The organism is Acinetobacter sp. GG23, from assembly GCF_057766365.1.
In genome coordinates, this window is record NZ_JBYMDJ010000002.1 from 458,856 (window position 1) to 574,198 (window position 115,343).

The 115,343-nt window shown below is 41.5% G+C and carries 108 protein-coding genes, 3 tRNA genes, 3 rRNA genes and 1 pseudogene (2 of these 115 cut by a window edge); 72 read left to right on the top strand and 43 right to left on the bottom strand.

Going from position 1 to position 115,343, the window contains the following annotated elements:
* A protein-coding gene (locus AC3CAU_RS05345) for a DMT family transporter (protein ID WP_424619734.1) crosses the window boundary here: on the top strand, positions 1-853 show its 3' portion. It extends 26 nt beyond the left edge of the window; only the last 853 of its 879 coding nucleotides appear in the window; its start codon lies beyond the left edge, outside the window; it ends in the stop codon at positions 851-853.
* Complete coding sequence (gene yddG, locus AC3CAU_RS05350; protein ID WP_424619727.1) at positions 850-1,731, top strand: aromatic amino acid DMT transporter YddG; 882 nt, start codon at positions 850-852, stop codon at positions 1,729-1,731. Before AC3CAU_RS05345 ends, yddG begins: the two co-directional genes overlap by 4 nt.
* A gap of 99 nt (positions 1,732-1,830) precedes the next feature.
* Here yddG and AC3CAU_RS05355 read toward each other — a convergent pair whose 3' ends face one another.
* A complete protein-coding gene (locus tag AC3CAU_RS05355) occupies positions 1,831-3,078 on the bottom strand; it encodes a YihY family inner membrane protein (RefSeq protein WP_131217771.1) in 1,248 nt (415 codons plus the stop codon).
* Between the two features lie 114 nt (positions 3,079-3,192).
* Here AC3CAU_RS05355 and wrbA point away from each other — a divergent pair, with 114 nt between their 5' ends.
* Positions 3,193-3,792, top strand: a complete 600-nt coding sequence (gene wrbA, locus AC3CAU_RS05360; RefSeq protein WP_447053659.1) for an NAD(P)H:quinone oxidoreductase — start codon at positions 3,193-3,195, stop codon at positions 3,790-3,792.
* Positions 3,793-3,924: 132 nt separating this feature from the next.
* Here wrbA and AC3CAU_RS05365 read toward each other — a convergent pair whose 3' ends face one another.
* Together AC3CAU_RS05365 and AC3CAU_RS05370 are read right to left on the bottom strand one after the other, a co-directional pair.
* On the bottom strand, positions 3,925-4,284 hold the full coding sequence (locus AC3CAU_RS05365) for a hypothetical protein (protein ID WP_131217820.1): 360 nt from the start codon (positions 4,282-4,284) through the stop codon (positions 3,925-3,927).
* A 144-nt stretch (positions 4,285-4,428) separates the two neighbouring features.
* A pseudogene (locus AC3CAU_RS05370) lies at positions 4,429-4,633 on the bottom strand (hypothetical protein); the annotation flags it as partial.
* Between the two features lie 529 nt (positions 4,634-5,162).
* On the opposite strand from AC3CAU_RS05370, the gene AC3CAU_RS05375 reads away from it, so the two are divergent.
* The 3 genes from AC3CAU_RS05375 to AC3CAU_RS05385 all read left to right on the top strand — a co-directional run bounded on the left by AC3CAU_RS05375 (position 5,163) and on the right by AC3CAU_RS05385 (position 7,443).
* Entirely contained in the window at positions 5,163-5,543 is a 381-nt protein-coding gene (locus AC3CAU_RS05375; RefSeq protein ID WP_131214322.1) for a hypothetical protein, read from the top strand.
* The gene (locus AC3CAU_RS05380; protein ID WP_447053658.1) at positions 5,537-6,745 is read left to right on the top strand and encodes a CsgG/HfaB family protein; all 1,209 of its coding nucleotides are present in this window, start codon (positions 5,537-5,539) and stop codon (positions 6,743-6,745) included. Before AC3CAU_RS05375 ends, AC3CAU_RS05380 begins: the two co-directional genes overlap by 7 nt.
* Positions 6,746-6,831: 86 nt before the next feature.
* Positions 6,832-7,443: a hypothetical protein gene (locus AC3CAU_RS05385; protein WP_424620201.1), complete on the top strand. Its 612-nt coding sequence runs from the start codon at positions 6,832-6,834 to the stop codon at positions 7,441-7,443.
* 325 nt (positions 7,444-7,768) lie between these two features.
* On the opposite strand, the gene AC3CAU_RS05390 is transcribed toward AC3CAU_RS05385, so the two are convergent.
* The 3 genes from AC3CAU_RS05390 to AC3CAU_RS05400 all read right to left on the bottom strand — a co-directional run bounded on the left by AC3CAU_RS05390 (position 7,769) and on the right by AC3CAU_RS05400 (position 10,003).
* Positions 7,769-8,344 carry a xanthine phosphoribosyltransferase gene (locus tag AC3CAU_RS05390; protein ID WP_424620203.1) on the bottom strand — a complete coding sequence of 192 codons (576 nt, stop codon included), beginning with the start codon at positions 8,342-8,344 and terminating at the stop codon, positions 7,769-7,771.
* Positions 8,345-8,435: 91 nt separating this feature from the next.
* On the bottom strand, positions 8,436-9,149 hold the full coding sequence (locus AC3CAU_RS05395; protein ID WP_447053657.1) for a DUF3108 domain-containing protein: 714 nt from the start codon (positions 9,147-9,149) through the stop codon (positions 8,436-8,438).
* Between the two features lie 173 nt (positions 9,150-9,322).
* Positions 9,323-10,003: a hypothetical protein gene (locus AC3CAU_RS05400; RefSeq protein ID WP_447053656.1), complete on the bottom strand. Its 681-nt coding sequence runs from the start codon at positions 10,001-10,003 to the stop codon at positions 9,323-9,325.
* Between the two features lie 238 nt (positions 10,004-10,241).
* Here AC3CAU_RS05400 and AC3CAU_RS05405 point away from each other — a divergent pair, with 238 nt between their 5' ends.
* On the top strand, positions 10,242-11,120 hold the full coding sequence (locus AC3CAU_RS05405) for an energy transducer TonB (RefSeq protein ID WP_447053655.1): 879 nt from the start codon (positions 10,242-10,244) through the stop codon (positions 11,118-11,120).
* A gap of 27 nt (positions 11,121-11,147) precedes the next feature.
* Here AC3CAU_RS05405 and AC3CAU_RS05410 read toward each other — a convergent pair whose 3' ends face one another.
* From AC3CAU_RS05410 to miaB, 4 genes are all read right to left on the bottom strand, one after another.
* Complete coding sequence (locus tag AC3CAU_RS05410; protein ID WP_424620211.1) at positions 11,148-11,543, bottom strand: hypothetical protein; 396 nt, start codon at positions 11,541-11,543, stop codon at positions 11,148-11,150.
* A 352-nt stretch (positions 11,544-11,895) separates the two neighbouring features.
* Positions 11,896-12,378, bottom strand: a complete 483-nt coding sequence (gene ybeY, locus AC3CAU_RS05415) for an rRNA maturation RNase YbeY (protein ID WP_424620213.1) — start codon at positions 12,376-12,378, stop codon at positions 11,896-11,898.
* A 20-nt stretch (positions 12,379-12,398) separates the two neighbouring features.
* Positions 12,399-13,472, bottom strand: a complete 1,074-nt coding sequence (locus tag AC3CAU_RS05420; RefSeq protein ID WP_131214313.1) for a PhoH family protein — start codon at positions 13,470-13,472, stop codon at positions 12,399-12,401.
* Positions 13,473-13,511: 39 nt separating this feature from the next.
* Positions 13,512-14,966, bottom strand: coding sequence for a tRNA (N6-isopentenyl adenosine(37)-C2)-methylthiotransferase MiaB (gene miaB / locus AC3CAU_RS05425; RefSeq protein ID WP_447053654.1), 1,455 nt, complete (start codon positions 14,964-14,966; stop codon positions 13,512-13,514).
* A 408-nt stretch (positions 14,967-15,374) separates the two neighbouring features.
* Between miaB and AC3CAU_RS05430 the strand changes: the two genes are divergently transcribed.
* From AC3CAU_RS05430 to AC3CAU_RS05455, 6 genes are all read left to right on the top strand, one after another.
* A complete protein-coding gene (locus tag AC3CAU_RS05430) occupies positions 15,375-17,294 on the top strand; it encodes a lytic transglycosylase domain-containing protein (protein ID WP_447054341.1) in 1,920 nt (639 codons plus the stop codon).
* Positions 17,295-17,327: 33 nt separating this feature from the next.
* Entirely contained in the window at positions 17,328-17,984 is a 657-nt protein-coding gene (locus AC3CAU_RS05435) for a ribonuclease T2 family protein (protein ID WP_131214310.1), read from the top strand.
* Positions 17,985-18,153: 169 nt separating this feature from the next.
* Positions 18,154-19,140, top strand: a complete 987-nt coding sequence (locus AC3CAU_RS05440) for a malate dehydrogenase (protein WP_131214309.1) — start codon at positions 18,154-18,156, stop codon at positions 19,138-19,140.
* 167 nt (positions 19,141-19,307) lie between these two features.
* Positions 19,308-19,565 (top strand): DUF2789 family protein, encoded by a 258-nt coding sequence (locus AC3CAU_RS05445; protein WP_131214308.1) that lies wholly within the window; start codon positions 19,308-19,310, stop codon positions 19,563-19,565.
* Between the two features lie 145 nt (positions 19,566-19,710).
* Entirely contained in the window at positions 19,711-19,959 is a 249-nt protein-coding gene (locus tag AC3CAU_RS05450) for a DUF2789 family protein (RefSeq protein ID WP_424620219.1), read from the top strand.
* Positions 19,960-20,077: 118 nt separating this feature from the next.
* Entirely contained in the window at positions 20,078-20,338 is a 261-nt protein-coding gene (locus AC3CAU_RS05455) for a DUF2789 family protein (RefSeq protein WP_131214306.1), read from the top strand.
* A 79-nt stretch (positions 20,339-20,417) separates the two neighbouring features.
* On the opposite strand, the gene AC3CAU_RS05460 is transcribed toward AC3CAU_RS05455, so the two are convergent.
* Positions 20,418-20,945: a hypothetical protein gene (locus AC3CAU_RS05460; protein ID WP_424620221.1), complete on the bottom strand. Its 528-nt coding sequence runs from the start codon at positions 20,943-20,945 to the stop codon at positions 20,418-20,420.
* Positions 20,946-21,036: 91 nt separating this feature from the next.
* A complete protein-coding gene (locus AC3CAU_RS05465) occupies positions 21,037-21,639 on the bottom strand; it encodes a 2OG-Fe(II) oxygenase (RefSeq protein WP_131214334.1) in 603 nt (200 codons plus the stop codon).
* Positions 21,640-21,755: 116 nt separating this feature from the next.
* On the opposite strand from AC3CAU_RS05465, the gene AC3CAU_RS05470 reads away from it, so the two are divergent.
* From AC3CAU_RS05470 to rrf, 8 genes are all read left to right on the top strand, one after another.
* On the top strand, positions 21,756-22,613 hold the full coding sequence (locus AC3CAU_RS05470; RefSeq protein WP_131214304.1) for a 23S rRNA (adenine(2030)-N(6))-methyltransferase RlmJ: 858 nt from the start codon (positions 21,756-21,758) through the stop codon (positions 22,611-22,613).
* A 47-nt stretch (positions 22,614-22,660) separates the two neighbouring features.
* Positions 22,661-23,488: a CDP-diacylglycerol--serine O-phosphatidyltransferase gene (pssA, locus tag AC3CAU_RS05475; RefSeq protein WP_424620223.1), complete on the top strand. Its 828-nt coding sequence runs from the start codon at positions 22,661-22,663 to the stop codon at positions 23,486-23,488.
* A gap of 39 nt (positions 23,489-23,527) precedes the next feature.
* Positions 23,528-24,601, top strand: a complete 1,074-nt coding sequence (locus AC3CAU_RS05480; RefSeq protein ID WP_131214302.1) for a DUF6670 family protein — start codon at positions 23,528-23,530, stop codon at positions 24,599-24,601.
* A 441-nt stretch (positions 24,602-25,042) separates the two neighbouring features.
* Positions 25,043-26,580, top strand: a 16S ribosomal RNA gene (locus AC3CAU_RS05485).
* Between the two features lie 61 nt (positions 26,581-26,641).
* Positions 26,642-26,718 (top strand) — tRNA-Ile (locus tag AC3CAU_RS05490).
* A gap of 82 nt (positions 26,719-26,800) precedes the next feature.
* Positions 26,801-26,876 (top strand) — tRNA-Ala (locus tag AC3CAU_RS05495).
* A gap of 330 nt (positions 26,877-27,206) precedes the next feature.
* A 23S ribosomal RNA gene (locus AC3CAU_RS05500) occupies positions 27,207-30,103 on the top strand.
* Between the two features lie 180 nt (positions 30,104-30,283).
* Positions 30,284-30,398 (top strand): 5S ribosomal RNA (gene rrf / locus AC3CAU_RS05505).
* The 16S, 23S and 5S rRNA genes sit together here with 2 tRNA genes alongside, the layout of an rRNA operon.
* Before the next feature lie 144 nt (positions 30,399-30,542).
* Here rrf and AC3CAU_RS05510 read toward each other — a convergent pair.
* Positions 30,543-31,916, bottom strand: coding sequence for a dihydrolipoyl dehydrogenase (locus tag AC3CAU_RS05510; RefSeq protein ID WP_447053653.1), 1,374 nt, complete (start codon positions 31,914-31,916; stop codon positions 30,543-30,545).
* Between the two features lie 152 nt (positions 31,917-32,068).
* Between AC3CAU_RS05510 and AC3CAU_RS05515 the strand changes: the two genes are divergently transcribed.
* Positions 32,069-34,063: an Ig-like domain-containing protein gene (locus AC3CAU_RS05515; protein WP_447053652.1), complete on the top strand. Its 1,995-nt coding sequence runs from the start codon at positions 32,069-32,071 to the stop codon at positions 34,061-34,063.
* A gap of 560 nt (positions 34,064-34,623) precedes the next feature.
* On the opposite strand, the gene AC3CAU_RS05520 is transcribed toward AC3CAU_RS05515, so the two are convergent.
* A complete protein-coding gene (locus AC3CAU_RS05520) occupies positions 34,624-34,959 on the bottom strand; it encodes a protein tyrosine phosphatase family protein (RefSeq protein WP_424620368.1) in 336 nt (111 codons plus the stop codon).
* 124 nt (positions 34,960-35,083) lie between these two features.
* Between AC3CAU_RS05520 and AC3CAU_RS05525 the strand changes: the two genes are divergently transcribed.
* From AC3CAU_RS05525 to AC3CAU_RS05535, 3 genes are read left to right on the top strand one after another with little or no spacing between them, the layout of a single operon-like run.
* Positions 35,084-35,980 (top strand): alpha/beta hydrolase, encoded by an 897-nt coding sequence (locus AC3CAU_RS05525; RefSeq protein WP_447053651.1) that lies wholly within the window; start codon positions 35,084-35,086, stop codon positions 35,978-35,980.
* A complete protein-coding gene (trxC, locus tag AC3CAU_RS05530; protein WP_131218506.1) occupies positions 35,981-36,418 on the top strand; it encodes a thioredoxin TrxC in 438 nt (145 codons plus the stop codon).
* Positions 36,399-36,842: an acyl-CoA thioesterase gene (locus AC3CAU_RS05535; RefSeq protein ID WP_424620372.1), complete on the top strand. Its 444-nt coding sequence runs from the start codon at positions 36,399-36,401 to the stop codon at positions 36,840-36,842. The genes trxC and AC3CAU_RS05535 overlap by 20 nt, the downstream gene beginning before the upstream one ends.
* Before the next feature lie 152 nt (positions 36,843-36,994).
* Here the strand turns inward: AC3CAU_RS05535 and AC3CAU_RS05540 are convergent, their stop codons facing one another.
* Both AC3CAU_RS05540 and AC3CAU_RS05545 read right to left on the bottom strand, forming a co-directional pair.
* The gene (locus tag AC3CAU_RS05540; protein ID WP_447053650.1) at positions 36,995-37,495 is read right to left on the bottom strand and encodes a DUF4442 domain-containing protein; all 501 of its coding nucleotides are present in this window, start codon (positions 37,493-37,495) and stop codon (positions 36,995-36,997) included.
* Positions 37,496-37,527: 32 nt separating this feature from the next.
* Entirely contained in the window at positions 37,528-38,016 is a 489-nt protein-coding gene (locus tag AC3CAU_RS05545; RefSeq protein WP_131218512.1) for a YajQ family cyclic di-GMP-binding protein, read from the bottom strand.
* A gap of 91 nt (positions 38,017-38,107) precedes the next feature.
* On the opposite strand from AC3CAU_RS05545, the gene AC3CAU_RS05550 reads away from it, so the two are divergent.
* Positions 38,108-38,422, top strand: a complete 315-nt coding sequence (locus tag AC3CAU_RS05550; RefSeq protein WP_131218514.1) for a rhodanese-like domain-containing protein — start codon at positions 38,108-38,110, stop codon at positions 38,420-38,422.
* A 95-nt stretch (positions 38,423-38,517) separates the two neighbouring features.
* On the opposite strand, the gene mnmC is transcribed toward AC3CAU_RS05550, so the two are convergent.
* From mnmC to AC3CAU_RS05570, 4 genes are read right to left on the bottom strand one after another with little or no spacing between them, the layout of a single operon-like run.
* Positions 38,518-40,434 (bottom strand): bifunctional tRNA (5-methylaminomethyl-2-thiouridine)(34)-methyltransferase MnmC2/FAD-dependent 5-carboxymethylaminomethyl-2-thiouridine(34) oxidoreductase MnmC1, encoded by a 1,917-nt coding sequence (gene mnmC, locus AC3CAU_RS05555; RefSeq protein WP_447053649.1) that lies wholly within the window; start codon positions 40,432-40,434, stop codon positions 38,518-38,520.
* 39 nt (positions 40,435-40,473) lie between these two features.
* A complete protein-coding gene (locus AC3CAU_RS05560; RefSeq protein WP_424620379.1) occupies positions 40,474-40,977 on the bottom strand; it encodes an SH3 domain-containing protein in 504 nt (167 codons plus the stop codon).
* A 4-nt stretch (positions 40,978-40,981) separates the two neighbouring features.
* The gene (locus tag AC3CAU_RS05565) at positions 40,982-41,284 is read right to left on the bottom strand and encodes a YciI family protein (protein WP_131216780.1); all 303 of its coding nucleotides are present in this window, start codon (positions 41,282-41,284) and stop codon (positions 40,982-40,984) included.
* Positions 41,285-41,310: 26 nt separating this feature from the next.
* A complete protein-coding gene (locus tag AC3CAU_RS05570) occupies positions 41,311-41,925 on the bottom strand; it encodes a septation protein IspZ (RefSeq protein WP_131216778.1) in 615 nt (204 codons plus the stop codon).
* A 45-nt stretch (positions 41,926-41,970) separates the two neighbouring features.
* On the opposite strand from AC3CAU_RS05570, the gene AC3CAU_RS05575 reads away from it, so the two are divergent.
* Positions 41,971-42,822, top strand: coding sequence for a PHP domain-containing protein (locus AC3CAU_RS05575; protein ID WP_424620382.1), 852 nt, complete (start codon positions 41,971-41,973; stop codon positions 42,820-42,822).
* Between the two features lie 109 nt (positions 42,823-42,931).
* Here the strand turns inward: AC3CAU_RS05575 and AC3CAU_RS05580 are convergent, their stop codons facing one another.
* Positions 42,932-43,843, bottom strand: coding sequence for a bestrophin family protein (locus AC3CAU_RS05580; protein ID WP_131216776.1), 912 nt, complete (start codon positions 43,841-43,843; stop codon positions 42,932-42,934).
* A gap of 72 nt (positions 43,844-43,915) precedes the next feature.
* The gene (gene radC / locus AC3CAU_RS05585; protein WP_424620384.1) at positions 43,916-44,608 is read right to left on the bottom strand and encodes a RadC family protein; all 693 of its coding nucleotides are present in this window, start codon (positions 44,606-44,608) and stop codon (positions 43,916-43,918) included.
* A gap of 113 nt (positions 44,609-44,721) precedes the next feature.
* Here radC and coaBC point away from each other — a divergent pair, with 113 nt between their 5' ends.
* Both coaBC and AC3CAU_RS05595 read left to right on the top strand, forming a co-directional pair.
* Entirely contained in the window at positions 44,722-45,987 is a 1,266-nt protein-coding gene (coaBC, locus tag AC3CAU_RS05590; RefSeq protein ID WP_424620386.1) for a bifunctional phosphopantothenoylcysteine decarboxylase/phosphopantothenate--cysteine ligase CoaBC, read from the top strand.
* 149 nt (positions 45,988-46,136) lie between these two features.
* Positions 46,137-46,514: a cytochrome b562 gene (locus tag AC3CAU_RS05595; RefSeq protein ID WP_424620388.1), complete on the top strand. Its 378-nt coding sequence runs from the start codon at positions 46,137-46,139 to the stop codon at positions 46,512-46,514.
* A gap of 200 nt (positions 46,515-46,714) precedes the next feature.
* On the opposite strand, the gene dusA is transcribed toward AC3CAU_RS05595, so the two are convergent.
* On the bottom strand, positions 46,715-47,734 hold the full coding sequence (dusA, locus tag AC3CAU_RS05600) for a tRNA dihydrouridine(20/20a) synthase DusA (RefSeq protein ID WP_447053648.1): 1,020 nt from the start codon (positions 47,732-47,734) through the stop codon (positions 46,715-46,717).
* Between the two features lie 212 nt (positions 47,735-47,946).
* Here dusA and AC3CAU_RS05605 point away from each other — a divergent pair, with 212 nt between their 5' ends.
* Positions 47,947-48,591, top strand: coding sequence for a HEPN domain-containing protein (locus AC3CAU_RS05605; RefSeq protein WP_131216766.1), 645 nt, complete (start codon positions 47,947-47,949; stop codon positions 48,589-48,591).
* Positions 48,592-48,647: 56 nt separating this feature from the next.
* Here AC3CAU_RS05605 and AC3CAU_RS05610 read toward each other — a convergent pair whose 3' ends face one another.
* On the bottom strand, positions 48,648-49,838 hold the full coding sequence (locus AC3CAU_RS05610) for an MFS transporter (RefSeq protein ID WP_131216764.1): 1,191 nt from the start codon (positions 49,836-49,838) through the stop codon (positions 48,648-48,650).
* A 229-nt stretch (positions 49,839-50,067) separates the two neighbouring features.
* Positions 50,068-50,994, bottom strand: coding sequence for a DMT family transporter (locus AC3CAU_RS05615; protein ID WP_447053647.1), 927 nt, complete (start codon positions 50,992-50,994; stop codon positions 50,068-50,070).
* A 983-nt stretch (positions 50,995-51,977) separates the two neighbouring features.
* Here AC3CAU_RS05615 and AC3CAU_RS05620 point away from each other — a divergent pair.
* The 5 genes from AC3CAU_RS05620 (at position 51,978) to AC3CAU_RS05640 (ending at position 57,237) form a co-directional block, all read left to right on the top strand.
* Complete coding sequence (locus AC3CAU_RS05620; RefSeq protein WP_424619260.1) at positions 51,978-53,105, top strand: Re/Si-specific NAD(P)(+) transhydrogenase subunit alpha; 1,128 nt, start codon at positions 51,978-51,980, stop codon at positions 53,103-53,105.
* A gap of 11 nt (positions 53,106-53,116) precedes the next feature.
* A complete protein-coding gene (locus AC3CAU_RS05625; protein ID WP_131216758.1) occupies positions 53,117-53,443 on the top strand; it encodes a proton-translocating transhydrogenase family protein in 327 nt (108 codons plus the stop codon).
* Positions 53,444-54,898 carry an NAD(P)(+) transhydrogenase (Re/Si-specific) subunit beta gene (locus tag AC3CAU_RS05630; RefSeq protein WP_131216756.1) on the top strand — a complete coding sequence of 485 codons (1,455 nt, stop codon included), beginning with the start codon at positions 53,444-53,446 and terminating at the stop codon, positions 54,896-54,898.
* 384 nt (positions 54,899-55,282) lie between these two features.
* Complete coding sequence (locus AC3CAU_RS05635; protein ID WP_447053646.1) at positions 55,283-56,617, top strand: ammonium transporter; 1,335 nt, start codon at positions 55,283-55,285, stop codon at positions 56,615-56,617.
* Between the two features lie 11 nt (positions 56,618-56,628).
* On the top strand, positions 56,629-57,237 hold the full coding sequence (locus AC3CAU_RS05640) for a hypothetical protein (protein WP_131216752.1): 609 nt from the start codon (positions 56,629-56,631) through the stop codon (positions 57,235-57,237).
* Positions 57,238-57,343: 106 nt separating this feature from the next.
* Here the strand turns inward: AC3CAU_RS05640 and rsfS are convergent, their stop codons facing one another.
* The 5 genes from rsfS to AC3CAU_RS05665 form a co-directional block, all read right to left on the bottom strand.
* A complete protein-coding gene (gene rsfS, locus AC3CAU_RS05645) occupies positions 57,344-57,742 on the bottom strand; it encodes a ribosome silencing factor (protein WP_131216751.1) in 399 nt (132 codons plus the stop codon).
* 77 nt (positions 57,743-57,819) lie between these two features.
* Positions 57,820-58,614, bottom strand: a complete 795-nt coding sequence (locus AC3CAU_RS05650) for a hydroxypyruvate isomerase family protein (protein WP_131216749.1) — start codon at positions 58,612-58,614, stop codon at positions 57,820-57,822.
* A gap of 33 nt (positions 58,615-58,647) precedes the next feature.
* Entirely contained in the window at positions 58,648-59,514 is an 867-nt protein-coding gene (locus tag AC3CAU_RS05655) for an NAD(P)-dependent oxidoreductase (RefSeq protein ID WP_424619268.1), read from the bottom strand.
* 36 nt (positions 59,515-59,550) lie between these two features.
* Positions 59,551-60,339, bottom strand: a complete 789-nt coding sequence (locus AC3CAU_RS05660; protein ID WP_131216745.1) for a crotonase/enoyl-CoA hydratase family protein — start codon at positions 60,337-60,339, stop codon at positions 59,551-59,553.
* 129 nt (positions 60,340-60,468) lie between these two features.
* Positions 60,469-63,279 carry a GacS-like sensor histidine kinase gene (locus AC3CAU_RS05665; protein ID WP_447053644.1) on the bottom strand — a complete coding sequence of 937 codons (2,811 nt, stop codon included), beginning with the start codon at positions 63,277-63,279 and terminating at the stop codon, positions 60,469-60,471.
* 153 nt (positions 63,280-63,432) lie between these two features.
* Here AC3CAU_RS05665 and cysM point away from each other — a divergent pair, with 153 nt between their 5' ends.
* From cysM to AC3CAU_RS05780, 23 genes are all read left to right on the top strand, one after another.
* A complete protein-coding gene (gene cysM, locus AC3CAU_RS05670) occupies positions 63,433-64,353 on the top strand; it encodes a cysteine synthase CysM (protein WP_131216741.1) in 921 nt (306 codons plus the stop codon).
* A gap of 22 nt (positions 64,354-64,375) precedes the next feature.
* Entirely contained in the window at positions 64,376-65,197 is an 822-nt protein-coding gene (locus AC3CAU_RS05675; protein ID WP_424619272.1) for a 3'-5' exonuclease, read from the top strand.
* A 6-nt stretch (positions 65,198-65,203) separates the two neighbouring features.
* On the top strand, positions 65,204-66,607 hold the full coding sequence (gene rlmD / locus AC3CAU_RS05680; RefSeq protein ID WP_424619274.1) for a 23S rRNA (uracil(1939)-C(5))-methyltransferase RlmD: 1,404 nt from the start codon (positions 65,204-65,206) through the stop codon (positions 66,605-66,607).
* A gap of 17 nt (positions 66,608-66,624) precedes the next feature.
* On the top strand, positions 66,625-68,931 hold the full coding sequence (locus AC3CAU_RS05685) for a RelA/SpoT family protein (RefSeq protein WP_131216734.1): 2,307 nt from the start codon (positions 66,625-66,627) through the stop codon (positions 68,929-68,931).
* A 236-nt stretch (positions 68,932-69,167) separates the two neighbouring features.
* Positions 69,168-69,806: a beta-ketoacyl synthase chain length factor gene (locus AC3CAU_RS05690; protein WP_447053643.1), complete on the top strand. Its 639-nt coding sequence runs from the start codon at positions 69,168-69,170 to the stop codon at positions 69,804-69,806.
* Positions 69,800-70,600, top strand: coding sequence for a lysophospholipid acyltransferase family protein (locus tag AC3CAU_RS05695; protein WP_447053642.1), 801 nt, complete (start codon positions 69,800-69,802; stop codon positions 70,598-70,600). Before AC3CAU_RS05690 ends, AC3CAU_RS05695 begins: the two co-directional genes overlap by 7 nt.
* A complete protein-coding gene (locus AC3CAU_RS05700; RefSeq protein WP_424619281.1) occupies positions 70,597-70,857 on the top strand; it encodes a phosphopantetheine-binding protein in 261 nt (86 codons plus the stop codon). The genes AC3CAU_RS05695 and AC3CAU_RS05700 overlap by 4 nt, the downstream gene beginning before the upstream one ends.
* Positions 70,858-70,866: 9 nt before the next feature.
* Positions 70,867-71,115, top strand: coding sequence for an acyl carrier protein (locus tag AC3CAU_RS05705; protein ID WP_131216725.1), 249 nt, complete (start codon positions 70,867-70,869; stop codon positions 71,113-71,115).
* Positions 71,112-71,666 carry a COG4648 family protein gene (locus AC3CAU_RS05710; protein WP_447053641.1) on the top strand — a complete coding sequence of 185 codons (555 nt, stop codon included), beginning with the start codon at positions 71,112-71,114 and terminating at the stop codon, positions 71,664-71,666. The genes AC3CAU_RS05705 and AC3CAU_RS05710 overlap by 4 nt, the downstream gene beginning before the upstream one ends.
* A 12-nt stretch (positions 71,667-71,678) precedes the next feature.
* A complete protein-coding gene (locus tag AC3CAU_RS05715) occupies positions 71,679-73,349 on the top strand; it encodes an ApeI family dehydratase (RefSeq protein WP_447053640.1) in 1,671 nt (556 codons plus the stop codon).
* Between the two features lie 12 nt (positions 73,350-73,361).
* Positions 73,362-74,096, top strand: a complete 735-nt coding sequence (locus tag AC3CAU_RS05720; RefSeq protein WP_447053639.1) for a glycosyltransferase family 2 protein — start codon at positions 73,362-73,364, stop codon at positions 74,094-74,096.
* 55 nt (positions 74,097-74,151) lie between these two features.
* Entirely contained in the window at positions 74,152-75,030 is an 879-nt protein-coding gene (locus AC3CAU_RS05725) for a lysophospholipid acyltransferase family protein (RefSeq protein ID WP_447054340.1), read from the top strand.
* Complete coding sequence (locus AC3CAU_RS05730) at positions 75,030-76,562, top strand: HAL/PAL/TAL family ammonia-lyase (protein WP_447053638.1); 1,533 nt, start codon at positions 75,030-75,032, stop codon at positions 76,560-76,562. Before AC3CAU_RS05725 ends, AC3CAU_RS05730 begins: the two co-directional genes overlap by 1 nt.
* 19 nt (positions 76,563-76,581) lie before the next feature.
* Complete coding sequence (locus AC3CAU_RS05735) at positions 76,582-77,001, top strand: acyl-CoA thioesterase (RefSeq protein ID WP_447053637.1); 420 nt, start codon at positions 76,582-76,584, stop codon at positions 76,999-77,001.
* Positions 77,002-77,006: 5 nt separating this feature from the next.
* Positions 77,007-77,654, top strand: coding sequence for a LolA family protein (locus tag AC3CAU_RS05740; RefSeq protein WP_447053636.1), 648 nt, complete (start codon positions 77,007-77,009; stop codon positions 77,652-77,654).
* Positions 77,629-79,953, top strand: a complete 2,325-nt coding sequence (locus AC3CAU_RS05745; RefSeq protein ID WP_447053635.1) for an MMPL family transporter — start codon at positions 77,629-77,631, stop codon at positions 79,951-79,953. Before AC3CAU_RS05740 ends, AC3CAU_RS05745 begins: the two co-directional genes overlap by 26 nt.
* A 21-nt stretch (positions 79,954-79,974) precedes the next feature.
* Positions 79,975-81,273: an NAD(P)/FAD-dependent oxidoreductase gene (locus AC3CAU_RS05750; RefSeq protein WP_447053634.1), complete on the top strand. Its 1,299-nt coding sequence runs from the start codon at positions 79,975-79,977 to the stop codon at positions 81,271-81,273.
* Position 81,274: 1 nt separating this feature from the next.
* Positions 81,275-81,826 carry a DUF3261 domain-containing protein gene (locus AC3CAU_RS05755; RefSeq protein ID WP_447053633.1) on the top strand — a complete coding sequence of 184 codons (552 nt, stop codon included), beginning with the start codon at positions 81,275-81,277 and terminating at the stop codon, positions 81,824-81,826.
* An 11-nt stretch (positions 81,827-81,837) separates the two neighbouring features.
* Positions 81,838-83,037, top strand: a complete 1,200-nt coding sequence (locus AC3CAU_RS05760; protein ID WP_447053632.1) for a beta-ketoacyl-[acyl-carrier-protein] synthase family protein — start codon at positions 81,838-81,840, stop codon at positions 83,035-83,037.
* The gene (locus AC3CAU_RS05765; protein ID WP_131216706.1) at positions 83,034-83,471 is read left to right on the top strand and encodes a hotdog family protein; all 438 of its coding nucleotides are present in this window, start codon (positions 83,034-83,036) and stop codon (positions 83,469-83,471) included. The genes AC3CAU_RS05760 and AC3CAU_RS05765 overlap by 4 nt, the downstream gene beginning before the upstream one ends.
* The gene (locus tag AC3CAU_RS05770; protein WP_131216704.1) at positions 83,468-84,193 is read left to right on the top strand and encodes a 3-ketoacyl-ACP reductase FabG2; all 726 of its coding nucleotides are present in this window, start codon (positions 83,468-83,470) and stop codon (positions 84,191-84,193) included. Before AC3CAU_RS05765 ends, AC3CAU_RS05770 begins: the two co-directional genes overlap by 4 nt.
* A complete protein-coding gene (locus AC3CAU_RS05775; RefSeq protein WP_131216703.1) occupies positions 84,193-85,413 on the top strand; it encodes a beta-ketoacyl-ACP synthase in 1,221 nt (406 codons plus the stop codon). Before AC3CAU_RS05770 ends, AC3CAU_RS05775 begins: the two co-directional genes overlap by 1 nt.
* 22 nt (positions 85,414-85,435) lie before the next feature.
* Positions 85,436-85,870, top strand: a complete 435-nt coding sequence (locus tag AC3CAU_RS05780) for an excinuclease (protein ID WP_131216701.1) — start codon at positions 85,436-85,438, stop codon at positions 85,868-85,870.
* 126 nt (positions 85,871-85,996) lie between these two features.
* Here the strand turns inward: AC3CAU_RS05780 and secF are convergent, their stop codons facing one another.
* From secF to queA, 7 genes are all read right to left on the bottom strand, one after another.
* Positions 85,997-86,971 carry a protein translocase subunit SecF gene (secF, locus tag AC3CAU_RS05785; protein WP_447053631.1) on the bottom strand — a complete coding sequence of 325 codons (975 nt, stop codon included), beginning with the start codon at positions 86,969-86,971 and terminating at the stop codon, positions 85,997-85,999.
* Between the two features lie 8 nt (positions 86,972-86,979).
* Entirely contained in the window at positions 86,980-88,881 is a 1,902-nt protein-coding gene (secD, locus tag AC3CAU_RS05790; protein ID WP_447053630.1) for a protein translocase subunit SecD, read from the bottom strand.
* A gap of 51 nt (positions 88,882-88,932) precedes the next feature.
* Positions 88,933-89,262 carry a preprotein translocase subunit YajC gene (gene yajC / locus AC3CAU_RS05795; protein ID WP_067870533.1) on the bottom strand — a complete coding sequence of 110 codons (330 nt, stop codon included), beginning with the start codon at positions 89,260-89,262 and terminating at the stop codon, positions 88,933-88,935.
* A 106-nt stretch (positions 89,263-89,368) separates the two neighbouring features.
* Positions 89,369-90,499 carry a tRNA guanosine(34) transglycosylase Tgt gene (gene tgt, locus AC3CAU_RS05800; protein ID WP_447053629.1) on the bottom strand — a complete coding sequence of 377 codons (1,131 nt, stop codon included), beginning with the start codon at positions 90,497-90,499 and terminating at the stop codon, positions 89,369-89,371.
* An 860-nt stretch (positions 90,500-91,359) separates the two neighbouring features.
* On the bottom strand, positions 91,360-91,926 hold the full coding sequence (locus tag AC3CAU_RS05805) for a LemA family protein (RefSeq protein WP_447053628.1): 567 nt from the start codon (positions 91,924-91,926) through the stop codon (positions 91,360-91,362).
* Positions 91,927-91,954: 28 nt separating this feature from the next.
* On the bottom strand, positions 91,955-92,983 hold the full coding sequence (locus tag AC3CAU_RS05810; protein WP_131216691.1) for a hypothetical protein: 1,029 nt from the start codon (positions 92,981-92,983) through the stop codon (positions 91,955-91,957).
* A 25-nt stretch (positions 92,984-93,008) separates the two neighbouring features.
* Positions 93,009-94,046, bottom strand: coding sequence for a tRNA preQ1(34) S-adenosylmethionine ribosyltransferase-isomerase QueA (gene queA / locus AC3CAU_RS05815; protein ID WP_131216689.1), 1,038 nt, complete (start codon positions 94,044-94,046; stop codon positions 93,009-93,011).
* Positions 94,047-94,240: 194 nt separating this feature from the next.
* Here queA and AC3CAU_RS05820 point away from each other — a divergent pair.
* From AC3CAU_RS05820 to AC3CAU_RS05860, 9 genes are all read left to right on the top strand, one after another.
* Positions 94,241-94,327: transfer RNA gene (locus AC3CAU_RS05820), tRNA-Leu, on the top strand.
* 243 nt (positions 94,328-94,570) lie between these two features.
* Positions 94,571-95,845 carry a sensor histidine kinase gene (locus AC3CAU_RS05825; RefSeq protein WP_447053627.1) on the top strand — a complete coding sequence of 425 codons (1,275 nt, stop codon included), beginning with the start codon at positions 94,571-94,573 and terminating at the stop codon, positions 95,843-95,845.
* Between the two features lie 74 nt (positions 95,846-95,919).
* The gene (gene glnE / locus AC3CAU_RS05830; RefSeq protein ID WP_447053626.1) at positions 95,920-98,664 is read left to right on the top strand and encodes a bifunctional [glutamate--ammonia ligase]-adenylyl-L-tyrosine phosphorylase/[glutamate--ammonia-ligase] adenylyltransferase; all 2,745 of its coding nucleotides are present in this window, start codon (positions 95,920-95,922) and stop codon (positions 98,662-98,664) included.
* Positions 98,665-98,698: 34 nt separating this feature from the next.
* Positions 98,699-99,625 (top strand): branched-chain amino acid transaminase, encoded by a 927-nt coding sequence (locus AC3CAU_RS05835; RefSeq protein WP_131216683.1) that lies wholly within the window; start codon positions 98,699-98,701, stop codon positions 99,623-99,625.
* An 88-nt stretch (positions 99,626-99,713) separates the two neighbouring features.
* Positions 99,714-100,595, top strand: coding sequence for an ELM1/GtrOC1 family putative glycosyltransferase (locus tag AC3CAU_RS05840; RefSeq protein WP_447053625.1), 882 nt, complete (start codon positions 99,714-99,716; stop codon positions 100,593-100,595).
* Between the two features lie 13 nt (positions 100,596-100,608).
* Positions 100,609-101,637, top strand: a complete 1,029-nt coding sequence (locus AC3CAU_RS05845; RefSeq protein WP_447053624.1) for a glycosyltransferase family protein — start codon at positions 100,609-100,611, stop codon at positions 101,635-101,637.
* A complete protein-coding gene (locus AC3CAU_RS05850; protein WP_447053623.1) occupies positions 101,634-102,389 on the top strand; it encodes a polysaccharide deacetylase family protein in 756 nt (251 codons plus the stop codon). The genes AC3CAU_RS05845 and AC3CAU_RS05850 overlap by 4 nt, the downstream gene beginning before the upstream one ends.
* Positions 102,383-103,162 carry a glycosyltransferase family 2 protein gene (locus tag AC3CAU_RS05855; protein WP_131216677.1) on the top strand — a complete coding sequence of 260 codons (780 nt, stop codon included), beginning with the start codon at positions 102,383-102,385 and terminating at the stop codon, positions 103,160-103,162. The genes AC3CAU_RS05850 and AC3CAU_RS05855 overlap by 7 nt, the downstream gene beginning before the upstream one ends.
* Positions 103,159-104,193 (top strand): glycosyltransferase, encoded by a 1,035-nt coding sequence (locus AC3CAU_RS05860; RefSeq protein ID WP_447053622.1) that lies wholly within the window; start codon positions 103,159-103,161, stop codon positions 104,191-104,193. The genes AC3CAU_RS05855 and AC3CAU_RS05860 overlap by 4 nt, the downstream gene beginning before the upstream one ends.
* A 4-nt stretch (positions 104,194-104,197) precedes the next feature.
* Here the strand turns inward: AC3CAU_RS05860 and AC3CAU_RS05865 are convergent, their stop codons facing one another.
* Genes AC3CAU_RS05865 through AC3CAU_RS05875 form a run of 3 tightly spaced genes read right to left on the bottom strand, consistent with a single transcriptional unit; the run spans position 104,198 to position 107,079 of the window.
* Positions 104,198-105,088, bottom strand: coding sequence for a glucosamine inositolphosphorylceramide transferase family protein (locus AC3CAU_RS05865; protein ID WP_131216674.1), 891 nt, complete (start codon positions 105,086-105,088; stop codon positions 104,198-104,200).
* Between the two features lie 37 nt (positions 105,089-105,125).
* On the bottom strand, positions 105,126-106,232 hold the full coding sequence (locus tag AC3CAU_RS05870) for a glycosyltransferase (protein WP_131216672.1): 1,107 nt from the start codon (positions 106,230-106,232) through the stop codon (positions 105,126-105,128).
* 1 nt (position 106,233) lies between these two features.
* Positions 106,234-107,079, bottom strand: coding sequence for a glycosyltransferase family 25 protein (locus tag AC3CAU_RS05875; protein WP_131216670.1), 846 nt, complete (start codon positions 107,077-107,079; stop codon positions 106,234-106,236).
* A 314-nt stretch (positions 107,080-107,393) separates the two neighbouring features.
* Here AC3CAU_RS05875 and rfbB point away from each other — a divergent pair, with 314 nt between their 5' ends.
* From rfbB to AC3CAU_RS05900, 5 genes are read left to right on the top strand one after another with little or no spacing between them, the layout of a single operon-like run.
* Positions 107,394-108,452 carry a dTDP-glucose 4,6-dehydratase gene (gene rfbB, locus AC3CAU_RS05880; protein ID WP_131216668.1) on the top strand — a complete coding sequence of 353 codons (1,059 nt, stop codon included), beginning with the start codon at positions 107,394-107,396 and terminating at the stop codon, positions 108,450-108,452.
* A complete protein-coding gene (rfbA, locus tag AC3CAU_RS05885) occupies positions 108,452-109,324 on the top strand; it encodes a glucose-1-phosphate thymidylyltransferase RfbA (protein WP_131216666.1) in 873 nt (290 codons plus the stop codon). The genes rfbB and rfbA overlap by 1 nt, the downstream gene beginning before the upstream one ends.
* 2 nt (positions 109,325-109,326) lie before the next feature.
* Positions 109,327-110,187: a WxcM-like domain-containing protein gene (locus AC3CAU_RS05890; protein WP_131216664.1), complete on the top strand. Its 861-nt coding sequence runs from the start codon at positions 109,327-109,329 to the stop codon at positions 110,185-110,187.
* Entirely contained in the window at positions 110,184-111,311 is a 1,128-nt protein-coding gene (locus AC3CAU_RS05895; protein WP_131216662.1) for a DegT/DnrJ/EryC1/StrS family aminotransferase, read from the top strand. Before AC3CAU_RS05890 ends, AC3CAU_RS05895 begins: the two co-directional genes overlap by 4 nt.
* Positions 111,311-112,150: a glycosyltransferase family 2 protein gene (locus tag AC3CAU_RS05900; protein WP_447053621.1), complete on the top strand. Its 840-nt coding sequence runs from the start codon at positions 111,311-111,313 to the stop codon at positions 112,148-112,150. The genes AC3CAU_RS05895 and AC3CAU_RS05900 overlap by 1 nt, the downstream gene beginning before the upstream one ends.
* A 67-nt stretch (positions 112,151-112,217) precedes the next feature.
* Here AC3CAU_RS05900 and AC3CAU_RS05905 read toward each other — a convergent pair whose 3' ends face one another.
* The 3 genes from AC3CAU_RS05905 to aspS form a co-directional block, all read right to left on the bottom strand.
* Positions 112,218-113,081 (bottom strand): lysophospholipid acyltransferase family protein, encoded by an 864-nt coding sequence (locus AC3CAU_RS05905; RefSeq protein ID WP_447053619.1) that lies wholly within the window; start codon positions 113,079-113,081, stop codon positions 112,218-112,220.
* 193 nt (positions 113,082-113,274) lie between these two features.
* Positions 113,275-113,493 carry a hypothetical protein gene (locus tag AC3CAU_RS05910; RefSeq protein ID WP_131216656.1) on the bottom strand — a complete coding sequence of 73 codons (219 nt, stop codon included), beginning with the start codon at positions 113,491-113,493 and terminating at the stop codon, positions 113,275-113,277.
* 114 nt (positions 113,494-113,607) lie between these two features.
* A protein-coding gene (gene aspS, locus AC3CAU_RS05915; RefSeq protein WP_131216654.1) for an aspartate--tRNA ligase crosses the window boundary here: on the bottom strand, positions 113,608-115,343 show its 3' portion. 55 nt of this gene lie beyond the right edge of the window; 1,736 of the gene's 1,791 nt are visible here — the last part of the coding sequence; its start codon lies beyond the right edge, outside the window; the stop codon is at positions 113,608-113,610.

Genomic DNA, 115,343 nt, shown 5'->3' on the forward strand with positions numbered 1-115,343 from the left:
CTTACAGCAAGTTGTCTTAAAAATGGCGGCTCCAGATATTTCTACTTTAATGCAAGTTGCCTTGCGATCAGGACTTTCTGCCTTAATGGTTTATCCACTGATCAAGCTTGCAGAAGGGAAGGCATTGTGGAGCAAAGATTATTTGTATCCTGGCTTAACGGTGGCTATATTATTTGCTGCTGAGTTTTTTATGCTTGCTCAAGCCATCCGGTATACTTCTGCGTCACATACTGTTGTGCTGCTTTATACCGCACCTATTTTTGTGGCCTTAGGTCTGCACTGGAAATTGCCTTCTGAACGATTATCCATTTTGCAGTGGTGCGGTATTTTTATCGCTTTTTTGGGTATTGTAGTGACGTTTATTGGACGTAACGGCAGTTCAGAGTACGATCTATCGCGCGTACTGTTTGGAGATTTTTTGGCGTTATTGGCAGGAGTTCTCTGGGCAGCCACCACAATTGCCGTTCGCTTAAGCAAGCTTTCTGATGCGCCCGCGACCCAGACTTTGTTCTATCAATTGGCCGGTGGTTTTGTATTTTTATTTCCTTTAACTTTCGTGTTGGGACAAGCCAGCATTCATTGGACAACACTTGCCATTAGCAGTCTGATTTTCCATAGCGTTGCTATTTCATTTGCCAGTTATCTGATTTGGTTCTGGCTATTGAAAAGTTATTTGGCTTCACGTTTAGGGGTGTTTTCATTTTTAACGCCCTTATTTGGCATGCTGTTTGGTGTGTGGTTGCTCAATGAAAGCATCGAAATGAACTTTATTATTGGCACAGCTATGGTGATGGCTGGTGTATTGGTGGTGAGTTTACAGGGCTGGTTCAAGCCGAAAAATAGTAACGCATGAAAGCATGCAATAAAGCCACCTTAATAGGCTTTTCATCCATCTTGATTTGGGCAAGTCTGGTTGCAGTGGTTAAACTGATTACTGAATCCTTAAGTCCTGTTTCAGCCATTGCCCTGATTTATAGTTTTAGTGCAATCGCCATTTTAGTGTTGAATGGACTGCCGCGTTTTCAGCACATCTCGAAAGCTTATGTGTGGGGCTGTGGTGCTTTATTTGTGGCTTATGAAATTCTATTTTTAGTTTCGATTGCCTTGTCACACAATCATGATCAGGTGCTGATTATTGCAATGATTAATTATTTGTGGCCGCCACTTACGATTGTATTTTCAATCCTGGCTAAGCAGCTGAATTATCGTTGGCCCGTTATTTTAGGCTTTATTATTTCTGTCCTTGGGCTATTGCTGGTGGTTAATCCGGACATTTTGAATTTGCATCAATTTCTGCACATACTGCAACAAAATCCCATGGCCTATTTTTTTGCATTTTTAGGGGCTTTGCTTTGGCCATGTTATAGCGTAATGACCAAAAAATATGCCCAAGGACAAAATGCGGTACCGCTATTTTTTATAGTGACGGCAATCGCCTTATGGGGCATTCATTTTATTATGGATGAGGCTTTTATTTTTCCACAGTTGAGTATGTGGTTGTTGATTGCAGTAACTGGTGGTTTGGTGGGAATTGCCTATAGCAACTGGAATCAGAGTTTGCAGTTTGGCAATATAAAACTGCTGATCCTTGCTACCTATTTTATGCCTGTTTTATCTTCCTGTATGTCGATGCTAATTTTGAATACCACCCCGAATTTTACCTTTTGGATCGGAACATGCTTAGTCACTTTTGGGGCGGTAATTTGCTGGAAAAGTACTTCTGAAATTTAAGTCTTAAATATTTATCCTTCCTCTTTTAATGAGGAAGGATAAAAGTTTCTATATAAAGTAAAATTTCTCAATAAATGGCAGGCTGATCCACCTAAAGGTTTATTTCTGTTCCAGAATTTTGGATAACGGGATCGCTAATTTTGCTGAAAGATAGTCATCAGTTTCAACCAGTGCAGGCCCCAGTTTTTGCATCCATTCATCGTCAGGGTGAAGATTGCCCATATCCTGACGGCGTGGAAGTGGATAGGGTAACTGGGTATAGAAACTCCAGAAATCGACTTGATCCAGATTGCGTGCTAGCACAAACTCGTCATTGTCGGTACGTTTGACCAAATTTTGTTTTTCAAGCATCAGTACATAAGAAGGCCAGCGCCCAATTTCTTCACGCCCTAAAATGCTTAAAGCTTCTTCATCAGAAACACTTTCACCTTTCAGTTGTTTTTTATAAAACAGTTCCAGTAAATCCAGCAGCATAATCACAGGATGACGTTTCCGTTCTTTGCCTGAATAAAAAGCGGTTATTGCATAACTGATTTCAACGCCTAACAAGACAATATTCCAGGACAAGAAAATCCATAACAGGAAAATCGGCACGGCGGCAAAAGCACCGTAGACAATTTCATAACTGGTGAAATTGGACATGATGAAACCAAACAGATTTTTGAGTAATTCAAATACCACCGCACTGAATGTTCCCGCAATCAAAGCCGCCTTGATTGGAACACTCCGGTTGGGAATAGTCCAATTCAAAATGAAAAAACCCAGAATGGTCAGGGCAAAGGAAATACCCCAAAAGATAAACTCGCCATTTAATTCATAACCGGCAAAATTATTGCTCAGTACATTTAAAGAAGCCACGGCAGATGAAATAACGAAGGCACTGCCCAATACAATTGGACCCAGGGAGATAATGGTCCAATAACGCATGAATCCAATAATGCCGCCACGTGTTTCACGAACGCGCCAAATTCGGTTAAACACCGTCTCGATACTGGTTAGCATCATTACGGTAGTAATAAATAGAAATAAAATCCCAATGATAGTCAAATTACTGGATTTATCGGTAAAAGCATTGAAGGCTTTGTCAAAAGCAATCGTGGTTCGGGGTAAGAAATTACTATAAATCAGTTGTTGTAATTGTTGCCTTGCCGGTTCAAGGGCTTTAATGGAAGAAATGATGACCAGAAAAACAGTCAGCATGGGCACTACTGCAAATAGCGTGGTATAGGTTAAGGAACCTGCCTGTTCACGGCAACGATCGGCTTCAAAACGTCTTATCACAAATAAAACAAACTGAAACCAAGTCTTGTCATAAAAAGGGAGTTTTTTCAAATACTTTTCTAACATAGGTATAAAGTCTCAATTTTTTTAATCATCTTTATGAATTTTCATGATCAAGCTTAACCAAAAAAAAGGAAAAATACCGTATAGTTTTCTTTTTTAGCTTTGTTTATAAAAATTATGCAGCCTTATGTTCTTATTTTATATTACAGCAAATATGGTTCAACGAAAGACATGGCCTATTTAATTGCCAACGGCATTGAATCTACAGGTATAGCTGTAAAAATCCGCACTGTTCCCAATTTATCGACAGTGGTCAAAGAAGCGGAGCCAAGTATTCCTGCTGAAGGAGATATTTATTGTACTTTAGATGATTTGGCAAACTGTTCCGGTTTGGCACTCGGTTCTCCAACCCGTTTTGGCAATATGGCATCGGAGATGAAGTATTTTTGGGATCAGACCACCAGTCTTTGGCTGAATGGTGCTTTACATCAAAAACCGGCCTGTGTCTTTACCTCATCTGGTTCAATGCATGGCGGACAGGAAAGCACATTACTGACCATGCTGCCACCATTGTTTCATCACGGCATGATGATCATGGGTTTGTCGAATGCCAATCCTGCATTATCCAATACTAAATCGGGTGGTACGCCGTATGGTGCAAGCCATGTCAGTGGTCCGCGCCATGATTTAGGTTTAAGCCAGGATGAAAAAGTCTTATGTGAAGAGCAGGGCAAGCGATTGGGTAGTGTGGTTAAAAAGCTACAGACAAACTCATAATTTTCTAAAGTAGAAAGCAACTTAAGTAGGGGACTTTCTGAATAGAATTTTTATCGATTTATAAAAATAAAAAGACCATTCTAAAATAAATGGTCTTTTTAAATTACAGTATAAAATTCAAGCGTTAAGCCGTTATACTTTTTCTTTAAAACGATGATTGCACTTTAGGCATTTGTAATCTAAGAACACATTTTTATCGATAATTACACCGGCTTTTTTGCCGAAAATGTTCCCTAAAATACCGCCAGTGACACCTACGGCAATTGCTCCTACAAATGTGCCAACGGTGCCACCGAAAATAACCCCTAATGGTCCAGCAACAGCACCAATGGCTGCACCTGTCGATGCACCTGTTGCTGCGCCACCCACTGTACCTGCTGTTGCACCCGCGGAAGTAAGAAGGATGCCACTTATTGTCTTGATGTTTTTCTCGTGATCTCGTTTTTCAACTTCAGAAGATCCGCATTTAGGACATTGCATAAATTTTTCCATCAATTATTTATCTTTTGGTTATCTTGAAATGAAGCCAGTTTATTACTTCAAACAGATAATGCACCATCACAATTTACAGTATGGATGTTCTAACACATCGAGTCAGAAACATTTCATAGCAACTTGATTCTAGCTGAATGAAAGTCATAGAAGTTTATCTGAGTTGTAAATGCACTCATTTTCTAAAGATTTTACTGCTGCTAAAGATTCAACACAGTAACTTTTATCAAGTAACAAGCAGCGAGTCGGGTCGGAATTTTTTTCAACCCTCTACCAAAAATTCAGCTTTTACTTGATGAATTAAATCAGCAAGACCTAAAGCAGCCTGATCATTCTCCAAAAATTCATCACACTCGTTAACATTTTATCATTAGGGTTAATTTTTTCTGTGAAACTCTACTCTTACTCTGAAAAACTTACTTTCCTCTTGGAATTCCTATACAAATAACTTAATTATGATTAATTTGTTATATTTTTAATAAATTGAGATTTTGTTCACCTTTTTATAAAATTTTAATAAAATCAAAAATTACAGTTTTATAAACTGAATTAATCTCCCCAGTTGAGTCTTTATTAATAAATGTATTTATTATTTTTAATATGAAAACTATATTAATTTAACTGGTTTTTTCATGTGAATTTCACATTTTTAAAATTTTTATATAATGATTTCTTACAATTATGAAATAAGAAAAAAGTATAATATAAACAAAGATATGTGTGTTATTTTTGGAGTAATTTCTATATAGATTATAATAAATTTTGCATTTTATTTTTTATATATGATTTAATCTTTCTTAGAGAAATTAAAAATTAATAATTAAACATTACTAAATGAAAAATAAATAAACATCTTGTTTTAAAGGATGGCAAACACCATGAGAATATCAGTAATAAATGTGGGTTTATTTTGTTTATGTTTTCTGAGTAACACTTATGCAACATCTGATGAGTGGAGTCAGCGTTGGAAAGCATCAACTAGCCGCTCAAGTGAGAATTTAGTTCAAGCAAACCTGATTGAACTCATGGATTCAGATTATTATTCCGGACTGGGAAAGACTACGATAAACAGCACATCGACAAGTTCTATAGGCACGCTTAACTCATCTACGAGTAATGTGAATATCAATGGTTCCAACAACGGTGTAGATATTTCAAATGATACTGCCAATGACGGAGCTGTAAGTTCGACTACCACTCAAAACAATCAGCAATGTCCTAACTTAAGTACTCAACCTGGGGGAACATCATTATGTTGAACTTCCCTCGGTCGAATAGAAGAAAAATATCTTCTATAAGCATCACGATCCTTTTTAGCCACCTTCTGACAGGATGTACAGGCATGGCTCTTTCAAACAAGGAGTCTGTCAGCCTTGTACAAGGGCCACCCATTACCGATATTTTTACCCCTTTTGATATGGCCCTATCCTGCCTGAAAGGGCAACTGCGCAATGACGTCAATTTCTCTGTTGGAGCAATTTTGGACCAAACAGGAAAAGATGTGGTAACCAATGGCGGCAGTGGCAAAATGGTGACTCAAGGTGCTGGAGATATGGTGCAGTCTGCGTTATTTCAGGCTGGGGTGAGCTTATTGAACCGGCGTGACCCTCGTATTATAGAAAGCGAAGCCAAGTGGGGAATTCGTGATCCAAGGCAAATTCAGGCTTCTGATTATTATGTGACAGGCAGTATTAACAGTTTGGATTTTATTCCGGGTGGCGGTTTTGATATGCAAATTGGTGGTGTTGGCCCTAATTATAGTCAAACCCGAATTATGGTGGGGTTAGATTTATCCCTGACCGATACTCGCAGCAGTAAAGTTGTTGCCAATGTTTCACTGCAAAAGCAAATTGCCGCACAGGATTACGGCATAAGTGCAGGTAGATTTGCTGGCCATACTTTATTGAATATCCAGGTCGGAAAAGGAGAGAGAGAGGCAACAAATTTTGCGTTGCGCCAAATGTTAAATCTGGCAACTTTTGAATTGCTCAGTCAGGTGATTCCGCCCACAACATTCGAAAGCTGCCGCACTGAAATACCTCCTGAATTTGGCCGCTTAGAGTTAACGCGAAGCTCTGTTGCCCTGTATAAATATAAGGAAAACCAGAAACAAAATACTGCGAATTCAGGTAGGTCTCTGTTGGAATCGTCCTCACATGACACAAGTTCATCCAATGAGAGAAATAAATCGACCAACTCACCAAGCAAGGATACAAAGCCGCCTAAGCATAAAGAATCCGAGCTGATTCAGAATCCTGAAGGTGAGCCTGAAATGAGCAAACAGGACCTGATAAAATACATTAGCAAGAAACAGGGTTCATCTTCTTCAAGCAAAATGAATAAAGAAAAAGATACTCAAGAAAAAGTCGATAAAGAAAAAGAAGATGAAAAGACTACGACGCTGGGGAATGTCAATCCAGCAATGCTAGAAAATTACTGGTCAAGTACTCAGCGTGATTAAAAAAATATATAAAAAATGAGCTCGCTCTCATTATAAAAAGAAGTACTTAGCGAGAAGTACTTCAAAACTAGAAAGGGAAAATAACTATGAAAAAGACTATCAAAACAATCGCCTTATCTGCTGCCTTCCTGTCTAGTGCAGCCATGGCAAATCCAGGCAACCATGTCACTGTAGATACAGGTTTAGACGCTACCTTGGCGGCTGTATCTCAACATGCTAAAAATGGTACTGCGCTTAACCTTGCCATTAATACCGCTACTGTTGATGCAACAGTCAACGTACACGGGGGGTATAATTCACTGAATAATGTGGGAGACAAAATCGCAGTAGAAACTTCAGCAATTGGTGCAGTAAACACCGGTAGCATTAACTTACAACAAGGCAATCTGAGTGCCGTGAATACGGGTACAGTAGAGAAAACTTTTGATGCTGAAAAAAGTGCAGAGCGTTCTTTAGAACAATGGCGTTCTGAAGGTTCATCGGCGTTTGAAAGTTCTATCAGTGCCAGCCTGAATACCGACACTTATGATCAGTTCTCTGAAACCTTGAGTAATTACACTGCAGCAAATTTAGCTTTTAACTCAGCAGCTATTGATGCCTCTGTAAATATAGGCGGAAGAGTGAATCATATTGATGGTATTAAAACTTCAGCAATCGGTGCTGTGAACACCGGTAGCATTACAGTGACTGTAAAGTAAATCCACCTCTCAATATGATCCAGAGTCTAACTATTTTCGGATAGTTAGACTTTTTGTATTCTAGAACAAAATAAATATAAAATTGTTGATTAAATATTATTCTTTAGCAGAATAAACCTACTAAATATTGCGACTTAATCTGGAAGTTCGATGTACGCAATATGTGAAAGGATACTGTTGAGTGATTTTTATTCGGATTATTGAACAAGAATATAATGAATTTATGATTTTTTTGCATCTATTTCTAAAGCAGAAGCTGAATAACAGGCAAGATTAAATATAAAAAAGAGCGCCTAAGCACTCTTTTTAAAATTCAGTTCGACACTTAGTCGCGAACAAATTTAACTGCACCGTTCTCTAAAGATTTAATACGTGCCAAAGACTCAACACGGTAACCTTTATCAAGTAACAACTGGCGACCAGGCTGGAAAGATTTTTCAATCACAATACCAATACCTACAACTTCAGCTTTTGCTTGATGAATTAAATCAGCAAGACCTAAAGCGGCTTGACCATTTGCCAAGAAATCATCAATCACTAACGCTTTATCACTAGCGCTAATGTGCTTGTTTGAAATGGCAATGGTGCTTTCAATTTGTTTGGTAAAAGAGAAAACTTTAGAGCGGTACAAATCATCTTTTAAAGTCAAAGACTGATATTTACGTGCAAAGATCACAGGAACGCCAAGTTCTAAACCTGCCATTACTGCGGGTGCAATACCAGAAGCTTCGATGGTAATGATCTTCGTGATCCCTGCATCTTTAAAACGAGCAGCAAATTCTTTACCAATTTGCTGCATCAATACCGGGTCAATTTGATGATTCAAGAAAGCATCAACTTTCAGAACTTGATCAGATAGAACGATACCTTCACTTAAGATTTTCTGTTCTAGTGCGTGCACGGGAGAATTCCTCTAAGGGCAGATGCTTTTTCAAGCAAAAGCGTATTTTAAAAAGGCTCTCAAAAAATGCAAGCGAAATTGATCAAATCAATTAATTCGTTGAGCCTTTATAGCCTGTTAATAGCAAACCGTATGATGTTTTGCCATCTTGATGAGAAACCTTCACTGGTGCATAGTCAAGTTTAGGCGCTAACCAGAAAATTGTATCGCGGTTAGGCTTATCATGTTTCATCACGACCTTAATGGTGTCAAAGCTACCGTAAGAAGTTTTAACGGTTTCTGAACCTTGTTTGACAAAGCGGCGTGCCTCAACTTCTTTGGCATCTGCAATGGCATAACTGGATTTCAAACCCGAAGTTTTTAAATCTTCACGCAACTGTAATTCAGCATTTAACTCATCTAGAACCCCAGATTTCCAGGCAAAAGAGCGAGCCTTATCATCTTTTTTGGTGTTAATGGTTTTAGCATTTGGATTAAAGTTAATGCTCATGGTGTTGTTATGCACCAAAATTTTGCTGCTACGGCTAAAGCTGCTGGATAGGATTTGGTTGCCATTTAAACTGAAGTGGCTTGTTTCAGTTGCAGAGGCAATAGCCCCGGCTTTGGCAGCAAAAACATAGGTCCAGTTGTTCCCCGACTTGCTTAAAGTACGTGTTGCCGAGCCCATATTTTTGCCGTTATAGCTAAATTGATAACTTGCCTGGAATGGACTCATGGCAAATGCTTGGCTTGAGAAACCAGCCAACAACAGTGTAGTGCTTACACCAGATGCCAACGCAATCGTTTTCAATACATTGTGAGCCATAAGTAAAATGTTCCTATGAAGTTTGAATAAAGTGCAATTTTTTTTGCTTGGTTGCTATTATGCACTTTGATTATGAAGATAAAATTCGCTTTTTTGTTCAATCTGTATATTTATGTAGTTTTTTCCAGTTAAAAATACAGACTTTAATTAGCAAAAATAATTTAAATCATGCGCTATTTCTGCTTGATCGGGCTAACTTGAGTTTCCTCTAGTTCTTCTTCAGCTGACCAGTCTTCTACCGGTTGTTCCGACATTTTTTTAAATAATGCGGTCAGATTTACATTGCCCATTACGACCAGTTCAGCTTCACGTAAAACGGCATGATTGACATGGACTTTTGCTAGAGTATCAATGATAGAACGGTTTTTACCCAGCCAGCGGTTTAAGTCCAAATACAGTAAATCATCTTTAACTTTAATGACATTGAGCTTTTCTAGGATCATACCCAAGGGGTCTTTATTCAGCACCTTTTGATAGAAAAATAAGGCAAATTTTACTGCGATTTTCTGGAAAATGTTTTTGAATTTGGCTTCAATGACTTGGGTGTCACTAATTTGTTCAAATACAATCAGCTGAACGTCTTTATTGAGTTCCATCTGAACCAGTTTTAAATCGACTGAAAGGGTAATATAGAGACCCTTTACATCCAGCGTTGCATATAAACGTAACCAGTCTTCATGCAAGTCAGCATGCAAATCTTTGAGCATGGAAACATTGTCGGTGACAAAGCGCTGAAATGTGGCATTCAAAAAAACTTGAGATAGGGGGAATTCACGCTCATCTTCAATAAATCCTTCAGCCCTTTGATATACCTGGCGTATACGTTTAGAAATATTGGATATTAGCGTTTGCATATGGGGCATCCTAGCAAGTTAATTTTCTTGGACATCGAGAGATTTTGTCGAAAGTATTAAAAATACAGATATTCCATCTTGCAGTTTAGCAAAATTAATTGCACCATTTTCATGATTTTAATTGTCTACAGTTGGCTTGTTGATTGAGTTCTCATTTTTTCATTCAAAGGCCGCAACTGTTTTTATTTATACTGCGTTTATGCAGTTTGGGGACCAGACTTTTTGTCGGTTTAATGTGATGCTTAAGAAAATCAGTTTTGCACCTTTAATGCATGTATGGTGGAAAGATTCAATTTTCACAGGCGCGGTGATTTTAGCTGCAGTCTTGCATTTGATTATTTTGACCCTGCAATTTGCCATGCCGGAAGAAAGTGATGCCGCAGTCAAAGAAATTGCGGTGACTTTACGTCCGAGTAAAGCCACAGTTGAAAATGCCGATTTTCTTGCACAGGCAGATCAGCAAGGTTCAGGAACCTTCCGTGAAGCGCATCGCATGTCGAGTGATATGCCAGCCCCAATGCTTGAACAAAGTGCAGGTGAGCAACAGCAAGAAAGTTTAGAGCGGTTACAGCAGAAGCGTGAATTAAGCTTTGAAGAAAAAGTATTAATGACGACCTTAAGCTGGAAAAAAGAAGCTGAGCAGAACCAGCGTAAAAAAGCCATGCAAGCGCTGAATAGCCAGTTTCAAGCCAAAGCAGCGATGGTGGCAAGTTTAGAAGCACAATATTTACAGCGTCAGCAAAATTTTAGCCGTCAGCAAAAAATTAAAACCGTAGATGGTATTCAGGCCAAACAGGATATTTCAGCCGCCTATTTGGAAAAATTCCGCCAAAAAGTTGAATTTTACGGTAACCGTTATTATCCCGATGCCGCAAAACTGCAACGCCTGGCTGGGGAGGTGCGTTTAATGGTGATTCTAAATAAAAACGGCGGGATTCGTGCTATTCGTCTGATTAACGGTTCCGGACATGCCCTATTGGATGAAGCTGCAAAAAATTCCGTGCGTAAAGCCGCACCTTTTGGTGTGTTTGATCAAGCGATGAAAGATATTTCAGAACTTCGTATTGTCCGAACTTGGCGTTTTGACCCCGCAGAAGCTGAATTTGAAGTGAAATAAGTCAAATTTAAAACGGATGCATGGTCATTATTCAGCAAGACGATAAATACCATCTTGCTGTCCGCCGAGCCAAGTCACGGTTAAATCTTTGTCATGAATTTCTAAATGGGTTGGGAATATTTCTAGGTTTTTGGCATATTTTGATGTGGCTTTTAAACCAATACAGTTGCCATTTTTCCACCATGTTCCTTCGGCATATTGATCTAATGCACCGACGGCAAGATACCACTTAAATTTGCCATTGGGTTCAAGTAAAAGTTCTGAACCCACTTCCATTACACCTTGTAAATAATAATGTCCTGCCCACGTGCTATCTGTAGATTGAAATTTTACTTGCTTGCAGGTAGTTTCATTATGAGCATAGAGCGGTGAACTAAAAGCTAAAGAAGAAATGCAGAAGAGTGCAGTCAGGATTTTTTTCATGAAGGTGCCTCTATATTTTAATGTGTCTTTAAAGGTGTTTTTATTTTTCTTGGATTGATCTTTTATAAGAGAAGTAATGTTTCTTTTCAAGCAAAGAATCGTGAATCTGGTTTAAAAGGCATGAATAAAAAGAGAGTTTTTCTATGCTTTTAGAAAAAATTTTGGGTGAGAATGATAAAAATTTTATTAGATTTCCCCTCCACCTAACCTCCTCTCACAGGGAGGAGGGACTACCGATGTTAAATTAAGATTGAAAGTTCCCTCTCCTTTAAGGAGAGGGTTAGGGTGAGGTGAAGCCCCAATATGAAGTATAAAAAAGCGAGCATTACGCTCGCTTTTAAACTGTCAGATTCTAGTCTTGCTCGGTATAAGGGTTATCAAAACCGAGTTTTTTCAGGATTTCAATTTCTAAAGCTTCCATTTCCTCGGCATCTTGCTCAGATGTTTCATGGTCATAACCCATTAAATGTAATGTGCCATGGACCAACATATGGGTGAAATGTTCAATGGGTGTTTTTTGCTGATCGATCGCTTCTTGTAAAACCACAGGAATACAAATCACTAAATCGCCAAGCGGAAAAGCATCTAAATATTCAGCCATTTCATCTGGAATATCACTTGGGAAAGACAATACATTGGTGGGTTTGTCTTTTTTGCGGTATTCAAGATTAAGCTTATGACTTTGGTCATTATCGACACAGGCAATGCCGATTTCGCAATTACTTTGTGTGCCGATATAACGTAAAGCTGTTTCTACAACTTTTTTAATGTAGGCACGTTTCAAGACCAATTCAGCGGCTTGAAAGTCCTGTTGTAGGGAAAGACTAAGTTTCAAAATGAATCCTTATTTAAAGCTCACTGCTGTGCATCGGCAGCAGCATCATTTTCAGCGATTAAGGCTTCCTGACGAGCTTTGCGTTCTGCCCGAGCTTCAGCACTTAAACGCTGTTGTTCACTGTCCCAACCCTCATAGGCTTCGACAATTTTTTGTACCAGTTGATGACGCACCACATCACGAGAGTGGAAACGGGTAATGTGAATTTCCGGAATTTTATCAATCACACGTAAAGCATGCGATAAACCTGATTGCTGACCACGCGGTAAATCGACCTGAGTCACGTCACCGGTAATCACTGCGCGTGAACCAAACCCTAAACGGGTCAGGAACATCTTCATCTGTTCAGGGGTGGTATTTTGCGCCTCATCTAAAATGACAAAAGAATGATTCAGGGTACGACCACGCATATAGGCGAGGGGCGCAACTTCAATTACCTGACGTTCAATCAGTTTGGCGACTTTTTCAAAGCCCAGCATTTCATACAGGGCATCGTAAAGTGGACGCAAATATGGATCGATTTTCTGAGATAAATCACCCGGTAGGAAACCGAGTTTTTCACCCGCTTCAACTGCAGGACGAACCAGCAGAATACGCTGTATTTCATTGCGTTCCAGCATGTCGACTGCGGCGGCAACTGCAAGGTAGGTTTTACCTGTACCCGCAGGACCAATACCAAATGAAATATCGCTTTGCAAAATACGCTGTACATAGCGTTTTTGATTGGCGCCGCGCGGGTTAATCCGGCCTTTACGAGTCTGTAACCAAACCTCATCCAGACCAGTATGTTCCTGATCTGGATCACTTTGTAACTCCCGGTCTGTCTGGCTACCCTGGATCATCAGATGCAGAGTGTCAGCACTAATTTGCTGGCTAATTTCAGTTTCTTCATACAGACGCATCAAGAGGCTTTCGGCCCTCTCTACTGCATCAATATCCCCATCGATGTAAAAGGCATCACCTCGATGGGAAATTTGGACATCTAAACGTTGTTCGATTTGTTTCAAGTGACCGTTATAAGCACCCAGCATGCCTTTTAAACGCTCCATTGAAACACCAGGAAAATTTACTGTACGTCGAATCGCTGCAGTCAAGAGAATTCCTTATAAAGTGGTCTAACCGATCACCTTACATTACGCCACGTCAGGCTCAAGATTCAATAGCTCACCGTAAACAAAATTCAAAGTTTTAATTTCGGTAATCTCGATTTCTGCAAAACGCCCGACCCAAGCAGGATCACCAATGAAAGATACATAACGGGTGTTATCGGCAGTACCTACCAGCAGGTTTGGATCCTTGTCAGAAACTTTTTCAATCAAGACCCTTTGAATGGTTCCTAACATGGCATCTGTTTTATCAATGCTTGAACGCTTGATCCATTTTTGTACTTTGCCAAGACGTTCTTTTTTCACATCTTCCGGAGTGGTATCTGGAAGTTCTGAAGCGGGTGTACCCGGACGTTTTGAATAGATAAAGCTATACGAATGGTCGAAATCTAAATCCTGGATGAATTGATAAGTTTCTTCAAAGTGTTTATCGGTTTCACCCGGGAAGCCAATGATGAAATCAGAAGATAAATGCATATCTGGGCGTACTGCACGTAACTTTTTAATTTTCTCGATATAGACATCAATAGTGTGGTTACGCTTCATAGCTTGCAGTACATCGTTGGAACCACTTTGTACCGGCAAGTGAAGATGTGAAACCATTTGCGGAAGATCACGGTAGCATTGAATCAGGTCATCATTAAACTCAAGCGGGTGTGAAGTGGTATAACGCAAACGGCCAATTCCCGAAATTTCAGCCACTAAACGAAGCAAGTCGGCAAATGTACAGATATTGCCTTCGAAAGTTTCACCTCGGTAGCCATTGACGTTTTGGCCCAATAGCGAAATTTCACGCACGCCTTTTTCAGCTAAACCTGCAATTTCAGCCAGTACGTCATCTAAAGGACGTGAAACCTCTTCACCACGGGTATAAGGCACCACGCAGAAAGAACAGTATTTTGAACAGCCTTCCATAATCGAAACAAAGGCTTTGTAACCTTCAACGCGCGGTTCAGGTAAAAAGTCGAATTTTTCGATGTCCGGAAAAGAAATATCGACCAGCTTGATTTTATCTTTCTTTGGTTTTTCAATCTGATCGCTATGCTGATCCAGCATTTGCGGTAAACGGTGCAAAGTTTGCGGACCAAACACCATGTCGACATAGGGCGCACGTTTTTGAATGTTGTCACCTTCTTGCGAAGCCACACAACCACCGACACCAATCACCAGATCAGGATTTTTTTCTTTCAGTTTGCGCCAGCGACCAAGTTCGGAGAATACTTTTTCCTGGGCTTTTTCACGAATCGAGCAGGTATTCATCAGCAGAATATCGGCTTGTTTCGGATCAGTGGTTAACACATAACCGTGTGAGTCGCCCAAAAGGTCTGCCATACGATGACTGTCATACTCATTCATCTGACACCCTTGCGTTTCGATATACAGTTTTTTCACTGATCCGTCGGCTGGGGTGTGCTGTGGCTGGGTAACAGTGTTTTCTGAAGCAGCTTGGGCACTATTTGGAATGAAAGTTTGAACCGTCATGTAGGCTCCTAAAGGATAAATCGAACAAATCACAATTTAAGATTTTCCCTATTTGAGGATAGGGCTAGCAAATTTTCTTTTTTCATTTCAATTCTTAATTGAAACTTGTTGAAGAAGAAAAAGCTGGCTTAATCTTTTAAGATCGTAATTTGAATACAAGAAAGGCGCATATTTTAGCAGGAATTGAAGCTAAACTTATACAGATAAATAAACCGACAACGAGATTGATTTGTGTAGTAAAAATGATTGAAAATTAATATTGCCTAATCATAAGGTTACACAACAGAACAGTAGAGTAGTTTAATAATATTTAAACTATTAAAAAATGATGAGATGCGACCAAGGCAACATGAAATGACGGAAGGCAAGCATATGTGCAATCAGGTAATCATTAAAAAATATTATAAAATGCTTGCTTTAGGTTTGGCATCAACCGGTTTCGTTTCTATTTCCCATGCCGCAGATGAGAACTTTAATGCGGCTTTACAAGCGGCGAATGCTGGAAATGTGGGATTATTACAACAATATCAAGCCTCAATGCAAAATGATGTGCTTGGCTATTATCCTGAATATTGGTCTCTAAATACCAATTTATCTGCACAACCTTCCAGTAATATTGTGAACTTCGCCCAGCGTTATCCGCAATCCGCCATGGCCGAAAAACTGGCAGCAGATTATGTCGAAGAAAAAGTAAAACAAGCCGATTTCGCACCAGCGCAACCGGTTTTGCAGTATGTCACCAATCCCGATCAGGCTGAAAGTTGTGCCGTGGCCCAAGTTCGCGCCAAATCAGGTGATCCGCTGGTCTTTGCTGAATATAAAGATGTCTGGCTGACCACCAATACCCAACCTGAATCCTGTACTGGTTTGGGACGCATGATGCTTTCCAGCCCACTTATGACAGCAGAAGATCGACAGCAACGTCTATGGGGACAGCTGCGTGCCGGTCAATCGGGTCAGGCTTTGGCTACAGCACAGACCTTGGGTGTGAGTTTAGCGCTAGCGCAACTTAATCAAATTCAAGCCAATCCCTTAAATTATTTGTGGTCTGCACCAAAATCATCTACAGCTGAGCATGCCTATTTGATTTATGCGATGGGACGTTTAGCAGATAGTGACCTAAATACTGCAATAGCTTCAGTACAGAAGGCGGCCCAAGGCACACCAGTCCAAGTGCAAAAAGCGTTATACCGGGCTGTGGGTTATATTGGCGGTACCACGGTGATGAAAAATAACTTTAACCATGAAGTGCTGAATTATCTGGATGCCAGTTATGGACTGCCGTTCAGTTCAGAAGAAGCAGAAATTTATGCGCGTCAAGCGATTCGTTTCAGTAGCTGGGAAAGTTTGATTCGTGCCATTGATGCCATGAGCGTGACGCAAAAACAGGAAGATCGCTGGCAATACTGGCTGGCACGCGCATCAGAACAGCGTGGAGATGCCGGTTCTAAACGTACTGCACAGGAAATCTTTAAAAAATTAGCGCAAGGTGATGATTATCATAACTTATTGGCCAAAGACAAGCTGGGTCAGCGTTATAATAATATTCCGAATAATGTTCAACCTTCCAATAGTGATGTGCAACGTTTAAGCCAAGACATTCATTTTAGTCGTGCTTTTGCGTTACGCCGTGTCAATGCACCTGAAAATTACATTAACCGCGAGTGGAACTGGGCGGTTCGTCAAGCCTATTTAAAACATGATGATGGTTTATTGCTTGCTGCAGCGAAACGCGCAACCGATATGGGCTGGTATGACCGGGCAATTTATGCAGCAGATCGGACTGAAAATAAACACAATTATTCTTATCGTTATGCCATGCCACATCAGAATTATGTAGTGAGTCATAGTCGTAATGCAGGTATTGATCCTGCATGGGCATATGGGTTGATGCGTCAGGAAAGCCGTTTTAATACCAGTGCACGTTCACATGTGGGCGCAGGCGGTCTGATGCAGATTATGCCAGATACCGCAAAACTGGTGGCACGGCAGATGGGTGAAACCTATAATCCGGCTGCCTTGACGGATATGAATACCAATATTCGTTATGGCACTTTTTACTTGTCCATGATTCAGAGCCAATTGAGCAATAGTCCAGTTTTAGCCACAGCAGGTTATAACGCCGGTCCAAACCGCGCGCGTCGTTGGCAACCCGATTCTCAGCCTATTGCTGCGGACCAATACACTGAAAGCATTCCATTGACTGAGACTCGTGACTATGTAAAACATGTCATGACCAATGCAACTCATTATGGGGTATTGCTTGGACAAGGCGCACAATCAATTGAAAAAAGAATGAATATCATTCCATTGAGAATAAATCCTTAAATTTTAATTTTGTTGATGGGGTCTAACTTATTAATGATAGTTTTTGACTACACACCAGTTTTAGCAAGATTGACACTATTCGTAATGAGTGGTGCAGGACTGGGGCTCTATTCATCTCAAATTTTTGCAGCGCCAGTGCAAGGGTATGTAATGGTGGTGCAAATGACACCTGCCGTGTGTATGTTAGATACTCAAAAATCAAAAAAACGAAAATGTTTAGAAGGCTATGCGCTGAATATTTCAGGTTTATTGCCCGAAACCTCAGAAACAGAGTGCAAAACGGCAGCTTCAGCAGCTTTATCACCTTTGCAAGCGAAAGTGGTGGCACGGGTCATGCCGGATGAAAATGCCCGCGTCCAACTTTGGCAAGCGATTGGCGGTTGTGTGCCAATGAATGCAAGTCAATATTTTCGTACCATCATTAATTATGCAGAACGCTTGAAAATACCTTCGGAACTCACCAGTCCTGAGAATCGGAGCATGCATATGAGTAATCTCCGCTTACAGTTCTTGCGTTTAAATCCGACTTTACCGGTAAGTGCAATTAGATTTAATTGTGCAGCGCTGAATGGAACACCTACTCTTACAGAGGTCAAACTTTGTTATAAACCGAATGGACAGTACAAACAGTGTTCAACAACAGTTGAAACTAACTGTCCAAACTCCTTTACTATAAAAGGTTCTTACTAAGTTTTTTGTCACATTTTATTTGTATTTCCTATCAGACTTTTGTTGAAGTTCTATCTCTTTTGCATGCATCAGGCCAATGATTGGAGTACAATCTTTGGCGTTTATGATTATTAGATTAAATGGACTAACTATTTAATCGCATTGACTATCCTCAATTGGAGATAATTAGATGAAGCAAGCCGTTCGTGTTGCCGTTACTGGTGCTGCAGGTCAAATTGGTTATAGCTTACTATTCCGTATCGCAAGCGGCGAGATGCTAGGTAAAGATCAACCGGTTATTTTACAATTGTTAGAAGTTCCTTTTGAGAAAGCTCAACAAGCACTTAAAGGCGTGATGATGGAACTTCAAGACTGCGCATTCCCTCTTTTAGAAGACATGATCGGTACTGATGACCCTAAAGTTGCATTTAAAGATGCTGACTATGCGTTATTGGTTGGTTCACGTCCACGTGGTCCTGGTATGGAACGTGCTGACTTGTTGAAAGTGAACGGTGAAATCTTCATCGGTCAAGGTCAAGCACTCAACGAAGTTGCTAGCCGTGACGTTAAAGTACTTGTTGTAGGTAACCCTGCAAACACGAATGCTTACATCGCAATGAACTCTGCTCCAGATCTTCCAGCGAAAAACTTCACTGCAATGTTACGTCTTGACCACAACCGTGCAGCATCTCAAATTGCTGCTAAAACTGGCAAAGCGGTTAAAGATATTAAAAACCTTACAGTTTGGGGTAACCACTCTCCAACCATGTATGCTGACTACCGTTTTGCAACCATCAACGGTGAAAGCGTTAAAGACATGATCAACGACCAAGAATGGAATGCAAACACATTTCTTCCGACTGTTGGTAAACGTGGTGCTGCGATCATCGAAGCACGTGGCTTGTCTTCTGCTGCTTCTGCTGCAAATGCTGCAATTGACCATATGCGCGATTGGGCTCTTGGCACTAACGGCGAATGGGTAACTATGGGTATCCCTTCAGACGGTTCTTATGGTATTCCTGAGGGCGTAATGTTCGGTTTCCCTGTAACCACTGAAAACGGTGAATACAAAATCGTTCAAGGTCTTGAAATCGACGAATTCAGCCGTGAACGTATTAACGTTACGTTGAACGAGCTTGAAGAAGAGCGCGCAGCAATTGCTGACATGCTTAAATAATTTAATCTTCAAAGATTAAGTTAAAAAGCACTCCACTGGAGTGCTTTTTTTATAAAATACAAATACTTCATAACAAAAGGTAACAAGAAGACATACCTCCGTAATTCTAATTTTTCCTACATTTGTTAAGTTATAAAGATCATTTCATAACAGCAGGAGATAATCGCATGATACTCACGCAACAACCGACATTAGAATTATTATTTGAACAATTGGGTTTGTCTGCAGATAAAGCTGCGATTGAACAGTTTGTTAAAAACCATCAGTTACCTTCTGAAGTGATTTTGCCAGATGCAAGCTTCTGGAGCGAGGGTCAAAGTGCTTTTTTACGTGAGCATTGGCACCAAGATGATGAATGGATTGTCATTATTGATGAACTTAATCAGCTCTTGCATATGGAAAGTGACAAGCTTTCTCCACAATAAATTTTAAATGGATTAGGCCCCTCAACAGGGGGCTGATTTTTTGCTACAAAAATATACAACAAGCACTAAGTGAAAGCTGGGCTTTGTGCCGCAACTCTTATAACTTGATAGTGAGATAATCATACAAGTTACCGAGGAGAACAGCATGTTTGATCAGCAACCCACACTCGAACTCTTGTTTAGCCAATTGGGTCTCGACGCAAGCCCGGAAGCCATTGATCAGTTTATAGAAACTCATCAATTGACTATGGATATTCCTTTGCATCACGCTCCATTCTGGACGTCGGCACAGCATGATTTCATTATCAGTCATTGGAAAAAAGATGATGACTGGGCAATCGTGGTAGATATCTTAAACGAACAATTGCATAGTGATTCTCAGCCTCGTAAATAAGATGATTTTTTAATCACAAATTGAAACAACATAATTAGAGTGAGGCCTATTATTGTTCGAATATTTCTTATAAGTTAATTGAATAATAAATGACAATTTAACGAATAAGGAGTTTTTAATGATGATGAGTAATAAACCATCCTTAGAATTATTGTTTTCGCAGTTGGGATTGGCCAATAGCCCTGCAGCCATTGAGCTTTTTATACGTACGCATCAATTACCTTCAAACCAAAATTTACATGATGCCTCTTTCTGGAATAAGTCTCAGCGTGAATTTCTGATCCGTTATCTGGTTGAAGATGCTGATGAATGGGTGATGTGGATTGACGAGCTTAATCAGCAATTGCATATGAATGCCAACAAATTACAAATGGCTTAAAGTTGGAATATATTTTTTAAGAAGTATGCTCATATATAGAAAAGACTCTCCATTTTGGAGAGTCTTTTATTTTTTAAAATTAGTGCAATTTACTTTGTAAGAGTTCTACAAACCAGATTTCTTCGCGTAGCACCCTAAATGAAGGATGTTTTTGTAGCAGTTCTAAATCAAAGTCCACAGATTTACTGTATTTAGTTAACCAATGTCGAGTCAATGCAGTCTGATTTTTAGAAACTGAGGCATAAGCAAGGAAAAAATAGATATCACTGTGTCCATGTTGTGATAGCGGTTTTAAAATCTGCTCGGTAATTAAAGCAAAACGCTGTTCCTTGGTAATTTCGAAATACAGCATATAGGCTTTAGCCAGATGTAAAGACAGATTCAAATACAAACGCATTGGCATTTCTTCATATTCAATTCGTGCCTGCTCTAAAAGAACCACGGCTTCTTGCAGAAAATGAATCTGTTCTTGACGTGAATTGCTTATAACCACCAGTTGTAAACGTAAATCAGCACGTTCTAAGGCAAGCTCAGGCGTATTGTTTTCCAAATACAATTGATCCGTCTCACCGATACGCTCGATAATTTTTTTTGTATTTTCAAACATTAGCCAATACCTCATTGATGAATAATCAGTATATAGGGGCAAAATCAGGAATTTAAAGGTGAATACAGTATCCTGATTTTATAATAAACAATTAGAACAAGACATTAGCACTACGTAACCATGCGGTGATTGATAAGCGTTGGTGCTTGGATTGAATTACTTCATGCAATAAATCGCTTTGAAACATTGCAATACGATTCGGTTTGGGTTGAATAGTATGCCATTGTCCACTTTTATCCTGTAAGTGGAGCTCTCCACCCCAGCCATCTTGCCAGTCTTCATGTAAATAATAGACTGTAGAAATAATACGACCATTTTTCTCCTGAGGATTGTCACGATGCAAAGCGTAATATTCTCCCGCGTTATAACAGGCAAAATGAGCTTCAACTTCTTGGATGCCTAAATAAAAATTGAAATTTAAGAGTTGAGAGATGTTTTTAAGGGTTTCAATGTGATGTTGTGCAGTTTCTAGTTCTTCGCTAATCCACAGAATATGGTCACTACGGATATTACTGACTACGCCATTTTGAATGGCTGCATCACGAAAACGGTTTAAATTAAATGTGCATTCTTCAGCTAAAGCCTGTACATAATTTTGAGGGTAGGCATCGTCTATGAGCGTAAAACCATGTTGATCTAAATCTTCAATAATTTGATCAACATTCCATGACTTTGGGAGCTGAATTGCATCCATATACATATACTCAAATACAATCTGAAAAAAGGTGGCGTATTCTAGAGCAAGATATCCTTCGGAATGAAACATTTTTTCATGCTAAAATATCCGTTGATTACAGGAATTAAAGAAACATGAATTACCGTCACCATTTCCATGCAGGCAACTTTGCCGATGTTATGAAGCATGTGTTATTGCTCCAACTTTTAACACGTTTAAATGCCAAAGATAAACCGTATCGCTATATAGATACGCATGGTGGTGCAGGTAAATATGATTTATCTACATCTGCTGCACAAAAATCAGGTGAATTTTTAAACGGTATTCATCGTTTAGTAAAGCTTGATGATTCAATTATTCGCAATGCTCCTGAAGGCGTGAAGCAATATCTTAAAGTGGTTGAAAATATGCGTGCCGGTTCAGGTAAGGGTGCTTATCCAGGCTCGCCTTGGTTCGCACTGGAAGGTATGCGCGATATTGATAAAGCAACGATCTTTGAAATGCAGAAAGAAGTTTTTCAAGAATTGTATTTCAATATTCGTGACCGCCGTGCAGGTTTGCATGAACGTGATGCTTATGAAGGCTTGTTGGGAGTTATTCCACCGAAAGAAAAACGTGGTTTGGTGATGATTGATCCTCCTTACGAATTAGAACGTAAAGATTTCCCTCAGTTAGTAGAATTGTTGGCAACTGCACATAAAAAATGGCCTACAGGGTGTTTTGCAGTTTGGTATCCAATTAAAGATCGCGCCATGATTGATCGTTTCGAAAAGAAAATGATGAAAACCGGTATCCGCCGTCAATTGGTGTGTGAAATTTGTGTATGGCCAGATGACACCCCGGTAGGTTTGAATGGTTGTGGTTTACTGGTGATTAATCCACCTTGGAAGTTTTCTGAGGATGCAGATGAGGCATTGCAATGGCTGTTCCCGCATTTGCGTATGAGTGAAAATGGTGGGCATGCTGCTGTACGTTGGTTGGTTGGCGAATAATACAGACGTTTAAAAAAGAGATACGGTTACAGTTAGGATCGATAAGAATGACAAGTATAAATAAACCTGAAAGTGAATCTTCTACACGTGATGAACATACTTTTGATGGCATCACTTTTGAAGTGGAAGAAGAAGAACAAACCCATGAGGGACAAAAGGTAAAACGTCGTGGAATCTATCTGTGGCCGAATCTGATCACGACAGCAGCATTGCTGTCGGGGTTTTACTCTATTATTGCCAGCATGAATGGTGATTTCACCCAAGCGATTTACGCTATTTTTCTTGCAGCGTTGTTAGATGGTTTAGATGGTCGAGTCGCTCGAGCGATTGGCGCACAAAGTGCTTTTGGTGAACAGTATGACTCTTTATCCGACTTGTTAGCGTTTGGTGTAGCACCAGCTATTTTAATGTATAGCTGGAGTTTGCATGATTTGGGTCGTATTGGCCTGGCATGCTGTTTTGTCTATACGGCATGTGCGGCATTCCGGTTAGCGCGTTTTAATGTGCAAATTGGCGTAGTTGATAAACGCTACTTTATTGGTGTGGCAAGTCCGTTGGCAGCCATTTTGATTATTACTATGGTCTGGGTAGGGCGTGATTTCCCTGCAATTTTTGATTTACGGGAAGTTGGTATTCAAATTATCAATGCTGTGCTTATAGTAGCAGTGGGTTTGTTGATGATCTCGAATATTAAATATTATTCATTTAAAACATTGGATCGTAAACGTGTTCCTTTTGCGGTGCTGCCAATCGCTGTATTTATCTTTGCCGCGATTACTTATAATATCCCAGTAGGAATCTTGGTGATTTCTATTATCTACGCACTTTCTGGTTTCGTAACGACATTTATGGCTAGAAAAAATAACCCTATATAAAAATGAGACATCTATACCTAAAATAAAAAGGAGCACGATATGCAGTTGTTTCAAGATTTATTTGACCAGTCTAAACAACTCAATCAGGCTCCCTCTCAGGCGCAGTTGGCTTATCATGCGCAAAAAGGGCGATATAAAATTATTCATCAAGGCTTGATGATTCCGAATTTGCCAGCGCCCTTACATTACTTAAACTTTTTAAGTGTGATTGGTCAGCCCAATGTTCCTATGCTTCGCAACGAAAGTGCAATTCATTCCACTGCTTTAGACACAGCAACCATTATTGCCAGTGTTAGTCCACATATGATGGGACAGTTAAATTCCTATTCTGTTGAAAAAGAATGTCAGTTCAAAAAAGAATATTTCAGGTTTGCAGATCGGGAAATGCTTTCTGGAAGTTTTCCGCATTTTCGTATTCAGCGCGAAGATAAAGAACTAAGTTTTGATTTATCTATAACCACTAGCAATCTCATTTCTTATTTTACCAAGTTGCGTATGGGATTGGCAGATCACTGGTCAATAGTATGTCAGTGTGAAGGTCAAATTACTTATAAAGCGCAGAAGTTTGAAATTCAGCAAATGGGCTGTTTTGAATATGCACGCTCCATAAACTTTTCCTATTTACCACTCGCATTTTTTACTTATCAGATTATTAATCTGGAAAACAATCGTCAGCTTCTGTTAGCACAAATTCGTGATCCTTTTAATCGCATTGTGCAATCTCGTTTGTATTTACGGGACGCCCAGACCGGAATAGCACAAATGTTTGATGATAATGTCCGTTTCAAAGTCCATCGTGTTTATCCGAAGGTGAAAACGCCGAATGGACAATACATGTATTTGCCGCGTGAGTTTGAATGGGCTTATATTGGTAAAGATGGCACCTGTATTTCAATTCAAGCACAAAGTCGCGGAGATTTTAAATTTGGTTTGGGTGCCGGTTATGTAGGTAGCTTTAAATATCAAATTAAAATTAATCATCAGGAAGAAATGGGTGAAAGTGGTTACTGCGAATATACGGATTGTCGTTCATTGAACTGGCAGGAAAAAGATAAAGAAGAAAAAATGCGTGATGAATTAGTCAATACCGTACCTTTTGCGTGCAAAAAATAAGAAAACCCCGTCATTTTGCAGAATAAATAAGCGGTCATTAGGTTTTTGCTGAATTATTTGAAAAAGGGGGTTGCAACCCCTCCGAAATACTGTAGAATGCACATCCATCGGCGGTGATGTTGATTAAAACTTGTTGAGAAACAAGGATTTAGCCTAAAGGGTTTAAATCTGGAAGTCTTGAAGAAGTTGAAAATTAATCAATAAAACCTGTTGACTTTCTTTAGATAGAGAGTAATATAGCCGACCTAGCTTGCTGCTGATGAAGTTGCAAGACACTCATTAAGAGATTATGAAGAACAACTTGTGTGGATTTTTACCGGTTGATTGATCGAAATTATTTTCATTGATTGATGGTAAGAATTACTCGAAGTTTATTTGAGAAATATTTGTCAGAAAATTGATGAGCCAAGATTGGTGCCCTTTAAGGCACTAAGCAATATTAAACTGAAGAGTTTGATCATGGCTCAGATTGAACGCTGGCGGCAGGCTTAACACATGCAAGTCGAGCGGGGAAATGTAGCTTGCTACATTACCTAGCGGCGGACGGGTGAGTAATGCTTAGGAATCTGCCTATTAGTGGGGGACAACATTTCGAAAGGAATGCTAATACCGCATACGCCCTACGGGGGAAAGCAGGGGATCTTCGGACCTTGCGCTAATAGATGAGCCTAAGTCGGATTAGCTAGTTGGTGGGGTAAAGGCCTACCAAGGCGACGATCTGTAGCGGGTCTGAGAGGATGATCCGCCACACTGGGACTGAGACACGGCCCAGACTCCTACGGGAGGCAGCAGTGGGGAATATTGGACAATGGGGGGAACCCTGATCCAGCCATGCCGCGTGTGTGAAGAAGGCCTTTTGGTTGTAAAGCACTTTAAGCGAGGAGGAGGCTACCTAGATTAATACTCTGGGATAGTGGACGTTACTCGCAGAATAAGCACCGGCTAACTCTGTGCCAGCAGCCGCGGTAATACAGAGGGTGCAAGCGTTAATCGGATTTACTGGGCGTAAAGCGTGCGTAGGTGGCCAATTAAGTCAAATGTGAAATCCCCGAGCTTAACTTGGGAATTGCATTCGATACTGGTTGGCTAGAGTATGGGAGAGGATGGTAGAATTCCAGGTGTAGCGGTGAAATGCGTAGAGATCTGGAGGAATACCGATGGCGAAGGCAGCCATCTGGCCTAATACTGACACTGAGGTACGAAAGCATGGGGAGCAAACAGGATTAGATACCCTGGTAGTCCATGCCGTAAACGATGTCTACTAGCCGTTGGGGTCTTTGAGACTTTAGTGGCGCAGCTAACGCGATAAGTAGACCGCCTGGGGAGTACGGTCGCAAGACTAAAACTCAAATGAATTGACGGGGGCCCGCACAAGCGGTGGAGCATGTGGTTTAATTCGATGCAACGCGAAGAACCTTACCTGGTCTTGACATAGTAAGAACTTTCCAGAGATGGATTGGTGCCTTCGGGAACTTACATACAGGTGCTGCATGGCTGTCGTCAGCTCGTGTCGTGAGATGTTGGGTTAAGTCCCGCAACGAGCGCAACCCTTTTCCTTATTTGCCAGCGGGTTAAGCCGGGAACTTTAAGGATACTGCCAGTGACAAACTGGAGGAAGGCGGGGACGACGTCAAGTCATCATGGCCCTTACGACCAGGGCTACACACGTGCTACAATGGTCGGTACAAAGGGTTGCTACCTCGCGAGAGGATGCTAATCTCAAAAAGCCGATCGTAGTCCGGATTGGAGTCTGCAACTCGACTCCATGAAGTCGGAATCGCTAGTAATCGCGGATCAGAATGCCGCGGTGAATACGTTCCCGGGCCTTGTACACACCGCCCGTCACACCATGGGAGTTTGTTGCACCAGAAGTAGGTAGTCTAACCGCAAGGAGGACGCTTACCACGGTGTGGCCGATGACTGGGGTGAAGTCGTAACAAGGTAGCCGTAGGGGAACCTGCGGCTGGATCACCTCCTTAACGAAAGATTGACGATCGGTAAGAATCCACAACAAGTTGTTCTTCATAAAGATGTATCGATGGGTCTGTAGCTCAGTTGGTTAGAGCACACGCTTGATAAGCGTGGGGTCACAAGTTCAAGTCTTGTCAGACCCACCAAGTCTACTAACTGAAGAGTTGAAAGATGAAAATCTGGAGATGAAGTTACAAACGAAGAGATACATCGATCTAATGATAAGCTGGGGACTTAGCTTAGTTGGTAGAGCGCCTGCTTTGCACGCAGGAGGTCAACGGTTCGACTCCGTTAGTCTCCACCATAATTACAGAACTTAGTGAAAACTGAATTTAAGATTTAGATTTTATTAATTTCTGTGATTTAAGTATCACGGTATTAAACCTGACCTGACGAAGGCAAGTTTATTCATTAACAGATTGGCAAATTTGAGTTGAAATAAATTGTTTAACTCGTTTCAAACAACCTAACAAGCAATTGTGAAAGTTGAATGAAATGAGAACTAGCGATTAACTGAATCAAGCGTTTTGGTATATGAATCTAATAGAAGCTGTGCAGTGATTAAATTCACAGTACTTCAAACTGTATGTTGATTGATCTCCTTGTAGGATCAAGCGACTGTTTGGGGTTGTATAGTCAAGTAATTAAGTGCATGTGGTGGATGCCTTGGCAGTCAGAGGCGATGAAAGACGTAATAGCCTGCGATAAGCTCCGGGGAGGCGGCAAATATCCTGTGATCCGGAGATTTCTGAATGGGGAAACCCACTTAGCATAAGCTAGGTATTGCATGATGAATACATAGTCATGCAAGGCGAACGAGGGGAAGTGAAACATCTCAGTACCCTTAGGAAAAGAAATCAATTGAGATTCCCTTAGTAGCGGCGAGCGAACGGGGAAAAGCCCATTAAGTCATATAAGTTCTAGTGGAATGCTCTGGGAAGTGCAACCGTAGTGGGTGATAGTCCTGTACACGAAAGGGCTTATATGATGATGTCGAGTAGGGCGGGGCACGTGAAACCTTGTCTGAATATGGGGGGACCATCCTCCAAGGCTAAATACTCCTGACTGACCGATAGTGAACCAGTACCGTGAGGGAAAGGCGAAAAGAACCCCTGTGAGGGGAGTGAAATAGATCCTGAAACCGCATGCATACAAGCAGTGGGAGCCGGCATTGTGTCCGGTGACTGCGTACCTTTTGTATAATGGGTCAGCGACTTACATTCAGTAGCAAGGTTAACCGTATAGGGGAGCCGTAGAGAAATCGAGTCTTAATAGGGCGTTCAGTTGCTGGGTGTAGACCCGAAACCGGGTGATCTATCCATGAGCAGGTTGAAGGTTGGGTAACACTAACTGGAGGACCGAACCCACTGTCGTTGAAAAGCCAGGGGATGACTTGTGGATAGGGGTGAAAGGCTAATCAAACTCGGTGATAGCTGGTTCTCCCCGAAAGCTATTTAGGTAGCGCCTCGGACGAATACCATTGGGGGTAGAGCACTGTTTCGGCTAGGGGGTCATCCCGACTTACCAAACCGATGCAAACTCCGAATACCAATGAGTACTATCCGGGAGACAGACTGCGGGTGCTAACGTCCGTAGTCAAGAGGAAAACAATCCAGACCGCCAGCTAAGGCCCCAAAATTATAGTTAAGTGGGAAACGATGTGGGAAGGCATAGACAGCTAGGAGGTTGGCTTAGAAGCAGCCACCCTTTAAAGAAAGCGTAATAGCTCACTAGTCGAGTCGGCCTGCGCGGAAGATGTAACGGGGCTAAAACTATATGCCGAAGCTGCGGATTTACACGTAAGTGTAAGTGGTAGGGGAGCGTTCTGTAAGCCGATGAAGGTGGATTGAGAAGTCTGCTGGAGGTATCAGAAGTGCGAATGCTGACGTGAGTAACGACAATGCGAGTGAAAAACTCGCACGCTGAAAGACCAAGGGTTCCAGTCCAACGTTAATCGGGGCTGGGTGAGTCGACCCCTAAGGCGAGGCCGAGAGGCGTAGTCGATGGGAAATTGGTTAATATTCCAATACTTCTGTGTAATGCGATGAGAGGACGGAGAAGGTTAAGTCAGCCTGGCGTTGGTTGTCCAGGTGAAAGGTAGTAGGCATGCATCTTAGGCAAATCCGGGGTGCTCTATGCTGAGAACTGATAGCAAGCTGTACTTGTACAGCGAAGTGGCTGATACCATACTTCCAGGAAAAGTCTCTAAGCTTCAGTTACACAGGAATCGTACCCGAAACCGACACAGGTGGTCAGGTCGAGTAGACCAAAGCGCTTGAGAGAACTCTGCTGAAGGAACTAGGCAAAATGGTACCGTAACTTCGGGAGAAGGTACGCTGTCGACGGTGATGGAATTTACTTCCTGAGCGGTTGACAGCCACAGAAACCAGGCCCCTGCAACTGTTTATTAAAAACATAGCACTCTGCAAACACGAAAGTGGACGTATAGGGTGTGATGCCTGCCCGGTGCTGGAAGGTTAATTGATGGGGTTAGCGTAAGCGAAGCTCTTGATCGAAGCCCCAGTAAACGGCGGCCGTAACTATAACGGTCCTAAGGTAGCGAAATTCCTTGTCGGGTAAGTTCCGACCTGCACGAATGGCATAATGATGGGGGCGCTGTCTCCAGCAGAGACTCAGTGAAATCGAAATCGCCGTGAAGATGCGGTGTACCCGCGGCTAGACGGAAAGACCCCGTGAACCTTTACTGCAGCTTGACATTGAACTTTGATCTTACTTGTGTAGGATAGGTGGGAGGCTTTGAAACCAGGACGCTAGTTCTGGTGGAGCCAATCTTGAAATACCACCCTGGTAATATTGAGGTTCTAACTCTGCTCCATAATCTGGAGCGAGGACCATGTCTGGTGGGTAGTTTGACTGGGGCGGTCTCCTCCTAAAGAGTAACGGAGGAGTACGAAGGTGCGCTCAGCGTGGTCGGAAATCACGCGTAGAGTATAAAGGCAAAAGCGCGCTTAACTGCGAGACCCACAAGTCGAGCAGGTACGAAAGTAGGTCTTAGTGATCCGGTGGTTCTGTATGGAAGGGCCATCGCTCAACGGATAAAAGGTACTCTGGGGATAACAGGCTGATACCGCCCAAGAGTTCATATCGACGGCGGTGTTTGGCACCTCGATGTCGGCTCATCTCATCCTGGGGCTGAAGCAGGTCCCAAGGGTATGGCTGTTCGCCATTTAAAGAGGTACGCGAGCTGGGTTTAGAACGTCGTGAGACAGTTCGGTCCCTATCTACCGTGGGCGCTGGAAATTTGAGAGGATCTGCTCCTAGTACGAGAGGACCAGAGTGGACAAACCTCTGGTGTACCGGTTGTCACGCCAGTGGCATCGCCGGGTAGCTATGTTTGGAAGGGATAACCGCTGAAAGCATCTAAGCGGGAAGCCTACCTCAAGATAAGATTTCCCAAGGACTTTATGTCCTCTAAAGAGCCGTTGAAGACTACAACGTTGATAGGTTGGATGTGGAAGTGCAGTGATGCATGAAGCTGACCAATACTAATTACTCGTGAGGCTTGACTATACAACACCCAAACAGTTGTATACTTCAAAAGATTGATCAGCAAAATGCTTGATTTAGTGAAGCGTTAGTTAGACAATGTTCAACTCAAACAGCCCAATCTGTTACAGATTTGGAAACACAAGTACGGCATGAGGAACACTGTTCCGCAAGATAAGACCCGAACGTATCCATAACAGTTGTGCTGGCGACAATAGCAAGAGTGAACCACCTGATCCCTTCCCGAACTCAGAAGTGAAACCTCTTTGCGCTGATGGTAGTGTGGGGTTACCCATGTGAGAGTAAGTCATCGCCAGCTCATTATTCCTAAAAGCCCCGCTTAAATAGCGGGGCTTTTTTTATGCCTCAAAAATAATCACTGAAAGAGCCAGAAAAGAAAACCGCTGTCGCAAATAGTTAGGCTGGAAAAAATCCAGCAAGGGAAAAGCTTTGACGCCTGTTTTTATTCCAGCTGTCGTCGGGCATGTTTAAAGGCAGTTCTCAAGCCTTCTTCCAGGGTGGGATGGTAAAAGGGTTTCTCCAGGATCTCATCCAGGCTTAACCCTTCAGAGATCATCCAGCATAATAGATGCGCCATATGTTCAGCAGACTCAACGAACAGTTCGCTTCCCAGAAACTTGCGGGTTGCTGTTTCGATATAAACTTCGACAGCCCCTTGGTTTTTACCCAACACCATGGCCCGGCCCTGGTTTTTGTAGGACACAAAGCCGGTGACAAATTCAGCTTTGGATTGCGTCAGCTGCTGAAAGCTCTGTCCAACAATAGCCATTTCCGGTTGACTAAAAACAATGCCCAGTGGGGTCAGAGTTTTGATATTTTTAAGTTTAGGAAAGTTTAGGCAATTATGAACTGTAGTTCGCCCTTCGTGAGCAGCTTCATGCTGAACTGGAGAATTGGTATGAGCATCACCAATAATAAAGATTGGATAATCAGCTAATTGTTTAGTGTGCAGATCTAATGGAAGCTTTTTTAGATCGGTAAATTTAGAATTGATATTTTCTAGACTTAAACTATTTAAATAACTGTTACGTCCTGTCGCGATCAAAACATAATCAGCAGTTAAATTATTTAGATTTCCATTTTCTGTATAACTGATTTTAACTTTGTTACGGAATTTTCGGACTTGCTCAGGCTGTATTTCAAACTTGATATTTAATTCTTCCGCTAAAATATCTTGTGCAATTTTTTGTAATTTTGGACTGGTTAAAGATCCCACTTTACGGCTACGGGCAAAAACAGTTGTTTTAACTCCTAAACGCTGCATGGCTTGTGCAAGTTCAATCGCAATAACCCCACTACCGATCACTGCTAATGATTTTGGTAATGTTTTTAGTTCAAAAATCTGATCGGAAGTAATGAGTTTATCACCCAGTTCATTTTTCCAATCTTTATTAAGATTCGGGGTTGATCCCACAGCAATAATGAAACTTTTGGCTTGATATTGTTTTTGATTAACTTGAACCGTTTTTGAATCGATAAAATGGGCTTTTCCAGAGATTTTATGGGCATTATCCCAACGATTAACTTCCTCTAGTGTTGCCTGGGTGAAGTGATCGCGTAGCTTTCTTAGATGTTGCATCACCTGTGACGTATCAATTTTAGCTGAGACACTTAGAGCAACTTCTTGTGCATGTTGAATTTCATGCATTCTGGTGGCTGTTGATATAAGGACTTTACTTGGCATACATCCTACACGGGCACAAGTGGTATCCCAAGGTCCATCATTAATTATCAGAATATTTTGGGTGTGTTTTATTGCTTCTTTATAGGCAGATATTCCTGCAGTACCCGCACCTAGAATAATAATGTCGTACATTGTGAAATAACTCTCATTTCTATATTTTTTAGGCTAACACAGTTAAACATTTATCATGCTTTTGTTTACATAAACCACCAGATATGATTACATATCGGTCAATATAAATTAAATGAAAACACTATTTTTATAGGGATTGTGGGGATTTTTTAATGAGTAAAAATGTTGGATTAAAATTATCGACAGTAGCTTTGGCTGTCTTGTTAGCGAGTTGTGGTGGCGGTGGAAGTGAAGGATATTATAATGATGGTTCGGGCAATTCTTCTTCTACTAACCCAAGCACTGGCGAGGTTGTGAAAGCTGTCGATATTAGTGCTGTTCAATTGATTGATCGAAATGGTAACTTAACTCAGTCAATCGCAGCAGAAGGTGTGATAGCTAAAGTAAAAGTAACAGATCAGTCAGGTAAAGGAATTAGTGGTGCATTAGTTACATTTACAGTGACTGGTGGTGTTGTTTTAGGTAGTTCTAATGGTGCTGTTTTAACTAATACCAACGGCGAAGCGAGTATCTCGGTTAAGCCTGAAAATATGAATACTAATGGTGCTTATCAAATTTCTGCAATTGCAGATTTTGATGGGGCTACAGCATCAACAAAAGTACTTAATTTCTCGCTTCAAGCAACTAATATTAGTTTAGTCGATATGACGGCAGCTAGTACTCAATTAGAGTCTGGCGGCTCAACAAATATCACGTTAAAAACGCAAGACGCAAATACAAAAGTTAATCAGAATAATGTCAATGTAGAGTTCACTGCAACATGCGGTAAATTTGAACCTGCTACAGTTGTTTCATCAAATCAAGGAAATGTTACGACATCATATAAAGCGATTGGCACAGATGGAAAGCTTTGCACAGGAACACAAAAAATTTCGGCGAAAGGTTTAAATATCCCAGAAGTTGCACTTGATGTCAGTATTAAGGCGCTTGAGGCTAATTCATTAGTATATACATCTAATAAACTTAATTTAGGGATTAGAAAAAGTGGCTCAGCGTCATCTGGTCAAATTGAATTTACTTTGTATGCAAATGGCGTACCCGTAGCAGATCAAGATGTGTTGATTGAGAAAGTGCAAGCACCAGAAGATTTATCGTTCGTATCATTTGGAAATCGTAATAACAAAACTATAAAAAGTGATTCAAATGGTAAAGTGATTGTGAATCTTTATCCAGGAGATAAACCTGGACCTGTAGAGATAAGAGCAACTCTAGTTTCAGACATAAATGTTTCGGCTATCTCTAAAGAGGTATCTGTATCCATTGGTCGTTTAACTCAAGATGGATTAAGCTTGTCAGTATCTAAAAATTCATTACAGAATGTAATTGATGGCGATGCTGCAACTATTACAGCGAGGATGGTGGATCGTACACGAAATCCTGTTCCAGATGGGACGGTAATTAGCTTTGTTTCAGAGGGCGGTAAAGTTGAACCTAATTGTTCAACAGTCCAAGGAGTGTGTTCTGTAATGCTAACGACACAAGAACCTCGTCCTTTAGATAATCGTGTTACTGTTTTAGCTTATGTTGAGGGTGATAAAACCTTTACAGATTTAGATGGTGATAATCTTTATACTAAAGGTGTAGATACACTTCTTAGTAATATTGGCAGCTTTTTCCGTGATGATAACGAGAATAATCAATATAACAAAGATTATGGTATTGGTGAATTTCTTTATAATCGTGCAGTATTAGGAAATAAAGCGACATGTGCCCCATCTACAATAAGACAGCCAAATATCGCAGACACATGTGATGATAATTTAGATACGGTTGTTCGTCAGCAATTATTATTTGCATTTGCAGAGAATACACCAACTTTTACCAATGTAAATGCGAGTGGAAGTTTATTGTCTTTTAATATGTACGGAAATAGTGCTCAAAGTGTACCTATGCCAACAGGTACAACAATAAGTGTTACGCCTGAGGATAATACAAAAAATAATGATTTATCTTGTACTGCTGAGTTGGCAAGCGGGAGTTCACCTGTTGCAAATGTATTTAATCTTTTAACACCAATCACATTCAAAAATAATAATCAAAGTTATTATGGCTATCGTCTAAAAGAATGTGCTGTAGGAGATACGTTGAAAGTTTCTGTTTCTTCGCCAGATGGTAAAGTATCAACGATTTATGTATCTTATCAATAGAAATTGTATTTATAAAAAAACAGCGCTTCGGCGCTGTTTTTTATTTAGGGGCTTTAAATTGAAGTTCCCACACTCACCCCAACCGTAGGTCGAACATTCATAGAGCTACATCCCGCAAAGGCACATGAAATAAGGATAAGAAGAATTATTTTATTCATTGAGTAATCCCAGTTTTTTCGCTTTATTAAATAATACGGAAGAGCGTACGCCACTTCGATATATCATTAAAATTGGTTTTAGAAGCATATTATAATATTTTGAAAATTCAAGGATGTCTGTTTCAGAAACTTTATTACTGAGAATAGATTGATAAATAAAACTAATATGAGCTTGTTCAGTAATATGACGTAATTGATTGACTGAAATCGCTTGCCTTGTTACTGATGGAAGCGATTCACAATTATCTATTTAGAATCTTTGATGCATCAAAATTTTAAATTATCATTTGACCTGTAACATTTACCGAAGAATTTAAACTAAAAGGTAACTCAATAGTTTCTGCGAAAATTTATATATTCCAGGTCAAACTTAAACTTATTAAAACATGATCAACAACATGCTTAATCATCCAGCAAATCCATTTGTTTTGCGAGTTGGAATAAATTGTTTGAGCGGTTTCCGGTACGGCAGAACATGAGTACCGGCTTTGGAAGCTCATTAAAATGATTGGCAAATGTACGGACATCAATTTCAGTAATTTGACCCGCAACTACAGGCTGGAAAACATAATCTAAACCTGCATTACGTGCGGCTTCTTCAATTTGTGCACTTGTAGGTTGTTCGGGACCACCTTCCAGATCTGGACGGTTGTTGATAATTGATTTAAAACCTTTTTCAACAACTTGTGCTACTTGTTCCGGGGTAATTTGACCTGCAAAGCCGACATTTTCACTCATTTTGTCACTCCATAATTTTCTAAATAGATATATGCTTTATGATAGCATTAAGCTGAAACAGGAGCTTAATCTGTTGAAATTTTTATAAGCGATTACAACCATAAAATAACGCAATGGAGCGCATATGCATTCCTATACAGTTGAACCACTGTATGTAAATAGTGGAAAAGATGTCATTGCTGCGGATTTTTATCGTCCCAAAACTGAACATAAACCTGCGGTCATTATCATGGCTCATGGTTTGGCAGCCTTGCGTCACTTTAAACTGGTTCAGTATGCCCAACGTTTTGCTCAAGCAGGTTATGCAGTTGTATTGTTTGATTATCGTTATTGGGGTGGAAGCACAGGTCGTCCACGTGAGTTGGTGTCGATTCAATCTCAATTGGAAGACTGGCGAACCATGATTGCGCATATTTTAGAGCGAAAATCAGTAGATACGCGGCGTATTGTACTCTGGGGGACTTCTTTAAGTGGGGGATATGTCTTAAATTTGGCGGCGGAATTAAAAAATGTGCATGCTGTAATAGCTCAAATTCCCTTTGTTGATGGAACAGAAAGTGCCAAGCTTTACCCTTTACAACAACTCCCAAAAGCATTAAAAATATCCAGTCAGGACTATATGGGTGCAAAAGTCGGCATGTCCCCGAAAACCTTGCCTGTCGTAGACAGAAAGGGTTTATGTTTTATGCCGACAGCCGATAGTTATGACGGCTATTTATCCATTGTCAATCCGGATTATTTCTGGAGTGGAGAGATTCCGGCCCGGATTTTTTTTAATTTAATTCGGTATCGTCCTATTCAGGATGTGCGTAAAATTAGTATCCCTGTTCTGTTTATTGCTTCCAAACGAGATAGTCTGATCCCTATTGAGTCAAGTCGGGAAACAGCAACCAATATTGCACCTTATGTGCAATATCATGAATGGGATATGCAACATTTTGATATTTATCATGATCAATGGTTTGAAAAAGCGATATCTACCCAATTAGAATTCTTACATCAACATATTGGAGTAAGCTAAATGATTATTGTATGTCCTGCGTGCGGTGCTAGAAATCGAGTGCCTGAAGATAAACTAGAGGCAAATCCAAACTGTGGCCAGTGTCAACATGCGCTTATTCCTCTGGCTCCAATTGAATTGAATGAGCATAATTTTAGTAACTTTGTCACCCATAGTGAATTGCCTGTACTGATTGACTTATGGGCTGAATGGTGTGGTCCTTGCAAGATGATGGCACCTCATTTTGAACAGGTGGCAAAACAAAATCCGAAAGTAGTTTTTGCAAAAATTAATACCGAACAATCGCCTCGACTCAGCGGGGCTTTTAATGTACGAAGTATTCCCACCTTGGTTTTGATGAATAAAACCCGTGAAATTGCTAGAATAAGCGGTGCTTTACGATCTACAGAGCTGCAACAGTGGCTAGATCAGCAATTAAATGCCAAAACTGGGAGCTAATGTGTCAGATACTCATGTAAAACCTGAAGGAACCCTTTCTCTTCAAACCATTGCGATGCCGGCAGATACCAACTGGAGTGGTGATGTTTTTGGTGGATGGATTGTTTCACAAATGGATTTGGCAGGTGCAATTCATGCAGAACGTTTTAGTAAAGGACGTTGTGCAACTATTTCAATTAATCAAATGACTTTTTTGGTTCCGGTAAAAGTCGGTGATGTGATTAGTTGTTATACCAAAATCTTAAAAGTAGGTAATACCTCTATTCAGATGCAAATTGAAGTCTGGGATAGTCATGACAGTTCACGTGAACCAATCCGTGTGACAGAAGGAGTGTTTACCTTTGTTGCCGTCGATGTGAAAGGTGGAAAGCGTCAAATTCCAGAGGATGTAAAACAAAAATATTTAGCATCACAACCCGCGTAATAATGAAATATAAAAAAAGCCCAATATGGATTGGGCTTTTTTATGTGCTGAATTTTTTAAAACAACGTCTGCTCTATTTTAAGCTCAGTTATTTTTACAAAAGAAAAAACATCATTCGATTTAGCTTTAAGTAATCAAAATTAAAAATCAAACTATTTATTTAATTGTGACTTTGACACCCAAGCCCACAACATTTCACATTGAATCGGTTCTTCACCTGATTCATCAGTCACCTTTACGGTCACCAATGTTTCACCTTTTTCAGTGCTTTGCATCATTTTTTGCTGATCATCGGTAAGTGTTGCAGTTGCAATCATTGCACCTTTGGTGGGGCGTTTAAAATCAACTTTAAAACTTTTGATTAATACGATACAAGAATCCGGAACATTCATGCCTGTAACAAAACCGGTAGCTGTTTCAGCAATTAATGCCATGGCGCAGGCATGCACCTGACCAATGTGGTTTTGCATTGCACGATGGTTTTCAATTTTCACTACCACTTTTGAGTGGCTCACTTCGAGGTAGCGAATATTGGCACTACCCACCATCGGTACGATCCGACCAAATGCTTTGCTCCACAGTGTACTGCGAATACCTTTGGGTAATTTAGAGGTTGCTTTAACCAGTTTTGATAAGCGATTGGTCGGTGTCATGAAATTCCTCGACTTTTTATTGCATCAGTGTATTAGTCTTTAAAGTTATTAAACTGCAAAGGCACACCAAATTGCTGCTCTTTTAAGAATGCCATAATTTGTTGCAAAGTATCGCGTTTCTTATCCGTTACACGAATCTTGTCGCCTTGAATAGAAGATTGCGCCTTAATGCCACTTTCTTTAATGGCTTTATTAATTTTTTTTGCGGTGTCAGAGTCAAGACCATCTTTAAGCTTAATGATTTGAATCACATTTTTACCTGAAGCGGTCATTTTTTGTGGATCAAGGGCTTGAATATCCACTTTGCGTTTAAAGAAATGATTTTCTAGCATGCTATATACTTGTTCACATTGAAAATCACTTTCTGTCGTGATTTTGATTTCTTTATTTTTTTCGCTTAATTCAAGAGAAACATCTTGGCCACGGAAGTCAAAACGTGTTGCAATTTCTTTTTGCGTGTTTTGAACGGCATGATTTACTTCAAAAATTTCTAATTCAGAGACAATATCGAAAGAAGGCATGGTTTAGACCTTTACAAAGGGAAAGAATATCTGAGATGCTAGGGATGTTTTCTTCATTTGCCAAGTGTTGTTTACATCAAAGGAGTGCACAATGATCCGTAAGCAAGAAATTACAACATTTGAGTTCCCAGAAAATGCAGTTATCTGGGATGTTCGTGATACAAAAGCCTTTGCTGAAGGTCATGTAAAAGGTGCTGTAAATCAGCCCATAGATGACTTGAGTGCAGACAGCTTAACTCAGGTGGAGTCGGATCAGCCTATTTACATTTTATGTGGTGGTGGAAGTAAAGCACCACGTGCTGCTGAAAAGTTAGAGAGCTTAGATGGCTCGCGTGAGTATGTTGTATTGATGGGTGGCACGCGTGCCGCGCGTGATGCAGGATTGCCTTTAGAACAGGGCGCTTAAGAAAAAAGCACCGTAAGGTGCTTTTTTAATGGCTAAAAAATGAATTTCGCTCAATCTCTCTTTTTTATTAAGGAAGATTTTAGTGGACTGATTTTTTAAAGCGAGTTTGGAAGTGGTTTTTGATAGTAAGGCTTTTTCGGTTTTACTTTTTTGATAAAACGTCGTGGATTAAGTTTATTCACCCAATATGAAGTCAGCGGGCAGGCTTCCCCTAAAACTTGGGCAGCCAAAACTTCACTACACAGCGGGGCAAATAAAAAGCCTTTAGAGCCTAAGGCCGTAAAGGTATATATTTCAGCATCTGGCTGAATTTTTCCGAGTAAGGGGAAATAGTCCGGGCTTTGTGTCCGTACCGATGCGCGGCCCTGCCAAGTTTCAATAGGCGGCAAAGATTGCGCATAATCCGGAAAGACACTATGGATCAGCGAATAATTATGCACATGATCTTCAACCAAAACTTTATCATCATCACAATCTGGGTGAAATGAAGCCCCTAAAATCAGATGCTGGTCCAGCTGCATGCAATAACCACCGTAGCTATACGCCTGTTCAGGCTGTAACGGATGATTTGAATTATTTACCCAGCTGACTTGCCCACGGTTCGGCTTCAATTTGGGGAATTGTTTTGCAAAGTTTTTACTATTCAGTGCCGCACAAATAATCACATGATCAAACTCTCCCAAACAGTGTTGCTTGATGTCGATCACTTGAATTTTAGATGTAGTTTTTAACTCAATAATTTCCGCTTGCTGAAAGTGAATGGAAGGATGCGCCAAAATTTGATCGCGTAATTGAGGTGGCGAAATTGTACCGGCTTGTAATAATTTTAGGCTCGGAAATTCAGTTTCAAGATCACTTTGATTGGCTTTTTTCGCAAATACTCCATCTGGATAGTGCTCTGCAAGTTTAAGTAAATCATCGTCCTGTTTAAGCGCCAATTGACTGACCTGAATCGGATGAAAAGCTTTGAATTTTTGATAATGCGGAATCGCATATTGCCATGCCAACGTGACCAGATGCTCTGCACTTTGCTCAACACGGCCTAATCTAGGGTTGAGCAAGGCCAGTGGATTACCCGAGGCACCTGCAAGTGGCTCAGATTGGTCGTAAATGATGATTTGATGGCCGCGCTTGGCAAAGGCGAAGGCACAGCTTAAACCGGCTATTCCTGCGCCTATAATTGCAATTTTGCGTCTTTTAAATACTGAAGCTGAATTTATTAATTCGGGTTGTTCGGTCTTTGCGATTGTTGACTGAAGAACTGGTTGATTTTGAGCTTCTGGAGGGTTCCAGATTGCTGTGAGCATTTGACGCTTATGCTTAAAACCTGGTGGCAGAGAAGTCGTAATTCCATGCTCGCTTAAGCCCCGCTTTAAAACACCCGCAACACTAAAGGAGGCAAAAGTCGTTCCATAATTAGAAAGCCGGATAATATGGCTCAAAACATGTTCTTGCCACAGATCAGGATTGCAAGAAGGTGCAAAACCATCTAAAAACCAGGCATCTACAGCTTTGGTTTTAACAATGACCGGCAAGACATCATTGGCATCACCGAGCCATAGATCAATGGAAAAATGATCGTCAGGAAAGTTTAGTCGGTGACAGCCGGCAATAGGCAGTGGATATTGCTCGATCAGCTGCTCGGCCAGAGGTTGCAGTTCCGGCCAGACATTGAGCGCGCGAATAAAATCGGTCTTGTTAAGTGGGAATTTTTCCACGCTGATCAAGTGCAGATGACTTCGGTTCTTCGGGCGCAATTGTTGCCACATCTGCCATAATGCTAAAGCGTTTAAAGCTGTACCAAAACCGGTTTCACCTACGCAAAAATATTCAAAATCCTGCAGCTTTGCCAAACGTGTGGCGAGGTCATTACCATTCAAAAAGACGTGTCGTGTTTCGAGTAACCCATTGTCTCTAGAAAAATAGATGTCCCCAAATTTTTTGGAGACAGGAATATCAATTCCATCCACACATTGCCAATCAAGATCAGCAGTTTGAATTGCACTCGACAAAATCTAAGTAACCTTTAAAACACAATAGAAAGGGATGTTTTACCACTGACGACGACGTTTGGTATAGACATAACTTGCAATCAGGAAACCGAGCAAGACACCTAACGCAATGGTCGCAGCACCATATAAAAACATTTGTGCGCTACGTTCACTTTGTAAAACTTGAACTTGAACCCCCAAGCTATCATTTTTCAATTGTAGCTCCTGATTTTGCGATAACGCCTCTAAGTTGGCTTTTTCCAGTTGTTGCAAGCGTGTTTCTTGATCTTTGACCAAGGCTTTAACTTTGGCATCCTGCAAGGCTTTATTTTTTGCAAGTTGCTCCGCCGTTAAAGGCTTGGCTTCTTGGGGTAGCCCATTTGGATTCATGCTGGTAGCACCCCCAGGAACAGTACCGGGTCTACTGGCGGGCAGAGTCTGTGGAGGCGGTGTTACTGTCGTGGCTTGAGCAGCAGGTATAGGCGTAGCAGGAGCCGGTTCAACCGCCGATACCGTAGAACAGATTAAAGACAAACCCAATAAGCTTGAAACAACAACGCGCATGATTTTATCCTTGAGGGAAAGCTTTATTAAAAGGTTTCACATCAATATGACTATATACGCCTTCTTTTAAGAAAGGCTCTTCTTGTAGCCATGCATCAAGCGCTTCACGCGATTCAAAGTCAACAATAATGGTACTGCCATAAAAACCTGCTTGTGGATTGGTCGGGTCTTTTGGCATGGCACCGGCCACAATTAAGCGACCTTCATCATTTAATTTTTGCAGACGTTCAAGATGTTGTGGGCGTGTAGCAAGACGTTTTTCTACTGTACCTTCGTTATCTGTACAGCTTACGACGAATAAAGGCATATTCTTTCTCGATCAGTTGACCTAAATTATTCTTCAGGCGACTTAAAATATTTGCGCAAGACAATAAACTGAATAATGATAAAGGAAAACATCACAATCATGTCACCAAATGCAGTGAATTCACCCCAATATTTTCCACCTAAAAATAAAAAAGCGAAGAAAATATGTAAGCAGGACATGAATATGAACATTCCAGCCCAGGCAAAGTTTAAATTTTTCCAGCCTTGTTCCGTTAAATTGAAGATAGGCCCAAATAAACGTTGAATCAGCGGTTTCTTGTCTTTCATAAAATAAGGTGAAAGTAAAAATGCGCCTGCGAAGACAATATTTAAAAGAACCGCTTTCAAACGAATATAGAAATCATCGCTGAGCATTAAAGTCACACCGCCAAAAATCACCGTCATGAACAATACAATCCACTGTTGTTTGTCTAAACGAAATTTCTGTATAAAAAACAAAGCCCCATATACCACAAGCATGGAAATAATCAGGCCGGTGGTTGCAACCAAAATATTATTGTTATCTATACCGCCTGCAGAACCAATCAATTGAAGCAGGGGATGCTCAGTATCTTTAGGGTCAACGGTTTTATATAAATAAAAGAAAATAATGAGTGGCACAAAGTCTAAAAGTGCTTTCATGTTAAAGTATCTAAATCTGATCAAATAAATGACGTAGTATAAGTGATGCAAGGCGTAGATTTACATACACACAGTAATATTTCTGATGGAACTTTGTCTCCAGAACAACTTGTGCATGCAGCCGTTGAAAAAGGTATTCATACCCTTGCGCTGACTGACCACGATACTATGGATGGCTTAAAGTTAGCTGAAAAAGTTGCTTTGGATTTGCCATTGAATATTATTTCAGGTGTAGAAATCTCCAGTCAATGGTCACGACCGGCAACTCAAAAAAGTTACGGGGTACATATTGTCGCCTTGAATATGCAAAATCCAGAGCCTTTGCAGGTTGTACTCGAACAACAAAAACAGATTCGTGCCATTCGCGCCAAACAAATTTGTGATTTGCTGATTCCGCTGATTGGTCAGGATATTTATGCCGATGTCATTGCCAAGGTAGAGGGTATTGCAGATCGTATTACCCGTACGCATATTGCCAAAACCCTAGTTGAAAAAAAGATTGTGAACCGTCCACAACAGGCTTTTGATAAATATATTAAAGAAGGCAAAAAAGCCTACGTAAAATTTGATGGCTTGGGGTTAGAAGAAACCATTCAGGTGATTCATGCAAGCCAAGGTTATGCCATCTTGGCACACCCAACCAAATATGATTTATCCGCCACCAATATCCGTTATTTGATTGAAATATTTGCCCGGTTTGGTGGAGACGCCGTTGAACTTCCTCCAGCGATTGAGCCTGCGTCTACACGTCAGATGATTGATCGCATGATTGAGGAATTTAATTTGAAGGTGTCTGTCGGTAGTGATTTTCATGGCGATCATATGCCATGGATTCGATTGGGTAATATTCCGAGACTCAAAGAGGGGCAAGTCGGGATTTGGGAGAGTTTTGTTTAGTCATTCCCTCATCCCAACCTTCTCCCTGAGCCATATATGGCGCAAGAGAAGGAGTTCCCTCTCCTTTCAGCAGATGAGAAGCACATCTTCGTAAAGGAGAGGTAATCAGTTAAAGTAAATTATGATCCTGCGCCTGAATTGGCGGTGGGGTCGGTTTCCCCAAAGTTCCCAACAATTCAATTTCAATAGTGCGCACCATTGAATCTAATGGTAAGTCATTACTTTGCGTACCAAACGGCTCTTCAATTTCTGAACTTAAGGCATCTAAGCCTAAAAAGGTATACGCCAAAATACCCACCATTAACGGGGTTGCTAAACCTAGGGTTGAGCCTAAGCTAAAGGGCAGCATAAAACAGAAAAAATAAACGGTACGGTTCAGTAAAACCGAGTAGGCAAAAGGCAGAGGAGTGGTCGCAATACGGTCGCAACCTGTTTGAACCAAACTCAGTTCAGCCACGTGCTGGTTCATTTGCATATAAATAATATCGGAAATTTCACCTTCTTTAAGGGCTTGCATCAATTCCCATTGAATCAAACTTAAGGTGTATTGTGGCGCATTGGCTTGTTGATAGAGCTGAGTTACAGCATGCTGGCTCATACCACTGGTTTCTACCAATTCCATCGGGTTCGCCGTTTGATGACGTAAACGGTCACGCAGCACATTGGCAAATACAATGACGTGCTGGATCACGCGTTCACGGCGACCTTGACTCAGCATACGGCAGTCACGGTCAAAATGCCGGGCATTGGCAATCAGCATGCCCCACAGTTTACGTGCTTCCCACCAACGGTCATAACAGGCGGTATTTTTAAAACCCAGAAAAATGGACAGCACTACCCCAATAAGGGTAAAACCCACCAACGGTAATTCTGGAAAATGAAAATATCCGATATAAGATAATCCACCAATTACACCCGAGATCAGCATGACCACGCCTAAAGGCGGCAAAACCTTGGGAAGAATAGTTCCACGCCAAGAAAATAACAGCCTAAATATACTAGGTTGGTCACGCACAATCATGTTATTAGTATCGTCAAAACTTTCATTGATCTTCAATGTTAGCAGGGCTTTTGTCAACATTTGTTACATTTATTATTGGGGCAGAATCAGCCCATGTTCAGCAAAAGAATAACTCCCTTCTGGAGAAACAATACAATGGTCAATTAGCTTGATTTCTAATAAATCACAAGCCGTTAAAATACGCTGAGTGAGTTCAATATCAGCCTTCGATGCATGTGGCCTACCAAAGGGATGGTTATGAGCAATCACAATACTACTGGCATGTTGATTAATGGCATGGCGCAGCAACTGATTAATTGAAATTTCACATGAGTTTATTGACCCATAGAACATTTTTTTAAAGCTTATTTTTCTTAAATGTACATCTAGGCAAAGCACTGCAAAAACTTCTTGAGTTTCACCGAGCAATTCAAATTTCAAAAAATCCAAAAGTGTTTTTGAGTTACTTAGTTCAATTTTTTCCTGTTTTAAATGTTGACCAATATAACGCCGTCCCAATTCTTTAACAGCCATCAGCTGAGCATATTTGCTGTCGCCAATACCATGAAACTGGCCTAAATCCTGAAGGGTGGCATCAAAAATCGGATTAAGTCCGCCGAAATGTTGCAATAGCAGCCGGGAAAGTTCAACTGCTGAATGCTGCTTGGAACCAGAACGTAAAAAGATGGCGAGTAGTTCGGCATCTGACAAACTGGGCGCACCTTGTCGAATCAGTCGTTCGCGTGGACGTTCTTGTTCTGGCCAATGTTTAATCGATAAATTCATTTTTTTAGACTTTTTTATTCTTAGTGAGTGTAATTAGAACGAAGGGCTACCTTGGGTCTGCGTTTATTTAATGCTATTGTGAGCGCCACTGCAACAGCAAAGGTAGCCTGTTTGTGAGCTTCGACCTAAGTGTAATTCCCAATAAAAATATTGTTTTAGCGGTAACAGGCGGCATTGCAGCCTATAAAAGTGCTATTTTGGTTCGTCGATTAAAAGATGCTGGCTTTAATGTCAGGGTAGTCATGACCCACGGTGCGCAAGCATTTGTCACTCCGCTCACCTTTCAGGCTTTGTCTGGGAATCCAGTCCATACTGAATTACTCAACCCCGAAGCGGAAGCTGGAATGGGGCATATTGAACTGGCACGCTGGGCCGATTTATTATTGGTTGCACCGGCAAGTTGCGATACTTTAGCGAAATTTGCTGCCGGTCTAGCGGATGATTTATTAAGTACTCTATATTTGGCAACCAAATCACCGGTTTGGGTGGCACCCGCGATGAATCAACAAATGTGGGCCGCAAAAGCCACGCAGCGTAATTTAAATACGCTGGTTGAAGATGGTGTGCATGTGATTATGCCAGATGCTGGTTCACAAGCTTGTGGCGATGTGGGTTTGGGGCGTATGCCGGAGCCGGAAGATCTGGCACGACAAGTGACTCAATATTTCCATAGAGCACAACGTGCCATTGCAGAAAAATTTGGCATGCTGGCGGGTAAACATGTAGTGATTACTGCAGGTCCGACCCGTGAAGCGATGGATCCGGTACGTTATATTTCCAACCACAGTACCGGAAAAATGGGCTTTGCCTTGGCTGCTGCCTGTTATGCAGCCGGTGCCAAAGTCACTCTGATTGCTGGTCCTGTGAGTCTGGATACGCCAAATGGGGTACGCCGTATTAATGTCTCATCTGCGGTTAAAATGCTTGAGATCAGCATGCAAATGCTGGATGAAGGTTGCGATATCTTTATTGCGACAGCAGCGGTTGCGGACTACCGAGTGGCCGAAGTTGCCGAACATAAAATTAAAAAAACCGGTGATGAACTAAATATCTCATTAATTAAAAACCCGGATATTGTCGCGACCATTGCCCAGCAAAAAAAGCGTCCATTTATGGTGGGATTCGCAGCTGAAACCCGCAATGTCGAAGAATATGCAGCCGGTAAACTGGTGGCGAAAAAACTCGACATGATTGCCTGTAATGATGTATCACGGCCTGATATTGGTTTTGCCTCTGATGAAAATGCCATGATGGTGTTTTTTGCCGAGCAGTATCAGATGCAGAAACGTGAGCTGGAAAAAGCCTCAAAACAGGAAATTGCGCAGCAGCTAGTGGAAGCGATTCATGATGCCTTGCATCATGAAATAGAGCCGGTCTAAAAAACTGAAGTTATTGATTAAAATGCAATGAATCCGTTGCATTTTTTATGGAATTTACACTATGTTTAATGCTATTTAGGCAAATCTTTAAAACAATTAAACAGCAATAATAATCACAGTTTTTAAATGGAACTTCAAAGGACATCTACATGATTAAAAAAACCTTCACCCCAGTAATGCTTGCATTCGCTTTGTCATTTAGCAGCTTAAGTTTTGCCGGCAAGCTTGAACAGAATATGGATACGCTTGCAAAAAACTTTAAAATGTTTAACAAAGCAGAGAATCAAAGTGATGCGCTAAAAGCGCTAGATCATATGAAAGCTGCAGCTTTAGATGCAAAACAAATGAAGTTAAAAAACAATGATGTAAAAGCGCCGACCTCAGATGCTTTATATGATCAATTGCTGACAGAGATTGATAAAACCCGGTTGTTGGTTCAAGCGGGTCAATTAGAGCAAGCCAAAGCAGAAGGTAAAAAAATTGTTGCGATTAAAGATCGGGGGCATGCTGTTTATAATCAGCACTAATTTTACGGACCTTCGCAGTTCAAAGACATGAATGGTGAAAATTTAGATTAAGCCCGTAGTTTTTCACTAATTGTCATAGCAAGCTGTGTCAGATTTCTTTCTTAGTCAGCAGAATATAAAGACAGCGGAAAAATCAAATTCAAAAAAATGCCAGTCCACTTCAAGTGGGCTAGCATTGCTGATCATGATCGAACATGTAATTAGTTTGAAGCTAGAGATTCCTGATGTTCTCTCACATATTCTTCAGTACGCTGCATCGCTTCCTGAATATTAATTAAAGCTGTTTCTACATCTTTCAGGGTCTTGGCATTACCGCCACTTAAAGCCTGACGCCATTTTCGCGCACCCGGCAGGTTTTGGAATAAACCTAGAATGTGACGGGTGATAATGGAAAGCGGTGCACCTTCTTGCATACGTTTAGCAATATACGGCATCATCTGCGCCATAATATCGAAACGGTCAGGGGCTTCAAGGTTCCACACTTGTCCCAGTTCAGCCAAAAGATAAGGGTTGTGATAGGCTTCACGACCAATCATCACGCCATCAACATGTTTTAAATGTGCTTGGGTTTCTGCCAGGGTTTTGACACCGCCGTTAATTTCAATCAGCAGGTTTGGACGTTCCTGTTTTAAACGGTAAACGTCTGCATAACGTAAAGGTGGAACATCGCGGTTTTCTTTAGGCGATAAGCCTTGCAGCAGGGCAATACGTGCATGCACAATAAAGTTGTCACAGCCGGTTTTAGACACAGTATCGACAAAATGCAGCATTTCTTCATAGGACTGCATGTCATCAATCCCAATCCGGTGTTTTACGGTAACAGGAATATCCACGGCATTACGCATTTCAGCAATACAGTCCGCGACCAAGTCCGGTTCTGCCATTAAACATGCGCCAATTTTATTGTTTTGTACGCGGTCACTTGGGCAGCCGACATTCAGGTTGACTTCATCGTAGCCCCAGTCTTGCGCCATTTTAGTACAGGTTGCCAGGTCTTTCGGATTCGAGCCACCAAGTTGCAACACAATCGGGTGTTCTTCGTTGTTGTAGTCCAAATGACGCGCCGCATCACCAAATAGAATGGCACCAGTGGTTACCATTTCAGTGTACATAATAATATTTGGATTAAAAAGGCGGGCAAAAAAACGGTAGTCACGGGTGGTCCAATCCATCATCGGCGCGACCGAAATGCGAGGCTGTAAAGATCGGAGAGCAGTCATGGCATGAACCTGTAACGAAGAAAAAACCGAAGCGCGGATTATACGTGCTTTCTGATCAAAGCAACAACACTGGATCGGGAACTAAAAATAATCAACATTTTAGGCTATTGATTATTCGATAAAAAATGACTGTATAAGTAATTCTTTATATTGTAAATATTATAAAATTGAGTATGTTTAATGAGAAGAATAATAAAGTATGAGAATTTAAAATGATGCTTTTGGAAGAAATCTTTAAAAGTAAAAAAGCCGAGCATTCTGATTACTTCAATCTCAGAATTCATCGTGGCTTAAGTTGGTTCAAAAAATCTGTCGAACTCGATAGTGATCTTGACCTTAAATTTATAAGCCTCTGGATCGCGTTCAATGCCATTTATGCGCAGGATGTCACCATTACCCAAGACAAGCAATCATTACGACATTTTTTGTATCTCATTTGCCAAAAAGATCAGGAATCTAAAATTTATAATATTCTTTGGGATAAGTTTAGTCAGCCGATTCGGCTGCTATTAGAGAATCCTTATGGGTATCAAGGGTTTTGGGATTTTCAAAATCAAAAAATTAGTCAAGTCACCTGGAAAGAAGATTTTGAGCAGGAAAAGAAGAAGGTGCATAGAGCATTACAAGAAAAAGCTTCGGTCGATATTTTATTCGTAATTTTTAATCGTCTGTACACCTTGCGCAATCAAATGATCCATGGCGGAGTGACTTATAATAGTTCTGTGAACCGTAAACAACTTCAAGATGCCTGTAATATTTTGGCGGCATTTTTACCGGTATTTATATTGGTCTTGCTGGAAAATGCCCAAACCTTAGATTTAGGCAAACCGTTTTATCCTATGGTGCAAGTTTCTTGATGGAAAGTCTAATTCACAATGAAGTCAAACCGCTTCTTCAGTTAGAGGCTTTTTAGTTAGAGCACCTGTGTTCTAGCGTGATAATGCATATCAAGTAAAGCAAACAGGGCGGAACCGATTACCAAACCCAGTCCTGCGATACAGGTCATGCTCCATCCACCATGATGCCATGTATAAACACCGAGCGCAGAACCACAGGCACCGCCAATAAAATACAAAGTCATATAAAGGGAATTGACCCGGGATTTAGCATCCGGGCGTAAGCGGAAAATCACATTCTGATTACAGCTATGCGTGATTGCCAAGCCCAAATTAATCAGCCCGTAGCCTAGAATATAACTGAGTAAAGATACCGCACCAAAATAAAGAAATAGCCAGCTACCGATCAGAATAGAACAGCCGATCCAGCTCAGCGTTTTGATATGACCACGGTCTGCCCATTTACCAATTATCTGCGTAGAAAGCGCGCCAAACACCCCGACCAGCGTGACCAGACCGACCATGACATCAGAAAGCTGAAAGGGTTTTTGGGTGAGCAGCAGGGCAATGGTAGAGAACAGCATACTCATGGCGGCAAAAGCACAGGCTCCTGTAAGCGAGCGCAACACCAAGCGTGGTTCCTGTTTTAATAATATCGCCATGGATTTAAAAATCGCCGCATAGCTTATTTTCAAACGCGGCAGACTCGGTAATTTACCTTTTAAATAGAAACTTAAGCCCAGCATGGCAATTCCACTGACGACATAGATCATTTTCCAGTGAAACAGGTCGGACAATAATCCTGCAATACTGGTCGAGAGCAGAATACCGACCAGCAAGCCACTCATCAGGAAGCCGACTACTTCTCCGGTTTTTTCCGGCTTCACCGCCATGGTGGCCAAGGGAATCAGGATTTGGGCAGCCACAGAAAAAAGTCCAGCAATAATGGTTCCAATCCAGAGCATTGGCAGATTCACAGCACTGGCACAAATAAATAAGCCTACGGCTGCACCCAGCATAAGAAAGGGAATAAGTTTGCTTTTATTGAGCATGTCGCCCAAAGGTACAATAAACAGTAAACCCAATGCATAGGAAATCTGGGCAAAGGTGACAGTCAGTGCCACTTGAGATTCAGGAACCTGATAATACTGCTGGATGGAGGAAATCAAAGGCTGGCAGTAATAGTTTGCCCCCGCACATAAACCACAAGCAATAGCCATCAACCATAGCAAAGATTTATCTTGGCTAATGTCGAGAGAAGTATTCATAAAAATCCTTTGCTTAATGTTTTACCGACGGTTCGCGGTTGCTCCTTTTCAGTGAGCCGCACCAGTATAGCAAGACCTGAGACAGGAATTAGCAGACAAAAAGGTAAAGACGGATATTTGCCTGGCTATTCATTTACTGAATTCAAAATTGTTATTTTGGGGAGAGACTATAAATATCTCCCTAGAAACTCTTAAAATTACCCTATTCACAGTATTTTGATGAAGATGTTTAGTGAGCGAGTTTCTTTTTCGATAAGGTAATCATCATTACACCGAAAATATTCAAGGCACAGCCGAACCACTGAATCGCATTCATTTTTTCACCCAAGAAAAGAGTTGCCAAAATAATGGTCAGAATAGGACCAATAGATGCAATCATGGCAGATTGTGAAGCACCTAAGCGCTCAATACTCTGCATCAACAATACCGTAGGTAAAACCGTGACCATAAAGCCTAGCCCAACGCCATACCAAATTACGGCACTGGGTAACTGCGTGAGGAGGCCAATTGGATTAGGAATGGCAATTACATAATGGGTGAGGGTGCCAATACAGGCAATGCTCAGTGCAAGGCCGGTAAAGTTCCATGAACCGAATTTCTGAATCAGGCGCGGTGTTAATAATAAATAGCTTGCGAATGCCACAGCACTGGCAAACACTAAACTTGCACCCAGCCAGAAATTGCTTTGATGCGGAACATTACTTTGTTCTTGTAGCATCACGATGACTGTCCCACCATAGCTGAGCAAAATCGCAAAAAGACTTTTAAAGCTTAAGCGTTGTTTATAGATGATGCTTGAAGCCAGAACCGTCATCGTGGGATATAAAAATAAAATAATCCGTTCCAGTGAGGCACTGATATACATCAGCCCGACAAAATCCAGCCAGCTAGCAAGGTAATAACCGATCAAGCCTGCAAGGATCAATAAACCCCAGTCTTTACTGCTCAGGTTTTTACTCTGATGTCGACTTAACCAGCAAATCAGAAGGAAGAAAGGCAGCGCACTGGCCATTCTGAGAGCCATGAGAACCGTGCCATCGACCAGCGGGGAGAGTGCATAGGTCTGTTTAATAAAAATAGCTTTGGTGCTAAATAAAAAAGCAGCACAAACAGCGAACAAGGAACCTAATTGTGTTCTTGTTAGACTTAGTTTCATTTTACCTACTTGGGAAATGCTTTAAGTATGAAAGAGAAAGTGTAGAACCGTGAATTATAAAGTTTTTGCTCAGCAAGGTGAAATGCAAAAATATGATGGCTAAGATTCTAATTTGGAATGAATCCTTTTTTATTGGGTTTAATTTATTTCAACAAAGGAGCGATAAAATAAAAGCTGAACTTAGTTCCATGAATCTCTTTTTCAACGATCAGATCAATGGGTTAAATGTGCCGCAGAAAACCGTAAAACGCTAAAGTTGATCATTTTAATCAGGAAAAATAGGGATATAAGGATGAATATTTGTCTACTGCACTAAAGTGGTGCACAAAATAGTCATTTATGTAAAAATACGATTAAATCATCATCAAGCGAAATGGTGCGCAAAAAAAATTCAACTATTTTTTTGATCTTATTAGACTTATGGCAAGTAAGACTAGATTGATAAAAATAACAATTGAAATTGAAAATAATAGAGATGAGATACGATTTAGTTTGCAGCTTATTTTTAGAAATGATCTTTTAAAAACAGGCAGATTTTCTGCTCAATCAGTCTGTAGATCATGTCACTTTAGCCAACCTTATTAAAAGTAGCGCTGAAATAGGCTGTTTTATCCCAAAATAAGAGCATCTTTAAGGTAGCGTTTTATTTATCGTAAAAGCGTAAATTGTCAGAATGATCAATGCATATTTTTTAAGCAAGCCTAAAAAATCATAATCCACATTTAAATATAAGAATTAAGAAAGTATTGCAATGGCAATCCGGTGGATAAAAGAATTTTTAATCCAGGCGGAACCAAGAAATGCGATATCGTATAATTATTTTTATGAATTACCAGTTCAAAATATAGGTATTTATTAAATAAATAGTGGGTGGTAATTTAAAAAAGTTCAATTAGAATCCAAAAATTCAACAAAAATGCATCTAGGGGGAAACATTGCTAACTGCAATGTTTACTTAAGAAAAATTAGCTTGAGGAAGGCTCATGCAGATCGGAATCCCAACCGAAACTGTTATCGGTGAAAGTCGTGTGGCTGCAACACCAGAAACAGTAAAGAAGTTGATCAGTGCTGGTCATACAGTGGTCATTGAACGTAGAGCAGGTGTTAAAGCCGCTTATATTGACAGTGCATATGAACAAGTCGGTGCCAAAATTACGGATGATGCTTATACCGGCAGTCAAATTATTTTGAAAGTTCGTGCGCCTAAAGGTGACGAAATTCAGAAACTTGCTCCAAATACTGCAGTTATTGCGATGTTTGACCCATACCGCAATACTGAACTTGACCAATTTGCATCGGCGCAGGTGTCTGCATTTGCATTAGAGCTTTTACCTCGTACGCTTTCCCGTGCACAAAACATGGATGTATTGTCTTCGCAAGCCAACCTGGCCGGTTATAAATCGGTACTTTTGGCGGCTGCTGAATACCAGCGCATGTTCCCAATGTTGATGACTGCTGCAGGTACGGTTAAACCTGCCCGTGTAGTCATCATGGGGGTAGGTGTTGCCGGTCTACAAGCAATTGCAACTGCAAAGCGCTTAGGTGCTGTGGTTGAAGCAACAGATTTACGTCCAACAGCTCGCGATCAGGTGGAGTCTTTAGGCGGTAAATGGTTAGACGTGCCAATGTCTGACGAAGAAAAACAGAAAGCTGCGGATGCGGCTAAAAATGGTTATGGCTGGATGCCGGGTGAGCAATACATCAAAGACCAAGCCGCAATTGTCGACAAAGCCGTTTCTAATGCGGATATCGTGATTACCACTGCACTGTTACCAGGCCGTGATGCACCGCGTTTAATCAAATCTGAAACGGTTGCCAAAATGAAACCGGGTTCAATCATTCTGGATATGGCAGTGGAATCGGGCGGTAACGTTGAAGGTTCTAAGTGCGGTGAAAATGTCGTAACCGATAATGGCGTGACCATTTTGGGTATTCCAAATATCCCGGCAACAGTTGCGACTGAAGCTTCAGCACTTTATGCACGCAATGTCTTTAATTTCCTGGAAACTCTTTTTGATCAAGACAAAAACTTTGTCATTAATCCAGAAGAAGAAATTCAAAAAGCGCTACTCGTCGCTCATGGCGGCCAAGTGCTGTTAAAGCGTGGTTAAGGAGATAGATCATGGTTGAAACGATTACAATTTTCGTCCTTGCCATCTTCGTAGGTTACTACGTAGTTTGGGGCGTGACACCCGCTTTACACACGCCACTTATGGCTGTCACCAATGCACTGTCTTCCATTATTGTGGTCGGTGCGATGATCCAGACTGTGGGTTTGCCGGTGATCGGCGTAGACGCAAACGTGGCTTTCCAGAGCGTGAACATTGTCAGCATTTTGGGTGCGATCGCTGTGTTCTTGGCAAGTATCAATATTTTCGGTGGCTTTGCCGTGACTGCACGTATGCTTGAGATGTTTAAGCCGAAGCAAAAGAAAAAAGAGGGTTCATAAATGGAATTTATTCGAGACTATGCGGATTGGTTCTACTTGGTAGGCGCCGTTCTTTTTATCTTAACACTTCGTGGTTTGTCTGGCCCGAAAACGGCTATTCAGGGTAACCGTTACGGCATGATCGCGATGGCGATTGCTGTAATCACGACATTCTTTGTTGCCGAGCATCCGGTGGTCTGGATGATTATCGGTGCAATGGTACTGGGTGGTGTAGTGGGTATTGCACGTGCACGTACTGTCCCGATGACACAGATGCCTGAAACTGTTGCGCTGATGCACTCCTTGGTCGGTTTAGCTGCAGTTTTAATTGCGATTGCTGCCATTTTGCATAATAACCAGCTGACAGCATTGTTTGCTCAAAATCAGACTGCTCTAGAGGCGGCTGGTGTTCAGCATGTACACATGAGCAAAGTTCATTTATTTGAATTGTTTGTGGGTTGCTTTGTGGGCGCGATTACTTTTACAGCCTCTGTATTTGCCTATGGTAAATTGGCTGCGAAAAAATGGGCAAAAACCATTTCAGGTGCATGGGTTAAACCGGTACAGGCGCTTATTTTCCTGGCGATGTTAGCGTCTGGCTTTGTGTTCTTCTCAACAGGCAACATGCAGGCGTTCTGGGCAATGACTGCTCTGGCGCTGGTATTCGGTTGGGTATGGATTGCACCGGTCGGTGGCGGTGATATGCCAGTTGTGGTATCGCTGTTGAACTCGTTCTCGGGTTGGGCGGCAGCAGGTATTGGTTTCACTTTAGAGAACAATATGCTGATCGTTGCAGGTTCGCTTGTCGGTTCATCTGGTGCGATTCTGTCTTACATTATGTGTAAAGCGATGAACCGTTCGATCATCAACGTTTTGTTTGGTGGTGCAATGGGCGGTACAGCAGTTGCAGCAGTAGACAATGGTGAAAAAGTTCAGCGTAATCACCGTTCAGGTTCAGCAGATGATGCCGGCTTCTTGATGTCGAATGCCGACAGCGTTGTGATTGTACCAGGGTATGGTATGGCGCAAGGTCGTGCACAGAATGCTGTGAAAGAACTGTGTGAAATCCTGAAAGAACAAGGCGTAAAAGTCCGTTTTGCGATTCACCCGGTAGCGGGTCGTATGCCGGGTCATATGAACGTCCTGCTTGCAGAAGCTGATGTTGCCTATGATGACATCTTGGAAATGGACGAAATCAACACTGATTTCCCTGCAACGGATGTGGTTCTGGTAATTGGAGCAAATGACGTGGTTAATCCTGCAGCAAAAGATGATCCAACTTCACCAATTTACGGTATGCCAATTTTGGAAGCGCATAAGGCGCGTACCATTATGGTGATCAAGCGTTCTATGGCAACGGGTTATGCAGGTCTGGACAATGACTTGTTCTATAACGAGAAGACCATGATGATTTTTGGTGATGCCAAGAAAGTGGTAGAAGACATGACCAAAGCAATTAATGGTGGCGGTCACTAAATAGACGCTTGAAAAGTCTCTCTTTCATAAAGAGGGATTGAGCGAGATTAAAACCACCTTTGGGTGGTTTTTTATTTTTTAAATGGAGAATTTTAAAGCTATAAAGTAAATGAAAATAATGAGAGACTTCTTTAGGAATCGGTTAATTTTTCATCTTATTTGGTGCGCTATTGCAGAAAGACATAGCTAAAATGCGTCATAAGATGGCAGTTAAATCTCTATTTTATTTTTTGATTTAAACACGGATTTAATTGAGTTTCTTACAAAGAAAATAAAACAGCTTTAAGAGATGCATGTTTCTGAATATTTAAAAATAAAAAAATATATCCCTTAAATTTGGCATTTCTTTTGCTATTTCATGAATGGGTTTTAGGGGAATTGTTCATGAAAATAATAAAGTATCTTGTGTGGCTATTATCGGTATTTTCATTGCCTGTATTTGCCAGTGAATCTGCGACAAACACGGCCAATCTTCAAGAAATACGTTTGTCACTCGACAGTGTGTGGGTAGTGATGGGCGGAATCTTGGTCTTCTTTATGCAGGCCGGTTTTGCAATGGTGGAAAGTGGCTCTGTACGCAGTAAAAATACCGTCAATGTACTCATGAAAAATTATATGGACGCTTGTCTTGGCGGATTGGTGTTCTGGTTATTGGGATTTGGTTTGATGTTTGGGACCAATGCTTCAGGCTGGATCGGAACCAGTCATTTTGCACCCAATGTCATGGATGATTGGCATTGGAATTTATTGTTCTTCCAAATGATGTTTGCTGCCACAGCGACGACCATTGCCAGTGGGGCCATGGCTGAACGTATTCACTTTGTGGCGTATGTGGTCAGTGCAGCGGTAGTCAGCGGATTGATTTACCCGGTGTTTGGCAGCTGGGCATGGGGCAGTATCTTTGAGGGTTCGGGCTGGTTGAAAGCTTTGGGCTTTATCGACTTTGCCGGTTCAACCGTGGTGCATTCAATCGGTGGATGGGTAGCATTGGCAGGCATCATTGTATTGGGTCCTCGCTTGGGACGTTTTGGACGTAATGGACAAATTCACCATCTGACAGGACATAATCTACCTTTGGTTGCCTTAGGTGGTTTTATTCTATGGCTGGCATGGTTTGGTTTTAATGCCGCATCCACAGTCAATGCCAGTGTCAGTATTGGTCGAATTGCCTTGAATACCCATTTGGCGGCCTGTGCCGGAGCAGTCGCTTATATGCTGTATGCTTTAATTGGGGGCAAAGCGATCCTGATGAAGACAACTATCAATGCATCCTTGGGTGGTTTAGTAGGAATTACCGCAGGCTGTGCAACTATGTCTCCCGTCTTTGCAGTCGTGACTGGTGCAGTTGCAGGTTTGCTGGTGAGTACCTTGCCGACCTTAATGGAAAAATTAAAACTTGATGATGTGGTCGATGCGGTTACTGTACATGGTTTTTGTGGGGCATGGGGAACAGTCGCTGCAGGCTTGTTTTTTGAAGCCGATATGTTTAATTCACATATTATTTTAATTCAGGCTTTAGGGGTGATGGTCGCATTTGCCTGGGGCTTTGGAATTGCATTAGTTGTATTTAAATTACTGGATAAACTATTGGGCGGCTTACGCGTCAGCACGCAACATGAGCAACGTGGTCTGGATTATACCGAACATGCAGAATTATCTTATCCCGAATTTCAGCGTGATGTGACTTTTGAAACAGATGATATTACCAAACGCCACTAAGGAGTTTAGCCATGCCGAATGAATTACTCAGTGTGATGCAAAAGAAACAAGCGATTGAACGTGGCTTAAGTCCTTATATGCAAGGTGCGGTACTGGAACGTGTATTACATTATTGGGAACAAGAATATGGGGATAAACCTTCTTTTGTACTTAATCGCTTCTTGAGTGAAATTTGTGATACCGAGGAATTGCGCTTTTATCGCAAGGATATGCTGAAGCAGGTTTTGTGTGAAATGTCGGCTGTTGAAAAGCACGTTTTATTAGAGTTAAAACCCAAAGCAGAATCGGTAAACTTGATTTCAACTCATCTTTCGGATGCTTTCTTTGACTTAATTAACAGTGTGATGATGACCGTTATAGAAACTGATCTTAATGATTTTAATGAGGAAGTTAAAAAACGACTACAATTGATAGGTTTAGCCATAATGACTTCTACAAAAATTAATGAAACTGCTTTTGTAGAATTTTTATCGCTGACCAGTTATGCCGAGGTCATTACTACAATCTATGAATGTTATTGCGAGTTTTATGGACCAGTGAAAGCAGATCAGGTCTATGCACGTGTGAAAGTGAACATCAAGGCAAAATATCCTGATGTAGATTTACATCAATTGTTATAAATAGGGTTGATCTTAAAAGTGTAAAGATTCAGTTTTATATAGGAGCTGGGGCTAAAATAGGACATCTAAAATGAAAAAAGCGACCTTATGGTCGCTTTTTCTTGCTTTAAGCAGATTCTGGAGTAGCACGCCATAAGCTTTCAAGGTCGTAAAATTTACGCGCTGTTGGAAGCATCACGTGGACAACCACAAAACCGAGATCGATTAAGATCCATTCCGCATCACGTTCACCTTCAACGCCGATCGGGCGGAAACCCGCTTTACGTGCTTCTTCAGCAACGTTATCTGCGAGGGCTTTAATGTGACGGGATGATGTACCGCTAGCAATGACCATATAGTCTGCTACATTGCTAATAGCGCCAACATTAAGTTCAATAATATCTTTTGCTTTTACATCTAATAGGGCTTCATGTACAACTTTCAAGCAAGCTTGTACATCTTTAGCTTGAGAATTCATTGCGAGATCGAGAGAATTAGAAGCGCTGGGCGATGGTTCTAAATTCATAAAGGGTTTTATTTCCGGACAATAACTCATCGTGTAATATAGCGGTTTTAGTGCCGAATTTCAAATCCGTTCATGATTTAACTTTGCGGATGTTTTACAAAATATTTATCTTTCCATGCAAAAGAATGCTGTGAGTGTACCTGAGGTCGATATTCCGCAGCGGTGTAGCCCATATAGCTGCTTTGATTAAGCCATTGAAAAATTTCTGCGAAATTAATTTGAGCAGTATCGGGTTCGTGACGTCCCGGACAGTCTGCAAATTGAATATGACCAATATCGTGAATATTTTCTTTTAATGCTTCAAATACATCTTCACCCATCATTGCCATGTGATAACAGTCATATTGCATTTTTAGGGCAGGATTTTGTACGGCTTCAAGCATTTCTTGCGCTTGAGCGATGTTCTGAACTAGAAAGCGTGGCATATCTGTGCCATTAATCATTTCAAATACCGGCTGAATCTGATATTCGCCTAGCATAGAGCAGGCAAGTTTCAAATTTTTTGCCAAAGTATTTAAGCAAGGCAGTAGATCTGCATCGAGTGGTTGCTTGCCCGCTAAAATGTTTACACTCGGGACATTCAGTGCTGTGGCATATTGAATTGCTTGTTCTAAACCGCGATGAAACTCAAGTTCCATACCCGGAACACCGGCAAGACCATTGCCACCTTGCATTAAATCACCGGCAGGCACATTGATCAGGCAAAGGCTTAAGTCATGAAGGGTCAGCTGGGTTTGAATTTGTTCAATGCTGAGTTCATAAGGAAACTGAATTTCCACATGCTGAAAACCCTGTGCGTGAGCCAGAGCAAAGCGCTCAATCAAAGGCACTTCAGTAAAAATCATCGATAAATTTACTGCTAGCTTAATCATGCCTTGCTCCTACGCGTTAGAAAATAAGTTGCTTCAAGATTCAACCAGTTGAATCACTGTAGCAAGATCTGCTTCAGCATAACCTTTAGTTTGATGGGTTTTCAATTGTGATAGTGCCTGTTTTGCAACAGGAATATTTAAACTGAATTGTTCAGCAAGCTGCACAGCATTATTTAAGTCCTTGGATAAGGTTTGAACTTTCCATTGCACCGGCTCAAAAGTATGCGTCGCCATACGTGGAGTTAAAATCTGAAAAGGCTTCGAGTCGGCAAAACCACCGGCAAGTGCAGGGGCAAGTAAAGTTGTATCGACACCGGCTTTCGCCGCTAAAGCTACCGCTTCAGCAATTAAGGTGCTGTTGGCTGCAACAATCAGTTGATTACAAATTTTGGTGGCTTGCCCGGTTCCAGTTTCGCCCATACGGGTGACACGCTGGGAAAGTACATTATAAATCAGCGATAAATTCTGGATAGTTTGCAGGTCACCTCCGGCAAAAATCACCAAGGTTCCCTGTTCAGCGCCCGCGGTCCCACCCGAGACAGGGGAATCAATCCACTGGACTTGGCGAATTTGGGCCTGCTTCGCCAAAGTCTTGGTTTGATCCACAGACAAACTTGAGAAGTCTACAATCACTTGTCCAGCAGATAACAGGTTCTGAATCTGATCATAGACGGCTTGCACTGCTACATCATCGGCTAAGCAGGTCAAAATAACAGGATATTGTCCGATGTCTTGCAGTTCTAAGGCGGTGGCGCCCATATCAATCAGCACATCACAGGCGGATGCTGTGCGGTTCCAGACAGCGACTTCAAAACCGGCTTGAATCAGTCGGGTGGCCATACGGCTGCCCATCAGTCCCATGCCCAAGAATGCAATTTTTGTATTACGATCAAAACTCATATGTTTTTCTCTGCAAAATCCTGTTATTTGAATATTTTACTTATATTGGCGCGGTAAAAACTGAACTTCAGGGTTTTTGTCTTTTTTACGGGCCAATTTACTGTTTTTACCCAGCAGTAATTTCAATTGCCAGATTTTCTCTAGGCGTAGAGATTTTTTCGGTGCATGTTCCATGGCATCGAGTACGCGTTTGGCTGCAGTCAATGCATCAGGAGAACGTTGCAACATTTCTTCTGCAAGGGCCTGGGCTTTGCTAATTGGCGATTCATCCAAATGCGTTACCAGACCAATTTCCTTGGCATAATTTGCATCGAAAATACGTCCAGTCAAAGTCAACTCTTTGGCTAGGTCAACATTAATAATGCCTTTAATGGATCGGGTCAGTCCCATGTCTGGCACCAGTCCCCAACGGCTTTCCATAATCGACATTTTGGTATTTGGATGGGCAATCCGGATATCCGCAGCCAGTGCCAATTGCATCCCGGCACCGAGGCAATAACCCTCAAGTGCTGCAATGACTGGAACAGGCAGTTCCTGCCAAATTAGAAAAGCTTTCTGGAATAGACTTTGCCCCGGTTTGATCAGTTCCCAAGCCGCATAAGCAGTATTTTTAGGGGCGTTCAAATCGGCAAGGTCAATCCCGGCACTAAATACATGCGCTTCACCGGTTAAAATGACACAGCGAATTGAGCGATCTTTTTTAATTTGATTGGCAGCAGTTACCAGTTCACGTAACAAAGCAAAGCTCATGGCATTGCGTTTTTCTGGACGGTTTAAAGAAACAGTTGCGATACCATTATTTTTTTCGATGCGAAGTAACGCCATGGGTATAGACCTGATTTTTTCGGTTGTTTTGAGCATACCACGGGCATTTCTCTGATACATGTCACGATACATGACACAAGAGTCACATCTGCAGATAGACATGACTTTTGAAATGCCGCCTAGCTTGCGTTAAGTATTTTGTTTGTTCAAAATTTGCTGCGATGCTTGTTCGACTTGCTGAATGACCGACTGTAATTCATCAAAGCGTTTTAAGGTTTCCTGAATAAAAGTTTCATCGGCTTTACGGCGTTCTTTACGTAACGAGGAAACAAATTGCTCAAATTTTCCGGTTGCTTCTTGCAGATCAGGTGCACCGACATAACGGGTGGCTCCATATAACCGATGCAGCACGTGTTCAAGTTGCGGGAAGTCTTCCATTTCAATCAACTGCTGCATTTCACTCAGTTCTGTAGGGAAGCTGTCGACCAGCATTTGAAGTAAATCGACTGCCAGATCTTCTTTATTGGCTGCCAGCTGTAAGCTTTGTTGCCAGTCTAAAATGTTTGGATCAAGGGCTTCAATCAGGATAGCTTTATCGACAGTTTTGGGCTTTTTAAAATTTTCTGAAGTCAATTGGGTCAAAATTTGAATGATCTGATCCATTTGAATCGGTTTGGTGACGTAATCATCCATCCCTACCTGCAACAATTTGTGTTTCTCATCGGCCAGAGCATGTGCTGTCAGGGCAATAATCGGCAGACGTTTATGGTTTTCTAAAGTCGATTCCAGCGAACGGATAGCACGCGTTGTATCTATTCCGGACATTACGGGCATCTGGATATCCATAAATATGACATCAAATGCTGGCAGATTTTTTTCTATCCGGTCCTGAATGATTTCCAGTGCTTCCTGGCCACTTAAGGCCTTGGTGGTCTTGACGTTGAGTTCACCCAATAGGGCTTCTAAAACAATCAGGTTCGGCAAGTGATCATCAACAGCGAGGACATGCAGCCCTTGACCATTAAATTCTTCATGCACATCCTGATCGAAAATCGGTTGATTGCTTAACAGCTGGATTAAGGCGCTACGGCTTAAAGGCTGATATAGCGGCCGCGCGCGATATTCATTCAGCATGTTCGGATCCAGCGACATCTGATAACCGTACACCGCAATATTGCCGTGGTAACGATTACGAATTTCTTTCAACAAGGCTTCGCCATCACCACTATGATCGACAATCAGCCAGGTATTTTCATCACTTTCCGAGAACTGATTGAGCTGGCTGAACAGATCCAGAATCGAGCTGGTTTCAACATGATGCACCTCATAATTTTCCAGATAATGACGCAGAATATTGGCAGTCGCGGGATGGGCCAAATAAGACACCACCTGCATGTTCTTAAAGTGCGGATGAACAATGTCAATGTCGTCATTTACAGCAAACATGGCGCTAAACCAGAATGTGGAACCTTTTTCAGTCGGTGCACGTTCCTGGTTGTCCTCAAAGCCAATTTGACCTTGCATTAAATGCACCAGCTGTTTGGAAATGGCCAAACCGAGCCCCGTGCCGCCAAATTGACGGGTCACCGAAGCATCACCTTGCGAGAAGGATTCAAACAGTTTTTTACGGTCAGTACCACTGAGGCCAATCCCGCTGTCCTGCACGCTAAAGTGCAACAGGCATTGTCCAATATCGTCGTGCTCCATACGGGCACGGACAATGATTTCACCGTCCGGGGTAAATTTAATCGCGTTGGAAATTAGGTTGGTGAGAATCTGTTTAAAGCGTAATGCATCGCCAATCACTTGCGTTGGAATATTATCGGCATAATAAAAAGCCATATCGATATGCTTTTGAGCCGCGAGTGGGGACAACATATCCATCACATCAAAAATGGCTTCTTCCAGATCAAAAGGCGCGGTTTCCAGTTCCAGCTTACCGGCATCAATTTTCGAGAAATCTAGTACGTCATTAATCAGGGCCAGAAGATGGGCAGATGATTTACGAATGGTTTGCAGATACAGGTTTTGTTCATTGCTCAAGTTGCCTTGACGCAGCAATAAATGAATAAAGCCATCAATACTGTTTAATGGAGTGCGCAATTCATGACTGATATTGGCCAGGAATACCGATTTGGACTGGTTGGCTGAAATCGCCTGGTCACGGGCCTGACGATAAGTAATGTTCTGAACTTCTAAGGTATCTAAGGTACGGCGTAAATCATCTTCCGTTTGTTCGGTATGTTCTTTAAGTTCTAAAAAGCTAAAGTGCAGCCGTTTGACCACATTGGCAATATCGCGCTGCAACAGACGCAATTCACCGGTACTGTTAATCACCATGTGTTGATCAAGAGTATCGGCATTCAGACGTTGCAATTGCATGCGAATTTCGTACATCGGTGCAATCCAGCGACGCGAATAGAAATTCAGGCACAATAAAAGTAGCAATAAAGTCAGTAAGCCTGTCGCAATCAGCACCACCATGACTCGATAACGCGCAATTTCAAGGGGTTGGTTGTCCAGTTCAATCACCAACCGTGCAGGCGCTTCAGTATGCTCATTAATTTTTAGTGAATAAATATTATTATCATGATGCAGAATAGGGCCGACGAAAGAGGCTTTAGAATTAATCTTCGGCCAAGGCTCCTGATCCTGAAAACCGATGCTTAAGCGGTTTCTGCCTTTATTATCAATAATAGCTGCGCGAATTAAATATTTTTCATTCAGCATGACCTGCATGGCATTACGGGCTTGATCATACTGCCATGGATAATTGCTTAATAAATCGATTGCTGCTTCGGAGGTGAGCTGATAACGGGTCATAATAGCAATTGCCATTTGGCGTTGCTGTGCACGCGATGCATTGGAGGTCTCAGACAAAACCAGCACAGCCCCGACACATGCCAAAATCATAATCGGCACAAAAATCAGTGCAATGAGTTGTCCATAAGCATGATTTAAGTGTAGACGTTTAAATAACTTTTTATTGATATTTGACATGGTTAAAGCAGTTTATTTTCTATGCACGGAATATTAGCACGCTTTATTTAAAACTGACTGTGCTTTAATCACTTTCAATAAAAAGCCTGTTAAATGGGTGCAGCGCGGAGCATTTTTTCATACAATAGACTCACCTCGATATAGGTGCAAATAATGAGTAATACCACCCCTGATTTTCAAGCAGACGAATTTTTGTTAGACCACTACGTAGGAAAAACCCCTCTGGTGCGTTTGCAACGTCTAGCAAGTCACACTCAAGCAACAGTATTGGCTAAACTTGAAGGAAATAATCCTGCAGGTTCGGTAAAAGACCGTCCAGCGTATAACATGATTATGCAAGCTGAAAAACGTGGTCAAATTAAACCGGGTGATACACTGATTGAGGCGACAAGCGGAAATACAGGTATTGCCTTGGCTATGGTTGCTGCAATGCGTGGCTATAAAATGAAACTCATTATGCCAACAGGTTCAAGTCAGGAACGCAAAGATGCGATGCGTGCTTATGGCGCTGAACTGATTGAATCTTCAAGCATGGAAGAGGCGCGTGATATGGCGCTGCAAATGGAAAAAGATGGTAGGGGATTGGTATTGAACCAGTTTGGTAACCCGGACAATGTCGAAGCACATTACCTCACCACCGGTCCAGAAATCTGGCAACAGACAGGCGGTAAAATTACCCATTTCGTCAGTTCCATGGGAACCACCGGGACGATTATGGGGATTTCCAAATATCTAAAAGAACAAAATCAGGATATTCAAATTGTCGGTTTACAACCTTCTGAAGGTTCAAATATTGCAGGTATTCGTCGTTGGCCACAAGAATATCTTCCCACCATTTTTGATCCGAAACGCGTTGACCGGATTATGGATATTCCGCAAATTGAAGCGGAAAAAATGGCACGGCAATTGGCGCGCAAAGAAGGCATCAGTGCCGGAACTTCATCAGGTGGTGCAGTTTGGGCCTCAATCAAGCTGGCTGAAGAAAATCCGGGCGCGGTGATTGTATGTATCATCTGTGACCGTGGTGACCGTTATCTTTCTACAGGTTTATTCTCTGTAAAAGATCCTGAATAAATCTCAATTTTTGTGAGTTAAGATGCGCTTACCTGTTTTAATTTTCGATATAGAAACCTTGACCGATTTAAAATCGGGAGCGCATTTGTATGGTCTGGATTTGCCAGAAGCAGATCTGGAACAGGCGTTGATTAAATTACGGCGCCAAGAGTCGGGCATGGACTTTCAACGCATGGCCTTGCATGAGATTGTCTGTATTTCTGGTCTATGGATTGATGCGCAAGGTGGTATCAAAATGTTCTCGTTTAGTCGAGAGCAGCATACTGAAGCAGAAATTTTAAAGAAATTCCTCTCGATTTTTGACAAGCGTCATCCCACCTTAGTTAGTTGGAATGGCTCACAATTTGATTTGCCAGTGATCCTGTTTCGGGCCATGTATCATGGCTTGTCTGCGCCTGCTTTATTCGATCAGGGCGAAATTAATCAGCAAAAGCGCTATAATAACTACCAGAATCGTTATCATCATCGTCATGTCGATTTGATGGATGTGATTGCGATGTTCAATGGTCGTCAATTTCAAAAGTTAGATGATGTGGCACATTTACTGGGGTATCCAGGAAAGCGTGGTGATGGCGCCTATCATGTACCTGAATATGTACGACAGCAAGAATGGCAAAAGCTCACCAGTTATTGCGAAGGTGACGTGTTAAATACCTGGCTGATTTATCTGCGCTGGTCCTTGTTAAAAGGTCAGCTTTCGCTCAATGATTATCGTGAGGCAGTTCAGCGCACCATCGAATTTTTATCGACTCAACCGCAACATGCAGAGTTTTTAGCAGTATGGCGTGAAACCTCACAACGTACTGAATTTACAGCTGCAGACTTTTTATCTCCCACACTCTAGGTATTCATGAAACATAGAACCAAGCCACGTCCAGCTCAACATCCGATTTACACTTTTCAGGTTGAGTCACTTTCACACGAAGGACGGGGGATAGCGCACTATGGAACACATCCGGATCACCCAAGTGACAAACAGGGTAAAAAGGTATTTATCAGCTACGCTTTACCTGGTGAAACTGTTAAAGCACAAATTACCAATGTGGTAAAACGTTTAGAAGAAGCGGATAGCATTGAGCTGTTAAGCACACCTGCTGCCATACGTATTGAACCGAAATGTCCCCACTTTACCGTGTGTGGCGGTTGCAATATGCAGCACATTCAGCAAGATGAACAAATTCGCTTAAAACAGGATGTTTTAAAGTCACATTTAGAACATTTTGCCGGAATCCAGCCTGAACAATGGTTAGAGCCATTACGTTCACAACGTGAAGACTACCGTCGTAAAGCCCGGATTGGAGTACGTTATATTCCAAGTAAAGACAAACTGGTGGTGGGGTTCCGTGAGCGTCAAAGTAATAAACTGATTTCGATTGACCGCTGTCTGGTGCTGGATCGTGAATTTGGCTCTATTCGTGACTTAAGAAAGTTACTCGAAAGTCTAACAGCCAAAGCAGCCATTGGTCATATAGAATTGGCCATGGGTGATGAAGATATTGCACTGGTGGTTCGTCATACTGAAAAATTATCAACAGATGATGTCAACCAATTAAAACAGTTTACGTTAAACAAGCAGTGGCAATTGTATTTACAACCCGCCAGTTCAGACAGTTTACAGCGTGTGGATGATCCGAACGCGGCGATGCGTTTGCATTATGCACTGGATGAATTTGATGTGAAATTTGACTTCAATCCGCTCGATTTTACTCAGGTGAATTCAACCGTTAATCCGCAAATGGTGAAGCTGGCATGTGATTTGCTTCAGTTGCAACAAGGTGAGCGTGTTCTAGACTTATTTTGTGGTCTAGGTAATTTCTCATTACCGTTGGCTCGTTGTGTCGGTGAAACAGGGCAAGTCATAGCTGTCGAAGGAAGTGAAGAAATGGTTCAACGTGGTGCAGAAAATGCCAAAAATAATGCGATGAGTCACGTACATTTTCATTCACAAGATTTAACAAAAGATTTTTCACATCATTCTTGGGCAAAACAGGGATTTGATGCATTATTGATAGACCCTCCGCGTTCTGGTGCAGAGGAAATAATGCATTATGTACCTAAATTTGGTGCAAAAAGAATCGTTTATGTGTCATGTAATCCTGCAACCTTGGCACGTGATGCCGGTGTGTTGGTGAAACATGGCTATCGATTAAAAAAGGCGGGGGTGATGGATATGTTTACTCATACGGGACATGTCGAATCTATTGCCTTATTCGAAAAAGATAAAGAAATAAACGATTTAGAATATGATAAGTAAAGAGGTAGGAGAAGGGTATGGTCACAGTACGTGAACAACTTCCTGGACGTCTCAATGAGCTGTCCGAGGAAGCGACTGTAGAGCATGCCGAACAAGCTCGACATGATTTGGCTGAATGGCTGGATCGGGTTCGTGGCATATTAGATGATGCAGCGCTTAAACAACTCGAAGAAGTTGCTCATCTAACTTTACATAAAGAGTTGCAAACCACTGTCAATCATCGCTCCAATACCTTTTATACCGGTATTGAGATGGCGGATATTTTGGCGCATTTACATGTGGATGAAGACACTTTGTCCGCAGCAATGCTGTACCGAAGTGTGCGTGAAGGTGTCATGACGCTTGAAGAAGTTCGGGAACATTTTGGCGAGCAAGTGCATAGTCTGGTCCAAGGGACCTTGGCGATGGGTAAGCTTTCTGAACTGATTGAAAAGAACAAACGTCTAGAAGACCATTTTAATAACAATCAAAGAGAGCATTTAAGCGGCATTTATAAAATGCTGATTTCTGTGACTGAAGATGTTCGGGTGGTATTGATCAAACTCGCAGAGCGTACCTATGCTTTGCGAGAACTGACTCAAGCATCACGTGAACGTCAAGAGCGTGTTGCGCGAGAAATTCTGACCATTTATTCACCTTTGGCGCATCGTTTAGGGATTGCCCAACTTAAATGGGAACTTGAAGATTTAGCGTTTCGTTATTTAGCCCCAGAGCGCTATAAAGAAATTGCAACCTTACTGAATGAAAAACGTTTAGAGCGTGAGCAATATATTCAGTTTGTCATTGATAAACTGAAAAATGAACTGGCAAGCTATGATATCGAAGCAGATATTACCGGACGAGTGAAACACATTTATTCGATTTATCGAAAAATGAAAAGTAAAAACCTGAGTTTCGATCAGCTTTATGATATTCGAGCGGTTCGGGTATTGGTCAAGAATGTACCTGAGTGCTATCACTCCTTGGGGATTGTGCATCAAATCTGGCGTCATATTCCGCACCAGTTTGATGATTACATTACCAATCCTAAAGCCAATGGCTATCGTTCATTACACACTGCAGTCATTGCAGAGAACAAGTCGCTTGAAGTGCAAATCCGTACCAAAGATATGCATAACGAGGCAGAGCTTGGGGTTTGTTCGCACTTCAATTATAAAGAAGGTGCAAAAAATACCGACCACTCTTTTAACCATCGCTTACATTCCTTGCGTGCAGTACTTGAGCATTATCAAGAACGTAATGATGCCAGCGCACATAAATCAGATGATGATTCCGAAAGTTTCGAACAAGTTCAAGATTTCGAAGGTTTTGAAAAGATTTATGTATTTAGCCGTGATGGGGACATTAAAGAGTTACCGCGCGGTTCAACCGTTTTAGACTTCGCCTATCATGTTCACACCGAGGTGGGGAACAAGTGTTATGCAGCGCGGGTAAACCAGCGCTATGTACCTTTAACCTATACCTTGAAAACTGGTGAACAGGTTGAAATCTTAACCAAAAAAGATCGTGATCCGAATCGTGACTGGTTGGTAAACTCGCTGGGTTATATCAAGACGTCCCGGGCGCGAGATAAATTGCGGCATTGGTTTAGACAGCAAGATCGCAGTAAAAACCTGGAAGTTGGCCGTGAAATTCTGAATAAAGAACTTGTACGTTTAGCGATTCACCCAAAAAGTATTGATTTAAGTGATTATTGCAATCACTTTAATGTCAAGCTGGGTGAAGATATTCTGATTGGTTTGGTCAATGGCGATATTAGTTTGCATGCCTTGATCAATCAGGTCAACCGCCATATGCACATCGGTCAAGATGAACCTGAATTGGTACTCAAGCCGACATTGAATCCACGTGCCAGTCATACTTTGTCTGCACATGGCATTTTAATTGACGGTTTGGACAACGTAGAACTGCATATTGCACAATGCTGCCAACCCGTACATGGGGAATCAATTGGTGGATATATCACGTTGAACCGTGGTGTAAGCATCCATAAAGTTGCATGCTCGGACTATATCCGGATGATTTCTCAAGAACCTGAACGTGCGGTTGAAGCCGATTGGGAAATGCAACCGACCCGAGGTCAAAGCGTACAGATTGTAGTGGAGGCCTACGACCGTCGTGGTCTGCTAAAAGACTTAACTCAAGTGATTTTTTCGGATCAAATTAATATTCGTCAGGTGAATACCATTTCAGAAACAGATGGTATTGCCAATATGAAGTTGTTAATTGAAGTGAAAGGTCTGGCACAGTTATCACGTTTGTTGGCACGTTTAGAGCAACAACCGGGAATTATTAGCGCACGACGTTTGGTACAGGGTAATTAAACCCAACATTTAAGCTTTTAGTGAAAAACCAGCAACTTTTGTCGCTGGTTTTTTTATGCACGCCATAATGACTGTACAAGTTAGATCTAAAACATATAATTAAATCAATGTAATAGGCTTGTATTGTTGAAAGTATACAGGATATTTTTTGTGTAATTTTTATGACAAATGCTATAATCCCGCGAATAAAATAGCCTCGAGCTAAACTACATTCTAGGGTATGGAAAATTTCGGCAATGATTCAAATAAATGTATCCCACCTATATATGAGTCGTGCCGACGAAACCGTTCCCGCCTTAGCACAGATTCCTGCCATGCAGCGTAGACGCTTATCCGGAATTGCAAAATTGGCTTTAAATAGCGCGATTCAATCGTTGAATGCAGAATCGGTGGACTATATTGTCTGGGCATCGCAATATGGTGATGAACATAAAACTTTGAAAATTCTGGCCGATGTGCTGCAAGATCAAACGCCATCTCCAACGCAGTTTTCAACTTCGGTGCATAATGCGATTGCCGGCTTGTATTCGATTTTATGTAAGGATGCCACGCCGTCGACCAGTCTGGCGGCATCTTGGAGCGAAGCCCTGATTGAAGCCTATGCCTGGTTAAAAACCACCGGTTACCCCAATGCACGAGTACTGGTGGTGTATTATGATGAAGCTTTACCGGCGATTTATAAAGAATTTCAGCCCTTTAATGGCTTTGCCATGTCGGCAGTGATTAGTTTAGAGGCGCCAAACCTACAACTGGATATCAAAGCCTTAACATATCATCGGCATAAATATCTGGATGCGCAAAATTTTTATGATTTTTGGCAGCAATCTGAACAGAGTCTTGAGCATTCTCAAACTCAGGCATGGCAAAAATGTTAAAAGCAGCTCAAATTAAGCAAAAAGCTAATTATTTATGGCGTGTTGGTGCAACCGGTTTTAGTTTCGCCAGTTTTGGCATTGGCGGTGTGGCGATTGGTGGACTGGTTGCACCGTTGGTCAATCTGTCGACCCAGAATCCGAGCTTGCGTCAGCAACGTACGCAAAAAGTGATTAAACATAGTTTAAAGGGCTTTACCGAAATGATGGTAAAACTTGGAATTATGACCTATGACATTGAAGGTCTGAAAAAATTACAGCACAGTAAACAGGAACTGGTGATTGCCAACCATCCAACTTTGGTGGATGTCGTGGTGCTGATTGGTTTAATGGAACAGGCCAACTGTGTGGTGAAACATACACTATGGTCGAATCCGTTTACCAAAGGTCCTGTGCAAAATGCCGGCTATATTTTAAATGCCGGTTCTGAACAGTTTATTCATGACTGTGTGGAAAAATTACAGCAGGATCAGTCAGCTTCGTTACTGATTTTTCCGGAAGGGACACGTACCGCAAAAGGTGAACTGTTAAATGAGTTTCAGCGCGGTGCAGCGAACATTGCGATTCGTGCCAATGTGCCGATTCGTCCGGTGCTGATTACCTGTACACCTTCAACTTTAACCAAAAATGAAAAATGGTATCACGTTCCTTCACAGCCGTTTCATATTCATGTGAAGGTTCTGGATGCCATTCAAGTCGATGATCTACTCGATGATGTAACGGTGAATCCGAAAAATGTACGTCATCTGAATCATCAATTACACCAAATTTTTAACCAAGAGTTATCTAAAAAATGAGCAATCTTGCTGATGAATTAAAGCAAATGATTATTGATGTTCTGGCCCTTGAGGACATTAGCATAGAAGATATTGAAACTGAAGCACCTTTATTTGGTGATGGCTTAGGTCTAGATTCCATTGATGCCTTGGAACTTGGTTTGGCGCTGAAAAAACGTTACAACATTCACTTAAATGCTGAATCAGCAGAAACCAAGCAACATTTTAAATCAATTCAAAGCCTGGTGGCTTTGGTTGAAGCACAGCAAAAGGCGTAAGAGGTTGTAATGTTAACTCAGGAACAAGTACTTGAAAAATTAAGAGAATGGATGGAAGATCTGTTCGAAATTACACCTGAAGATGTTCAGCTGGATGCGAATTTGGCGAATGATTTGGATGTAGACAGTATTGATGCGATTGATCTAGTGGTCAAAATTAAAGAATTGACCGGCAAACAGGTCAATCCAGAAGATTTTAAAAATGTTCGCACGGTTCAAGACGTGGTGACTGTTATTCAGAATATGTCTGCTGCATGAAATTGATCTTGAAAGGGATAGTGGCAGTCGGACTGATTCTCTATCCCTTTTTAGTGGGCTATAGTTTAGCGCATGGTCAATATATCTGGGTCAGCAGTCTGCTGATTATCCTAGGATTATTGCGTCTGTTCAGCAAGGGCAATGCCTTACTGTGGCCTTTAACCGGATTTGCGATTTTATGTGGCAGCTTAAGCCTGATTTTAAAAGATCATGCCTGGCTGAAAATGTATCCGGTGTTTATGAGTGTCGGGGCGTGTATGATTTTTGCCTCGACTTTAGTTAAACCGCCTTCCATGATTGAGCGTTTTGCCCGTCTGGCAGAACCGGACTTACCTGAAACCGGGGTGATCTGGACCCGTAAAGTCACCATCGTCTGGTGCATTTTTTTTGTGCTGAATGCCCTTGTTGCCTTGGCGACCGTCCTGTTTGCTCCAATGCAGATTTGGGTGCTGTATAACGGTTTTATTTCCTATCTACTGATGGGGTTATTATTACTGGGCGAATTTATCTTGCGTAAGCGACAGCAGCGCTTAAACCAAATTCAGGAATAAAAACGGATTGTTATGTTGTGTCATTTTCAGAGTCATCTTCATTCACTGAAAGCGCTGTGTATTCAGCCTGATTTAAACCAAATCCGTTTTCAGGATTTCTGGCAGGACGTGATCCAACAAAGTCATGCAATTGAGTCACTTTCACAGCAAAGTTGGGCTTTGTGGGAACCTGACAGTTATCAGTTCCTAGTGCTGCTGTTTGCTGCACTGTTGGCCAAAAAACAGGTACTTTTGCCCCCCAATCGGGTCAGTGATTTAGAGAAAGAACTCGCGGAACAGAACATTTATTTCTTGCAACGTCAGTCAGTATCATTAGCACAAAATCAAAATATTGAACTGAATCTGGATGATGCTTTTTTGCATCAGGCGAAAATCTATTTTTATACTTCCGGCTCTACCGGTCAGCCGAAAAAAATCCCGCGCAGCTTGCGTCAGTTACTCAATGAAGTGCAGGGACTGGATGCCAGTTTTCAATTGCCTGAGCAGTCGATTGCCATTGCAACCGTCAGTCATCAGCATATTTATGGCTTGCTGTTTAAGTTGTTATGGCCACTGGCAAGCGGTCGCTGTTTTTATCAGACCCAGCTGGCTTTCCCTGAAGATGTTGCGGATATTCAAAAAAAATTAGCTGCTTTTAAGATGAATAATTATGTGGCTTCGAGTCCCGCGTTGTTAAAACGCTGGACCAGCGATGTGTTATTGCAAGACTGCCTAACGGTATATTCATCGGGTGGAAAACTGGAGTCGGGAATACGTCCTTATGTGAATCGGCCGATTACCGAAGTGTTTGGCAGCTCCGAAACTGGCGGGATTGCATATCGAAAGCAAGATGATGCCTTGTGGACACCTTTTGCTAATGTCGATATTCAGGTCGGCGAGCAACAGGAACTGCAAGTTAGAAGCAATCATGCTTTTAGTAAAGACTGGATTTTCACTGGCGATAAAGTTGAAGTGATTGATGCGGTAAATCCCAAAAGTCCATTTCGTTTGCTGGGACGACTAGACCGTATTGTAAAACTGGAAGAAAAACGCTTAAGTCTGGATACCATTGAACAGAAAATTGTCGAGCTAGATGAGATTGTCCAGTGCCATGTGTTGATTCTGGAACGGGAACATCGTCAGATTTTAGTCTGTGTGGCGATTTTATCTGAGCAGGCCAGACAACAGCTGCAAAGCAGCAACAAAGCACAATGTGTAGCCGCAATTAAAGTGCAGTTAAATTCAAAGCTGGAAAGCATCGCCATTCCAAGACAATGGCGATTTTTGACACAATTACCGCAAAATGCCCAATCTAAGCTGAATAAACAATACATGAAATCCTTATTTCAGCCTATGTTATTGCCTATTGTGTTGGAGCAACAGAATGAACCAGATCAGGTGCTCTATCGCCTCGAGTTCTCTCCAGAACTGGAATGCTTTAAAGGTCACTTTCCAGATTATCCAATTTTTCCGGGTGTAGGACAGATTGGATTTATTCAACATTTTGCCCGTCAGACTTGGGCAGAGCTTGAATGGTGCAACGGTTTTGAACAGCTCAAATTTCAGGATTTAATTCAACCTTATATGGTGCTGCAACTGAAATTGTCGAGAAAACTGCATAAAGTCAGTTTTGTATTAAGTCATGCAGAGCAGACCTTGGCCTCTGGACGCTTGTTATTTCATACACAAAACGATCCGATTTAAAGGTAAATGTAGATGCAGCAATGTTTTGTCATTCCGGTTTATAACCATCCTCATCATATTGAAGCTTTGGTAATCCATTTGGATCAGTTTCAGATGCCTATTATTCTGGTGAATGATGGCAGTGATGCCACGTGTACAGCACTTTTACATGAGATTGCAGCACAACACTCATTGGTAGAATTGGTTGAACATAGTCATAATCAGGGTAAAGGGCAGGCTGTGATTACAGGGTTGCGCCATGCACATACTCTGGGTTTTAGTCATGCCTTACAGCTCGATTCTGACGGTCAGCATGACTGGCAGGATGTGGCAAAATTCCTGCAAATCTCTCAGCAACATCCGGATGCAATGGTCATCGGTCAGCCTATATTTGATGAATCGGTTCCGAAAAAACGCCTTTATGGCCGTTATGCTACCCACATCTGGGTGTGGATTAATAGCCTGTCTTTTGAGATTAAGGACAGCATGTGCGGCTTCCGGGTTTATCCGCTGGCTAGTACCATTCAGGTGCTGGATTCTGCAAAATTTCAGCCGCGTATGGGTTTTGACAGTGAAATTTTGGTGCGTTTAAAATGGGCAGAGGTGCCTTTTATCAACGTGCCGACCAAAGTGGTTTACCCCGAAGATGGCATTTCGCATTTCAAGGTATGGCGTGACAATATTGGTATAAGTCAGGCACATTTGCACTTGTTTGGCGGCATGCTGCTGCGTCTGCCTAAATTGCTGTCAAAGAAAGTAAAAGGTTGATGGCGTGACTGAGCTGAAGCAAATCCAGTGGAATGAGATTAAAGAACGTGGCGGCATGACCTCTTTGAGTCTGGTGCTGGCGTTTTACCGTTTGGGTGGCCGTTGGTTATGCCGGGTATTGATGTATTTTATTATTTTGTGGTACTGGCTGTTTGCGACTGCCGCACGTCAGGTTTCGCTGCAATATTTGACTCGGTTACACCATTTTGCAGGCAGTCATTCGCCGTTTCTGCATACGCCCAGTCTGGCGCATAGCTATCAGCATTTCATGCAGTTTGGTGAATGTATTCTGGATAAAATTGAGGGCTGGCTGGGTAAAATCCCCGAGCAGCAACTGGTTTTACATGGACATGAACATTTCCGCGAGCATTATCAAAAAGGCGCGGTCATTGTCGTTTCGCATTTCGGCAATATTGAGTTGCTGAGGGCAGTCAAGTCGGAACATCCACAAAAAATTAATGTCTTGGTCTATCAAAAGCATGCCACCAAATTTAACCAGTTTCTAAAAAAACTGAATGATCATGCCGATGTCAATCTGGTTTCGGTGGATGAGCTGGGTATTGAAACCGCAATGATCCTACAAGAAAAACTCGATCAGGGGGAGTGGGTCATTGTCGCGGCAGATCGTGTACCGGTGCAGTCAGATCGGGTACAGCCGATTTCATTTTTAGGTGAAGAAGCCAACTGGCCGCAAGGCGCGTGGATTCTCGCCAGTTTGCTGAAAGTTCCGGTACTGGCGGTGTTTTGTTATCGTGTGGCCGACAGCTTTGAAGTGCATATTCACTCGATTGCCGAGCAACTGAATTTCCCGCGAAACCACCGTCAGCAAGCAATACAAAGTATCACCCGACAATATGTGGCATTACTTGAGCAGCACTGTATTCGTGCGCCATATCAATGGTTTAATTTTTATAATTTCTGGAACAAACAATAATGCAAGTGTTAGTTGTTGGGGAAATGCCACTTTCAATTGAAGATGTGGTGGCGGTTGCACGTCAGGAAAAATCAGTGGCTTTGCCTACATCTGCTAAATGGCGTGAGTTAATTCAGCGCGGTGCTGATTTTCTGGATCAGCTGTTGCAGGATGAAGGCGTGATTTATGGTGTGACCACCGGTTATGGCGATTCATGTCTGGTCGAGATTCCTGCGCATCAGGTCAATGAACTGCCTTTGCATTTATCTCGTTTTCATGGCTGTGGGTTAGGTCAGAATCTGGATTTAATCACGGCACGTGCAGTGGTGGTAACCCGTCTGTGTTCATTAGCTCGTGGTTATTCAGGTGTTTCGCATGCGCTGCTGGAACGTCTGGTGTGGATGCTGAATGAAAATGTGATTCCGGTGATTCCATCGGAAGGCTCAGTCGGGGCCAGTGGTGATTTAACGCCATTGTCCTATATCGCGGGGGCTTTGGTCGGTGAGCGTGATGTTTACTTTCAAAGTCAGATTGTTCCGATCAGTCGCGTTTATGCTGAAAAAAATATGCAGGCTTTGGTGCTACGTCCTAAAGAAGGTCTGGCACTGATGAATGGTACTGCGGTGATGACAGCCATTGCCTGCCTCAACTATAAAAAAGCGGAACAGATCAGTTTGGCCAGTACTTGTATTACCGCGCTGAATGTTTTGGCTTTGGAAGGTAATCCAAGTCATTTCGATGAAGTACTATTTGCACAAAAACCGCATCCGGGTCAGCAAAATATTGCCGCACAACTGCGTGACTGGCTGAATAGTGAGGTGCAAACCGAACATCAGAGTTCACGTTTGCAAGACCGTTATTCACTACGCTGTGCGCCGCATATTATTGGCGTGTTTGAAGATTCCAAACCCTGGTTACGCCAGTTTATTGAAAATGAACTGAATTCCAGTAATGATAATCCGCTGATTGATCCGGTGAATTTACGTGTGTTGCATGGGGGGCATTTCTATGGCGGTCATATTGCTCAAGCCATGGATAGCCTGAAAATCATGATTGCCAATATTGCCGATTTAATGGATCGTCAATTTGCGCAACTGGTGGACTATAAAATGAATAACGGTTTGCCGCGTAATTTGACCGGAGCGACCGCAGAACGTTTACCACTGAATCATGGTTTTAAGGCCGTACAGATTGGCGTGTCGGCATGGACGGCAGAGGCATTGAAACAGACGCTTTCGGCTTCAATTTTCTCGCGCTCGACCGAATGCCATAATCAGGACAAAGTGAGTATGGGCACCATTGCTGCGCGTGATGCCAGTCGGGTGATTGTGCTGGCTGAACAGGTGATTGCCGCATTGTGCTGTGCCAGTGTACAAGCCATCTATTTGAAAGCTTTGGATAGCCAATTGTCCGAAGTGCTCGGCACATTTAAGGCTTGGGTATTACAAACTTTTGATTACGTGATAGAAGACCGACCATTACAGCATGAATTGCAACAGCTGGTGGATCGTCTGGAAAATTTAGAATTATTAAGCACTGAACTTATTCGCTAAACCTGATAGGAAACAGACTATGCATGCCGATGTAATCATTGAAGTGCCATTTCATGATGTGGATACCATGAACGTGGTCTGGCATGGGCATTACTTAAAATATTTTGAAATTGCACGCTGCAAATTGCTGGACCAGTTTGATTATAACTATAAGCAGATGCGTGACTCCGGCTATGTATGGCCTGTGATTGAAAGCCACGTGCGTTATGCGCATGGCATTCTGTTTCAACAGAAAATTCGGGTGCGCGCCATTTTAAAAGAATGGGAAAATCGTCTGAAAATTGAATATCAGATTTTTGATGCCCAAAGTGGTAAAAGACTGACCAAAGGCTATACCACTCAAGTGGCGGTACATATTGAAAACCGTGAAATGTGTTTCCAGTCACCACAAATTTTATTGCAGCGTTTAAACGCTTGGTCTGAGTTTAAACCGGAGTAAAGCAGATGACATTGATCAATCTACAACGTGCAGTATGGCTATTTTTAGCGAGTTTGCTGTGTCTCACATTCATGTTGCCGCAAGCGGTGCATGCGCAAAATCCGCAGCTCAGACAAATCTTTGGACAGCTTTCCGCGACTCCTACCGTGCGTGCCAATTTTGAACAGCAAAAAAAATTGGCTTCAATGAATAAAACCTTTGTTTCCAAAGGCACGGTGCTATTCTCCAAATCAGAAGGGGTGATCTGGAAAATTCACACCCCAGTCAAAGCCGACTTGATTGTGACCCCGCGTAAACTGGTGCAAAAAACCCAGCGTACTTATAGCCAGATTGAAATTGATAAATCACCTTATGGTTCGGTTGCGACCATGTTCTTGCAGCTGATGTCGGGTAATGAAGCCGCAATCGCCAAAAACTTTAATGTTGTTTCGGCCAGTTATAACCCGGCGCAATGGAATGTGACTTTAACCCCGAAAAGCAGTTTATTTAAAAAATTGTTTGTCCGGGTCGATGCGCAAGGGCAGCGTTATGTCGATCGTATTGTGTTGCAGGAAAAAGGCAACAACAGCACCACCATTCGCTTTAGCCAACAAACCACTCAACCCCAAACCTTAACGGCTGAGGAAAATGCACTTTTCCAACTGGCAAAATAAATTTACGGCGCTGTGGCTGATTGTGCTCAGCGTGATCGCGATTGCGCTGGGTACAGCTTGGCTGAAAAAAGATATTCACATTCAAACCAATATCTTTGCATTATTGCCGGAAGCCCATCATAATCCGCGGTTGGAACGGGCGCAACAATATGTCAGTCAGCAGCTGAATGACAAAGTATTTGTGGTGCTGAATGCCAAAGACGATGCAGCTCTAACAAAAGCTACCCGCACCTTTAAACAAAGCGTGGCGACAACGGATTTATGGCAACCGCTACATGCACAGCTAGATAGTGAAAAGTTTGCTCAGGTGTTATATCGGCATCGGGCTGGTTTAGTCACACTGGCTGATCAAAAGCTGCTTGAACAACAAGATTATGCCTCCCTGACTGAACAGGGTTTATTGCAAATCATGAGTCCGGGCATGCCCGTTACGGCAGAACTATTACAACAAGATCCACTGCTGTTATTTCCGCGTTATGTTATGGGTTTATCCAGTTTGCAGAGCAATTCGGATATTACTTTGGAAGATGGCTTTGCCACCCTCCGGGATGAGCAGGGCATTTCACGACTTGTGGTGCTGGAACTCAAAAATAGCTCTTACAATATTGATTATCAGCAAAAAACATCCGCATGGATTGAGCAGTTAAATTTAAAACTAAAACCGATACAGGTTGAACCGCATTGGAGTGGTACTTTGCTGTTTGCCCAATTCGGTACCACCTCGGCGGAAAAAGAAATTTCGACTATTGGGGTAGGTTCTACCATCGGGATTTTCCTTTTGGTACTGTTTGGCTTCCGTTCGGTCCGTCCAATGCTGACTGAAATGATTGCCGTAGGAACTGGGTGTCTGGTGGCATTTACCATTACCCATTGGGTGTTTGGTGAAATTCACCTGATGACTTTGGTGTTTGGTGCCAGCCTAGTCGGGGTCTGCGTCGATTTTTCTTTTTACTTTATGGCGATGCAATCGCAGCATCGACAGATCAACGGTTTTGCGGTACTCAAACCGCTGTTACCCAGTCTTTTTATGGGCTTGATGACCACCTTGGTCGCGTATATCTTCTTGAGCTTTACCCCATTTCCGGGCTTTAAACAGATTGCTGTTTTCTCGATGGTCGGTCTGACTGCGGCATGGGTCACCAGTGTTTTATTGCTGCCACGCTTGCCACCTTTAAATGCGGAACCTGCAATTCGAACCCTCAGTTTTATTGGCAAAGCACGTGCGGTCATCCAGAGCAAAAAAGGTCTGCATTACGGCTTAATTGCAGTGATTGCTGTAGTCACCGGCAGCAGCTTAATGTGGCTGCAAAGCAATGACGATATCCGTAACTTGCAAAGTATGGATCAAAAACTGAAGCAGGAAGATCAGTACGTCCGTGAACGTTTTATGCAGCAACAAAGCAGCGAATATTTTGTGGTGCATGGCAAAACGACCGCAGAGCTTGAACAAAATGAACAGCAATTGCTGCAAAAACTGCAACTGTTGCAAAGTGAAAAGGCCCTGGATACTTTTCAAGCTTTAGGTCAATGGTTGCCATCACTTGCACAGCAACAGCACAATATCCAATTATTGCAGGGTATTCCAGCCAGTGCTTTAAAGGATTATGCCGCGGCGATGCAACTGAATCCGGCAGAGGTCTTGGCTTGGCAAAAACAACTTGTCCAGCAGCCATTACTCAGTCCTGTTGAAATGAAGCAGCATCCTTTGGCATTTTTACAAATGAGTCCTACCGAGCGACTGGTGCTGCTGCAAAATGTGCACGATGTGAAGGCTTTAGAGCAACTAAGTGGCCCACAAGTACAATTATTGAGTCCAGTCGATCAGATGTCTGAACTGTTTCAACGGCATCGTATCCAGGCACAGTGGTTACTGGTGTCCGCCTTAATCACGTTGGCGATCAGCTTGGGTGTGATTTATGGCATCAAGTCCATTTTACCTTTGGTATTGCCGGTGAGTCTGGCGTTGATGACCACCTTTGCGATTCAGGCCTGGCTGGGTGTAGAAATTAATTTATTCAGCATTATGGGCACCTTCCTGATTATCGGGATTGGGGTGGACTATGCCATTTTCTACCGCCACGGACATGATCATCCACAAGTGGTGGGCATGGCGCTATTCCTTTGTATGATGTCAACTTTATTGGGTTTCGGGTTATTATCCTTTAGCCAGACTTATGCCATTCACTGCTTTGGTTTGACGGTATTACTTGGGGTGATTTTTTCATTTATTTACGCAACCTTGTTTACATCTTCCGATGCCAAACATGTGGTGCTTCAACAATATCAGCCAAAGAGCTGAGAAACTATAAGGTACAGTGCAATGAGCACCATGCAACACACAGATGTATTGATTATCGGCGCGGGGCCATCAGGCAGTTCGGCAGCAGCATTGCTGCGCCAGAAGGGCTATCAGGTGACCCTGATTGAAAAACAGTATTTCCCGCGATTTTCAATTGGTGAATCATTGTTACCGCAATGCATGGTTTTTCTGGAAGAAGCCGGGCTACTGGATACGGTACGTGAGCATGTAGGCGAGTTTGCATTTCAGTTTAAAAACGGCGCGGCATTTTTAAGGGGCAAGCAGCGCAGTTTTTATGACTTTACCCAAAAATTTACGGATGGTCCGGGCACGACCTGGCAAGTGCGCCGTGCCAACTTTGACCATTTACTGGCACAGCAGGCGGAAAAATACGGTGCAGAAATCCGCTTTGGTCATGAAGTGATTGATGTTGATGTTGCGTCAGAACATCCGGTACTAACTGTAAAAGACCAGCAGGAAAATGTGTATCAGATTCAGGCGAAGTTTTTACTCGATGCCAGTGGTTTTGGCCGAATCTTGCCAAAGTTCTTAGATTTGGAAAGTCCATCCAATTTTCCGGTACGTCGTGCCGTGTTTACCCATATTGAAGATGGCATTTTGGATGATCCCGATTTTGATCGCGAAAAAATCCTGATTACGGTACATGCCAAAGATCATCGCGCCTGGTACTGGCTGATTCCATTTGCCGATGGCCGTTCCTCTTTTGGTGTGGTGGCGGAGCAGAACTTCTTTGAACACTATGGCTTTGATGGCAGCGCTGATTATGATGTAGAAGTCTTGTTGAAACGTATTCTGGCTGATGACGAAAGCTTGTCGCAGGTATTATGTAATGCCAAATTTGATACGCCAGTGCGTAGCTTGGTGGGCTATTCGGCCAATGTGAAACATTTGGCTGACCATAACTATGCATTATTGGGCAATGCCGGTGAATTTCTTGATCCGGTATTTTCTTCAGGCGTCACCATTGCACTAAAATCCTCAAGTCTCGCGATTCCTTTAGTGGATCAAGTACTGCAAGGGCAATCAGTCAATTGGATGGAACAGTACGAAAAACCACTACGTGAAGGCATTCAAGTGTTCCGTGCCTATGTGGAATCTTGGTATACGGGTGAATTTCAGGATGTGGTGTTTTCCACCCAGCAAGATGAAAAGATTCGTCGGATGGTTTCCTCCTTACTTGCCGGTTATGCATGGGATACCACCAATCCGATTCATAAAAATGCCAAAAAGCGTTTAAGTACCTTGGCGGAATATTGCCGTGATCCGCAGCAAACTGAAACCCTCAGTGATGGTGCCTAATATGCAGCTAAAATGGTCAGGAATGTTCATCAGTGCAGTGCTGCTGTGTAGTGGCTGCCAATCCATGCTACCCAAAGCACAAGGTTTAAGCACTACAACTTGGGCTGCACAAAATTACCAGCGTCAGGATCAGTTAGAAATCCAGTGGAAAGAGCAGAGTTTTAGCTTTTTGCTGTATCAGCAGCAGCAAGGACAAAAGCTGGAGATGCTGGCGTTGACCCTGACCGGACAGCAACTATTTAAGCTCAGTTTTGATGGTCAGGAGGTGCATGTCGAACAGCGCATTGAACAGATGAAGCTGTTGCCATTCGAGTTTGTAGTACGTGACATTTTATATGCAACTTATCCAAATTTTGCTCAGCTACAGCAACAGAATGTCCGGATTGAAAATTCCGCTCAGACCCAGAAAGTACTCATCAACCAGCAGCATGTACTGAATATTCAGCAGCAGGATGATGTGATTGAGCTAAATAATCTGCAGGTACCGTATCAAATGGTGATTAGTCGCATCAACGATGGCTTAGCAAATACAGATGTGGACAGCACTGAATAAGAGGCATGATCATGGGTGATAAAATCACGACACAACATCCTGCAGTGGGCATCCAGTTTAGTGTGGGTTTATCCGCACTCGGCAATAGAGCAGAACAGATCAAACAGGCACTAACCACACCGCAAAATACTTTGAGCTTGGTTTCTGGATTTATTCCTGAAAAACAGGTCTGGGTAGGCGCTTATCAGCAACCTTTAATCGAAACTGTTCCAGATTTTTTACAGGATGTAGATTCACGCAATCTACGTTTTGCCTTGACGGCTTTAAATTCAATTGAGGCGGATGTGAAAGCATATACCGCGCAGTTTGATCGCAAACGTCTGGCGATTATTTTGGGCACATCGACCTCAGGTATTGCCGATAATGAAAAACTGCTGAAACAATATTTTGTCAATCAGGCAGATGTAGACGTTCAGCATTACAAACAGGAAATGGACAGTCTGGCCAAAGCCTTACAACTGTATTTGGGCTGGGAAGGGCCGGCTTATACTATTTCCACCGCCTGTTCTTCTAGCGCCAAAGCTATGGCAGCAGGACAGCGTTTGATTAATGCCGGTTTAGCCGATGCAGTGCTGGTCGGGGGTGTCGATACCTTGTGTCAGCTGACCTTAAATGGTTTTGATAGTCTAGAAAGCCTGTCCAGTGGTCTTTGTCAGCCCTGTGGTGCCCAGCGTGATGGCATCAATATTGGTGAAGCGGCAGGCCTGTTTTTGTTGTCCAAAGAAACTGCACCGGTAATGCTGATGTCAGCCGGTGAGTCGATGGATGCCTGGCATATTTCCGCACCGCATCCGGAAGGCAAAGGCGCTGCTGAAGCTATGCAAAAAGCTTTGAATATGGCTGGGATTACCGCAAACGATATTGGTTACCTCAATATGCACGGCACCGCGACCCCGCAAAATGATGCCATGGAAATTAAAGCGGTTCAGACGGTATTCCAGCAATATGATGTGCCAGTTAGCAGTACCAAACATAAGACCGGACATTGTCTGGGTGCAGCCGGCGCCATTGAAGCGGTGATTTGTCAGCAGGTGTTAGCTGATCAATCATGGTTGCCTTTGCATCACTCCGGCAATATCGATCCAGAGCTAGATGAAGCCAATTATGTGCTGAGTGCAGCACTGCAACAGCCCATCCAGTATGTGATGAGTAATTCATTTGCTTTTGGCGGCAGCAATATTGGTTTGATTTTTGGAACAAAACTGAAATGATGGATGCAGTACAGTTTATCCCGCATGAAAAGCCGATGGTGTTTGTAGATCATCTCATCGAAGCGAATGAACATTTTGCCATCGCAAAACTGGTGATTCGCCCTGAACTGATGTTTTGTGAAGCTGAGGGCCTACCGACCTGGACCAGTATTGAACTGATGGCGCAGACGATCAGTGCCTATGCCGGACATAAAGGAAAAGTGTCAGGCTTGCCACCGAAAATCGGTTTTTTACTGGGTACCCGCAAAATGCAGTTGCCCGTGCCTTATTTTTTTTTAGGGGAAACCGTGCGGATTAAAGCGGAACAAAGCTATTTGCATGAGGGGTTGGGGCAGTTTCAATGTGAAATTGAATACCGAGAACATCGTTTTAGTGCCATGTTGAGTGTATTTGAGCCGCCAGAAATGAAAGAAACTAGCAGGAAGTCAAAGTGAGTAGAAGAATTTTAGTAACCGGCTCAAGCCGTGGGATTGGTAAAGCGATTGCCTTGCAATTGGCGCAGTCGGGTTTTGATGTCACGGTGCATGCGCGTTCAAGACAGCAACAAGCCGAACAGGTAGTACAAGAAATTCAGGCCTTGGGACAATCCAGCAATGCGCTTTTATTTGACGTAAATGACCGTGAAAACGTCATGCAATTGCTTGAGCAGGACGTTGCAGAACATGGTGCATTTTACGGTGTAGTGTTAAACGCTGGTTTAACCCGTGATGCTGCATTTCCGGCTTTAACCGACAATGACTGGGATGAAGTGGTTTCGACTTCTTTAGGCGGTTTTTATAATGTGCTCAAACCTTTAGTGATGCCGATGATTCGCCTGAAACAGGGTGGACGCATTGTAACCATGTCTTCTGTGTCAGGTTTAATGGGCAATCGCGGTCAGGTCAATTACAGTGCAGCCAAAGCGGGTTTGATTGGCGCGACCAAAGCATTGGCACTGGAACTGGCGAAACGAAAAATTACCGTCAACTGTGTGGCACCAGGTTTAATTGAAACCGAAATGGTCACCGAAGAAGTCAAAGAACATGCTTTAAAGATGATTCCACTACAACGCATGGGACAGGTGGATGAAGTGGCGAAAGTAGTGAAATTTTTATGCAGCGATGATGCCAGTTATATCACCCGACAGGTGATTTCAGTCAATGGGGGATTGATTTGATGAAACGTGTTGTGGTCACGGGCATGGCGGGAATCACTTCTTTAGGTGAAACGGCGGATCAGATTTTTGCTCAATTTGAACAGGGTAACAGCGGTATTCGCTATATGCCGGACTGGGAAGTCTACACTGACTTGCGCAGCAAATTGGGCGGTCCGGTAGAGTCTTTTACCATTCCCAAGCATTTTAACCGTAAAGTGACACGTGGCATGGGGCGAGTGGCCTTAATGTCAACCATATGTGCGGAAAAAGCGCTGGAAGATGCAGCTTTGTTAAATGATCCAATCTTGAACAGTGGTCAAGCCGGTGTAGCATTTGGTTCATCTGCGGGCAGTGTCGACGCGATTGGCGAGTTTGGCAGCATGTTGCTTGATAACAACATGAATAAGCTCAATGCCACCACCTATATCCGCATGATGTCGCATACCAGTGCGGTCAACATGACCGTTTATTTTGGTTTGAAAGGCTTAACTCTGCCGACTTCAAGCGCCTGTACTTCAGGTTCCATGGCGATTGGCCAGGCCTATGAAGCGATTAAGTACGGCAAGCAAACCGTGATGCTGGCAGGGGGAGCAGAAGAACTGAGTGCCGCAGGTTCAGCGGTGTTTGATGTATTACTGGCCACCAGCGGTCAAAATGAACATCCGGAAAAAACCCCACGTCCATTTGATGCCCAGCGTGATGGCCTAGTGGTGGGTGAAGGTGCGGGCTGTTTAATTTTAGAAGAATATGAACATGCCAAAGCCCGTGGTACGCAAATCTATGCAGAAATTATCGGTTATGGCAGCAATACCGATGGTCAGCATGTCACACGTCCGGATTCAGACATGATGGGACGCTGTATGCAAATGGCATTAGCTGATGCGCAAATTCAGGCAGACCAAATTGACTATGTCAATGCGCACGGTACATCCACCGATCAGGGCGATATTGCAGAAACTCAGGCCACTGCAAGAATTTTAGGTAACAAACCGATCAGCTCTTTAAAAAGCTATTTTGGGCATACTCTGGGAGCATGTGGCGCGATAGAAGCTTGGCTGAGTATTGAGATGATGCAACGTAGTCAATTTATTGCGACATTAAATTTAGAACAAATAGATCAAGCCTGTGGCGATCTGGATTACATCGTGAATGATTCTAGAAATATGCATGCTGATATTATTATGAGCAATAACTTTGCTTTTGGAGGAATTAATACCTCCCTTATTTTTAAACGGGTTTAACAACAACAAGAGGGTAAAAATCATGTTAATAAAAAAATTAACACTTATAGCAGCTTTGTGTTTCGGTGGGCTTGTTTCAGCTCAGGCTGCTGATACTGCGCATAATCTGGATTTCAAAAGTGCAGTTGAGCGTGCTGTTGCAGATGGAACTTTGGATGGTTCCGTGAAGTTTTATCTGGCAGGAACCAAGTCTGGCGGTAAAGTGATACAAAAAGATGCGGTGACCAACAAAAAAACCAATGGTTTCGCCAAATCTGCAGAAACAGCTTGTGATCATGTTTTACGTTCTGCATTGATTCAATTACAAAATACGGCAAAAGCGCAAGGGGCAAATGCAGTCACCAATATTGTCAGCTATTTCAAATCGAATGAAAGCAAAAGCACAACCACCTATCAGTGCTTTAAAGGGATGGCCGTTGCCAGCGTTGCTTTAAAAGGTAATCTGGTTAAGTTCTAAATCTAAGCCAAAGCATACAACCAAGATGAATTTATTTTCGAGACAATTTTGGTTGAATATAAAAAAGCCCATCTCAAGATGGGCTTTTTATGTCAATTTAAAGCTGATTTGGCTTCAAAGAAAAAACTATCTAGGAATTTCTTCTTCTTCTTCAAATTCAGGCTTAATCTGAACAATGAAGTCCTGACGGTTCAGACCACGCCAAAGAGCGAATGCTGTACCAATGTAAATTGAAGAATAGGTACCGACAAATACCCCAATAAACATCGCGACAGAGAACCAGTGTAAACCATCCCCACCCAGGAACATCATTGCAAGAACCACCAGCAATAAAGTCGCAGAGGTATGAATGGTACGACGTAAGGTTTCAGTCAAAGAAATATCAACAATTTCACGCGGGCTTGTGCCACGGATCTTGCGGAAATTTTCACGAATACGATCCGATACCACAATGTTATCGTTTAACGAGAACCCTAAAAGTGCCAGAATGGCAGCCAGTACGGTCAAGTCAAACGGCCACTGCATCAGGGCAAAAATACCCACTGTTACAATGACGTCATGGAATAACGAAAGCACTGCACCTAAAGCCAGCTTGAATTCGAAACGAATGGTGACGTAAACCAGCATTAATAACATTGCCAATCCAACTGCACCTGCAGATCGAATATATAGCTCATTTCCGACTTGGCCACCGACAGAGTCCACTTTATGTACTTCAGCCGCATTGTTCGGTAATTGCGCGGCTTTGGTAATTGCGTTACTCAAGTCTTCTACTTCAAGGTCTTGAGGAGGCATACGCACCAAAAGGTCCTTATTGCTGCCGAGAGTTTGCACCACCGCATCTTTAAAACCGGCCTGATCTAAAGCTTTAACCACTTCAGCCTGGTTGGCAGGCTGGGCATAGTTTAATTCTGCAGAAACACCGCCGGTAAAGTCTAAACCGAGGTTTAAACCTTTGGTCACAATAAAGAACAGGCTTGCAATCGTCAGGATGATGGAAAAAATTGCCGCTGGTTTGGCAATTTTCATAAACGGAATTATCCGTTCATCATCAGGACGACCGTATTTTTTTGAATCAGGTTGAGTCATATCAGTCATCATAGATCTCCTTAAATGCTCAACTTCTTCAAGTTACGTTTTTTACCATAAATGAGCTGTACGATTGCACGGGTTACTGTAATTGCAGTAAACATCGAGCAAATAATACCGATCATTAATGTCACAGCAAAGCCCTTAATCGGGCCAGTACCGATGGCAAAAAGAATAAACGCAACCAGGAATGTGGTTAAGTTGGAGTCAAAAATGGTGTTATAGGCTCGATCATAACCCGCGACAATCGCCTGTTTGGGCGAGGCTCCCCATTTCATCTCTTCCCTTATTCGCTCACAGATCAGTACGTTGGCATCGACTGCCATACCAATAGTGATCACGATACCGGCAATACCCGGAAGGGTCAGCGAAGCACCAATCCATGACATGACAGTCAGGATCATCGCTAAGTTGGCAAGCAGGGCAAAGTTGGCGATCACACCGAACAGGCGGAAGAACACCACCATCCAGATTGCTACCAGAATGAAACCGATTTGGGTCGATAACACACCTTTGTCAATATTTTCCTGACCCAGGCTCGGACCGACGACACGTTCTTCCACAAAGTACATTGGCGCGGCCAAAGCACCTGCACGAAGCATCAGCGCAAGTTCAGCTGCTTCTTGTGGCGAATCCAGACCGGTAATACGGAATTGTGAACCTAATACAGCTTGAATAGTGGCCGCATTAATCACGACAGATTCTGCATAAGAGGTACGCACTTCAGTTTGTGCACCGGTTACAGGATCGGGTACATAGCTGATTTTTTGCTTGTTCTCAATGAACAATACCGCCATGCGTTTACCAACCGCATTACGTGTTGCGTCTGACATCAGTTTGCCGCCAGCGCTGTCTAAAGTAATATTTACTTCAGCACCACCAGTGTCTTGACTAAAGCCACTCGATGCATTTTGGACACGTTCACCAGTCAGAATACGGTTACGGTTGAGCAGTAATTCGCGCCCACTATCCAGTGATTCATAAGCAAAGGTTTCTGTACCTGGAGGTAATGCCTGACCATTCGATTTACCAGTATACGGATCGATATATTGGTCATTCAAATCAGAAACCAGACGGAATTCCAGATTCGCTGTACGACCCAGGACTCGTTTTGCTTCAGCAGTGTCCTGAACACCCGGAAGTTCAACCACAATACGGTTGCTACCCTGGGTTTGAACCAATGCTTCCGCTACACCTAACTCGTTAATACGGTTACGCAAGGTGGTTAAGTTTTGATTTACCGCATACGACTGAATTTCTTGCTTGCGTACATCGGTATAGTTCAGGCGTAAAGTTGAACCCGAGGTTGATGCAATCGCTTGCTGAGTAAATTCATTGCCATTACGACGCAAGAAGTCCATCACCGCATCACGATCACTGTTATTGGCAAACTGCACAGTAATCGTGTTGTTATTCAAAGCCAGGCTATTGAATTTCAGTTTGTTGTCACGCAGTTGACGACGTAAATCAGTTGCAGATGTTTCCATACGCTGACTGATGGCTTTATCCATATCCACTTCTAATAAGAAGTGCACACCACCACGTAAATCCAGACCCAACTTCATTGGTTTAGCACCAATTTTTTGCAGCCATTCAGGAGTGGTTGGAGCCAGGTTTAATGCAACAACATAATTGTCACCCAGTCCACGACGCAATACTTCTTTGGCTTTTAATTGGGCTTCTGAAGAATCGAGACGCAAAAGGGCAGCATTATTGCTAAAGCTATTGTCATGGCTTGGAATTTTTTCACTTTCTAATAATTGCTCTGCTTTTTGTACGATGCTTTGGTCAATTTGGGTACCGGCTTTGGCACCCGAAATTTGAACAGCAGGTTCATCGGGATACAAACTAGGCAGGGCATATAATGTACTGATCATCAAAACTACGACGATCAGCAGATATTTCCATGCTGGGTAACGCATTTGTTTTCTTCTTAAAATGAAAAAGTCGTGCTAGGGCACGACTATTTTTGATTAGAGATTATTTAATGTGCCTTCAGGAAGAACTGAAATCACACTTGCACGCTGAATTTTTACTTCTACGCCACGACTTAATTCAACCACTGCAAAATCGCCTTCAAGTTTAGTGATTTTGCCCATTAAACCACCGGCAAAAACCACTTCACTACCTACACCCAGGCTTTCAACTAGCGTACGGTGTTCTTTAGCACGTTTCGCTTGAGGGCGCCAAATAAGGAAATAGAAAATTGCGACAAATACTGCAATCATTAAAAGGTTAGTGACCAAACTTGGCTGGGTTGCAGCTTCACCCGCTGCGTGAGCAGTAGAAATAAAAAGGCTCATTTCATTTTCCTAAAATAAAAAACTGTATATCAACAATATGATGATAAATAAAATAACTTGTTCAGCAATTTACCCTGTCTTTTTCTTCAGCGCAAATACTGAAAGATTAATCTTCAGGGCAAGGAGGAACTTCTAAACCGCGACAGGCATAAAATTCTTGGACATATTCATCAAAAGTACCATTATCCAACGCATCACGAATGTCTTGTGTAAATCTTTGGTAATAACGTAGGTTATGAATTGTACCGAGCATAGAACCGAGCATTTCACCGCATTTTTCCAAATGGAATAAGTACGAGCGAGTAAAATTCTGACAAGTGTAACAATCGCATTGTGGATCAAGCGGACTTTGGTCATGACGATATTTGGCATTACGGATACGCACCAGACCGTTCGTCACAAAATAATGACCGTTACGTGCATTACGGGTTGGCATCACGCAGTCAAACATGTCGACACCGCGGCGGATTGCTTCCACGATATCTTCCGGTTTACCCACGCCCATTAAGTAACGCGGTTTGTCTTCCGGCATTTTAGCAGGAAGATAATCCAGTACCTTGATCATTTCCTCTTTCGGTTCACCAACAGAAAGACCACCAATGGCAAAACCGTCAAAATCAATTTCTTTTAACCCATTGAGTGACTCATTACGAAGGTCTTCGTACATGCCACCCTGAATAATACCGAACAGGGCATTTTTATTTTTAAGCACATCATGATGTTGCGTTTTACAGCGTTTTGCCCAGCGTAATGACAGCTGCAATGATTTTTGCGCTTCTTCATGTGTTGCTGGATAAGGCGTACATTCATCAAAAATCATCACGATATCTGAATTCAAGGTATGTTGAATATCCATTGAAATTTCAGGTGATAAGAAGACTTTAGAGCCATCAATTGGCGAACGGAAAGTCACACCATCTTCTTTGATCTTACGCATTGCGCCCAAACTGAACACCTGGAAGCCGCCTGAATCGGTTAAAATCGGTTTATTCCATTTCATGAACCCGTGTAAGCCACCATGTTCACGAATTACGTCTAAACCTGGACGCAAGTAAAGATGGAAGGTATTACCCAAAATAATTTGAGCTTTGATATCTTCAATATCGCGCGGGAGCATGCCTTTTACTGTACCGTAAGTACCGACAGGCATAAACACAGGCGTTTCAATCACGCCGTGTTCAAGCGTTAACCGACCACGACGGGCACGACCCGACTGACCTAGTTTTTCAAACTTCATACAATATCCTGAACAAGAGCAAAGCACTGCGTGCAGTGCAAGAGCGAATAAACAGTTCGCCGCTAAAAGTTGGCTATTTTCCTAGATTACGCACATAAACGCCAGTGTTGTCGAATTTTAACTTAATACTTTCCTTATAAAGCAATATTGGAAGAGTAAGGCTGATCTAGCAAAGTTTAGGTGGGCTGGCTGTTAGAACTGTTCAATGTGTTCTAATCTTTCATTTTTTTAAGCCATAGCTATTATTTACTCTACAATCCCTTGCCGCAATCGTGTGAACCAGTTTCTGAATATAAAAATTATGATCAATGGGAAGCTGGTTCTAAAGTGAGCAAATAGGCTGGTATCCAAGCTAGATGAGTGGACAAAAATCTCCTTGGTCTGTGTAAAGGTGCTTATCACCCCATCTAAATTATTTTGGGTATTGCCGAACTCTCGCTCGCAGTATTGGGTTGTTAAAGAAATGGGTTTTTAAAATAATCCGCCAAGATTATTTTAAATGTTGCACAGCTATTTTACTTGGATACATGAGAACGAGAGCGCCATTTTTTCACTTTTCATTTTTCCTGTTCTGACAGATAGTGAGTCGGGTTTTCATGCTCTGCGCATCAACCCCCTGTAGTTGATACGGCTAAATCATCCCTCCGTAAATCGTCATTGAAGTATAGAGTTGGTTTTCATTCTACTGATCGTATAAGGGTAAAGCGCTTCAATCAATGCATATTTGAGAAGGGCATAAGTTCGAATAGGATTATTATTTTTTATGTGAAGCTCGTATTTTTTAATTCATGTTTTTTTAGTTATAGTTTGGGACTTCTTGTCGTTATTGATAAATGCTGAATACAAGAAGTCCCGAGCTATTAAAAATTAGGTCGATAGTCAAAATTTTGGGTGACCGCTTGATCTCGAAAGGGACGAATGGCTTTTTTACCCATGGTCATGGTATTGACGATGTTATTGGGAAAAATCTGAATATAGTTGTTAAACAGCTCTACATTACGGTTAAAAATGGTAATCGCTGCACCGACATTTTCATTTTGCTCTTCAATTTCATTCATCATTTTTAGATAAATTTCATTGGCTTTCAGTTCGGGATAGTTTTCAACCACTACATTTAGACTGCGCATCAATTCTTTATTTAAGCTTTCGATGCGTTGTAATTGCGAGACATCAGTATTGTTTACATTCAAATTTAAAATATTCTGACGCAGTTCAGTCACTTTTTCTAAAGTGCCTTTTTCAAAACTTGAATATTGCTCGACTAAGGGTTGTAAACCATCAAGAATTTTAATTTTCTGACGTTCATAGCTGGCCACATCTGACCAGGCACGGATAGAAGCATTGTGATGACGCACAATATTATTGCGAATCATGATACATGCAACAACCACGGCAATGATCAATAGCAAAAAAATTAACAACCCCATGCATATGTCCCCAAAATATTCATTATTGCTATTTTAAAAAGTGCGTTAAATCACGCTGTAAGCTTTCTAAATAAGGTAATTTAAAAGTACGTAAGTGTCCACGTAATACGGAAATATCTTGAATATTTTTAGCTTGGCTCGATATTTTAAATAAATCGGCAGAACCTAAAAAACATAAAGTATGACTGGTCGGATGAAACATTAAATCGCCCTGGCGCTGGGCAAAAAAATCAGCCAGTTTCAATACAAATGCCGGCGAAAGTAATTTTGCAGTTTGCATTTCATTACTGCCAAAAATATTTAATTTTTGATTGGTCTGAATATCACTGGTATGCCAGGGAAAGCTATAAGGATAATAAAAATTCTTACGTGCCGTGGTAATTGCAAGTCCCTGGATTTCTACATCAAAAACGAACACCCCCCATAAATCCTTGTGTACTTCTTTGACTTTGACATCACTGCCATCTTTATCACGAACGCGAACTTCATTAACATAATGGTATTGAAAGACCATGACCTGATGCTGTTTACCTTCTTCATCTGACCATACCGTACTGGCGTAATAGGGAATATCGTTAGAGAGGGTGCCCTGATTAAACACCGGAAACAGCTGTTTTAAATGCGCAATGAATAATACCGGTTGCAGCGGCACAGAAATATGTTGCGGTTGTTGCCGGAAGGCGAGCTGGTATTTTTTAGCAATGGTCTGTTGCTCTAAATATTCAATGACATCCTCAATGGGCTTTTTATCTTCGTAGCTGATATAAGCCCAGAACATCATAAATAGACCGCTCACCAGACAAAGCTGTAGCCAGATATTGGTGGGGCCTATAAAGATCAGCAGCATAAAAAAAAGTCCTAGTGCAGCTAAAAGCAGCGGTAGGATATTTTCAAATTTGAGCACAATCGGCGCATTCCACGGATGCAAACGATCTAAGATATCTTGCTGGGTTTGAGCCTGACGACCAATCTCCCAAAGCCGCGCGATATTCTGAAAAACCCGTTCATTTTTTTTACGTCGAATATGAATCGAATGTTGAACAGTATCGAGCGGCATGGTGTGCTTCTTTTATCGGTAAATATTAAGGCGTAATTTTATCAATCAGCATGGCATCGCCATAACTAAAGAAGCGGTATTTTTCTTCTACAGCATGCTGATAGGCATTTAAAATATTATCACGATTGGATAATGCTGAAACGAGCATTAATAAGGTAGATTCAGGTAAATGGAAGTTGGTAATTAAACGATCCACCACTTTAAAGTCATAGCCTGGATAGATGAAAATTTGTGTATCACCTGTCCATGCATTTAATGTGCCGCCATGCGCTTGAGCCGCACTTTCAACGGCACGGGTTGCTGTGGTTCCGACCGAAATGACTTTATTGCCCCGGGCTTTGGCTTGACGAATCAGTTCAACCGTATGTTCTGGAACATCACACCATTCGCTATGCATAATGTGGTTTTGAATATCATCTGTACGTACCGGCAAGAATGTACCTGCACCCACATGCAATGTCACAAAAGCTTTTTGAATACCTTTGGCTTCAAGTTTTTCCAATAAGTCTTGGTCGAAGTGCAGGCTGGCTGTTGGTGCTGCGACACTTGCCAGTTTAGTCGGGTCATTAAATACCGTTTGATAACGTTCGGTATCAATCGCTTCGGCTTCACGATTAAAATAAGGCGGAATCGGCAAAGCACCGTATTGATCCAGGACATCTAAAATCGGTTGTGAAAACTCGACAATAAACAAGTTCTCGTGGCGACCTTGCACTGTTACTTTTACCGCATCTTCACCGATAAAAAGTTCAGCACCGGCTTTAGGCGAGTTGCTGGCTTTAATGTGGCAGTGTGCAATAAATTTGTCCTGCATTCGTTCCACCAGAACTTCAACCGCCCCCCCAGAAGCACGTTTACCTTTTAAACGTGCTTTCATCACTTTGGTGTCATTTAAAATCAGTAAGTCATCAGAATCGAGTAAATCCAGAATGTCGGTAAAATGACAATCGTGATATTGCCCTTGATGATCTAAGTGCAAAAGACGTGAAGCACTACGCATCTCTAAAGGGTAGCGGGCAATGAGTTCGTCAGGGAGATCAAAGTTAAAGTCAGAAAGTTGCATCTTCAATGTATAAAAATAAGAAAAACGTCCGCATTATAGTCCTGAAAAGAGCAAACGAGATGATATCTGATGCTTTTTAAAACAAAGTTTTTATTTTTGCTATAAAAGTGATCAATTGAATGAATTAGATAATTGACAATTCAGAGTTTAATAGTAATATAGCCACCACAAGCTAATGCGCTTGTAGCCCCTTTCCCGAGGTGGTGAAATTGGTAGACGCGGCGGACTCAAAATCCGCTGTCAGAGATGACGTGTCGGTTCGAGTCCGACCCTCGGGACCAAATTCAAAAGACCCTAAGCCCGTACTAAAAGCTTGGGGTTTTTTATTTTCTAAAGAAAATTTTTGCTTACATTTTGAGTATTAAGTTAGAAGACTAGGGGCGATAAATACAGCAAATCTGCCTTAGATTGTCACATTTATTCTCTTTATGTCTTTTTTCATTGTACTCATTGTAGAAATTTGTTAAAAACGTTAAGGGTAATAATCTTTTTTACAATAACAATAGTGATTGGATGAATCAGATATGAAAATGCAGTTGCTTGAAATAGGCTCAGAAACTGAGCAGCTTAGTGCATGTAAGCTTTCACTATTGTTAGGTGTCTTTACATCAACCAATCAGGTTGAGCGTTTTTTAAGGTTTTCACGCAAGATGCTGGGTGCACAGCAGGCTGTGCTGGCTTTCCATAATGAGCCTTATATTTGGTATTCCTCAAACCATGGTTTCAAGGCATTCTGCTCACCGGGTGAAACCTGTTTAAGTCCTTATTTTGAAGGGCGGACTTTTATTGATCATCAGCATGCTCAATATCCGAATCTGGTACAGCATGTGAGTCATTTTGGGGTAGAGGCTAAGCGTTATCTGGCTTTTGATCTGCGTATGAGTGATGGTGTTTCAATCGGTCAGGTGCTGTTTTTTGATTTACATCAAGAATGTTTTAATCAGGAAGATATTGTCGCTGTTCAGGATTTCACCAATAGCCTAATCCATCTCGTTGAGCTGAAAGCAGACCATACTGAACTCAAAGAAATGTATGAGCAGCAGGTTGCACTCAACTACAGTAAAACCAAATTTTTCCAGATTATTGCACATGACTTGAGAGCACCCTTTCACGGTTTACTCGGGTTTTCGGAAGTCTTGGCGCAAGAGCGTGAAACACTTGATGAATCGAGTGTGCAAAGTATTTCTGAATATTTGTACGACACGGCGCAATCGACCTATAACCTGCTAGAAAGCCTGCTCAATTGGGCAATGGCGGAAGGGGGGCGTTTTATTTACCATCCAATTAACTTTGAACTGAAACAGTCGACCAAGATTGTCTGCGATGTATTAAATAGTCTGGCAGTGAAGAAAAATATTCAGTTGATTGACCAGATTGAAGAAGATCTTAAAGTCTATGCTGACATCAATATGATCACTTCAGTGATCCAGAATCTGGTCTCTAATGCCTTAAAGTTCACCCCGACAGACGGCACGGGGCGAGTCATTATCAGCGCAAACCAGTCTGAGGCAGGCGTGCATATTTCTGTTCGCGACACGGGCTTGGGTATGAGTCAAGCACAAATAGACCAGCTGTTTCAGCAGTCAGTGACTGCCAGTATTAAAGGTACTGCCGGAGAGAAAGGTACTGGACTGGGCTTGGTCTTGTGCAAACGGTTCATTGATCTGAACCATGGTAAAATTTTTGTAGACTCTAGAGAAGGCGAAGGCACGATTTTTAATGTCACCTTGCCAGTAGCCACCAGTACCCATCAGGCTCTGGTTCAAGAACCGGTGCATATTGAGAAAGTAAAAGTATAGAAAAATAAATTTTCTTTTCCTCTATTTCCCTTCAGCTGATATAACTAGAAAAAAACTCGGCTGAAGGTTTGAAAATGAATGCGGAACAATTGCACAAAACATTACGTGCGAGCCAATACGCAGAACAAGTATTGGGAAATCATGCAGTATTAATTGAACAAGATTATGCAATTGACCAATTTCTCGTTCCTTTAAGCGCCACGCAAATCCAGGACTGTGTTGATAGCACTTTAGACAATATCACCGATGAAACCACATGGATGCGTGCTCTTCGTGTGCTGCGCGCACGTTTGATGTTTCGCTGGATTTGGCAGGATGCCAATCAACTCACCGATGTTGTTGCTTTAACCCGTGAGCTTTCAGACTTTGCCGATGCATCCATTCGTGCAGCCAAAGATTTCGCACGGGTTCCTGTTGTTGCAAAGCACGGCGAACCGATCAGTTATAACGGTACAGTGCAAGATTTAATTGTAGTCGCCATGGGGAAGCTCGGCGCTCAAGAACTGAATCTTTCAAGTGACATAGATCTTATTTTTGCCTTTGATGAGCAAGGTGAAACCAATGGTCGTAAATGCATTGATGTACAGCAGTTCTGTATTTTGTGGGGACAGAAACTGATTTATCTGCTGGATCATATGACTGCAGATGGTTTCGTATTCCGTGTAGATATGCGTTTGCGTCCATGGGGGGATGGTTCAGCTCTTGCCATTAGTCATGTTGCATTGGAAAAATACTTAAGTCAGCACGGACGTGAATGGGAGCGCTATGCCTGGATTAAGGCGCGTATTGTGACTGGTGGAAAAGAAGGGGATGAACTGCTGGACATGACCCGACCATTCGTGTTTCGAAAGTATGTCGATTACACTGCTTTTGAAGCCATGCGTGAAATGAAGGCAATGATTGAACGCGAAGTACTGCGCCGTAATATTGAAGATGATATTAAACTTGGTGCGGGCGGTATCCGTGAAGTCGAATTTATTGTGCAGGTTTTTCAGCTGATTTACGGTGGCTCTAAACTTGAATTGCAAGATCGCCAATGTTTAGTCAGCCTGCATCATTTGGGTGAGGTGGGATTGCTTGAAATGCAGGCCGTGGCTGAACTGGAGGATGCTTATTTATTCTTGCGCCGTGTTGAACATGCCATCCAGGCCTTGAATGACCAACAAACGCAGTCCTTGCCAAGTGAGCCGGATTTACGTCAGCGTATGATTGAAACTTTAGGTTTTGCTGATTGGGATGTTTTCATTGAATATCTAAATCAAAAACGTGCCAAAGTTATTTTTCAGTTTGAACATCTGATTAAAGAAAAAGAACCCGATCCTTTGGTTGAAAGTTTTAGCTTGCTGGAAAAGCGGCTGAATGAGGTGTTGGATGACAATGCAAAAAATCTTATCCATGAATTTTGGTATGGACATGCGCTAAAAAAATTGCCAGCAAAGGCAGTACAGCGTTTAAAAACCTTTTGGCCACATTTAATTGAAGCAATTTTGCAATCAGATAAGCCGCAAGTCGCACTCTTGCGTTTAATGCCGTTGGTCGAATCGGTTATGCGTCGTACCGTATATCTGGTGATGCTGATTGAAAGTAAAGGTGCATTGCAGCGTCTGGTTAAAATGTCTACCGTGAGTCCATGGATTTGTGAGGAACTTACCCACTATCCAGTTTTACTCGATGAATTCTTGTCGATGGATTTTGAATTGCCTAAACGTCAAGATTTGGAAGATTCCCTCCGTCAGCAACTACTACGCATTGAAATTGACCAAGTAGAAGATCAGATGCGGGTGCTGCGATTATTTAAAAAATCCAATGTGCTGGCTGTTGCCGCCAGTGATGTTCTGGCTGAAAGTCCATTAATGAAAGTATCCGATGCACTCACCGATATTGCAGAAGTCTCGGTCAATGCAACCTTACATTTGGCATATCAAATGACTGCGAAAAAACATGGCTATCCGCTGGATGCAGAAGGACAGCGTTGTTCGCTCGATCATATGGCATTTGTGGTTGCCGGTTATGGCAAAGTGGGTGGAATTGAACTGGGTTATGGTTCGGATTTAGATCTGGTGTTTATTCACTATATGAGTGAGCAGGGCGATACCGATGGAACCAAGCAAATTAGCGGTTTTGAATTTGCCATGCGTGTCGCACAAAAATTTATGTCATTGATGACCACGCAAACTCTGGATGGACGGGTCTATGAAATTGATACCCGTTTGCGGCCATCTGGTGAAGCAGGTTTATTGGTGACCAGCTTAAAAGCCTTTGAGCAATATCAATTGAAAAGTGCATGGTTGTGGGAACATCAGGCTTTGGTGCGCGCACGTTCCATTGCGGGTGAAAAAAGTTTACGTGAAATATTTGAAGCATTACGTTGCCGTATCCTGACTCAACCGCGAGACGAAACCAAAGTTCGTGAAGAAGTTTTGAAGATGCGTCAGAAAATGAAAGACCATTTGGGCTCATCTAAAGAACAGCAAAAAGATGGAATTTTTCATTTAAAACAGGACTCAGGTGGTATCGTTGATATCGAATTTATGGCACAGTATGCGGTGTTAGCCTGGAGTGGGTCGAATCCCGATCTCGCCCATTACTCCGACAATGTACGAATCCTTGAAGATGCCGCAAAAGCAGGTTGCTTATCCAGCGACGACGCGACAGCATTGATTCAAGCTTATCTCAGTGAACGAGCCGAGAGCCACCGTTTAGCCCTTGCGAATCAATCCATGCAAGTGAATGCTGCGGACTGGCACGATACCCGCGTGATCGTTTGCAAGTTATGGCAAAGATTAATTGATCCAACTGCAAATATTTGCATTGGATAAAGATGACTGTGTATAAAAATTTGGAGAGTGCGCCATGAACTTGGCTGATCGTGATGGTTTTATTTGGCAAGATGGACAAATGGTTGATTGGCGTGAGGCAAAAATCCACGTCTTAACACATACCTTACATTACAGTATGGGTGTGTTTGAAGGTGTCCGTGCTTATGAGACCCCTAACGGAACTGCAATTTTCCGTCTTCAGGATCATACAAAACGTTTGCTCAACTCTGCAAAAATTTATCAAATGAAAGTTCCATTTGATCAAAAAACTTTAGAGCAAGCTCAAATTGATGTCGTACGTGAAAATAAATTAGCATCTTGCTATTTGCGTCCAATTATCTTTATCGGTTCTGAAAAACTGGGTATCGCTGCAACAGACAATACTATTCATGCCACTGTTGCTGCATGGAGCTGGGGTGCTTACCTGGGTGATGAAGCGATGGCGAAAGGTATTCGGGTGAAGACTTCATCCTTTACCCATCACCATCCTAACGTGACCATGTGTAAGGCAAAAGCATCGGGCAACTATACTTTGTCGATTCTTGCACACCAGGAAGTGGCACATTCGGGTTATGACGAAGCTATGTTGATGGACCCACAAGGCTATGTATGTCAGGGTTCAGGTGAAAACGTATTCCTGGTTAAAGATGGCGTACTTCATACCCCAGATATTGCTGGCGGTGCATTGGACGGTATTACGCGTCAAACCATTATTACTATTGCCAAAGACTTGGGCTATGAAGTGGTTGAACGTCGTATTACCCGTGATGAGTTCTACATTGGTGATGAAGCATTCTTTACCGGTACTGCGGCTGAAGTAACCCCAATTCGTGAATATGATGATCGCGAAATTGGTTGTGGTTCACGTGGTCCAATCACCACACAAATTCAAAAAGCATTCTTTGATGCAGTTCAGGGTAAAGACCCTAAATACGCACATTGGTTGACTTACGTAAAATAAGTCGATCAGGTAAGATCAAAAGGCGAAAACTCGGTTTTCGCCTTTTTTATTGATTAAGATTTGAGTTTATTTTTTAAGGACACCTTTTATGCATATTGTCTATGTCAGTGATGGCAAAGCAGGACATCGCTCACAAGCAGTCGGCTTATATAAAGCCATGCAAAGGCAAAGTGCAGATGAAGTTACCTTTGAAGAAATATTAATAGATCAGTTGCCAATTTTTAGCTTAGTGTCTGCGATGTTTAAAAAGAGCATAGTCACCCTAAAGCAACCGCCCGATTATATTTTTGGCGTAGGCAGTCATACGCAATTACGGGTTTTGCTGCTGGGGAAAGTATTTCCTCAAGCGAAAACTGTCATTTTGATGAAACCAAATTTTCCAGTGAATTGGTTTGATTATGCCATTATTCCTGAGCATGATGGTGTTGATGCATCGGAACATGTAATTACCACGCAGGGTGCCCTAAATCCAATTGTGAATGAACAGCGACATCAGCCAAACAGATTTTTAATTGCACTCGGTGGCTCATCCAAACGCCATCACTGGAATGAAGAAAAAGTTTTAGATGCAATTCAACAAATCGTTAATCTGCATCCTCAAGCTGAGATTATTCTGACCACTTCACGACGTACACCGGAAGAGTTTTTGGCTCATTTAAATGAAAAATCATTTAAAAGTCAGCTGAAAATATTTCCAGTTGAAAAGACGCCACAAGGCTGGATTTTTGAAGAAATGCAAAAGGCCAAAGCGGTTTGGGTGACTGAAGATAGTGTTTCCATGATTTTTGAGGCACTGACAGCAGGATGTCAGGTGGGTATCATTGAAATAGACCGGTTGAAATCTGATAGAATTACCCAACTGTTAGATCAGCTTTTAACCCAGGCGTTACTGGGTGAGAATAAAGTTAAATTGTTAAATCTACAATTGGATGAAGCGACTCAAGTCGCTCATATTTTATTGAAAACATAGAGATGTTTTTTACATGAAAATTTTACATATTGCGAATTTTGGTTTTAATAAGCAAGGCGCACATTTTTATTGCACAGATCGTAAAATTTCTGCAGGTCTGATTGAAAATGGTCACTTTGTTTATGACTTTAGTTTTCGTGATATGGCCCGAATGGGTACAGTATTTAAAACTAAAAAACTGGGTGCAAGTTGGGCCAATAAAGAAATTTTAAAAATTGTAGATAATATTGAGCCAGATTTAGTTTTAATTGGTCATAGTGATTTGATGAGTCCTGATGTGCTCAAAGAAATCAAACAGCGTTATCCGCAAACTAAAATTGCCTTTTGGTATGTTGATCCATTGTATTTAGAACATAAACTCGGGTTTGTACGTGAATTTTCACCTTATTTAGATGCAATTTTTTGTACCACCGGTGGTGAATATCTTGAAAAACTCAAACAACCGCATTTAAAAGTGGCTTATATGCCGAATGTGGGACATCGTAATGTTGAACAATTAAAACAGTTTGAATCAAACAATATTGATAAAGAATTTATTTTCTGTGGTGTGGTTTATAAAGAACCTGAACGTGAAAAATTCCTAAAAGATTTAGCTGAGACTCTAAAAAACAATCATGTGCAATATCAATATTATGGTTGTTTTGAACAGCCAGGCGTTTATGGTAAAGGTTATTACAAGGTGCTATCCCAATCCCGTATGGGCTTAAACTATTCACGTAAAAACGATGTAACTTTATATAGTTCAGACCGAATTGTGCAGCTTACAGGAAATGGACTGTTGACTTTTAGTCCACGTATTCCGGGTTTCGATAAACTCTATACCGAACAAGAAGTAGTTTATTTTGATGATCAGTTCGACTTAGCTGAAAAAATTCAGTTTTATGCTACCCATCCAGAAGAGGCGAAGCGTATTGCTGAAGCAGGTTGGAATAAAACACGTGCAAGTTTTAATGGCAAACGGATTACACAGTTCATGGTTGAGGTGACTTTTGATCAACCTTTGTCTGAAGCCTATGAATGGGCAAATGAGGTTTATGCATGATGTGGCTGCTTTATATGGTGATTGGCATAATGGCTCTGGCTGCGATGCTCTATCTCTTAGGTAACTATACTTTCTGGTTACCTTTTCGTGGTGCGAAGTTACCTAGAATTGTGATGCTGCATCAAGTTACACCCCATGAAGCCGCCTCGGGGATGAATATGCCCCCACAAAAGTTTGAACAGTTACTGCAATATCTGGCTAAAAAAGAAACTCGTTTTTGTTTCGTCTCTGAACTCGATCAGTATCGGGGGCAAAAAAATGTTGTAGCGTTATCTTTTGATGATGGATTTTTAGATAACTATCAATACGCCTATCCATTAATAAAAAAGTATAAGGCTAAAGCCACGATATATCTTGCGACACAAATTGAAGGAATTGATAAATTAAATACTCAGCAGATTCATGAAATGTCTGATTCTGGTGTAATTGAATTTGGCGCGCATACGCAACATCATGTGAATTTACTTAAACTCGATGATGAAGAAGCCTATCAAGAAATACAAAACTCTAAACTTGATGTTGAGGCATTAGTCGGACGTTGTCCAAGTTTTGCTTACCCTTTTGGGCGTTTTAATGAAAAACATCAGCAAATGGCAAAAGAACTTGGCTTTAAAAATGCAGTATCCACACGTAAGAAAGTGGAAGCCTACACCGAATTAAATCAATTTAATATTCCCCGAGTCAGTACGCATGGGGCAATGAATGCTTTACAAATGCGTATTGCCTTAGCCAAAGGACGTTATAAATTATGAGTATTCCATGTAGTGTTTATATCGTCACTTTGAACTGTGGTGCATGGTTGGAAGATACCTTGAACAGTGTCGCTGATTTTTCGGAAGTGATTATTTTAGATTCGGGCAGTACCGATCGTACTTATGAAATTGCGCAAAGCTTTCCCAATACACGAATTTCTCATCAGGACTGGCTGGGTTATGCAGCACAAAAAAGTCTTGCTTTAGCCCAGTGTCAAAACGACTGGGTGCTCAATTTAGATGGCGACGAAGTGCTATCTGATGAATTAAAACAAGAAATAGCCAAAACTATTCAAGCCAATCAAATTGATGCTTTAATTACCCCAATTAATGATGTTTTTTTAGGGGTGCCCAACAGTAAACATACTAAAAAACATGCCAAAGTCCGTTTTTTCCGTAAAAATAAAGGCCAATATGACCTTGAAAATAAAGTCCATGAAAATGTGATTGTTGACGGTGAAAGTATCCGTGCCGAAGGTGATATTTACCATTATGGTGAGTCGAGTATTTTTGTCAAAGTCGAAAAAAATAATCAATATTCAAACTTGAAGGCAGCTGAAAAATTTCAAAAAGGTAAAAAACCAAGCATATTGAAATTAACTTTGGTAATGCCTGTCACCTTTTTAAAGTCGTATTTTATTCGCCGTAGTTGTTTAAATGGTTGGCGCGGTTTTGTAAACAGTATGATCAATTCTTTTTATGCTTTTCTAAAAGAAGCCAAGCTTTTCGAGCAGCATTTGCAGGCAAAAAAGAACAAGCGGGATGATGCATGAAGATTGTTCAAGTCCTTGCGACCAGTGGCGGTATTGGCGGTTTAGAGCAGCATACCTTTAATTTGGCCAATCAGCTGGCCTTGTCTAACGATGTGCACGTGATTGCACATCCCTGCTATGCCGAAAAGTTTAATGAAAATGTTCAATTTCATGCGGTCGATTTTTCTAGAAGCCGCTGGAATATTGGGTTGCTTTGGCAGCTAAAGACCCTGATCGCTCAAATCCAGCCCCAGATTGTACATGCCCAAGCAGGTAAAGCATCTGAACTGATTGCCAGGATTCGTCCATTTTTAGCAGACATTAAAATTGTGACGACGGTACATGGAACCAAAAAGAATAAGTCTGCTTATTTAGTTGGAAATGCGGTGATCGCTGTCAGCAAAGCACTGACCCTCGGTATTCCAGAAGCGAAAGCACATATTGTTTATAATGGGGTTTATCCGCAAACAGCATTGGCTGTAGAGGCAAAGCAGCGCTTAAAACACAGCATTGACCAACAATTTCCACGTTTGGATTCAAGCAAGAAAATAGTGATGTGCATTGGTCGCTTAGAACCGGTGAAGAATATTGCTTTACTGATCCTGGCAATGCGGGGGATTGATGCAAACTTGTGGATTATCGGCGATGGTTCGTTGCGACAATCTCTAGAAGCACAAGTCAAACAACAAAATATGCAAGACCAGGTGGCATTTCTAGGTTTCAGAACGGATGCTCGTGATTTAGTCCAGCTTGCAGATGTTGTTACTTTATCTTCAGATCGTGAAGGTTTTCCTCTGGTGATGGTTGAAGCTTTGCAGGCAGATAAAGTCATGGCATCCACCAAAGTGAATGGCGTAATTGAATGGTTGCCAGAAGCCTATCTTGCAGAAATTGGTGATATTGCAGCATTGCGGCAAGCACTCAAAAATGGATTGGAAAGTGCAGCATTTGCTGATTTTGAAGAGCTATTTACGCGTGCTAAAAATGAGTTGACTGTGGATGCTATGGCGCAGCAAACGCTGCAAATATATGAGCGTTTGCTAAATAAATAATTAATTATGCTTTGGGTGATAGTCGAATAGCGTCAAGAACCACAAAGTCATGTTCAGCATTAATGGTATGACAGCCATCATCCTGATTATTCCAATGGGGTAAAATCACTTCTAAAAATTGTTCCTGATATTCTGTTGGGCTTAATTGGATAATTTCTTTAAGCTCAATATTGCCGCCATAGCGTTTCAACGAGTCCTGGCTTGGGCGAACCAGTTTACCGTTATAGATGAATGGCTTGCCAGCCATGCGGAATTGTTGATGTCCTTTACATACTGGGTTTTGAGGATGTTCTTTCCACTTAGGTTGTAAAATATCTTCGGTATAAAATAAATCTAGGCGATCACCAAATTTTTTACAGTTACGACGGGTGGAGGTAAATAAATACCACATGCTTTCATGGTAAAAAGGCGTTGTATCAACAGCTTCAATGTCTTCTAAAAGGTTGGAAAGTTTTTCCCATTTCAAAGGGAACTCAGTGCATTTCCATAGTTCAACAGTTTTATTGGCGCTGGTTTCAGGAATCATGTACCAGTCATTCTCTATTTTAAATACACAGGGATAAGACAGATGGTAATCCAGTTTTAAAATCGTCTGTGGTTCTGTATAGGTGCCATCTTTAAATATTTCTAAAACAGATAAAAAACCAACCGGATGTTGGTCATCGACTTCTTCAAAAAAAATAAAGTAACGTCCATTGTCTTCTACATAAAAACAATCGGCAAAAGTAAACTTTTTAGGAGAATGGATTTCAAATAGGTCTTTTAATTGGTCTTGGTTATTCAATGGTTTATTGAGCCAACCAAAACGAATATACCAATGTGAGTCAAACTTTTTGGCCTGTTGATTTTGTTGGTATTTGTACCATTTTTTGAGAACTGTACGAGATAAAGACATGATGGCTTGCTCAAATCAAAGGTTTAAATATAGGGACTTATAATTCTTCAAAAGCCTTTGCCATTTCTGTAATATTCAGGCGTTGTATGTCTTGCTCTTGAATCGCATAAGGCTGAGTGACCACTTGGCGAAGCCTTTTAGATAAGGCTTCAATATCGTTTAAAGGGACCAAACCTTGAGAAAGCTCTCCAGACGAGAGTTGGTATGCCACGCCTTCACAGCAATTAAAAGCAACCACAGGAACATGCAAAATAATGGCTTCTGCAACAATAAGAGGGGAGCCTTCAGTACGCGAAGGTAAGATCAAGCAATAACTTTGTTGAATAAAATGGTTGGGTTGGTCTTGCCAGCCAAAGAAATCAATACGCTCAGTCAGCCCAAATTGTTCTGTAAGAGTCACTAGTTCATCTAACAACGGGCCGTCACCGACAATTGCCATACGCCCCGTTAAACCACTTTTAGCAAAAGCTTTAATCGCTATATCAGGTTGTTTTTCTTCAGATAAACGACCTACAAAAATGGTATCCCATTTTTTATTAATATTAATTTCTTCATTTACCAAGTTGCTTTTGAGCCGTTTAAAATCAATCCCGTTATGGATGACTTTTACTGTTATATCTTTAACATGTTTATGAAGAAGTGTCGCAATATCTTGGTTAACAACAATCAGTTGTTTGCCTTTAAAAAGATAGTTACAGGCTTTTTTACATTGCATAAACTTTTTAACGGCTTCTAGGTATTTAAAGAAACCTAAATTTTGTTTTAGCACCAAACCTAATGAGTCGCCATGTACCCAAAACCAGATATTGCCCGTCAGAATCGATGATAACCAAAAAGCATGTGAATGACCCGCAATAATAGTATCTGGTGCTAAGTCATTAATGATTTGCGTCAGTTCAGCTTGTTGCTCTAAAGGAACACTTTTTAACTTATTTTTTTTGATACTGCCTTGCATGAAAGCCGGTGCTATATCGAATTTGATTAGATTCAAGTCTTCAGGATAGGCTGTGCGTATATTATTTGAATCTAATAACAATACAGTCACATCATGACCTTTTTCTTTAAGCGCAACAGCAGTATCAATACATATTTGTTCTGCACCGCCACCATATAAATGATCTTGAATAAAAAGGTATTTTTTCATTTTAATGATCACTCTTATTATTTTCTGGTGTATTTAAGCTGTTTTTATGTGCTGCGATAAAAGCAGAAAGACGAATAATTTTTTTAAATAAAAATAAAGAAATAATACGAGAAACGAGGTCATTACGAATCTTTCGATAATTTTTCTTAAAACGATTTGGCTTTTTCATAAAAATTTTACGGTCACCAGCAATATTACTTTGCATTTCATCATCATGTTCAAAACAATAGTAATAAGGGATGGTGGTTGATGACTTAAGTAAATAGGTCCAATCATCCAAGTAGGTTAATTTCTTAATTTGTTTTTCGATAAAAAACTGTGCTTTTTCTGGGGTGAGGGAATAGGCATATGCCCCAGTGTAAAGATCTTTCGGTCCAGTCAGATTGAAATATAGATTATCTTCACTGTTAAAACCGCGAATACGCCGACGAGAAGGTTCTGTATTGCCACTTAGAAAGGCAAAATCAGGATTGAGGGTGATTAAGGAAGTTAGCTTTTCTGTAATATGATTAAGATTGACGATGACATCATCTTCTAAAATGATAACGCGGTCATATTCGACATAATCACCTTGTGCTAAACGTTGCCATAACGTCATGTGACTTAAAAAGCAGCCGAATTCGCTAGGTCCTAATGCATGTTCACATTGTCCTGAAATTTTTCTTCTGAGATCTAAAAAAACGATGTATTCAGGCGGAAGTTCTTTTCCATACACTCCTTCAAAAAACTGAAAATCAATTTGAATATCGGATACAGCTTGTTTGAGGGCTTGTATTTGATGAGATATGTTGTCTTGTCTTGCTTTGCTATCTTTTAAAGATATGCATAAGATTAAGATTTTCTTCATGTAGATATTCAAAAAATAATTATAGCTGCCGCTATTCTATAAGTTTTGCCACTAAAATTAAACTAAATAGCTGCTAACTAAAGTCTTGATTTTATTTATTCAATCTTTGATTACTCTCCATTATATTCTTGTATATCTCTAATTTTTTTCACTAAAAAAACGAAGCAATTAAATTAACGATGTTGTTAAAATTTATATCTATCGTAGAGTTATCTTCTACAATAAAGTAGGAACCAAGAATAAAAAGTAATAGAATGCGGTTCTTAGCTTTAAACAAATATGCTTTTTATCAATATTAAGGTCACTAAAGCACTATGAAGTATTTAATCACTGGCGGCGCAGGCTTTATTGGTTCTGCGGTTATTCGATATATTATTCAAAATACTCGAAATGAAGTACTTAATATTGATAAATTGACCTATGCAGGTAATTTGGAATCTTTATCTGAAGTTGAGCAAAGTCCACGCTATTACTTTAATCAAGTCGATATTTGTGATGTGGTTGCTTTGGATGATGCAATAACAGATTTTCAACCCGATGTGATAATGCATTTAGCGGCTGAATCTCATGTAGATCGATCGATCGATGGTCCGGCAGCATTTATTCAAACCAATATTGTGGGAACCTATACGCTTTTAGAAGCAACCCGAAAATATTGGTTAGCCTTAGATGAAGAAAAAAAGCAGAGTTTCCGCTTTCATCATATCTCTACCGATGAGGTTTATGGTGATTTAGAAGGAACCACGGATTTATTTACCGAAAAAACCTCCTACCAACCAAGTTCACCTTATTCTGCAAGTAAAGCCAGTTCAGACCATCTGGTTCGGGCATGGTATAGAACCTATGGTCTACCGACGATCGTGACCAATTGTTCAAATAATTATGGCCCCTACCATTTTCCAGAAAAACTGATTCCTCTGGTAATTTTGAACGCTTTAGAAGGTAAAGCATTGCCGATTTATGGAAATGGCCAACAAGTACGCGATTGGTTGTTTGTTGAAGATCATGCGCGTGCCTTATATACGGTAGCTACCCAAGGTCAAGTCGGGGAAACTTATAATATTGGTGGTCATAATGAAAAGCAAAATATTGAAGTAGTCAGAACCATTTGCCAAATATTAGATGAGCTTCAGCCACGAAGTGATGAACAGTCATATGCATCTTTAATTACCTTTGTTCAAGATCGTCCAGGTCATGATCATCGTTATGCGATTGATGCAAGTAAAATAAAAAATGAACTGGGATGGGTACCGCAAGAATCTTTTGAAACAGGCATTCGTCAAACGGTAGAATGGTATTTGAGTCATTTAGACTGGTGTCGTAGAGTTCAAGATGGTAGCTATCAGCGTGAGAGACTAGGGGTGCATAAATAATGAATACGAAAGGAATTATTCTCGCTGGTGGTTCAGGTACACGCTTGTACCCCATTACCAAAGGCGTATCAAAGCAGTTGTTGCCAATTTATGATAAGCCGATGATTTATTATCCTTTGTCAGTGTTGATGCTGGCTGGTATTCGTGAAATTCTTATTATTACTACACCCGAAGATGTGGAAAGTTTTAAGCGCTTACTGGGAGATGGCTCACTTTTTGGTATTGAGCTAAGTTATGCGGTACAGCCAAGTCCAGATGGTTTGGCACAGGCATTTATTATTGGTGAAGAGTTTATTGGTCAGAGCAATGTATGTTTAGTGCTTGGCGATAATATTTTTTATGGTCAAGGCTTTACACCAATGTTGAGACAAGCGATTGCACGTGAAAAAGGTGCAACGGTATTTGGTTATCAAGTCAAAGACCCTGAACGTTTTGGTGTGGTTGAGTTTGATCAAAATAAGTGTGCGATTTCCCTTGAAGAAAAGCCAAAACATCCGAAGTCTAATTTTGCGGTGACTGGCTTATATTTTTATGATAATGACGTTATTCAAATTGCCAAACAGGTGAAGCCATCTGATCGTGGTGAGTTAGAAATTACTACTGTAAATCAGATGTATCTTGAACGTGGTGATTTAAATGTAGAGTTATTGGGTCGTGGTTTTGCATGGCTAGATACGGGTACGCATGAAAGTTTATTAGAAGCAGCACACTTTGTTGAAACCATTGAAAAACGTCAGGGTTATAAGGTTGCGTGTTTGGAAGAAATTGCATTTAACAATGGCTGGCTGACTGCGATACAAGTTTTAGAAATTGGTCAAAGCATGAGTAAAAATGACTACGGTCAATATTTAATTTCGTTGGTAAGTGAATAAAGATGAGTTTAGTTCAGTTAATCGACTTGCCAGATTTAAGTGACCATCGTGGTGGCTTGATTGCACTGGAGTCGAGTCAATCCATTCCATTTGAATTAAAACGTATCTATTACATTTTTAAGACTATTGATAACCAGGCTCGTGGTTTCCATGCACATAAAAATTTAAAACAAGTGGCGATCTGCCTACATGGAAGCTGCAAGTTTATTTTGGATAATGGTTATCAAAAAGAAGAAGTGGTTCTGTCTTCACCTGCACAAGGCTTATTGATTGAAAGCTTGATGTGGCGTGAAATGCATGATTTTTCAGATGATTGTGTATTACTTGTGCTTGCAAGTGAACACTATGATGAATCGGATTATATTCGTGATTATGCTGATTTTATCAAAGTGGCCCATAAACCCTTTATCCACCCTTTGGCTGATGTGCAAAGTTCTCAAATAGGTGAAGATAGTCGTGTTTGGCAATATAGCGTGATCCTAGCACAAGCCACCATTGGGAAAAACTGTAATATTTGCGCCCATACACTTATCGAGAATGATGTGGTTATTGGTGACAATGTAACTGTGAAATCGGGTGTCTTTATTTGGGATGGGATTACCGTTCAGGATAATGTATTTATTGGTCCCAATGTTACATTTACTAATGATAAGCATCCACGTTCTAAACAATATCCTGATGAATTTTTAAGAACAATCATTGAGGAAGGGGCGAGTATTGGTGCAAATGCCACTATCCTGCCCGGTATTAGAATTGGAAAAAATGCCATGGTTGGCGCAGGCGCGGTTGTGACAAAAGATGTGCCTGAAAATGCAATTGTTGTAGGTAATCCCGCTACTGTAAAAGGTTTTATAGAAGAATGATCCCATTTTTAGACTTAAAAAAAGTAAATCAACAATATCAAGATGAATTAAAAGCAGCATGTAATCGTGTGATTGATTCGGGTTGGTATATTGGTGGTCAAGAACTTGGAACATTTGAACAAAATTTTGCAACTTATTGCGGTACAAAGTTTGCGATTGGCGTTGCAAATGGACTAGATGCACTTATTTTGATACTTCGTGCATGGAAAGAGTTAGGCAAGTTACAAGACGGGGATGAGGTCATTGTTCCTGCGAATACTTATATAGCAAGTATTTTGGCTATTACCGCAAATAATTTAAAAGCTGTATTGGTTGAACCTGACAGCAAGAGTTTAAATATTTCTGTAGAAGCGCTTGAGCAAGCTATTACACTGAAGACGAAAGCGATCCTAGCCGTACATTTGTATGGACAGCTAGCAGATATGCCAAAAATTATGCAGATTGCTAAACAATACAATTTATTGGTAATAGAAGATTCAGCACAAGCTCATGGTGCTGAAATAGAGGGTATTCGTGCTGGGAATTGGGGTGATGCTTCTGGTTTTAGCTTCTATCCAGGGAAAAACCTGGGTGCCTTAGGGGATGCTGGGGCAGTAACAACCAATGATATTGAATTGGCAAATATGTTGAAAGCCTTGAGAAATTATGGTTCGCATGAAAAATATAAAAATTTGGTTCCTGGAGTAAATAGCCGTTTAGATGAAATACAGGCCGCAATGCTGGATGTAAAATTGACCTATCTGGATCAAGAAACAACTCATCGTCGTCAGATTGCCAGTTTATATTTATCTAAAATAAAAAATTCATATATCACATTGCCTTTGAGTCAGACTGAAGTACGCGAATATAAGCAACACGTATGGCATTTATTCGTGCTTCAAACTAAATATCGAGATGAACTACAACAGTATTTACTTGAAAATGGCGTGCAAACCTTAATTCATTATCCAATTCCTCCCCATAAGCAACAAGCTTATAAAGAATGGAACGATTTGAGTTTCCCTTTGACTGAAAAAATCCATCAGCAAGTTTTAAGTTTGCCAATGGGGCCGACTCAGACTTTAGAAGAAACAGAAAAGGTTGTTGAGCTATGTAATAGTTTCATACCTCAAGGACTAGATTAATGCGGCCATTGGTTTCTGTAATTATTCCTTGTTATAACCATGAAGCTTATATTCAAGATAGTATTCAAAGTATTATTGACCAAACTTATGCCAATATCGAATTAATTGTGATTGATGATGGTTCTAAAGACCAATCAGTTGCTAAAATTAAGGAGATATTAGAGCAGTGTCAAACTCGTTTTGTACGTGTTTATTTTAATACACGGGCGAATAAAGGTTTATGTTCGACATTAAATGAAGCATTAACACATTGTCAGGGAAAATATGTCAGTATCATTGCCTCTGATGATATGATGCTACCGCAGAAAACTCAGATACAAGTAGACTACCTAGAATTAAATCCCAATATAACGGGAGTCTTTGGCGGTATAGAGTTAATTGATAAAAATAATCAAATTACGGAACAGCGCGTATCTGAAAAAACAGAATATAGTTTTAATGATATTATTTTAAATCATCATGATTTACCAACTTTAACTCAGATGTTTCATTTAGATGTAATTCAGGAAGTGGGGGGCTATGATGAAAATATTAAAGTTGAAGATTGGTATATGTTGTTAAAATTGACCAAGAATCAAAAAAAATTAATTTATATCCCCACTGTCTTGTGTCAATACCGTATTCATGAAGAAAGTTTTTCGCAAGATGGCTTGAAAATGGCACTTGAGATGAAAAAAGTGATCGCACCGTATAAGAATGAAAAAGTATATCTTGATGCGGAGTTTAAGATTAATCGATTAATTCTAAAATATTATTATAAGAAAAAAAGCGTCTTTATTTATTATCCTGTTAAATACTATACATTTTTGAAGTATGGGATCAATAAAATAATTCCATAAACTATTTCATGTCATCGTAACTAAATTATACCAAGTTACGATGACTTAAAATTCAGAACTCATAATCTTATATTTGATAAATATTTTCTTGACCTTCAACTTTACGAAAACGCTTATAAGACCAGATATACTGCTCAGGTGCGACATTAATCATAATTTCAAGATCTTGGTTCAAGCTATCTACAGAAGTCTGCAGATCTTTCGATAAAATACCATCCGATAAAGGCACGCAATGTACATTAAATCCTGATATTTCATCACGGATACAACTGAGCCCAATGACATTGCATTGAGTTTTACTGGCTAGTTTCGAGACCAATGTGGTTGATAATGTGTTTTGCCCAAAAAACTCTGAATAAATACCTCCTGATTCTTTAGGGAGATGATCAGGTAATATCACGGTCAAGCCACCTTGCTTTAAATGTTTAAAGATCGCACGTACACCATTTTCATCCGTTGGGACCAGAGTCGCATTCACGCGTTGTCTTGCTTCCAAGATAAAACGGTCTATCGCTTTATTTTTATGGGGCTTATACATAATCATGGGGGAGCTATACTGATTAAGCCATGCATTTAGAAGTTCCCAACAGCCAAAATGTGCAACCACAACAATGACGCCTCTTTTATTGGTTAAGGCTTCAGTAAAGTAGTGTTCACCATAAATATTTTTTAACAAAGTTAAATTGTATTCGGGCGACATACCCCAGCATTTGATGGACTCAATGTAGGTCATACATTGGCTTTTTAAACTGCTTTTGGTTAAAGCTTGAAGTTGCTGAACCGTTAAGTGCGGATAAGCCAATTGCAGATTAATTTCGGTAATCCGTTTCATAGACGAATTATAGCTATTGAGGAGGAGTGCAATGCAAGATGCAAGCCATTGCAAGACAAAGAGCGGGAGTAAAGAGACCACTTTAAATAAAAAATACATAGAAACGCACAGCTCTTTATAGCCAAGATAATTATAAAAAGAAAATTTTGGAAAGAGTTTTATTACATCAAAGATGCTGCGCCATTTCCAAACCACAGAAAATGAGGTCAAAAGTCTTGAGAACAAAATAAATAAAAATTAAGATAAAATTTCTAGAAGAATCTTATCAATCTCGTAGGGAGAGAAAAAGGGATTAAGGTTTCTCAGCGTTGCCTTTCAACACCATATAAATCAAACTCACAAAAATGATGAGTGCTCCACCTAAACTACTGACACAAAAATATAAAATACGTTGATTGGTGTCCATATTGAACAAACCATTGGCTAAGATATAACGCATAAACAACCATTGAGCTACAGCGAATATAATTAGCACAAGTGCACGACGACGGACAGCAGGACGCATAGCCATAAGGTTGCTCACCACAAAATAGAAATAGGCAGCTATTATGCCATTCTCAAGTCTTGATCTCAATGCAATAAAAAACCCTGCTTATGCAGGGTTTTTTAACACTGAATTAAAGCGTTAAGCTTCTACTTTTACTTCAGCTTTAGGTTTTTCACGTAAACGAATACCTAGGTCACGCAATTGATTTGGTTCAACTGGCGCAGGTGCTTGAGTCAATGGACATTCAGCAGTCTTGGTTTTAGGGAATGCAATCACATCACGAATTGAAGTCGCACCAGTCATTAACATCACTAAACGGTCCAGACCGAATGCCAAACCACCATGCGGAGGTGCACCGTAACGTAAGGCATTCAACAAGAAGCTGAATTTTTCTTCGGCTTCTTCTTCAGAAATGCCCAATGCCGCAAAAATAGCTTGTTGCATTTCTAAGTTGAAGATACGTAGTGAACCACCACCGACTTCAGTACCATTCAATACCATGTCATAAGCAACTGAAAGTGCCGCACCTGGATTATTTTTCACTTCTTCAACGCTAGATTTTGGTAGCGTGAATGGGTGATGCACAGAGGTCCATTTGCCATCATCAGTTTCTTCAAACATTGGGAAGTCAACGACCCAAAGCGGCGCCCACTCGCAAGTCGCAAGTTTCATGTCGTGACCGACTTTGATACGTAAAGCGCCCATGGCATCGTTCACAACTTTGGCTTTATCTGCGCCAAAGAATACGATGTCGCCATTTTCAGCGCCAACACGTTTCAACAAGTCAAGCACGATTGGCTCGATGAATTTAACGATTGGAGATTGAAGACCTTCAATGCCTTTTTCAAGTTCGTTGACTTTGATATAAGCCAAACCTTTCGCGCCGTAAATGCCCACGAATTTAGTATATTCATCAATTTGGCTACGTGGAAGTGAACCTGCACCGGGTACGCGAAGCGCAACAATACGGCCTTTAGGATCTTTAGCAGGACCTGCGAATACTTTGAACTCAACGTCCTGCATCATGTCTGCAACGTCAACCAGTTTCAAAGGAATACGCATATCTGGTTTGTCAGATGCATAGTCACGCATAGCGTCTGCATAAGTCATACGCGGGAATTTGTCGAATTCAACGTTTAGAAGTTCTTTGAACATCTTGATCGTTAAAGTTTCCATCAAATCCATAATGTCATCGTCACTCATGAACGATGTTTCAACGTCGATCTGGGTGAATTCTGGCTGACGGTCGGCACGTAGGTCTTCATCACGGAAACATTTTGCGATTTGGTAGTAACGATCGATACCGCCCACCATCAACAACTGTTTGAACAGCTGTGGTGATTGTGGAAGCGCGTAGAAGCTACCGTTAGAAACACGGCTTGGAACTAAATAGTCACGCGCACCTTCTGGAGTCGCACGTGTCAAGATTGGCGTTTCAACGTCCAAGAAACCATTTTCTTCGAAGTAGTTGCGAATAAGGTTGGTAAGTTTAGAACGGAAACGTAAGCGATCTAGCATTTCAGGACGACGGATATCCAAGAAACGGTATTTCAAACGAATTTCTTCAGAAATATTGGTATTTTCGTCATTCAATGGGAATGGCGGAGTTTCAGAGGCTGCAAGAACTTCGATGTCTTTTGCTAGAACTTCGATTTGACCACTCACCATGTTGGCATTTTCTGTGCCTTCATAACGACGACGTACACGACCTGTAATTTTTAATACGAATTCAGAACGTGCCTTGTCAGCAGTTGAGAAAGCTTCGGGAGTATCTGGGTCAATCACGACTTGAACAAGACCGTCACGGTCACGCATGTCAAGGAAGATTACACCACCATGGTCACGGCGACGGTGTACCCAACCGCATAATGTTA

Coding starts and splice junctions, on each gene's coding strand:
- AC3CAU_RS05775 (WP_131216703.1), top strand. CDS start 84,193: ATGAAACGTGTTGTGGTCACGGGCATGGCGGGAATCACTTCTTTAGGT.
- AC3CAU_RS05465 (WP_131214334.1), bottom strand. CDS start 21,639: ATGGATGCAATTCAGCTCCCAAAGTCATGGAATGTTGATCAAATTATT.
- AC3CAU_RS05660 (WP_131216745.1), bottom strand. CDS start 60,339: ATGGCGTTACTTCGCATCGAAAAAAATAATGGTATCGCAACTGTTTCT.
- AC3CAU_RS05640 (WP_131216752.1), top strand. CDS start 56,629: ATGCCGAATGAATTACTCAGTGTGATGCAAAAGAAACAAGCGATTGAA.
- rfbA (WP_131216666.1), top strand. CDS start 108,452: ATGAATACGAAAGGAATTATTCTCGCTGGTGGTTCAGGTACACGCTTG.
- cysM (WP_131216741.1), top strand. CDS start 63,433: ATGAGTAATACCACCCCTGATTTTCAAGCAGACGAATTTTTGTTAGAC.
- AC3CAU_RS05905 (WP_447053619.1), bottom strand. CDS start 113,081: ATGTATTTTTTATTTAAAGTGGTCTCTTTACTCCCGCTCTTTGTCTTG.
- AC3CAU_RS05510 (WP_447053653.1), bottom strand. CDS start 31,916: ATGTACGACATTATTATTCTAGGTGCGGGTACTGCAGGAATATCTGCC.
- AC3CAU_RS05455 (WP_131214306.1), top strand. CDS start 20,078: ATGATGATGAGTAATAAACCATCCTTAGAATTATTGTTTTCGCAGTTG.
- AC3CAU_RS05695 (WP_447053642.1), top strand. CDS start 69,800: ATGTTAAAAGCAGCTCAAATTAAGCAAAAAGCTAATTATTTATGGCGT.
- AC3CAU_RS05900 (WP_447053621.1), top strand. CDS start 111,311: ATGCGGCCATTGGTTTCTGTAATTATTCCTTGTTATAACCATGAAGCT.
- glnE (WP_447053626.1), top strand. CDS start 95,920: ATGAATGCGGAACAATTGCACAAAACATTACGTGCGAGCCAATACGCA.
- AC3CAU_RS05520 (WP_424620368.1), bottom strand. CDS start 34,959: ATGAGTGAAAATGTCGGCTTTGCAGGTCAAATTACCCCGGAACAAGTA.
- AC3CAU_RS05560 (WP_424620379.1), bottom strand. CDS start 40,977: ATGCGCGTTGTTGTTTCAAGCTTATTGGGTTTGTCTTTAATCTGTTCT.
- AC3CAU_RS05710 (WP_447053641.1), top strand. CDS start 71,112: ATGAAATTGATCTTGAAAGGGATAGTGGCAGTCGGACTGATTCTCTAT.
- AC3CAU_RS05690 (WP_447053643.1), top strand. CDS start 69,168: ATGATTCAAATAAATGTATCCCACCTATATATGAGTCGTGCCGACGAA.
- AC3CAU_RS05750 (WP_447053634.1), top strand. CDS start 79,975: ATGAGCACCATGCAACACACAGATGTATTGATTATCGGCGCGGGGCCA.
- AC3CAU_RS05860 (WP_447053622.1), top strand. CDS start 103,159: ATGAAGATTGTTCAAGTCCTTGCGACCAGTGGCGGTATTGGCGGTTTA.
- yddG (WP_424619727.1), top strand. CDS start 850: ATGAAAGCATGCAATAAAGCCACCTTAATAGGCTTTTCATCCATCTTG.
- miaB (WP_447053654.1), bottom strand. CDS start 14,966: ATGACGGTTCAAACTTTCATTCCAAATAGTGCCCAAGCTGCTTCAGAA.
- AC3CAU_RS05380 (WP_447053658.1), top strand. CDS start 5,537: ATGTTGAACTTCCCTCGGTCGAATAGAAGAAAAATATCTTCTATAAGC.
- rlmD (WP_424619274.1), top strand. CDS start 65,204: ATGAAACATAGAACCAAGCCACGTCCAGCTCAACATCCGATTTACACT.
- tgt (WP_447053629.1), bottom strand. CDS start 90,499: ATGAAGTTTGAAAAACTAGGTCAGTCGGGTCGTGCCCGTCGTGGTCGG.
- AC3CAU_RS05405 (WP_447053655.1), top strand. CDS start 10,242: ATGCTTAAGAAAATCAGTTTTGCACCTTTAATGCATGTATGGTGGAAA.
- AC3CAU_RS05480 (WP_131214302.1), top strand. CDS start 23,528: ATGCAGTTGTTTCAAGATTTATTTGACCAGTCTAAACAACTCAATCAG.
- AC3CAU_RS05450 (WP_424620219.1), top strand. CDS start 19,711: ATGTTTGATCAGCAACCCACACTCGAACTCTTGTTTAGCCAATTGGGT.
- AC3CAU_RS05850 (WP_447053623.1), top strand. CDS start 101,634: ATGATGTGGCTGCTTTATATGGTGATTGGCATAATGGCTCTGGCTGCG.
- AC3CAU_RS05550 (WP_131218514.1), top strand. CDS start 38,108: ATGATCCGTAAGCAAGAAATTACAACATTTGAGTTCCCAGAAAATGCA.
- queA (WP_131216689.1), bottom strand. CDS start 94,046: ATGCAACTTTCTGACTTTAACTTTGATCTCCCTGACGAACTCATTGCC.
- AC3CAU_RS05470 (WP_131214304.1), top strand. CDS start 21,756: ATGAATTACCGTCACCATTTCCATGCAGGCAACTTTGCCGATGTTATG.
- secF (WP_447053631.1), bottom strand. CDS start 86,971: ATGATGACTGATATGACTCAACCTGATTCAAAAAAATACGGTCGTCCT.
- AC3CAU_RS05430 (WP_447054341.1), top strand. CDS start 15,375: ATGCTTGCTTTAGGTTTGGCATCAACCGGTTTCGTTTCTATTTCCCAT.
- AC3CAU_RS05755 (WP_447053633.1), top strand. CDS start 81,275: ATGCAGCTAAAATGGTCAGGAATGTTCATCAGTGCAGTGCTGCTGTGT.
- AC3CAU_RS05570 (WP_131216778.1), bottom strand. CDS start 41,925: ATGAAAGCACTTTTAGACTTTGTGCCACTCATTATTTTCTTTTATTTA.
- AC3CAU_RS05575 (WP_424620382.1), top strand. CDS start 41,971: ATGCAAGGCGTAGATTTACATACACACAGTAATATTTCTGATGGAACT.
- AC3CAU_RS05515 (WP_447053652.1), top strand. CDS start 32,069: ATGAGTAAAAATGTTGGATTAAAATTATCGACAGTAGCTTTGGCTGTC.
- rfbB (WP_131216668.1), top strand. CDS start 107,394: ATGAAGTATTTAATCACTGGCGGCGCAGGCTTTATTGGTTCTGCGGTT.
- AC3CAU_RS05835 (WP_131216683.1), top strand. CDS start 98,699: ATGAACTTGGCTGATCGTGATGGTTTTATTTGGCAAGATGGACAAATG.
- AC3CAU_RS05580 (WP_131216776.1), bottom strand. CDS start 43,843: ATGATTGTGCGTGACCAACCTAGTATATTTAGGCTGTTATTTTCTTGG.
- AC3CAU_RS05460 (WP_424620221.1), bottom strand. CDS start 20,945: ATGTTTGAAAATACAAAAAAAATTATCGAGCGTATCGGTGAGACGGAT.
- AC3CAU_RS05610 (WP_131216764.1), bottom strand. CDS start 49,838: ATGAATACTTCTCTCGACATTAGCCAAGATAAATCTTTGCTATGGTTG.
- AC3CAU_RS05890 (WP_131216664.1), top strand. CDS start 109,327: ATGAGTTTAGTTCAGTTAATCGACTTGCCAGATTTAAGTGACCATCGT.
- AC3CAU_RS05720 (WP_447053639.1), top strand. CDS start 73,362: ATGCAGCAATGTTTTGTCATTCCGGTTTATAACCATCCTCATCATATT.
- AC3CAU_RS05730 (WP_447053638.1), top strand. CDS start 75,030: ATGCAAGTGTTAGTTGTTGGGGAAATGCCACTTTCAATTGAAGATGTG.
- AC3CAU_RS05865 (WP_131216674.1), bottom strand. CDS start 105,088: ATGTCTTTATCTCGTACAGTTCTCAAAAAATGGTACAAATACCAACAA.
- AC3CAU_RS05525 (WP_447053651.1), top strand. CDS start 35,084: ATGCATTCCTATACAGTTGAACCACTGTATGTAAATAGTGGAAAAGAT.
- yajC (WP_067870533.1), bottom strand. CDS start 89,262: ATGAGCCTTTTTATTTCTACTGCTCACGCAGCGGGTGAAGCTGCAACC.
- AC3CAU_RS05840 (WP_447053625.1), top strand. CDS start 99,714: ATGCATATTGTCTATGTCAGTGATGGCAAAGCAGGACATCGCTCACAA.
- rsfS (WP_131216751.1), bottom strand. CDS start 57,742: ATGAATTTAGAACCATCGCCCAGCGCTTCTAATTCTCTCGATCTCGCA.
- AC3CAU_RS05635 (WP_447053646.1), top strand. CDS start 55,283: ATGAAAATAATAAAGTATCTTGTGTGGCTATTATCGGTATTTTCATTG.
- AC3CAU_RS05535 (WP_424620372.1), top strand. CDS start 36,399: ATGCCAAAACTGGGAGCTAATGTGTCAGATACTCATGTAAAACCTGAA.
- AC3CAU_RS05910 (WP_131216656.1), bottom strand. CDS start 113,493: ATGGCTATGCGTCCTGCTGTCCGTCGTCGTGCACTTGTGCTAATTATA.
- AC3CAU_RS05825 (WP_447053627.1), top strand. CDS start 94,571: ATGAAAATGCAGTTGCTTGAAATAGGCTCAGAAACTGAGCAGCTTAGT.
- AC3CAU_RS05705 (WP_131216725.1), top strand. CDS start 70,867: ATGTTAACTCAGGAACAAGTACTTGAAAAATTAAGAGAATGGATGGAA.
- AC3CAU_RS05615 (WP_447053647.1), bottom strand. CDS start 50,994: ATGAAACTAAGTCTAACAAGAACACAATTAGGTTCCTTGTTCGCTGTT.
- AC3CAU_RS05765 (WP_131216706.1), top strand. CDS start 83,034: ATGATGGATGCAGTACAGTTTATCCCGCATGAAAAGCCGATGGTGTTT.
- AC3CAU_RS05735 (WP_447053637.1), top strand. CDS start 76,582: ATGCATGCCGATGTAATCATTGAAGTGCCATTTCATGATGTGGATACC.
- AC3CAU_RS05715 (WP_447053640.1), top strand. CDS start 71,679: ATGTTGTGTCATTTTCAGAGTCATCTTCATTCACTGAAAGCGCTGTGT.
- AC3CAU_RS05725 (WP_447054340.1), top strand. CDS start 74,152: ATGACCTCTTTGAGTCTGGTGCTGGCGTTTTACCGTTTGGGTGGCCGT.
- AC3CAU_RS05780 (WP_131216701.1), top strand. CDS start 85,436: ATGTTAATAAAAAAATTAACACTTATAGCAGCTTTGTGTTTCGGTGGG.
- AC3CAU_RS05760 (WP_447053632.1), top strand. CDS start 81,838: ATGGGTGATAAAATCACGACACAACATCCTGCAGTGGGCATCCAGTTT.
- AC3CAU_RS05685 (WP_131216734.1), top strand. CDS start 66,625: ATGGTCACAGTACGTGAACAACTTCCTGGACGTCTCAATGAGCTGTCC.
- AC3CAU_RS05895 (WP_131216662.1), top strand. CDS start 110,184: ATGATCCCATTTTTAGACTTAAAAAAAGTAAATCAACAATATCAAGAT.
- AC3CAU_RS05395 (WP_447053657.1), bottom strand. CDS start 9,149: ATGGCTCACAATGTATTGAAAACGATTGCGTTGGCATCTGGTGTAAGC.
- AC3CAU_RS05675 (WP_424619272.1), top strand. CDS start 64,376: ATGCGCTTACCTGTTTTAATTTTCGATATAGAAACCTTGACCGATTTA.
- pssA (WP_424620223.1), top strand. CDS start 22,661: ATGACAAGTATAAATAAACCTGAAAGTGAATCTTCTACACGTGATGAA.
- AC3CAU_RS05565 (WP_131216780.1), bottom strand. CDS start 41,284: ATGCCTTTATTCGTCGTAAGCTGTACAGATAACGAAGGTACAGTAGAA.
- wrbA (WP_447053659.1), top strand. CDS start 3,193: ATGCAGCCTTATGTTCTTATTTTATATTACAGCAAATATGGTTCAACG.
- AC3CAU_RS05875 (WP_131216670.1), bottom strand. CDS start 107,079: ATGAAGAAAATCTTAATCTTATGCATATCTTTAAAAGATAGCAAAGCA.
- AC3CAU_RS05435 (WP_131214310.1), top strand. CDS start 17,328: ATGATAGTTTTTGACTACACACCAGTTTTAGCAAGATTGACACTATTC.
- AC3CAU_RS05630 (WP_131216756.1), top strand. CDS start 53,444: ATGGAATTTATTCGAGACTATGCGGATTGGTTCTACTTGGTAGGCGCC.
- dusA (WP_447053648.1), bottom strand. CDS start 47,734: ATGACTGCTCTCCGATCTTTACAGCCTCGCATTTCGGTCGCGCCGATG.
- AC3CAU_RS05745 (WP_447053635.1), top strand. CDS start 77,629: ATGCACTTTTCCAACTGGCAAAATAAATTTACGGCGCTGTGGCTGATT.
- AC3CAU_RS05655 (WP_424619268.1), bottom strand. CDS start 59,514: ATGAGTTTTGATCGTAATACAAAAATTGCATTCTTGGGCATGGGACTG.
- AC3CAU_RS05440 (WP_131214309.1), top strand. CDS start 18,154: ATGAAGCAAGCCGTTCGTGTTGCCGTTACTGGTGCTGCAGGTCAAATT.
- AC3CAU_RS05400 (WP_447053656.1), bottom strand. CDS start 10,003: ATGCAAACGCTAATATCCAATATTTCTAAACGTATACGCCAGGTATAT.
- AC3CAU_RS05595 (WP_424620388.1), top strand. CDS start 46,137: ATGATTAAAAAAACCTTCACCCCAGTAATGCTTGCATTCGCTTTGTCA.
- AC3CAU_RS05845 (WP_447053624.1), top strand. CDS start 100,609: ATGAAAATTTTACATATTGCGAATTTTGGTTTTAATAAGCAAGGCGCA.
- AC3CAU_RS05620 (WP_424619260.1), top strand. CDS start 51,978: ATGCAGATCGGAATCCCAACCGAAACTGTTATCGGTGAAAGTCGTGTG.
- AC3CAU_RS05700 (WP_424619281.1), top strand. CDS start 70,597: ATGAGCAATCTTGCTGATGAATTAAAGCAAATGATTATTGATGTTCTG.
- AC3CAU_RS05605 (WP_131216766.1), top strand. CDS start 47,947: ATGATGCTTTTGGAAGAAATCTTTAAAAGTAAAAAAGCCGAGCATTCT.
- AC3CAU_RS05625 (WP_131216758.1), top strand. CDS start 53,117: ATGGTTGAAACGATTACAATTTTCGTCCTTGCCATCTTCGTAGGTTAC.
- AC3CAU_RS05365 (WP_131217820.1), bottom strand. CDS start 4,284: ATGGAAAAATTTATGCAATGTCCTAAATGCGGATCTTCTGAAGTTGAA.
- AC3CAU_RS05410 (WP_424620211.1), bottom strand. CDS start 11,543: ATGAAAAAAATCCTGACTGCACTCTTCTGCATTTCTTCTTTAGCTTTT.
- AC3CAU_RS05385 (WP_424620201.1), top strand. CDS start 6,832: ATGAAAAAGACTATCAAAACAATCGCCTTATCTGCTGCCTTCCTGTCT.
- radC (WP_424620384.1), bottom strand. CDS start 44,608: ATGAATTTATCGATTAAACATTGGCCAGAACAAGAACGTCCACGCGAA.
- AC3CAU_RS05740 (WP_447053636.1), top strand. CDS start 77,007: ATGACATTGATCAATCTACAACGTGCAGTATGGCTATTTTTAGCGAGT.
- AC3CAU_RS05445 (WP_131214308.1), top strand. CDS start 19,308: ATGATACTCACGCAACAACCGACATTAGAATTATTATTTGAACAATTG.
- AC3CAU_RS05805 (WP_447053628.1), bottom strand. CDS start 91,926: ATGGGGTTGTTAATTTTTTTGCTATTGATCATTGCCGTGGTTGTTGCA.
- AC3CAU_RS05540 (WP_447053650.1), bottom strand. CDS start 37,495: ATGACACCGACCAATCGCTTATCAAAACTGGTTAAAGCAACCTCTAAA.
- AC3CAU_RS05355 (WP_131217771.1), bottom strand. CDS start 3,078: ATGTTAGAAAAGTATTTGAAAAAACTCCCTTTTTATGACAAGACTTGG.
- AC3CAU_RS05650 (WP_131216749.1), bottom strand. CDS start 58,614: ATGATTAAGCTAGCAGTAAATTTATCGATGATTTTTACTGAAGTGCCT.
- AC3CAU_RS05810 (WP_131216691.1), bottom strand. CDS start 92,983: ATGCCGCTCGATACTGTTCAACATTCGATTCATATTCGACGTAAAAAA.
- trxC (WP_131218506.1), top strand. CDS start 35,981: ATGATTATTGTATGTCCTGCGTGCGGTGCTAGAAATCGAGTGCCTGAA.
- AC3CAU_RS05375 (WP_131214322.1), top strand. CDS start 5,163: ATGAGAATATCAGTAATAAATGTGGGTTTATTTTGTTTATGTTTTCTG.
- secD (WP_447053630.1), bottom strand. CDS start 88,881: ATGCGTTACCCAGCATGGAAATATCTGCTGATCGTCGTAGTTTTGATG.
- AC3CAU_RS05665 (WP_447053644.1), bottom strand. CDS start 63,279: ATGTCAAATATCAATAAAAAGTTATTTAAACGTCTACACTTAAATCAT.
- AC3CAU_RS05545 (WP_131218512.1), bottom strand. CDS start 38,016: ATGCCTTCTTTCGATATTGTCTCTGAATTAGAAATTTTTGAAGTAAAT.
- AC3CAU_RS05870 (WP_131216672.1), bottom strand. CDS start 106,232: ATGAAAAAATACCTTTTTATTCAAGATCATTTATATGGTGGCGGTGCA.